The sequence below is a fragment of the Streptomyces sp. NPDC005494 genome, from assembly GCF_042872025.1.
Taxonomy (GTDB): Bacteria; Actinomycetota; Actinomycetes; order Streptomycetales; family Streptomycetaceae; genus Streptomyces.
In genome coordinates, this window is sequence record NZ_JBIAJR010000009.1 from 1 (window position 1) to 112,045 (window position 112,045).

101 protein-coding genes (1 of these 101 cut by a window edge) are annotated in these 112,045 nt (G+C 71.5%); 58 read left to right on the top strand and 43 right to left on the bottom strand.

Translation table 11 applies throughout. The features are described from left to right. Nucleotides 1-272 precede the first annotated feature (272 nt). Nucleotides 273-1,211: an ABC transporter substrate-binding protein gene (locus ACFYQ6_RS24405; RefSeq protein WP_361586624.1), complete on the bottom strand. Its 939-nt coding sequence runs from the start codon at nt 1,209-1,211 to the stop codon at nt 273-275. Between the two features lie 449 nt (nt 1,212-1,660). On the opposite strand from ACFYQ6_RS24405, the gene ACFYQ6_RS24410 reads away from it, so the two are divergent. From ACFYQ6_RS24410 to ACFYQ6_RS24455, 10 genes are all read left to right on the top strand, one after another. Continuing rightward, entirely contained in the window at nt 1,661-2,527 is an 867-nt protein-coding gene (locus ACFYQ6_RS24410) for an amino acid ABC transporter permease (RefSeq protein WP_361586622.1), read from the top strand. Further along, nucleotides 2,524-4,365 carry an FAD/NAD(P)-binding protein gene (locus tag ACFYQ6_RS24415; protein WP_388764909.1) on the top strand — a complete coding sequence of 614 codons (1,842 nt, stop codon included), beginning with the start codon at nt 2,524-2,526 and terminating at the stop codon, nt 4,363-4,365. Before ACFYQ6_RS24410 ends, ACFYQ6_RS24415 begins: the two co-directional genes overlap by 4 nt. A gap of 44 nt (nt 4,366-4,409) precedes the next feature. Beyond that, nucleotides 4,410-5,312 (top strand): amino acid ABC transporter permease, encoded by a 903-nt coding sequence (locus ACFYQ6_RS24420; RefSeq protein WP_361586616.1) that lies wholly within the window; start codon nt 4,410-4,412, stop codon nt 5,310-5,312. A gap of 35 nt (nt 5,313-5,347) precedes the next feature. After that, nucleotides 5,348-6,100 carry an amino acid ABC transporter ATP-binding protein gene (locus ACFYQ6_RS24425; RefSeq protein WP_361586630.1) on the top strand — a complete coding sequence of 251 codons (753 nt, stop codon included), beginning with the start codon at nt 5,348-5,350 and terminating at the stop codon, nt 6,098-6,100. Nucleotides 6,101-6,129: 29 nt separating this feature from the next. Then, on the top strand, nt 6,130-7,104 hold the full coding sequence (locus tag ACFYQ6_RS24430; RefSeq protein ID WP_361586613.1) for an ABC transporter substrate-binding protein: 975 nt from the start codon (nt 6,130-6,132) through the stop codon (nt 7,102-7,104). A gap of 14 nt (nt 7,105-7,118) precedes the next feature. Then, complete coding sequence (locus ACFYQ6_RS24435) at nt 7,119-8,195, top strand: LLM class flavin-dependent oxidoreductase (RefSeq protein WP_361586610.1); 1,077 nt, start codon at nt 7,119-7,121, stop codon at nt 8,193-8,195. Continuing rightward, nucleotides 8,192-9,481, top strand: a complete 1,290-nt coding sequence (locus ACFYQ6_RS24440) for an NtaA/DmoA family FMN-dependent monooxygenase (protein WP_388764912.1) — start codon at nt 8,192-8,194, stop codon at nt 9,479-9,481. The genes ACFYQ6_RS24435 and ACFYQ6_RS24440 overlap by 4 nt, the downstream gene beginning before the upstream one ends. Before the next feature lie 4 nt (nt 9,482-9,485). Next, nucleotides 9,486-10,292 (top strand): DUF1684 domain-containing protein, encoded by an 807-nt coding sequence (locus ACFYQ6_RS24445; protein WP_361586607.1) that lies wholly within the window; start codon nt 9,486-9,488, stop codon nt 10,290-10,292. A gap of 318 nt (nt 10,293-10,610) precedes the next feature. Beyond that, nucleotides 10,611-11,513, top strand: a complete 903-nt coding sequence (locus ACFYQ6_RS24450) for a S1 family peptidase (RefSeq protein WP_361586604.1) — start codon at nt 10,611-10,613, stop codon at nt 11,511-11,513. Nucleotides 11,514-11,698: 185 nt separating this feature from the next. Further along, complete coding sequence (locus tag ACFYQ6_RS24455; protein WP_388764914.1) at nt 11,699-12,172, top strand: hypothetical protein; 474 nt, start codon at nt 11,699-11,701, stop codon at nt 12,170-12,172. 10 nt (nt 12,173-12,182) lie between these two features. Here ACFYQ6_RS24455 and ACFYQ6_RS24460 read toward each other — a convergent pair whose 3' ends face one another. Next, nucleotides 12,183-13,112, bottom strand: coding sequence for a DUF4231 domain-containing protein (locus ACFYQ6_RS24460; protein WP_361586598.1), 930 nt, complete (start codon nt 13,110-13,112; stop codon nt 12,183-12,185). 211 nt (nt 13,113-13,323) lie between these two features. On the opposite strand from ACFYQ6_RS24460, the gene fxsA reads away from it, so the two are divergent. The 4 genes from fxsA (at nt 13,324) to fxsT (ending at nt 21,263) form a co-directional block, all read left to right on the top strand. Further along, on the top strand, nt 13,324-13,488 hold the full coding sequence (gene fxsA, locus ACFYQ6_RS24465) for an FxSxx-COOH cyclophane-containing RiPP peptide (protein ID WP_361586595.1): 165 nt from the start codon (nt 13,324-13,326) through the stop codon (nt 13,486-13,488). 108 nt (nt 13,489-13,596) lie between these two features. Then, nucleotides 13,597-15,879, top strand: a complete 2,283-nt coding sequence (gene fxsBH, locus ACFYQ6_RS24470) for a radical SAM/SPASM protein FxsBH, inactivated beta-hydroxylase extension form (protein WP_388764917.1) — start codon at nt 13,597-13,599, stop codon at nt 15,877-15,879. A gap of 150 nt (nt 15,880-16,029) precedes the next feature. Further along, entirely contained in the window at nt 16,030-17,331 is a 1,302-nt protein-coding gene (fsxC, locus tag ACFYQ6_RS24475; RefSeq protein ID WP_361586590.1) for an FxsC protein, read from the top strand. Beyond that, the gene (fxsT, locus tag ACFYQ6_RS24480; protein WP_361586587.1) at nt 17,328-21,263 is read left to right on the top strand and encodes an FxSxx-COOH system tetratricopeptide repeat protein; all 3,936 of its coding nucleotides are present in this window, start codon (nt 17,328-17,330) and stop codon (nt 21,261-21,263) included. The genes fsxC and fxsT overlap by 4 nt, the downstream gene beginning before the upstream one ends. Before the next feature lie 42 nt (nt 21,264-21,305). On the opposite strand, the gene ACFYQ6_RS24485 is transcribed toward fxsT, so the two are convergent. Further along, a complete protein-coding gene (locus ACFYQ6_RS24485) occupies nt 21,306-22,190 on the bottom strand; it encodes an alpha/beta fold hydrolase (RefSeq protein ID WP_361586584.1) in 885 nt (294 codons plus the stop codon). 337 nt (nt 22,191-22,527) lie between these two features. Between ACFYQ6_RS24485 and ACFYQ6_RS24490 the strand changes: the two genes are divergently transcribed. After that, complete coding sequence (locus ACFYQ6_RS24490) at nt 22,528-23,706, top strand: S1 family peptidase (protein WP_361586582.1); 1,179 nt, start codon at nt 22,528-22,530, stop codon at nt 23,704-23,706. A 110-nt stretch (nt 23,707-23,816) separates the two neighbouring features. On the opposite strand, the gene ACFYQ6_RS24495 is transcribed toward ACFYQ6_RS24490, so the two are convergent. The 8 genes from ACFYQ6_RS24495 to ACFYQ6_RS24530 all read right to left on the bottom strand — a co-directional run bounded on the left by ACFYQ6_RS24495 (nt 23,817) and on the right by ACFYQ6_RS24530 (nt 31,110). Then, the gene (locus tag ACFYQ6_RS24495; RefSeq protein ID WP_361586579.1) at nt 23,817-24,365 is read right to left on the bottom strand and encodes a YcxB family protein; all 549 of its coding nucleotides are present in this window, start codon (nt 24,363-24,365) and stop codon (nt 23,817-23,819) included. A gap of 44 nt (nt 24,366-24,409) precedes the next feature. Next, nucleotides 24,410-24,952, bottom strand: coding sequence for a hypothetical protein (locus ACFYQ6_RS24500; RefSeq protein ID WP_361586576.1), 543 nt, complete (start codon nt 24,950-24,952; stop codon nt 24,410-24,412). Between the two features lie 152 nt (nt 24,953-25,104). Further along, entirely contained in the window at nt 25,105-25,602 is a 498-nt protein-coding gene (locus tag ACFYQ6_RS24505; protein WP_356740306.1) for a phospholipase, read from the bottom strand. Between the two features lie 359 nt (nt 25,603-25,961). Continuing rightward, nucleotides 25,962-26,474: a hypothetical protein gene (locus ACFYQ6_RS24510; protein WP_388764921.1), complete on the bottom strand. Its 513-nt coding sequence runs from the start codon at nt 26,472-26,474 to the stop codon at nt 25,962-25,964. Between the two features lie 106 nt (nt 26,475-26,580). Continuing rightward, a complete protein-coding gene (locus ACFYQ6_RS24515; RefSeq protein ID WP_361574923.1) occupies nt 26,581-27,108 on the bottom strand; it encodes a hypothetical protein in 528 nt (175 codons plus the stop codon). A 154-nt stretch (nt 27,109-27,262) separates the two neighbouring features. Next, nucleotides 27,263-29,410: a hypothetical protein gene (locus ACFYQ6_RS24520; protein WP_361574920.1), complete on the bottom strand. Its 2,148-nt coding sequence runs from the start codon at nt 29,408-29,410 to the stop codon at nt 27,263-27,265. A gap of 9 nt (nt 29,411-29,419) precedes the next feature. Next, complete coding sequence (locus ACFYQ6_RS24525; RefSeq protein WP_361574917.1) at nt 29,420-29,872, bottom strand: hypothetical protein; 453 nt, start codon at nt 29,870-29,872, stop codon at nt 29,420-29,422. 188 nt (nt 29,873-30,060) lie between these two features. Beyond that, complete coding sequence (locus ACFYQ6_RS24530) at nt 30,061-31,110, bottom strand: DUF3533 domain-containing protein (protein WP_388764923.1); 1,050 nt, start codon at nt 31,108-31,110, stop codon at nt 30,061-30,063. A 154-nt stretch (nt 31,111-31,264) separates the two neighbouring features. On the opposite strand from ACFYQ6_RS24530, the gene ACFYQ6_RS24535 reads away from it, so the two are divergent. From ACFYQ6_RS24535 to ACFYQ6_RS24545, 3 genes are all read left to right on the top strand, one after another. Continuing rightward, a complete protein-coding gene (locus ACFYQ6_RS24535) occupies nt 31,265-34,723 on the top strand; it encodes a DNA polymerase III subunit alpha (protein WP_388764926.1) in 3,459 nt (1,152 codons plus the stop codon). Continuing rightward, the gene (locus tag ACFYQ6_RS24540; RefSeq protein ID WP_361574908.1) at nt 34,720-35,718 is read left to right on the top strand and encodes a hypothetical protein; all 999 of its coding nucleotides are present in this window, start codon (nt 34,720-34,722) and stop codon (nt 35,716-35,718) included. The genes ACFYQ6_RS24535 and ACFYQ6_RS24540 overlap by 4 nt, the downstream gene beginning before the upstream one ends. Nucleotides 35,719-35,874: 156 nt before the next feature. Then, on the top strand, nt 35,875-36,762 hold the full coding sequence (locus tag ACFYQ6_RS24545; RefSeq protein ID WP_361574905.1) for an alpha/beta fold hydrolase: 888 nt from the start codon (nt 35,875-35,877) through the stop codon (nt 36,760-36,762). 50 nt (nt 36,763-36,812) lie between these two features. On the opposite strand, the gene ACFYQ6_RS24550 is transcribed toward ACFYQ6_RS24545, so the two are convergent. Then, on the bottom strand, nt 36,813-37,838 hold the full coding sequence (locus ACFYQ6_RS24550; protein WP_361574902.1) for a lytic polysaccharide monooxygenase: 1,026 nt from the start codon (nt 37,836-37,838) through the stop codon (nt 36,813-36,815). 548 nt (nt 37,839-38,386) lie between these two features. Here ACFYQ6_RS24550 and ACFYQ6_RS24555 point away from each other — a divergent pair. Together ACFYQ6_RS24555 and ACFYQ6_RS24560 are read left to right on the top strand one after the other, a co-directional pair. Next, complete coding sequence (locus ACFYQ6_RS24555; protein WP_361574899.1) at nt 38,387-38,710, top strand: hypothetical protein; 324 nt, start codon at nt 38,387-38,389, stop codon at nt 38,708-38,710. A 1-nt stretch (nt 38,711) separates the two neighbouring features. Continuing rightward, entirely contained in the window at nt 38,712-39,713 is a 1,002-nt protein-coding gene (locus tag ACFYQ6_RS24560; RefSeq protein ID WP_361574896.1) for a tyrosinase family protein, read from the top strand. Nucleotides 39,714-39,911: 198 nt separating this feature from the next. Here the strand turns inward: ACFYQ6_RS24560 and ACFYQ6_RS24565 are convergent, their stop codons facing one another. Together ACFYQ6_RS24565 and ACFYQ6_RS24570 are read right to left on the bottom strand one after the other, a co-directional pair. Beyond that, nucleotides 39,912-41,486 carry an alkaline phosphatase D family protein gene (locus tag ACFYQ6_RS24565; protein WP_388764929.1) on the bottom strand — a complete coding sequence of 525 codons (1,575 nt, stop codon included), beginning with the start codon at nt 41,484-41,486 and terminating at the stop codon, nt 39,912-39,914. Nucleotides 41,487-41,789: 303 nt separating this feature from the next. Continuing rightward, nucleotides 41,790-42,488, bottom strand: coding sequence for a response regulator (locus tag ACFYQ6_RS24570; protein ID WP_361574890.1), 699 nt, complete (start codon nt 42,486-42,488; stop codon nt 41,790-41,792). Nucleotides 42,489-42,616: 128 nt separating this feature from the next. On the opposite strand from ACFYQ6_RS24570, the gene ACFYQ6_RS24575 reads away from it, so the two are divergent. Genes ACFYQ6_RS24575 through ACFYQ6_RS24590 form a run of 4 tightly spaced genes read left to right on the top strand, consistent with a single transcriptional unit; the run spans nt 42,617 to nt 47,125 of the window. Further along, complete coding sequence (locus ACFYQ6_RS24575; RefSeq protein ID WP_361574887.1) at nt 42,617-43,600, top strand: tripartite tricarboxylate transporter substrate binding protein; 984 nt, start codon at nt 42,617-42,619, stop codon at nt 43,598-43,600. Beyond that, the gene (locus ACFYQ6_RS24580; protein WP_361574884.1) at nt 43,597-44,124 is read left to right on the top strand and encodes a tripartite tricarboxylate transporter TctB family protein; all 528 of its coding nucleotides are present in this window, start codon (nt 43,597-43,599) and stop codon (nt 44,122-44,124) included. Before ACFYQ6_RS24575 ends, ACFYQ6_RS24580 begins: the two co-directional genes overlap by 4 nt. 3 nt (nt 44,125-44,127) lie before the next feature. Further along, a complete protein-coding gene (locus tag ACFYQ6_RS24585; RefSeq protein WP_361574881.1) occupies nt 44,128-45,615 on the top strand; it encodes a tripartite tricarboxylate transporter permease in 1,488 nt (495 codons plus the stop codon). Between the two features lie 34 nt (nt 45,616-45,649). Further along, a complete protein-coding gene (locus ACFYQ6_RS24590; protein ID WP_388764932.1) occupies nt 45,650-47,125 on the top strand; it encodes a trifunctional class I SAM-dependent methyltransferase/NUDIX hydrolase/VOC family protein in 1,476 nt (491 codons plus the stop codon). A gap of 31 nt (nt 47,126-47,156) precedes the next feature. On the opposite strand, the gene ACFYQ6_RS24595 is transcribed toward ACFYQ6_RS24590, so the two are convergent. After that, nucleotides 47,157-48,485, bottom strand: a complete 1,329-nt coding sequence (locus ACFYQ6_RS24595; RefSeq protein ID WP_388764934.1) for an amidohydrolase family protein — start codon at nt 48,483-48,485, stop codon at nt 47,157-47,159. A 500-nt stretch (nt 48,486-48,985) separates the two neighbouring features. Here ACFYQ6_RS24595 and ACFYQ6_RS24600 point away from each other — a divergent pair, with 500 nt between their 5' ends. Continuing rightward, nucleotides 48,986-50,017 (top strand): 2-oxoglutarate and iron-dependent oxygenase domain-containing protein, encoded by a 1,032-nt coding sequence (locus ACFYQ6_RS24600; RefSeq protein ID WP_361574872.1) that lies wholly within the window; start codon nt 48,986-48,988, stop codon nt 50,015-50,017. A 207-nt stretch (nt 50,018-50,224) separates the two neighbouring features. On the opposite strand, the gene ACFYQ6_RS24605 is transcribed toward ACFYQ6_RS24600, so the two are convergent. After that, nucleotides 50,225-51,394, bottom strand: a complete 1,170-nt coding sequence (locus ACFYQ6_RS24605) for a hypothetical protein (protein ID WP_361574869.1) — start codon at nt 51,392-51,394, stop codon at nt 50,225-50,227. Between the two features lie 413 nt (nt 51,395-51,807). On the opposite strand from ACFYQ6_RS24605, the gene ACFYQ6_RS24610 reads away from it, so the two are divergent. From ACFYQ6_RS24610 to ACFYQ6_RS24620, 3 genes are all read left to right on the top strand, one after another. Next, nucleotides 51,808-52,560, top strand: coding sequence for an ABC transporter ATP-binding protein (locus ACFYQ6_RS24610; protein ID WP_361574866.1), 753 nt, complete (start codon nt 51,808-51,810; stop codon nt 52,558-52,560). Further along, entirely contained in the window at nt 52,557-53,516 is a 960-nt protein-coding gene (locus tag ACFYQ6_RS24615) for an ABC transporter permease (RefSeq protein WP_361574863.1), read from the top strand. The genes ACFYQ6_RS24610 and ACFYQ6_RS24615 overlap by 4 nt, the downstream gene beginning before the upstream one ends. A 587-nt stretch (nt 53,517-54,103) precedes the next feature. Next, nucleotides 54,104-54,763 carry a GntR family transcriptional regulator gene (locus ACFYQ6_RS24620; RefSeq protein WP_361574860.1) on the top strand — a complete coding sequence of 220 codons (660 nt, stop codon included), beginning with the start codon at nt 54,104-54,106 and terminating at the stop codon, nt 54,761-54,763. 15 nt (nt 54,764-54,778) lie between these two features. On the opposite strand, the gene ACFYQ6_RS24625 is transcribed toward ACFYQ6_RS24620, so the two are convergent. Together ACFYQ6_RS24625 and ACFYQ6_RS24630 are read right to left on the bottom strand one after the other, a co-directional pair. Then, complete coding sequence (locus ACFYQ6_RS24625; protein WP_361574857.1) at nt 54,779-55,279, bottom strand: DUF402 domain-containing protein; 501 nt, start codon at nt 55,277-55,279, stop codon at nt 54,779-54,781. Beyond that, complete coding sequence (locus tag ACFYQ6_RS24630) at nt 55,260-56,180, bottom strand: GNAT family N-acetyltransferase (protein ID WP_388764938.1); 921 nt, start codon at nt 56,178-56,180, stop codon at nt 55,260-55,262. Before ACFYQ6_RS24630 ends, ACFYQ6_RS24625 begins: the two co-directional genes overlap by 20 nt. A gap of 93 nt (nt 56,181-56,273) precedes the next feature. Here ACFYQ6_RS24630 and ACFYQ6_RS24635 point away from each other — a divergent pair, with 93 nt between their 5' ends. Beyond that, complete coding sequence (locus tag ACFYQ6_RS24635) at nt 56,274-56,648, top strand: GntR family transcriptional regulator (protein WP_361574851.1); 375 nt, start codon at nt 56,274-56,276, stop codon at nt 56,646-56,648. Between the two features lie 187 nt (nt 56,649-56,835). Here ACFYQ6_RS24635 and ACFYQ6_RS24640 read toward each other — a convergent pair whose 3' ends face one another. Continuing rightward, nucleotides 56,836-57,939: a DUF5925 domain-containing protein gene (locus tag ACFYQ6_RS24640; RefSeq protein WP_388764940.1), complete on the bottom strand. Its 1,104-nt coding sequence runs from the start codon at nt 57,937-57,939 to the stop codon at nt 56,836-56,838. 300 nt (nt 57,940-58,239) lie between these two features. On the opposite strand from ACFYQ6_RS24640, the gene ACFYQ6_RS24645 reads away from it, so the two are divergent. Together ACFYQ6_RS24645 and ACFYQ6_RS24650 are read left to right on the top strand one after the other, a co-directional pair. Next, nucleotides 58,240-59,049, top strand: a complete 810-nt coding sequence (locus ACFYQ6_RS24645) for an SGNH/GDSL hydrolase family protein (protein WP_361574839.1) — start codon at nt 58,240-58,242, stop codon at nt 59,047-59,049. Between the two features lie 434 nt (nt 59,050-59,483). Further along, on the top strand, nt 59,484-59,747 hold the full coding sequence (locus ACFYQ6_RS24650; protein ID WP_145806706.1) for a hypothetical protein: 264 nt from the start codon (nt 59,484-59,486) through the stop codon (nt 59,745-59,747). A gap of 10 nt (nt 59,748-59,757) precedes the next feature. Here ACFYQ6_RS24650 and ACFYQ6_RS24655 read toward each other — a convergent pair whose 3' ends face one another. From ACFYQ6_RS24655 to hmgA, 4 genes are all read right to left on the bottom strand, one after another. Next, entirely contained in the window at nt 59,758-60,990 is a 1,233-nt protein-coding gene (locus tag ACFYQ6_RS24655; RefSeq protein ID WP_388764942.1) for a CaiB/BaiF CoA transferase family protein, read from the bottom strand. A gap of 186 nt (nt 60,991-61,176) precedes the next feature. Further along, the gene (locus tag ACFYQ6_RS24660; protein WP_388764944.1) at nt 61,177-62,400 is read right to left on the bottom strand and encodes a type ISP restriction/modification enzyme; all 1,224 of its coding nucleotides are present in this window, start codon (nt 62,398-62,400) and stop codon (nt 61,177-61,179) included. Nucleotides 62,401-62,471: 71 nt separating this feature from the next. Next, complete coding sequence (locus ACFYQ6_RS24665; RefSeq protein ID WP_388764947.1) at nt 62,472-63,248, bottom strand: GntR family transcriptional regulator; 777 nt, start codon at nt 63,246-63,248, stop codon at nt 62,472-62,474. A 43-nt stretch (nt 63,249-63,291) separates the two neighbouring features. Continuing rightward, nucleotides 63,292-64,611 (bottom strand): homogentisate 1,2-dioxygenase, encoded by a 1,320-nt coding sequence (hmgA, locus tag ACFYQ6_RS24670; RefSeq protein ID WP_361574971.1) that lies wholly within the window; start codon nt 64,609-64,611, stop codon nt 63,292-63,294. Between the two features lie 103 nt (nt 64,612-64,714). Between hmgA and ACFYQ6_RS24675 the strand changes: the two genes are divergently transcribed. From ACFYQ6_RS24675 to ACFYQ6_RS24700, 6 genes are all read left to right on the top strand, one after another. Next, nucleotides 64,715-65,350 (top strand): TetR/AcrR family transcriptional regulator, encoded by a 636-nt coding sequence (locus tag ACFYQ6_RS24675; RefSeq protein ID WP_361574825.1) that lies wholly within the window; start codon nt 64,715-64,717, stop codon nt 65,348-65,350. Between the two features lie 400 nt (nt 65,351-65,750). Continuing rightward, nucleotides 65,751-67,931 carry a molybdopterin oxidoreductase family protein gene (locus ACFYQ6_RS24680; RefSeq protein ID WP_388764950.1) on the top strand — a complete coding sequence of 727 codons (2,181 nt, stop codon included), beginning with the start codon at nt 65,751-65,753 and terminating at the stop codon, nt 67,929-67,931. Between the two features lie 119 nt (nt 67,932-68,050). Next, nucleotides 68,051-69,490, top strand: a complete 1,440-nt coding sequence (locus ACFYQ6_RS24685) for a citrate:proton symporter (protein WP_361574819.1) — start codon at nt 68,051-68,053, stop codon at nt 69,488-69,490. After that, nucleotides 69,490-70,770, top strand: coding sequence for an MFS transporter (locus tag ACFYQ6_RS24690; protein WP_388764952.1), 1,281 nt, complete (start codon nt 69,490-69,492; stop codon nt 70,768-70,770). Before ACFYQ6_RS24685 ends, ACFYQ6_RS24690 begins: the two co-directional genes overlap by 1 nt. A 259-nt stretch (nt 70,771-71,029) precedes the next feature. Continuing rightward, entirely contained in the window at nt 71,030-72,424 is a 1,395-nt protein-coding gene (locus tag ACFYQ6_RS24695) for an aldehyde dehydrogenase family protein (protein WP_388764954.1), read from the top strand. Between the two features lie 74 nt (nt 72,425-72,498). Further along, nucleotides 72,499-73,578 (top strand): Zn-dependent alcohol dehydrogenase, encoded by a 1,080-nt coding sequence (locus ACFYQ6_RS24700; protein ID WP_361574810.1) that lies wholly within the window; start codon nt 72,499-72,501, stop codon nt 73,576-73,578. Between the two features lie 50 nt (nt 73,579-73,628). Here the strand turns inward: ACFYQ6_RS24700 and ACFYQ6_RS24705 are convergent, their stop codons facing one another. Next, nucleotides 73,629-74,141: an ATP-binding protein gene (locus ACFYQ6_RS24705; protein WP_361574807.1), complete on the bottom strand. Its 513-nt coding sequence runs from the start codon at nt 74,139-74,141 to the stop codon at nt 73,629-73,631. A gap of 145 nt (nt 74,142-74,286) precedes the next feature. Here ACFYQ6_RS24705 and ACFYQ6_RS24710 point away from each other — a divergent pair, with 145 nt between their 5' ends. Together ACFYQ6_RS24710 and ACFYQ6_RS24715 are read left to right on the top strand one after the other, a co-directional pair. Continuing rightward, complete coding sequence (locus ACFYQ6_RS24710; protein ID WP_361574804.1) at nt 74,287-75,171, top strand: helix-turn-helix transcriptional regulator; 885 nt, start codon at nt 74,287-74,289, stop codon at nt 75,169-75,171. Beyond that, a complete protein-coding gene (locus ACFYQ6_RS24715; protein ID WP_361574801.1) occupies nt 75,168-75,356 on the top strand; it encodes a DUF397 domain-containing protein in 189 nt (62 codons plus the stop codon). Before ACFYQ6_RS24710 ends, ACFYQ6_RS24715 begins: the two co-directional genes overlap by 4 nt. Nucleotides 75,357-75,456: 100 nt before the next feature. Here the strand turns inward: ACFYQ6_RS24715 and ACFYQ6_RS24720 are convergent, their stop codons facing one another. Genes ACFYQ6_RS24720 through ACFYQ6_RS24730 form a run of 3 tightly spaced genes read right to left on the bottom strand, consistent with a single transcriptional unit; the run spans nt 75,457 to nt 77,877 of the window. After that, complete coding sequence (locus ACFYQ6_RS24720; protein ID WP_388764957.1) at nt 75,457-76,419, bottom strand: DMT family transporter; 963 nt, start codon at nt 76,417-76,419, stop codon at nt 75,457-75,459. Between the two features lie 43 nt (nt 76,420-76,462). After that, nucleotides 76,463-77,188, bottom strand: a complete 726-nt coding sequence (locus ACFYQ6_RS24725; RefSeq protein WP_388764959.1) for an ArsR/SmtB family transcription factor — start codon at nt 77,186-77,188, stop codon at nt 76,463-76,465. A gap of 14 nt (nt 77,189-77,202) precedes the next feature. Next, nucleotides 77,203-77,877: a TetR/AcrR family transcriptional regulator gene (locus tag ACFYQ6_RS24730; protein ID WP_388764961.1), complete on the bottom strand. Its 675-nt coding sequence runs from the start codon at nt 77,875-77,877 to the stop codon at nt 77,203-77,205. A gap of 65 nt (nt 77,878-77,942) precedes the next feature. On the opposite strand from ACFYQ6_RS24730, the gene ACFYQ6_RS24735 reads away from it, so the two are divergent. From ACFYQ6_RS24735 to ACFYQ6_RS24745, 3 genes are all read left to right on the top strand, one after another. Further along, a complete protein-coding gene (locus ACFYQ6_RS24735) occupies nt 77,943-79,094 on the top strand; it encodes an acyl-CoA dehydrogenase family protein (protein ID WP_388764963.1) in 1,152 nt (383 codons plus the stop codon). A gap of 82 nt (nt 79,095-79,176) precedes the next feature. Next, the gene (locus ACFYQ6_RS24740; RefSeq protein WP_356740230.1) at nt 79,177-79,467 is read left to right on the top strand and encodes a YiaA/YiaB family inner membrane protein; all 291 of its coding nucleotides are present in this window, start codon (nt 79,177-79,179) and stop codon (nt 79,465-79,467) included. A gap of 84 nt (nt 79,468-79,551) precedes the next feature. Continuing rightward, complete coding sequence (locus ACFYQ6_RS24745; protein ID WP_361574785.1) at nt 79,552-80,175, top strand: TetR/AcrR family transcriptional regulator; 624 nt, start codon at nt 79,552-79,554, stop codon at nt 80,173-80,175. Nucleotides 80,176-80,324: 149 nt separating this feature from the next. Here the strand turns inward: ACFYQ6_RS24745 and ACFYQ6_RS24750 are convergent, their stop codons facing one another. After that, the gene (locus ACFYQ6_RS24750) at nt 80,325-80,786 is read right to left on the bottom strand and encodes a MaoC family dehydratase (protein WP_361574782.1); all 462 of its coding nucleotides are present in this window, start codon (nt 80,784-80,786) and stop codon (nt 80,325-80,327) included. A gap of 160 nt (nt 80,787-80,946) precedes the next feature. Between ACFYQ6_RS24750 and soxR the strand changes: the two genes are divergently transcribed. Next, on the top strand, nt 80,947-81,420 hold the full coding sequence (soxR, locus tag ACFYQ6_RS24755) for a redox-sensitive transcriptional activator SoxR (RefSeq protein ID WP_388764966.1): 474 nt from the start codon (nt 80,947-80,949) through the stop codon (nt 81,418-81,420). A 186-nt stretch (nt 81,421-81,606) separates the two neighbouring features. Here soxR and ACFYQ6_RS24760 read toward each other — a convergent pair whose 3' ends face one another. Further along, nucleotides 81,607-82,218, bottom strand: coding sequence for a hypothetical protein (locus ACFYQ6_RS24760; RefSeq protein ID WP_361574776.1), 612 nt, complete (start codon nt 82,216-82,218; stop codon nt 81,607-81,609). A 233-nt stretch (nt 82,219-82,451) separates the two neighbouring features. Between ACFYQ6_RS24760 and ACFYQ6_RS24765 the strand changes: the two genes are divergently transcribed. After that, nucleotides 82,452-85,280 carry a penicillin acylase family protein gene (locus tag ACFYQ6_RS24765; RefSeq protein WP_361574773.1) on the top strand — a complete coding sequence of 943 codons (2,829 nt, stop codon included), beginning with the start codon at nt 82,452-82,454 and terminating at the stop codon, nt 85,278-85,280. A 109-nt stretch (nt 85,281-85,389) separates the two neighbouring features. Here the strand turns inward: ACFYQ6_RS24765 and ACFYQ6_RS24770 are convergent, their stop codons facing one another. Further along, complete coding sequence (locus ACFYQ6_RS24770; RefSeq protein WP_361574770.1) at nt 85,390-86,658, bottom strand: DUF1343 domain-containing protein; 1,269 nt, start codon at nt 86,656-86,658, stop codon at nt 85,390-85,392. Between the two features lie 172 nt (nt 86,659-86,830). On the opposite strand from ACFYQ6_RS24770, the gene ACFYQ6_RS24775 reads away from it, so the two are divergent. Genes ACFYQ6_RS24775 through ACFYQ6_RS24785 form a run of 3 tightly spaced genes read left to right on the top strand, consistent with a single transcriptional unit; the run spans nt 86,831 to nt 89,889 of the window. After that, complete coding sequence (locus ACFYQ6_RS24775; RefSeq protein WP_361574767.1) at nt 86,831-87,595, top strand: SDR family oxidoreductase; 765 nt, start codon at nt 86,831-86,833, stop codon at nt 87,593-87,595. Further along, a complete protein-coding gene (locus ACFYQ6_RS24780) occupies nt 87,592-89,259 on the top strand; it encodes an AMP-binding protein (RefSeq protein WP_388764969.1) in 1,668 nt (555 codons plus the stop codon). Before ACFYQ6_RS24775 ends, ACFYQ6_RS24780 begins: the two co-directional genes overlap by 4 nt. A 36-nt stretch (nt 89,260-89,295) precedes the next feature. Next, entirely contained in the window at nt 89,296-89,889 is a 594-nt protein-coding gene (locus ACFYQ6_RS24785; RefSeq protein WP_388764971.1) for a TetR/AcrR family transcriptional regulator, read from the top strand. A gap of 12 nt (nt 89,890-89,901) precedes the next feature. Here ACFYQ6_RS24785 and ACFYQ6_RS24790 read toward each other — a convergent pair whose 3' ends face one another. Continuing rightward, entirely contained in the window at nt 89,902-90,513 is a 612-nt protein-coding gene (locus ACFYQ6_RS24790) for a DUF642 domain-containing protein (RefSeq protein WP_388764973.1), read from the bottom strand. Nucleotides 90,514-90,958: 445 nt separating this feature from the next. Between ACFYQ6_RS24790 and ACFYQ6_RS24795 the strand changes: the two genes are divergently transcribed. Further along, a complete protein-coding gene (locus tag ACFYQ6_RS24795; protein WP_361574755.1) occupies nt 90,959-92,266 on the top strand; it encodes a M28 family metallopeptidase in 1,308 nt (435 codons plus the stop codon). 41 nt (nt 92,267-92,307) lie between these two features. On the opposite strand, the gene ACFYQ6_RS24800 is transcribed toward ACFYQ6_RS24795, so the two are convergent. From ACFYQ6_RS24800 to ACFYQ6_RS24810, 3 genes are all read right to left on the bottom strand, one after another. Then, the gene (locus tag ACFYQ6_RS24800; RefSeq protein WP_388764975.1) at nt 92,308-93,522 is read right to left on the bottom strand and encodes an acyl-CoA dehydrogenase family protein; all 1,215 of its coding nucleotides are present in this window, start codon (nt 93,520-93,522) and stop codon (nt 92,308-92,310) included. 8 nt (nt 93,523-93,530) lie between these two features. Further along, entirely contained in the window at nt 93,531-94,553 is a 1,023-nt protein-coding gene (locus ACFYQ6_RS24805; protein ID WP_361574749.1) for a phosphotransferase family protein, read from the bottom strand. Nucleotides 94,554-94,670: 117 nt separating this feature from the next. Beyond that, complete coding sequence (locus tag ACFYQ6_RS24810; protein ID WP_356740202.1) at nt 94,671-95,012, bottom strand: helix-turn-helix domain-containing protein; 342 nt, start codon at nt 95,010-95,012, stop codon at nt 94,671-94,673. A 104-nt stretch (nt 95,013-95,116) separates the two neighbouring features. Between ACFYQ6_RS24810 and ACFYQ6_RS24815 the strand changes: the two genes are divergently transcribed. Then, nucleotides 95,117-95,755, top strand: a complete 639-nt coding sequence (locus ACFYQ6_RS24815; protein WP_361574746.1) for an NAD(P)-binding domain-containing protein — start codon at nt 95,117-95,119, stop codon at nt 95,753-95,755. 36 nt (nt 95,756-95,791) lie between these two features. Next, nucleotides 95,792-96,727, top strand: coding sequence for an NADP-dependent oxidoreductase (locus ACFYQ6_RS24820; protein ID WP_361574743.1), 936 nt, complete (start codon nt 95,792-95,794; stop codon nt 96,725-96,727). 22 nt (nt 96,728-96,749) lie between these two features. On the opposite strand, the gene ACFYQ6_RS24825 is transcribed toward ACFYQ6_RS24820, so the two are convergent. The 4 genes from ACFYQ6_RS24825 to ACFYQ6_RS24840 are packed head-to-tail and all read right to left on the bottom strand — an operon-like array spanning nt 96,750 to nt 98,887. Then, nucleotides 96,750-97,061 carry a DUF202 domain-containing protein gene (locus ACFYQ6_RS24825; RefSeq protein ID WP_361574740.1) on the bottom strand — a complete coding sequence of 104 codons (312 nt, stop codon included), beginning with the start codon at nt 97,059-97,061 and terminating at the stop codon, nt 96,750-96,752. Then, nucleotides 97,058-97,456 carry a DUF202 domain-containing protein gene (locus tag ACFYQ6_RS24830; RefSeq protein ID WP_361574737.1) on the bottom strand — a complete coding sequence of 133 codons (399 nt, stop codon included), beginning with the start codon at nt 97,454-97,456 and terminating at the stop codon, nt 97,058-97,060. Before ACFYQ6_RS24830 ends, ACFYQ6_RS24825 begins: the two co-directional genes overlap by 4 nt. Then, a complete protein-coding gene (locus tag ACFYQ6_RS24835; protein WP_361574734.1) occupies nt 97,453-97,983 on the bottom strand; it encodes an NUDIX domain-containing protein in 531 nt (176 codons plus the stop codon). The genes ACFYQ6_RS24830 and ACFYQ6_RS24835 overlap by 4 nt, the downstream gene beginning before the upstream one ends. Then, complete coding sequence (locus ACFYQ6_RS24840) at nt 97,970-98,887, bottom strand: DMT family transporter (protein WP_361574731.1); 918 nt, start codon at nt 98,885-98,887, stop codon at nt 97,970-97,972. Before ACFYQ6_RS24840 ends, ACFYQ6_RS24835 begins: the two co-directional genes overlap by 14 nt. 154 nt (nt 98,888-99,041) lie before the next feature. Between ACFYQ6_RS24840 and ACFYQ6_RS24845 the strand changes: the two genes are divergently transcribed. After that, nucleotides 99,042-100,697 (top strand): FAD-binding dehydrogenase, encoded by a 1,656-nt coding sequence (locus ACFYQ6_RS24845; RefSeq protein WP_361574728.1) that lies wholly within the window; start codon nt 99,042-99,044, stop codon nt 100,695-100,697. Nucleotides 100,698-100,897: 200 nt separating this feature from the next. On the opposite strand, the gene ACFYQ6_RS24850 is transcribed toward ACFYQ6_RS24845, so the two are convergent. Beyond that, on the bottom strand, nt 100,898-101,323 hold the full coding sequence (locus tag ACFYQ6_RS24850) for an ASCH domain-containing protein (protein ID WP_388764980.1): 426 nt from the start codon (nt 101,321-101,323) through the stop codon (nt 100,898-100,900). A 106-nt stretch (nt 101,324-101,429) separates the two neighbouring features. On the opposite strand from ACFYQ6_RS24850, the gene ACFYQ6_RS24855 reads away from it, so the two are divergent. Both ACFYQ6_RS24855 and ACFYQ6_RS24860 read left to right on the top strand, forming a co-directional pair. Further along, on the top strand, nt 101,430-102,281 hold the full coding sequence (locus ACFYQ6_RS24855) for a molybdopterin-dependent oxidoreductase (RefSeq protein ID WP_388764983.1): 852 nt from the start codon (nt 101,430-101,432) through the stop codon (nt 102,279-102,281). Beyond that, on the top strand, nt 102,223-102,888 hold the full coding sequence (locus ACFYQ6_RS24860; protein WP_388764985.1) for a cytochrome b/b6 domain-containing protein: 666 nt from the start codon (nt 102,223-102,225) through the stop codon (nt 102,886-102,888). Before ACFYQ6_RS24855 ends, ACFYQ6_RS24860 begins: the two co-directional genes overlap by 59 nt. A gap of 6 nt (nt 102,889-102,894) precedes the next feature. Here ACFYQ6_RS24860 and ACFYQ6_RS24865 read toward each other — a convergent pair whose 3' ends face one another. Continuing rightward, nucleotides 102,895-104,292 carry a GntP family permease gene (locus ACFYQ6_RS24865; protein WP_388764987.1) on the bottom strand — a complete coding sequence of 466 codons (1,398 nt, stop codon included), beginning with the start codon at nt 104,290-104,292 and terminating at the stop codon, nt 102,895-102,897. A gap of 11 nt (nt 104,293-104,303) precedes the next feature. Then, nucleotides 104,304-104,813 carry a gluconokinase gene (locus ACFYQ6_RS24870; protein WP_388764988.1) on the bottom strand — a complete coding sequence of 170 codons (510 nt, stop codon included), beginning with the start codon at nt 104,811-104,813 and terminating at the stop codon, nt 104,304-104,306. Nucleotides 104,814-104,957: 144 nt separating this feature from the next. Between ACFYQ6_RS24870 and ACFYQ6_RS24875 the strand changes: the two genes are divergently transcribed. From ACFYQ6_RS24875 to ACFYQ6_RS24885, 3 genes are all read left to right on the top strand, one after another. Further along, entirely contained in the window at nt 104,958-105,659 is a 702-nt protein-coding gene (locus ACFYQ6_RS24875) for an FCD domain-containing protein (protein WP_361574713.1), read from the top strand. 75 nt (nt 105,660-105,734) lie between these two features. After that, nucleotides 105,735-106,820 carry an S-(hydroxymethyl)mycothiol dehydrogenase gene (locus tag ACFYQ6_RS24880; RefSeq protein ID WP_361574710.1) on the top strand — a complete coding sequence of 362 codons (1,086 nt, stop codon included), beginning with the start codon at nt 105,735-105,737 and terminating at the stop codon, nt 106,818-106,820. Then, on the top strand, nt 106,820-107,449 hold the full coding sequence (locus ACFYQ6_RS24885) for an MBL fold metallo-hydrolase (RefSeq protein ID WP_388764990.1): 630 nt from the start codon (nt 106,820-106,822) through the stop codon (nt 107,447-107,449). Before ACFYQ6_RS24880 ends, ACFYQ6_RS24885 begins: the two co-directional genes overlap by 1 nt. Nucleotides 107,450-107,461: 12 nt before the next feature. Here the strand turns inward: ACFYQ6_RS24885 and ACFYQ6_RS24890 are convergent, their stop codons facing one another. Next, complete coding sequence (locus ACFYQ6_RS24890) at nt 107,462-108,400, bottom strand: pseudouridine synthase (RefSeq protein ID WP_388764992.1); 939 nt, start codon at nt 108,398-108,400, stop codon at nt 107,462-107,464. A gap of 102 nt (nt 108,401-108,502) precedes the next feature. Further along, nucleotides 108,503-109,756: an immunoglobulin-like domain-containing protein gene (locus tag ACFYQ6_RS24895; RefSeq protein WP_388764994.1), complete on the bottom strand. Its 1,254-nt coding sequence runs from the start codon at nt 109,754-109,756 to the stop codon at nt 108,503-108,505. Nucleotides 109,757-110,071: 315 nt separating this feature from the next. Here ACFYQ6_RS24895 and ACFYQ6_RS24900 point away from each other — a divergent pair, with 315 nt between their 5' ends. Both ACFYQ6_RS24900 and ACFYQ6_RS24905 read left to right on the top strand, forming a co-directional pair. Then, entirely contained in the window at nt 110,072-111,142 is a 1,071-nt protein-coding gene (locus ACFYQ6_RS24900) for a rhamnogalacturonan acetylesterase (RefSeq protein ID WP_361574698.1), read from the top strand. Next, nucleotides 111,139-112,045, top strand: the 5' portion of a protein-coding gene (locus tag ACFYQ6_RS24905) for a glycoside hydrolase family 43 protein (protein WP_361574695.1). Its footprint extends 47 nt past the window's final position; 907 of the gene's 954 nt are visible here — the first part of the coding sequence; the start codon lies at nt 111,139-111,141; its stop codon lies off the right edge, out of view. The genes ACFYQ6_RS24900 and ACFYQ6_RS24905 overlap by 4 nt, the downstream gene beginning before the upstream one ends.

Sequence of the window (112,045 nt, forward strand, 5' to 3'; positions counted from 1 at the left end):
GTCGTGGAGTTCCCCTCGCACCGCTGACCCCGCGGGCCGCGAGAGTCCGGCGAGCGCCGGCCGGGGCCGGGGGGGGGCGGGGCGGCGGGGCGGGGGGGGGGGGGGGGGGGGGGGGCGCCCCCCGCCCCCCCGGGGGGGGGGGGCGGGCGCCGGGGCTCGGGCCCCCCCCCCCCGCGGGGCCCCCCCGCCCCCCCCCCGGGGCGGGGGCCGCCCCCCCCGGCGGGGGGGGGGGGGGGCCGCCCGGGGGGGGGGGGCCCCCCCCCACGGCGGACTCACCTGATCTCGGGCGGCGAGATCCGCGACGCCTCGATCGCCGACTTGGTGGTGCCCCACTTCTTCAGGATGCGGTCGTAGGTCCCGTCCGCGACGAGGCCGTTGACCGCCGCCTGGAAGGCGGGCGCCAGCGGGGTGCCCTTCTTGAAGGCGAAACCGACGTCGAGCCGCTTGAACTCGTTGAGGAAGCGCAGCCCCTCCAACTGGGTGACGGCGTAGCGCAGCCCGTTGATCGTGGACATCAGGACGTCGCTGCGTCCCTGCTGGAGCGAGCTCCAGACGGCGGCCTGATCGGCGTACGTCCGGACCTCGTACGCCTTCTTGCCCGCCTCGCCGCACACGTGCCGGTTCTCCTCCAGGGTCGCCTCGAAGGTGGTCCCGGCGGCGGTGCCGACGGTCAGGCCGCAGAGCTGCGTGAGGTCGGTGACCTCCTTCAGATCGCTGTCGTCGCGGACGGCGAAACCCTGGCCGTCGTTGATGTAGGTCACGAAGTCGATCGTCTTCCGGCGCTCGTCGGTCACGCCGAAGTTGCCGGTCCCCACGTCGTACTTCCCGCTGCCGAGCGCCGGCAGGATCGCCTCGAAGGAGGCGACCTCGCGCTTCAGCTTCAGCCCGAGCGCCCGGGCCACCGCGTCGGCGAAGTCGATGTCCGCGCCCGCGAGCGTCTTTCCGTCCTCCTCGTAGAACGCCCCGGGCGGCGCGCCCACGCTGGACGCGAGGGTGAGGGTTCCCGAGGCGCGGACTCCCTCGGGCAGCAGCTTCGCCGCGGCGTCGTTCCTCTTCACCGCGGAGACCACGTCGGTCGTCGGCGTCTTCCCCCTGGCGGCGGACCCGGCCCCGGCCGGGGCGGTCGCCGGGTCCCCCGATCCGCAGGCGGTCAGCGTGAGCGCGGCGACGGTGATCAGTGCGAAGGCAGCGGTCTGCCGGGTTCGGGGCATGACGGAGTTTCTCCGGATTCGTCGACCGCGCTCCCGTGCGGAAGCGCACGGAGCGGCGGGGCGGGAGATCAGCGGTACGAGGGGAGGGCCGAGCGGTGTCGTGTACGCGAAGGAACGCTGCGGAAGGTGCTCAAGCGCCAAAAGGGCGCGAGCGGGTGGAGAGAGAAACGCAGGGAGGTCAGCTCAACAGGAGGAGGACCACACGCGACCGAAGTCGATGTGGGAGCGGGTGACCAGCCACTGCTGCGAATGCATGGCCCAAGTGGAACAGGCATCCGGTTGCACGTCAACCGAAGTGAGACGTACGGCTCACACTGTGGACACGCTTGACAACACAGGCCGGTTGGGGCTTTTCTCGGGAGCGGACCGGCGCTGAGGGGCCCGGTCCACGTTGTGTTCGCGCTGAAGGCACGCCCCGTGTTCGATCTCTGCATCCACGGAGCCTTCGCATGTCCGCGCAGACAGACAGCCCTTCCCCCGTCATCACCGCCCCGCCCCGCAAGGACGCCGGGGACCTGATCCCGCGCATCGTCCCCGTACGCCGAACAGGGCGCTGGACGGCGGCCGTTGCCGTCCTCCTGCTCCTGGCGGGGGCGCTGGTGTCCGTCGTGCGCAACGACGCCTTCCAATGGGACGTCGTGGGCGCCTACCTCACGACCGACTCCGTGCTGCGAGGACTCGGCCTGACGCTGTGGCTCACCGGCCTCGTCATGGTCCTGGGCTTCGCCCTCGGCACCCTCCTCGCGGTGTTCCGGCTCTCCGGCAACCCCGTGCTGATGGCGGTGGGCTGGGGATACATCTGGCTGTTCAGGTCCACGCCGATCCTCGTCCAGCTGCTCTTCTGGTTCAACATCGGCGCCCTCTACCCCCAGATCCTCGGCGTCCGGACGGTCGACCTCCTCAGCCCCGTCGTCGTCGCCGTCATCGGGCTGACGCTCCACGAGGCCGCGTACGCCGCCGAGGTGGTCCGCGGCGGCATCCTCTCCGTCGAGCGCGGACAGCTGGAGGCGGCCCAGTCGCTGGGCCTCGGGCCCTGGCGGCGGCTGCGGCGGATCGTGCTGCCGCAGGCGATGCGATCCATCGTCCCGCCGGCCGGGAACATGCTGATCGGGACGTTGAAGGGCACCTCGATCGTCAGCATCATCGCCGTCCAGGACCTGCTGTACTCGGTGCAGCTCGTCTACCACCGCACGTACGAGGTCATCCCGCTCCTGCTGGTCGCCACCCTCTGGTACGCGGCCGTGACCTCGCTCCTGTCCATCGGCCAGTACTACGTCGAACGCCACTACGCGCGCGGCACGGCGGGCCCCCGATGAGCGGCACACCCACCCTCGTCGTCATAGGCGCCGGACCCCGCGGCACCGGAGTCCTCGAACGCATCGCCGCCAACGCCGCCGAGCTGTACGACGGCCTCACCCTGGACATCCACCTCGTCGACCCCTACCCGCCGGGCGGCGGCCGGATCTGGCGGCAGGACCAGTCCCCGCTGCTCTGGATGAACTCCATGGCGGAGGACGTCACCATGTTCACCGACGAGACGGTCCCGCTGGACGGCCCGGTCCGCCCCGGGCCCGCCCTGCACACCTGGGCCGCGGACGTCCGCGAGGGGCGCGCCCGCGTCCTCGGCGACCCGGCGGTCCTGGAGGAGATCCACGGCCTCGGGGACCAGGACTTCCCGAGCCGGCGACTGCAGAGCGCCTACCTCCGCTGGGTGTACGAGCAGACCCTCGCCGCACTCCCGCCCGGCATCACCGTCCACGAACACACCGGTCACGCCCTGCGGGTCTCCGGACCCCGCGACGGCCGCCAGCGCGTCCTGATCGAGGGGCGCGCCGAACCGCTCGTCGCCGACCTCGTCGTCCTCACCGTCGGCCACCTCGACGCCGAACCGGACGCGGAGCAGAAGGAGCTCAGCGCCTTCGCCGCACGCCACGGACTGATCCACCTGCCGCCCGACTTCACCGCCGACACCGACCTGTCGGCGCTCCCGGCCGGCGAACCCGTCCTCGTCCGGGGCTTCGGGCTGGCCTTCGTCGACCTGATGGTGCTGCTCACGGAGGGACGCGGCGGGCGCCACGAGGGCGGGGTCTACATCCCCTCCGGCAGGGAGCCCGTCCTGTACGTCGGCTCGCGGCGCGGCGTCCCGTACCACTCGAAGATCGGATACACCTGGCAGGGCGAACGCCCGCCCCTGCCCCGCCACTTCGCGACCGACCGGGCCGAGGAGATCCTGAACCGCCCCGGCCCCGTGGACTTCCGGCGCGATCTGTGGCCGCTGGTCGCCAAGGAGCTGGGCCACGCCCACTACCACCGGCTCTTCACCGCCCACCCGGAGCGCACCGCGATCGACCGGGGTGACTTCGAGGAGAAGTACGCCGTCGCCGAGCCCGGCAGCCCGGAGCTCGCGGCACTCGTCGCCTCGGCCGTCCCCGACCCCGTGGACCGGCTCGACCTCGACGCCCTCGACCGCCCGCTCGACGGGGTGCGCCACGCCTCGTACGACTCCCTGCAGGAAGGGTTGCGCGCCCACATCACCGCCGACCTCGATCGACGGCACGACCCCCGCCACAGCCCCGACCTCGCCGTCTTCCTCGGACTGCTCTCCGTCTACGGGCAGTTGACCCGCTTCGGTGACATCGGGGAGCAGTGGCACGGCTTCTTCAGCCATCTCGCATCGGGCCCTCCCGGCCCCAGGCTGCGCCAGCTGCTCGCCCTCTCGCGGGCCGGAGTCGTCCGCTTCGCCGGAGCCGGGATGACCGTGGAGCCCGACGAGGCCGCGGGCGTCTTCCGGGCCCGCAGCACCACCGTCCCGGGCGCGTCCCTCGAAGCCCGCGCACTGGTCGAGGCCCGGCTGCCCGACCCCTCGCTGCGCAGGACGCGCAGCCCGCTGCTCACCGGACTGTACGAGGACGGCGCGGCCGGAACCGGGACGGGACTGCTCTCCGTCGACCCCGCCGACGGCCGTGTCCTGTACCGCGACGGCGACCCCCACCCGCGCCGCTTCGCGCTCGGCCCCTACACCACCGCGCGTTCCAGCGGTGCGTTCACCCGGCCCCGCACCGGCGGTCCTGCCTTCCGCCAGAACGACGCCACCGCGCGCACGGCGCTCGCGTTCCTGCGCGACCTCTCCTGTCGGGACCGCCTCACCGTCTGAGCACGGCACCCCGCACCGCACCCCCGTCGCAGAAGGACCCCACCATGTCGCTGACCAGCGATCCCCCCGTCCGCCCACCGGCCGACCCCGGCGCCCGCGAGGGGACGGCCGCCGACGCGTACGCCGCCCTGACCGTCGTCCCCGTACGCCATCCGTGGCGCTGGGCGGCCGTCGCCGCCACGGCGGTGCTGCTCGCCCAGTTCCTGAACGGCCTGATCACCAACCCCGGCTGGGAGTGGGACGTCTTCGCCCGGTTCGTCACCACCGAGACCATCCTGCGCGCCGTGTGGGTCACCCTCCAGCTGACCTTCTACGGCACGGTCATCGGCTTCGCGCTCGGCATCGTCCTGGCCTTCATGAGGCTGTCCGCCAGCCCGTTCCTCCGGGCGGTCGCGTACGCGTACATCTGGGCGTTCCGCTCGATCCCGCTCATCGTCCAGCTGCTGTTCTGGTTCAACCTGGCCTACCTCTACAAGGAGGTGGAGTTCGGCATCCCCTTCGGGCCCGGATTCGTCTCCTTCGACACGATGAACCTCGTCGGCGCGATGAGTGCCGCCGTTCTCGGGCTCGCCCTGCACCAGGCCGCGTACGCGGCGGAGATCGTGCGGGGCGGTGTGCTGGCCGTGGACAGCGGCCAGTCGGAGGCCGCGGCGGCTCTCGGGATCCCGCGGCTGCGGCAACTGCGGCGCATCGTGCTGCCGCAGGCCATGCGCTCCATCCTGCCGAACGCCGCCAACGAGATCATCTCCCTCTTCAAGGGCACCTCGATCGTCTCCGTGATGGCGATCGGTGAACTCTTCTACCAGGTCCAGGTCGTCTACGGACGCAACGGGCGGGTGGTGCCCCTGCTCATGGTCGCCACGGTCTGGTACATCCTCCTGACCACCGCGCTCTCCGTTCTCCAGCACTACGTCGAACGCCACTACGCCAAGGGAGCAGTGCGATGAGCGCAGCCACGGAAGAAGCCACCGGGACCGACGCCATGGTCGAGATCAGGGCCGTCCACAAGAGCTTCGGTCAGCTCGACGTGCTCCGCGGCGTCGACCTGTCCGTACGCGCGGGAGCGGTCACCGTGATCATCGGCCCCTCCGGGTCGGGGAAGTCCACCCTGCTGCGCACCATCAACCACCTGGAGAAGGTCGACCAGGGCTGGATCAGCGTCGACGGCACCCTGGTCGGCTACCGCAGGTCCGGCGACAAGCTGTACGAGCTGCGCGAGCGCGAGGTCCTGCGCCAGCGCACCGCGATCGGCTTCGTCTTCCAGAACTTCAACCTCTTCCCGCACCTCACCGTCCTCGAGAACGTCATCGAGGCCCCGATCGCCGCGCTCGGCCGCCCCCGCAAGGCCGCCGTCGCCGCGGCCGGGAAGCTGCTCGCACGGGTCGGGCTCGCGGACAAGGCCGGGGCCTACCCCAAGCAGCTCTCCGGCGGCCAGCAGCAGCGCGTCGCGATCGCCCGCGCCCTCGCCCTGGAACCGAAACTGCTGCTCTTCGACGAGCCGACGTCGGCCCTCGACCCCGAGCTGGTCGGGGAGGTCCTCGACGTCATCAAGGACCTGGCCCGAGGGGGCACCACGATGATCGTCGTCACGCACGAGATCGGCTTCGCCCGTGAAGTCGCCGACACCGTCGTCTTCATGGACGAGGGACGGATCGTCGAGCAGGGCCCGCCCGCCGACGTACTCGACCACCCGGTCCAGGAGCGCACCCGCGCCTTTCTTTCCAAGGTCCTCTGAGCATGTCCCCGCGATCAAGGAGCAGTCACGTGCCCGTCCGCCGCACCCTCACCGCCGCCCTCGTCACCCTCACCGCCGCGGGGCTGCTCACCGCGTGCGGCACCAGCGACGCCACCGAGGACGTGATCCGTCCCGAGGGCCGCAAGGACACCGGGATCAACATCGGCCCCGACCAGAACAGGATCAGGGGCGAGAAGGTGGCGGAGATCGCCGCCGAGGTGCCGGCCGCGATCCGCGAACGCGGCACGCTCCGGTTCGGTGCGAGCGCCGACGCCTCACCACCACTCGGCTTCTACGCGACCGACGACAAGACCCGGATCGGCAGCGAGATCGACCTCGCGACCCTCATCGCGGACACCCTCGGTCTGAAGCCCGAGTTCGAGGAGGTCTCCTGGGAAAACCTCTTCGTCGGCCTGGACAGCTCGAAGTTCGACGGGGTCCTGTCCAACGTCACGGTGACCGAGGAGCGCAAGGAGAAGTACGACTTCGCGACCTACCGGCTCGACAACATCGCCTTCGAGGCCAAGAAGGGCTCCGGCTGGAAGGTGAAGGGCCCGGCGGACGTCGCGGGCAGGACGGTGTCGGTCGCCTCCGGCACCAACCAGGAGAAGATCCTCGTCGACTGGAGCGAGGAGAACGTCGAGGCCGGACGCGAACCGGTGGAGATCAAGTACTTCCAGAAGGACACCGACTACTACCTGGCCCTCCAGTCGGGCCGCATCGACGCCTACCTGGGCCCGAGCCCCTCCGCCAACTACCACGTCGCGTCGGCCGGGCAGTCCGAGATCATCGGCACGCTCTCCGGCGGCGGTGACGGTGTCCAGGGCAAGATCGCCGCCACCACCAAGAAGGGCAGCGGCCTGGTCGAGGCGTACGGCGCCGCGATCGACCACATCATCCAGGACGGCTCGTACGCCGAGGTGCTGAAGCGCTGGGGGCTGACCAACGAGGCCGTCGAGAAGTCCGAGATCAACCCGCCCGGCCTCCCCAAGACCGAGAACTGACCCGAGAGGTCCGCATGTCCCCCACCAGGCCACTCCACCTCGCCGCCGAGATCGGCGGCCCGCCGCGCTACGACGCCGGCTCCCACGTCGCTCTTGCACGCCTCGCCGAGGGAGGGGCGCTCGACTACGTCACGTTGAACGACTCTTTCGCGCGACCCGGCCCAGACGCGCTCGCCGTACTGGCCCGTGTCGCCCCGGCCACCACCCGGATCGGCCTCGTGCCGACCGTCACCACCACCCACACCGAGCCCTTCCACGTCTCCTCCGCCGTCGCCACCCTCGACTGGGTCAGCAAGGGCCGGGCCGGATGGCAGGCCGACGTGTCGAGCACCGAGGCCGAGGCCCGGCTGTTCGGCCGGCGCCCGGCCGCACCCGCCGCCGCGCTGTGGCGGGAGGCGGGAGAGGCAGCCGACGCCGGAGCGCGGCTGTGGGACAGCTGGGAGGACGACGCGGAGATCCGGGACGCCGCCACCGGCCGCTTCATCGACCGCGACAAGCTGCACTACGTCGACTTCGAAGGCAGCACCTTCTCCGTCCGGGGCCCCGCCATCGTGCCCCGGCCCCCGCAGGGCCGGCCCGTCACCGTCATCGACGGCACGAGCGGTCCCGCCCGCGAGCCGGCCGCCCGGCACGCCGATGTCGTCCACGTACGCGCCACGTCCCCCGAGCACGCGGCCTCGCTCGCCGACGACCTGCGCCGCCGGGCCGCCGCCCACGGCCGGGACCCCGACAGCCTGCGGGTCCTGGTCGCCCTGACCGTCGACCTCGGTGACGCCGAGACCGCCCCGGAACCCGGGCTGGAGAGCGGCCCGCAGCTCGCCGGCCGGGGGACCTACTTCCGGGGCGGGCCCGTGGACCTCGCCGAACTCGTCATCCAGTGGCACCGGGGCGGGGCCGTGGACGGTTTCCACCTCACCCCCATCACACCGGAGCGTGACCTCGAACGGATCGTCAACGGCACCGTGGCCCTGCTCCAGCACCGCAGCCTGTTCCGGACCTTCTACCCGGGCGGCACGCTCCGCGAGCACCTCGGCCTCGGCCGGCCGGCCAACCGCTACGCGCTCGCAGACACCTCAGGGGACCGGTCATGAAACAGATGCACCTCGCCGCCCACTTCCCGGGCGTCAACAGCACCACCGTGTGGACCGACCCCCGCTCGCGGAGCCAGATCGACTTCACCTCCTTCGAGCACCTGGCCAGGACCGCCGAGCGCGGCAAGTTCGACTTCTTCTTCCTCGCGGAAGGGCTGCGGCTGCGCGAGCACAACGGCCGCATCCACGACCTGGACGTGGTGGGCCGCCCCGAGTCCCTCACCCTCCTGAACGCGCTCGCCGCCGTCACCGACCGGCTCGGGCTCGCCGCCACGGTCAACGCCACCTTCAACGAGCCCTACGAACTCGCCCGCCGTCTCGCCACACTCGACCACCTCAGCGCGGGCCGGGCCGCATGGAACGTGGTGACCTCGTCGGACGCCTTCACCGGCGAGAACTTCCGCCGCGGCGGCTATCTCGACAGGGCAGACCGCTACACCCGGGCCGCGGAATTCGTCGCCACCGCCCGCGAGCTCTGGGACTCCTGGACGCCGGACGGCGCATCACGGCCCTTCGCGCACTCCGGGCGGCACTTCGAGATCTCGGGGGAGTTCGGCGTCCCGCGATCGCCCCAGGGGCACCCCGTCGTCATCCAGGCCGGGGACTCCGACGAGGGCAGAGAATTCGCCGCGTCGGCCGCCGACGTCATCTTCACCCGGCACGGCACGCTGGAAGCGGGCCGTACCTTCTACGCCGACGTCAAGGCGCGCCTGGAGAAGTACGGCAGACGGCCCGCAGACCTGAAGATCATGCCCGGGGTCACGGTCGTCGTCGGTGACACGGACGCGGATGCCCAGGAGAAGGCCGCCGGGATCCGCCGGCAACAGGTCTCCCCGCAGAACGCCGTCCTCGCTCTCGAACAGGTCTGGGGCCGCGACCTCTCCTCCTACGACCCCGACGGGCCGCTGCCCGACGTCGACCCGGACCCCGGATCGGACCTGGTCCAGGGCCGGGTGCGGGTCGCCGACCCGCTCGCCGTGGCCGCGAAGTGGCGGGCTCTCTCGGAGGCCAAGGGGCTGTCCATCCGCCAGACGGTCATCGAGTCCACGGCCCGGCAGTCCTTCATCGGCTCCCCGGCGACGGTCGCGGCCGAACTGGAGACGTTCGTCGACACGGAGGCCGCCGACGGCTTCATTCTGGTACCGCATCTCACCCCGGGCGGCCTCGACGACTTCGTCGACCGGGTCGTCCCGCTCCTCCAGGAGCACGGAGCCTTCCGCTCCGAATACGCCGGTTCCACGCTGAGGTCGCACCTCGGCCTGGCCGAGCCGGTGTGGAAAGGTTGACCGCATGAGCACGGACGCACAGCAGGACAGCGAGGAGTTCCACGCCTGGCAGCGCTGGCACGAGGGACGCATCGTCGCCGTGGCCGCGCCGCACGGCCCGCTCTCCCTCACCGGCACCCACTGGCTCGCCGACCACCCGGAGGGTCGAATTCCGGCCGTGCCGGGCCTGTGGCGCGAGGAGGGCGGGGAGGTGGTGCTCACCGCCGGCCCCGAGGACGGGCTGACCGTCGACGCGAAGCCGCTGGACGGCGAGGTCCGCCTCGGCGCCGACCGGGGCCCCGTCGACACGTCCCGGGTGGCCCAGGGAGAGCGCCGGTTGGTCGTGCTGAGCCGCGAAGGCCTGTGGGCGGTACGGGACTTCGACCCCCGGTCCCCGGCCCGGCACGCCTTCAGGACCATCGACGCCACCCCGTACGACCCGCGCTGGACGCTGGAGGGGACCTTCCGGCCGTACGAGAGCGACCGGAACATCCGTGTCGCCAACGCCGACGGCCGCGAGCGCGGCCTGGGACTCGGCGGCGAGATCGCCTTCACCGTGGACGGAGCCGAGCACACGCTCCAGGTGGCGGTCGAGCCCGACGGCTCGCTCTGGGCCGTCTTCGCCGACGCCACCAGCGGGGACAGCAGCTACCGCTTCCGCTTCCTGCGGCCCGAGGCGCCGGACGCCGAGGGCAGGGTCCGGGTCGACTTCAACCGCGCGCTGCTGCCCCCGTGCGCGTTCGCCGACCACTTCATCTGTCCCTTCCCGCCGCCCGGGAACACCCTGACGGTGGCCGTCCCGGCGGGGGAGCGGAACCGGATCGACGGCTGACCCGCGCCACCCCGGACGCGCCTTCCGGAGAGCGGCGATCCGGCCACCGCTCCCTCGGGACCGGGACGCGCGGCACCGGCCCCGGCAGCCCCACCAGCATCAGGGCTGTCGGGGCCGTGCCCCGCGCCGTCCCCACCCGGCTGAAACGCGCCCTTGTGCGGCCGGTTGACGGCCCGAATACTCCCGAGCAGCGCTCGTCGGAACCACGACGCATCCGGAACGGGAGCACCCTCCGGTGAGCGGCGTGTCCCCGACCGCGCCTCACGGGTCCGGCCACCCCACAGGCGGGCCCCCGATTCCCCTCGGGAGGAACGAAAAGTGAGGATCAAGCGCACCAGCCCCCGCAACGGTGGCACGGCGAGACGTAGCCGTGTCACAGCCGTCACCGCAGGACTCGTGGCCGTCGCGGCCCTCGCCGTCCCCGCGGCCAACGCCGATCAGGCCGCGACGTTCAGCGCGGACCAGCTCAGCGCGGCGGGAGAGGCCGTGCTCGAGGCCGACATCGCCGGCACCGCCTGGAACGTCGACCCCGCGACCGGGCGGCTCCTGGTCACGGTGGACAGCACCGTCTCCCAGGCCGAGATCGACGAGATCAAGCAGTCCGCAGGAGCCGCCGCGGGCGCCCTGCGCATCGAGCGGACCTCCGGAAAGTTCAGCAAGCTCATCTCCGGCGGCGACGCGATCTACGCCTCCAGCTGGCGCTGCTCCCTCGGCTTCAACGTCCGCAGCGGCAGCACCTACTACTTCCTGACCGCCGGTCACTGCACCGACGGGGCCGGCACCTGGTGGTCCGACTCGGCCCGCAGCACGGTGCTCGGCACCACCACGGGTTCCAGCTTCCCGACCAACGACTACGGCATCGTCCGCTACACCAACACCTCGGTCACCAAGTCCGGCACCGTCGGCAGCCAGGACATCACCAGCGCGGCCAACGCCACCGTCGGCATGTCCGTCACCCGTAGGGGCTCCACCACCGGCACCCACAGCGGCTCCGTCACCGGCCTCAACGCCACCGTCAACTACGGCGGCGGGGACATCGTCTACGGCATGATCCGCACCAACGTGTGCGCCGAGCCCGGCGACTCCGGCGGCCCGCTCTACTCCGGCACCCGGGCGATCGGCCTCACCTCGGGCGGCAGCGGCAACTGCACCACCGGCGGGACGACCTTCTTCCAGCCGGTCACCGAAGCGCTGAGCGCGTACGGCGTCAGCGTGTTCTGACCCGGACGGACACCGCCGCACTCCCGTGAGCCCCCGCCGATCCCCGGCGGGGGCTCCCGTTCGGGCCGCAGCTCTTGAGACAATGCCAGGACGGTCGGTCGCAGAGGAATCACGGGGGCGGACGCTGCGCCGGTCCGGAGGGACGCCCTCCGGGACCCCCGTCGACACCAGGGGGTCCCAGGTCCGTGAAACGCATCGGAGTGACCGGTCACCGTTCCATCCCCCGTGAAGCACGGGCCTATGTGCTGGAAGGGCTGCGGGCGGCCCTGTGCGGCCACGAGGGCTCCCTCGAGGCGCTCTCCAGCCTGGCGGTCGGCGCCGACCAGCTCTTCGCCGACCTCGCGCTGGCCCACGGAGCCGAGCTGACGGTGGTCATCCCCAGCGGCGACTACGAGGCGGGCTTCGACGAGACGGAGCTGGTCCGCTACCGGAAGCTCAAGGCCCGCGCGGCCCGCGAGGTCCTGCTGGACTTCCCGCACTCCACCGACGAGGCGTACTACGCGGCGGGCACCTACATCGCCGACCACTGCGACCGGCTGATCGCGGTGTGGGACGGCCGTCCCGCACGGGGACTCGGCGGCACGGGCGACATCGTGACCTACGCCCGCAGCGTCGGACGGCCGGTCACCGTCATCTGGCTCGACGGAGTGGAGCGCTGATCCCGGACACTCACATCCGGTGCCTGACCAGCCAGTCCGTGTGCTCCGGCGAGACGATCCGCTCGGTCTCGAAGACGGCCGCGGACCACTGGCGCTCGGTCAGGGTGGTCTCCATCGCGGCCTGCATGTTCTCCAGGTCGTCCTCGACCAGGGAGTGGGCGGTCACCAGGGGGTGGTGACGGCGCATCTCGTTCCACGCGAGGCACGCGGCGGCTGCGGCGGAGAGCGTGCCCGTCAGCCCGAACGAACCCGCGCTGCCGAAGGTCTGCAGCACGGCGAGGACGAGCGCGGGGAGCGTCAGCGCGGCGATGGTGCTCGACCACACGAGCGCCCCACGCCGCGACACGAGCCTGCGCCTGCGGTACCAGCGCCGCTGCTCGATCAGCCGGTCCCGGATGTACGTCTCCTTGCGTACGGTGAAGGCCTTGTCCCGCAGCTCACGCATGGACGCGGTGATGAGACCGCCGCCCGAGTCCGCCATGTTCTCCCTGGGGTCGTCCCACCCCACCTTCCGTAACTCCTGGAGCCCTTCCTCCAGCCGGCTGGCGAACACCGCCTCCGGGTGCTGGGTGCCGGTGTCGAAGGGGGAACCGTGCACGGCGTAGCGCCAGCAGTTGGACTTGATGAACTCCGCTGCGGAGCGGTTGAGTTGCCAATGCGACTTTGCTTTGCGCCGGGAGGCCAGGTAGGTCGTGATCAGGACACCGAGATACGCCAACACCGCGATACCATCGAGGAGTTGTACGTCGGCACCGACGGTGACGTGCCACGGCAGGGCGGCGGGCACGGTGCCCAGGACGAGCAGGGCGAGCTGTCCCCGGGTGGTGTTGACCGCCTCACGTTGACGTGCGACGGCGACGGCGTCCGTGTGGTGGAAGAGTGCGGGCAGATCAGCGCTCCTGAAGACCATGCTCTGCAGAGGTCCTGGAATCGCCGTCATGGTCACTCCTGTATTCGATGTGGTGGTCACCCGGCCCCCGGATGAAAGGGTTCCCGTCCATTTGGAGTAGTCCTGGAAATCGCCCGGGTTACGGCTGTACGAGCTGAGTTGCACACCGGGGCCATGAGAGTAAAGTCGTGCCGCCGGACACTGCAATGGTGCAGGTGCCGGTGCTGTTTCCGTGTCCGGAACGAGCCCATCAAGGACGGCCGTGAAGACCTACGAATCCACCCCGAACTTCGCTGTCGCGAAGAGCCGTGTGCCGCTTGCGAAGATCGAAGCATCCGGCAGTGCTGCAGCCAGGAAGATGGGCAGGGTGCTCGCGACCTCAGGCGGTCGCCTCACCCAGATCTCCACATTCAACTCGTCGCTGTAAGCGCGGCGCGGGCCCTCGGTGCCGTACAGTTCATAAGAATTGCACCCTTTCGGTCGGCTACGGTGGTCATCTGCCGTATTCATGGCACGGCTGGACTAGAGTGGTGGAATGACAGGCCCCGCGGTCCCGTTCCGCGAAATCATTCTGAAGGTTCACAGCAGGTGTGACCTCGCCTGCGATCATTGCTATGTCTACGAACATGCGGATCAGAGCTGGAGAACCCGGCCGAAGACGGTTTCTGATCACGTCATCTCCAAGACGGCACAGCGCCTCGCTGAGCACGCAAAGACACACGCACTGCCCTCCGTGTCAGTGATCCTGCACGGAGGGGAGCCTCTGCTGGCGGGCCCCGCCCGGCTGCGGCGCGTCTGCGAGGAGTTCGGGTCGGCCCTGTCGGGCGTGGCCGAGCTCGACCTTCGGATCCACACCAACGGCCTGCAGCTCAGCCCTCGTTATCTGGACCTCTTCGACGAGTTCGACGTCAAGGTGGGTATCTCCCTGGACGGCGACCGTGAGGCCAACGACCGGCACCGGCGCTTCGCCGACGGACGCAGCAGCCACCCTCTGGTGCTCAAGGCGGTCGAACTGCTCAAGCAGGACCGCTACCGCCACCTCAACCTCGGTCTCCTGTGCACCGTCGACATCGAGAACGACCCGCACGCGGTGCTCGACGCCCTGGTCGCGCTCGACCCCCCGCTGATCGACTTCCTCCTCCCGCACGCCACCTGGGACGAGCCCCCGCCCCGCCCCGACGGATCGCCCACGGCCTACGCCGAGTGGCTCCTCGCGGTCTTCGACCGCTGGCAACAGGAAGGCAGCCCGGTGCCGGTGCGTCTGTTCTCCTCCCTGCTCTCCACGCTGGGCGGAGGCCCCAGTCTCACGGAGTCCCTGGGGCTGGCCCCCACCGATCTGGTCGTCGTCGAGACGGACGGCCAGCTGGAGCAGGTCGACTCGCTCAAGAGCGCCTACGAGGGGGCGGCGGCCACGGGCTTCGACGTGTTCTCCCACTCCTTCGACGACGTCGCCGCCCACCCTGGAGTTCAGGCCCGGCAGCTCGGCCTGGCGGGCGTCAGTGAGACGTGCCGCCGCTGCCCCGTCGTACGCTCGTGCGGGGGTGGGCTCTACACGCACCGGTACAGCTCGGCGGACGACTTCGACAACCCGTCCGTCTACTGTGCGGACCTCGAGGCGCTGGTGCGGGGTGTCGAAGCGCGCACGAGCGCGGCCACCGTGTCGCCGGCGCTGACCCACCGGCACGAACTCGTCGCCGAGCAGCACGATCTGACCCGCACGCTCCTCGCCGCGCTCCACGAGACGCTGGACGGCCGGGGCGGCGCGCGGTGGGACGAGGCGTGGGAAACCGCGGGCGATCTGGAGGTCACCACCGAGGGCGCTGCGGGGCTCGACCGTGTCCTGGCGCACCCGTACACACGCACATGGCTGCTGGACGTCCTGGAGGGGCTCCACGCCGAACGCCCCGAGGCCGTCGGACAGGCCCTGCGGCTGCCCTCGTACGTCGCGGCGGCGACGGTCCGTGCCGGGGCAGGCCCGGAGGTTGCGGCCGACTACCGCGACGGCAGGCTGTTCCTCCCCACTCTGGGCGAGCTGCGCATCGGAGCTCCCGGCGAGGCGGGCAGGGTCCGGGTGAGGGCCACGGGCGAGGGGTTCACGGTCCGGCGGGAGAGCGGCCCCGAGAGCCTGATCGTCCTGAGCGGGGAGGGCGGCCCCCACTGGCACCCGGTGCGGCACTTCGCCCTGGGGGATACACCTGGGTTCGCTGTGGACGACCTGGATCCCTACCGGGACTGCTTCGAGGCACCCGCCGCCCCGAGGCTCCGCCCGGCCGAGGCGGAGTCCTGGACCGCGGCCCTCGGCCGGGCCTGGGAACTGCTGGAGCAGGCGGCTCCCGAGCAGGCGGCGGATGCCGTGGGGCGGCTGACCACGCTGACCCCCCTCCTCGACGGCCGCAACACCGGGAGGCCGCACGGCTACGGCTCCGTCGGTCTGGCGGTGGCGGTGCGCGACAGCGAGGAACTCGCCCTCGCGCTGCTGCGGGGTCTGCGCCGCACCAGGCTGCGGGCCCTGCTGGACATCACCGATCTCTACGCACTCGACGGTGCCTGGGAATACCGGCTTCCCTGGGACCGGAATACAGAGGTCCCCTTTTCCGGGCTGCTGGCCCTCACGTATGAACGTGTGGGCCTCGCCTTCCTGGATCCCGCATTCATGGCAGGTGTCCCGGAGGCACTCGACATGATGGACGCGGCCGCCGAGCCGACCGTCGGAGGAAAGCGGCTGCTCGGATCGCTGAGAGATGAAGCGAGAGGTGTACATGGGACAAGTGGGATGAACACCCGCGCGAATCTCGTGGATCAAGAACCTGTTCGATGAATCCTGGGTATGGATGACTGAAAAGCGGCGTTGATTGACCGAACGCCATGGGGGTGGAGCACAGTCCGCTCCGGAATGATGAATTCGCTCGCACCCCCTCCACAGTCCTGGGATGCGGGTGCTCACACAGGACGGGGGTCGTGTGCACGCATGACGCAACAGCGAGCGGACCATCGGCCGTACTTTTTTCTGAGCTACGCACACACACCGGGGTACGGCGGTGGATCGGACCCAGATATGTGGGTCGAAAGGCTTTTCCAAGATCTCTGCGGTCACGTGATGGCCATGACCAATCTGCCCGCAGGCGCGGCGGCCGGATTCATGGACCGGGAGATACGCTCCGGCGAGGGGTGGTCCGAGCGTCTCGGCAGTGTGCTGGCCAGCTGCCGGGTCTTCGTACCCCTGTTCTCGCCGCGTTACTTCGCGAGCGAGATGTGCGGCAAGGAGTGGTACGCCTTCGAACAGCGGGCGATCCACCACCGGGCCCGGTCCAACCAGCCGGCCGAGGCGATCGTGCCCGCACTCTGGGTTCCGGTACCACCGAGTCAACTCCCTGGTCCTGCCGAGCGGTTACAGTTCAATCACCGCGATTTCGGAGACCGTTACGTCAGTGACGGGCTCTACGGGCTGATCAAACTCAGGCTGTTCGCGCAGGAATACGAGCGGGCCGTCTACGAACTGGCCAAGCGCATCGTCAACGTCGCCGACACCGTGCGGCTCGACTCCGGCAGGCCTTTCGACTACCGCCTCGTCCCCAGCGCCTTCGGCCCTCCGGACAGCGGGGCAGGCGCACCGAGGCCCATGCGGATCACCATCGCCGCCCCCACCCGTCACGACCTGCCGGAGGGCCGCAACCCGGAGTACTACGGGGACAATCCGCAGGAATGGAATCCCTACCACCCTGCCGCCGCCCGTCCACTGGCCTACGTCGCCGAGGAACTGGTGCGTTCCCTCAACTACCAGGCGGTCATCGCCTCGTTCGACGAAGGCCCCGGGCAGCCGGAGAGCAAGCACTCTCCCACCACCCCGGAGATACTCGTCGTCGACCGTTGGGCCCTGGAGGACGAGGACCGCAGGCGCAGGCTCGCCGCCTTCGACGCGGAGAACCGCCCCTGGGTGACCATGGTCGTGCCGTGGTGCCGTGAGGACCATCAGAGCAGATCCGCCGAGGCTGCCCTGATCGAGAAGCTCGAACAGACGATGCCGGTCAAGATGCGGCAGGGACGAGCCTTCTGCCGTGTCGCCGCCAAGGGGGTGCCCAGCATGGAGGCGTTCGGTCAGATCCTGCCCCAAGTGGTCGAAGTGGCCGCTCAGCAGTATCTGAGACATGCCACGGCCTATCCGCCGGCCGGTGGACGGCACAGCGAACGGACGCGACTGATGGGCCCCATGGGCAGTACCCAGTTCATACCCGACATGCACGACCCTGCGACGGATGCGGAGGACGTATGACAGCCGGTCGTGACGGGCGCATCGTCACTTTCTACTCGTACAAGGGTGGTACGGGCCGCACCATGGCCCTGGCCAACACCGCCTGGATCCTCGCAGCCAACGGCAAACGCGTGCTGGCCGTCGACTGGGACCTGGAAGCCCCCGGACTCCACCGGTTCTTCCATCCCTTCCTCGACCCCTCGACGCTCGGGGCCACCACCGGTGTGATCGACCTGATCACCGAATACGCCTGGGCCGCCACCAACCCCGCCCAGCGGCCCGACGACTGGCACCGCGACTACGCCCGCATCCAGCCCCACGCGGTCTCGCTCACCCCGGAGGCGCTCGGCTGGGAGTTCCCACGCGGCGGCACCCTCGACTTCGTCTCGGCGGGCCGGCAGAACCGCGAGTACTCCGCGACCGTCTCCACCTTCGACTGGGACAACTTCTACGACCGGCTCGGCGGCGGCCACTTCTTCGACGCCCTGCGCGACGACATGAAGGCCAACTACGACTACGTCCTCATCGACAGCCGGACAGGCCTCAGCGACATCGCCGACATCTGCACCGTCCACCTGCCGGACGTGCTCGTCGACTGCTTCACCCTCAGCGACCAGTCCATCGACGGTGCGGCCTCCGTCGCCCGGCAGATCGCCGAGCGCTACACGGGCCGGCCCATCTCCATCTTCCCCGTCCCGATGCGTATCGACGAGGGCGAGAAGGAGAAGGCCGACGCGGGCCGTGCCCTGGCGAGGCTCAAGTTCGACCGGCTGCCCCGTGATCTCTCGGGGGACGAACTCACCGCCTACTGGGGCGCGGTGGAGATCCCCTACCGCCCGTACTACGCGTACGAGGAGACCCTCGCCACCTTCGGTGACGAGGCAGGGCTCAGCAACTCCCTCCTGTCCGCCTTCGAACGCCTCACCGCTGTCGTCACGCAGCAGGAGATCACCTCCATGCCCCAGGTGGGCGAGGAGGTGCGGCTGCGCATCCGCGACGCGTTCACCCGGCGCAGGCCCGCCCTCCCGGCCGATCTCTTCCTCAGCTATGTGGCGGAGAACCGCATGTGGGCCGACTGGATCGAATCGGTCCTGACCCGCGCGGGCTTCCGGGTGGTCCCGCGTGACGTCTCCGCCGACCACGGCGCCGCGGACGCCACACAGGCCGTGGCCGAGACCGCGGCCCGGACCGTCGTGCTGCTCTCCAGCGCCTACCTCAAGTCCCAGCGGGCAGTGGACCTGTGGGAGCGTTCGGTCTCCGAGGACCCGGGTGGAGGCAGGCGCCAGCTGCTGCCGCTGAGGGTCAGTGACGTCCGCCTCTCCGCGCCGTACATCGACCGCAACCCGGTCGACCTGTTCCGGCTCGACGAGGTGCACGCCACCACCGCCCTGATGCGCGCACTGGACCGGCCGGTGCAGCTCGGTGACGGGGTCTCGCCCGGGCCCCGGTTCCCCGGCACCGTGCCGAGGATCTGGAACGCCCCGCCGCGCAACCCCGGCTTCACCGGCCGCTCCCTGGTGCTGGAGCGGATGCGCGACCAGCTCGGCGGAGGAATGGCCGTCGTGCTGCCGCAGCCGCAGACCCTGTACGGCCTGGGGGGAGTGGGCAAGACCCAGGTGGCCCTGGAGTACGTCCACCGGTTCATGGCCGACTACGACCTGGTGTGGTGGATATCCTCCGAACAGATCGACGACGTGGTGGCCAGCCTCGCCGAACTCGCCGTACGGCTCGGCGCCCAGGGCGGAGACGACATGGGAGCCGCCTCGCAGGAGGCGGTGGACCTGCTGCGCCGGGGCGTGCCCTCGGAACGCTGGCTGCTGGTGTTCGACAACGCCGACGATCCCGAACGCCTCCGGCGCTACTTCCCCCAGGGCGGCTCGGGTCACATCCTCGTGACGTCCCGGAACCAGACATGGTCCCAGCACGGTGACGCGCTCCCGGTCGACGTCTTCCTGCGGGAGGAGTCGATCGAGCACCTTCAGCGCCGGGCGCCGGGGCTGAGCATCGAGGACGCGTCCCAGGTGGCCACCGCTGTCGGTGACCTCCCCCTCGCGGTCGAGCAGGCGGCGGCCTGGATCGCGGAGACCGCCACCCCCATCGACACCTATCTGGAGCAGCTCGCCCAGCAGGCCCCGCAGGTCCTGGCCCTGAACCAGCCCGCCGGTTATCCGCAGCCCGTCGCGGCGACGTGGAACATCTCCATCGAACGTCTCAAGGAGCGCTCGCCCGCCGCGGTGCGGCTGCTCCAGCTCTGCGCGTTCTTCGCGCCCGAGCCGATCTCCGCGAACCTCCTCTACAGCAAGGAGATGATCGAGGCTCTCAAGCCCTACGACGCGTCGCTCCAGGAGAAGCTGGTCCTGGGCCGCGTCATCCGGGAGATCGGCCGGTTCGCCCTCGCCAAGGTCGACCAGGTCTCGAACTCCATCCAGGTGCACCGCCTGGTGCAGGCCGTGATCAGGGCCCAGCTCAGCGACGAGGAGCAGCGCGAGGCCAGGCACGTCGTCCACCGCATCCTGGCGGGGGCACGGCCCGACGACGACGAGCCGATCGACAACCCCGAGACGTGGCCGCGTTTCGCCGCGATCTGGCCGCACCTCGGCCCGTCCGACGCGCGCAACTGCAAGGAGCCGGAAACCCGGAGGCTGCTGATCGACCGGGTGCGCTACCTGTGGAAGCGCGGTGACGTCAGGACGGCCGGCCGGCTCGGGGACGAGCTCCGCGAGGTGTGGAGCGAGATGCTGGGGGAGCGGGATCTGCAGTACCTGTACCTCTGCTTCCACCTCTCCAACATCCTGCGTACCCGTGGCCGGTACGTCGAAGCGAAGGAGCTCGACGAGTTCACGCTCAGCCGGCAGCGGGAGGTGCTCGGGCCGGAGCACCCTCACACCTACATGACCACCAGCAGCCTGGCCATCGACCTCGGGTTGCTCGGCGACTACGGCAAGGCCATCGAGCTGGCGACCGCCGCGCACGAGGGGTTCAGCCAGATCTTCCACGACAGGCACCCCCGGACGCTGGCCGCGGCAAACAACCTGGCGCTCAACCTGCGCAGCGTCGGGCAGTACGCCCGTGCCAGGGAGATCGACCAGGACGTCTACGACCTGCGGTCCGAGGTCCTGGGCCCCGAGCACCCGTACAGCCTGTCCTCAGCTCTCAACCTGGCTCGTGACCTGCGCGAGGTCGGACGGTACGAGGACTCCGTCGGTCTGCTCAGCCGTACGTACGACAGCTACAAGGCCACTCTCGGCCGGACCTACCCCACCACCCTGACCGCCGCCAAGAGCCTGGCGGTGTCCCTGCGCAGGGCGGGACAGCTGGAGGACGCACGGAGGCTGACCGTGGCGACCCGGGCCAGGTACCGGGCCAAGTACACCTCGGCCAACCCGGAATCGCTCGCCTGCGACCTCAACATGGCGGCGGACCTGTTCGCCGCGGGGGAGGCCGTGGAGGCCAGGGACGCCGCGCAGGAGGTGGTCGACCAGTACATGAAGGTGCCGGGGGAGAAGCACCCGTACACGCTGGCGGCCCAGAACAACCTCGGTGTCTATCTCTCGGGGGCAGGCGCGCCCATGGAGGCGGAGACGCTGCTGACGCGCGTGGTCGCCTCTATGCGTGAGGTGTTCGGGCGCGAGCACCCGAACACGCTGTTCTCCGTGATGAATCTGGCGAACGCCACGGCGGACCGGGGCGAGTTCGACATAGTGCTGGAGACGGAGCGGAGCGTGGCAGGCCAGCTCAGGGAGGTGCTCGGTGCGCACCATCCGGAGACGCTGGCCATGACCTCGAACCTGGCGGTCACGCTCGACGCGATGGGACGCAAGGACGAGGCCCTGCGTCTGAGGGCGGAGACCGGCGACGAGCTCGCCCGGCAGCTCGGGGACGAACACCCGCTGACCCGGATAGCGCGGGACGAGCGGAGGTTCCGGCGCGAGCTGGAACCGATGTCTGTGTGAGAAGACGGGGGCTCCGGGCCCGGCAGGCCCGGAGCCCTCGTCTCAGCAGACCGCTGCTTCCCGTTCGTCGAGCAGCCAGTTGAGTATGTCGGGAAGCACGGACAGCGCGGCGAAGTGCGCTGCGGCCGGTTCCAGTACGGCCGTGGAGCCCGGGATCTGTCCGGCCAGCCAGCGGGAGTGCCCGACAGGGGAGAACACGTCCTGCACGCCGTGCCACAGCATCACCGGGCACCTGATGTCGGCGGGGTCGAACCCCCATGGCGTGGAGAACGCGATCGCGTCGTCGATCCAGCCGTACGCCGATGTGCGCAACCCCTCGCGGAAGTTGTCGAGGAGCATGGTGCGGATGCCGGCGTCGTTGACCACGCTCCGGTCGGATTCGGTCAGTTCCCGGCGCAGGTCGTCCAGGAGCTGGACCGGGTTCTGCCGGATCGCGGCCGAGCGGATGATGAAGGACTCCGCCAGCCCGTCCGGGTCCGCGGCGGCCCTGGAGTAGGCGAGCACGTTCGAGGCGGCCATCCCCTCGAACCAGTCGAGGCCCTCGGCGTCCCGGGGGGCCAGACTCACCAACGCGGCGGCACGGGTGACACGCTCGGGCATCAGTGCCGCGCAGGCCAGGGCGTGCGGGGCGCCGCCGGAGCGGCCGACCACGGCGAAGCGCTCCAGTCCGAGCGAGTCCGCGATGGTCCGTACGTCCTCGGCGACGTCCATCACGCGGCGTCCCGGCAGCCGGTCCGAGCCGCCGTAACCCGGCCGGTCGTAGGCGATCAACTGCATGTTGCGCTGGTAGAGGACCATCCCGCGGGGGGCAGGGCCCAGCCGGCTGCCCGGCATGCCGTGGAGGAGGAACACCGGTCTGCCTCGTGGGTCCCCCTGACGTACGACCGTCAGCTGCCGTCCGTCCGCCACGCGAACCCGATTCAGCACGCCGCCCCCTCCGCTCGGTCACCAAGTGCCCGGTGAGTACTGCCTGTTCGATGATGACCTATCCCGGGGGATACCGGCACTCCTTGTCGGAATCGGCCGGTGGTGACGGGGACGTTCGGTGACGTTCGGGGGGCGCACCCCGGTGTTCGACTTCAGGATCGCTCTGCACAGCATGCGGACCGGAAGAGTGATTACAGGACAGGACTGGTCCTCACCCGCGGGCAGCGCCCTGTCGCACGCGGTGTTCGCGAACGGAACCGACGTGGTGCGACACGCGGCTTGTGAACGCGACGCGGGTGAACGGTCGCCGTCGTGTGCGCGTCCTGAAGTCGACCTTGTGTGCTACCGGTCGCGTCGGAATAGTGGGCGCCCCATCCTCCGTGTACCGGGCACCCCACATGTCCGCGCACGGCCCCACAGGAGGTCGAAGTTGAAGCACCGACGCATATCCAGGAAGCGCGTGACGATGGCCGGATCGGCCGTCCTCGCCCTGGTCGCAGCAGGAGTGACGTTCCAGACTGCGAACGCCAGTGAAGACGTACCCCAGTTCACCGTGCGGACCCTCGACGCCCACTCGGCCGGAAGTCTCGCAGCCACCCTGGACAAGGCGCTGGGCGGCGACACGGCGGGCTCGTACTACGACGCCGAGGCCAAGAACCTCGTCGTGAACGTCGTCGACCAGGCAGCGGCCGAGCAGGTCCGTCAGGCGGGCGGCAAGGCCAGACTCGTGAAGCACACGCTCGCCCAGCTGACGGACGCCCGGAAGACCCTCGCCGACAAGGCGACCGTTCCCGGCACCGCCTGGGCGGTGGACCCGGTCAGCAACAAGGTGGTTGTCACGGCCGACCGTACGGTCGAGGGCGCGGACTGGGACAAGCTCAGCAAGGTGGTCGAAGGGCTCGGCTCCAAGGCCGAGCTCACCAGGTCCGCAGGGGAGTTCAAGCCCCTGATCGCGGGAGGCGACGCCATCTGGGGCGGCGGGGGACGCTGCTCGCTGGGCTTCAACGTCGTCAAGGACGGCGAGCCGTACTTCCTGACCGCGGGTCACTGCACGGAGTCGATCACCAGCTGGTCCGACTCGCAGGGCGGCTCCGAGATCGGTGCCAACGAAGGCTCCAGCTTCCCCGACAACGACTACGGTCTCGTGAAGTACACCTCCGGCACGGCGCACCCCAGCGAGGTGAACCTCTACGACGGCTCCACCCAGGCGATCACGCAGGCGGGCGAGGCTACGGTCGGGATGTCGGTGACGCGCAGCGGCTCCACCACCCAGGTCCACGACGGGGAGGTCACCGCACTGGACGCCACGGTCAACTACGGCAACGGCGACATCGTCAACGGTCTCATCCAGACGACGGTCTGCGCCGAGCCGGGCGACAGCGGCGGTTCGCTGTTCTCGGGCGACACCGCGATCGGCCTCACCTCGGGCGGCAGCGGCGACTGCTCCTCGGGCGGCGAGACGTTCTTCCAGCCGGTGCCGGAGGCGTTGGCGGCATACGGCGCCGAGATCGGCTGACGTCCGCTCACTGCTCCCGCTCGCGTTGCCCGTACGAGTGACGTGAGCGAGGGCCGCCCCCCGGCCCGGCGGTTTCCAGGGGGCGGCCCTCCGGGCCGGGCTCCCGCGCGTCAGACGCGCGCGGTGTGCTCGTCGAGGAGGGCCCGCAGCCTGTCCACTTCTCCCGCCTCGTGGGCGCCCCGCTTGGGGAGGACATCGAGACACATGATGTTGGGGTCCCGGCTGATCAGGACGAAGTGGCCGGCCGTCTCCCGGTAGCCCCGGAAGAAGACCCACTGCTGGAACAGGGTGCTGTGGTCGTTGGCGCAGGTGATACCGGCCGAGGAAACGGTGACGCGGTACTCGCCCTGCCAGCCGACGAGCCGCTGTACGTGGGCGGCCTGGATGCGCGGGTATCCCCACAGGACCAGGACGACGAACACGAACAGGACGGTCGACACCACGTCGGCGTTCCCGTGGCGCACGGTGCTGAACAGCCAGTGCCCCACCCACAGGGCGAGGAACACCCAGCGCAGCACCAGCCCGGTCCGCTTGATCCGCTCGCGCACCCGCAGGCCGGCCAGCGTGTCCGCCGGCTCGGGCCGGTACGTCAACCGGACTTCGGCGTGCTCCTCGCCCGCGGCGCCGTCGACGCCTCTGGTGCTGCGGCCCTCGTCCATGGCTTCTCCCCGTTCCTCGAAAATCCCGGGGAGCCTATCGAACGTCAGTGCCGGGGCGGACGGTAGCCGCGGGCAGGAAGGTGACGGCCGAGTGTGCCGCGCAGCCGGTCGACGGTGTCCCTGCCCATGGCGCGCTTCGGCAGGTAGTGCACGACGAGGAGGTGCGGCGCGGGTGACAGCAGGACGAATCCGGCGGCGCTCTCCACGTATCCGCCGAGACTCCGCCAGCCCCGGCGGGTCTCCATGTCCGTGCACCCGAACCGCACGCCGTCGCCGGAGTCGGAGACGGTCACGTTCCACTGCCCGAGCGAGGCGCCCACCCTGGCGTGCCGCCCGGCCAGGACACGTGTTCTGAGGGCGAGCCCCGACAGGCCGCCGAGGAGGGCGAATCCCGCCATGAGTGCGTCGCGGGACAGGAGCCACACAACAGCCACCAGGAACACGGGCCCGGCCAGTCCTCGCAGCCGGCCCCTGAGTCCATGCGCCCGCCCACGGGCGCGGAACGCGTCGGACCAGTCCGCCTGGCCCAACTCGTACCGCAGCTCCACGCGGGCGTCCTCGGTGGTGCTGCTCAGCCCTTCTGTCACGGCCCTGCCTCTCCCTGAACTGCTTCGCGGTGGGCCGTGATCGTAGCGGGAGGGGACCGTCGCCCACCTGGCCGGTCGTGTCTTCCGTCCGGGCGCCGGGAGGGTCGTCGACGCCCGGACCGGTCGTACGGGTCTGGGTCAGGCGGCCTGGGTCAGGCGGCTCGGGACAGGCCGGCGGGGTCGGCCTTGGCCGGTGCGACGCCGAAGATGTCCACCGCGTGGTAGTACGTCCAGGCCGTGCTGTTGCAGGCGGTCAGCTGGGCGCCGGTGTAGGCGGCGCAGACGCGCTTGAGGTCCGCGTAGAACGCGGAGTCGATGCGGGACTTGTTCGCCGAGAACGTCCCTGCGGCCTTGTAGTTGCGGTAGCCGAAATCGTGGCGGGCGCAGGCCTTCTGGAAGGGGAAGCCGAACGGGTTGTCGGGCGAGGTGCTGCAGTAGTCCGTCGTCCAGTTGAAGCCGTACGCGGCCCAGGCTCCCTGGTTGTTGCGGGCCGTGTTCCACGCGTTGTAGCTGGACGCGCTCGTCTGGGTCCAGGAGCTGAGGACCTGCGGCTTGTCTGCCGGGACTGCCGAAGCGGACGCGGCGGGAATCAGGGCGAGCGGCAGCGACAGGGTGACTGCGGCGAGCGGGACGGTGAAGCGGCGACGCATGAGCAACCTCCGAGGGGTGTGAGGGGGTTGTGCCGGCCGTGCTCCTCGCCGATCGCGCGAGGCCGCTCCAAGAATGACGCCATGTACCTGCCATGCCCAGGGCTTCGTCAGGTAGATGCCAAAGCGTCGGGGGTGCGCAGCGCGTTCTCACTGTCGGCTCATGCGCAAGGGCGGAACGGCCGGGCCCGCGGTCTGCTGCCCGGACGCCGTCCACCGCCGACCGCGGTCCTGTCGTCGTCCCCACCCGGCTGTGGCCCCGGCCCGGCGCGGGGTCGCTCGCGGCGTGTTCCCGCACCCGGGGGGCCCGGGCGCCGTCCACCGAGGTCCCACGACCGGTCGGCCCCCCGGCGTGCCCGTGGTCAGGCGGCCTCGGACTCCAGGTGATACGTGGTGTCGACCCAGAAGCCGTTCGTGGCCCTGGCCTTGATCTCCAGTACGTACTGGCCGGGTATCAGCGGCGCCACGCCTCCCCAGATCCCCCATGCGTAGCGCTGCGTCAGGCCCGTCCTGAACGGCGCGGTGAACTCCTGCAACGGCAACGGGATGCCGTTGAGCGAGGCAGTGGCCTCCGCCACCGGCATGGACCGGGGCACCCTCGAATACGAGCGGGTGTGCTGCATGTTGAGCACCGGGAAGAAGACCGGCCGGTCCGAGGGGAGCGCACAGCGTCGTACGACACGGCCACCGTAGGTGCCGGCCAGGAACCAGAGGTCGTCCGGCTGGTTCCACGCGGCGTGCTCACCCGTCGTGTCCTCGACCGGGCTGCGGCCCTCCGGGGCGGACAGCGCCCACTTCCACCACCGGCCCGCGAGTCTCCCGCCCTCTTCGCCGCTGAGCTTCCACCCGCTGTCGACCGACCCCGTACCGCTCATGCCACCCCTCCCGCACGGCCCCTGACGTGGGGCCCGTCCCGAACGAGCAGACAGTACCCGGGGAGAGCGACCGCCTGCCCGCCGGTTTCCACGACCGGCCCGAACCCTAGGCGGCGGGCGTGGGCGACGCCTTGACCACGGGGTCCTTCGAGAGCGGGTCGTTCTCGCAGCCGAGTGCCTCGGTGGCGCGGCGGGTCATGAGGTAGAGGAAGGTGACCTGCTGGTCGATCGTCTTCTGCTGGACGTCGGTCCCCTTGAGCAGGGTGTTGGAGGCTTCGCCCTGGAGGAGAACCTTCTGCGACGCCTCCCTGTCTGTTCCTCGCAGCACGCACTCGACCCTGAGGTGGGAGCTGATGTCGTTGGCTTCTGCCACTGCACCGTTCACGGCGTAGTGGCTGAGCGGACCCGGGAGCCGGTTCGTGTCGTCCGTCCCGGCGTCGCGTGGGGCCCAGGCGAACTCGATGCGCAGTCTTTTGGCGCCGACGGTGTCTCGCGGAGCGAACGAACAGGTGGTTTGGGCCGTTGTTGTACTGCTCAGGTCCTCTGTCAGCCGTTCCCGCATGCCCTCGGCCAGGTCCGATGCCTCCGCGAAGATGGTGGACTTGAGCTCCTGTGCCTTCAGCTGATCGCGCACGAGTTCTCCCTCGGGAGAGGACGCGGGTACGTCGCAGAACGGTGGCGGCTCGGGGGCAGCCTCGGTATCCGCCGTGCATGCGGTCGAGGCGAGGCAGAGGAGGGCCACGGTGGTGAGTGCCCGCCCTCCGCGGAACCGGAGAGGAGCCTGGAGCTCAGAGGTGTGCCTCTGCGGCATCCCTCCCGATGACATATCCGTTGCCCGCATCGTCCTTCGCCTCATTGAACGGTCCGTCACCTTTGATTCCCCTCTGCTTGCCCCATGCGTCGACCAGGCGGGTGGTTCCGTCCATGCCTTTGCCGTAGTTCTCGCTGGAGTCCTGCTTGCCCTGTTGTTCGGCTTCCTCGACGACATCCTTGGTCCAGTCGTACTTGAGTGAATCGATCAACGCACCACCCACGGTGCCCACAACAGGGATCTCGCCAATGAGCCCGTTGGCCCCGATGGCCGAGTACTCGGCGGTGTCCTCCGCCCACTCGGTCTTGTCGTCCTCCTTGTCCTGGTAGACATCGGCGCCGATTCCGTTCAAGGCCCCCATGGCCGTGCCGATCTGATGTGTGCGGTGGTTCCAGTCCGAACTGGCTCCGTGCCGGCTGTCGCCTTGGAAGTCCGGCGCATCGGCCAGTACCTCGGCCGAGTAGGCGCGTTCCGCCTCGTACAGCAGTGAATAGGACGGCGCGTCGTCCGAGATGCCCCGCATGACACGGATGAGACTTCCCTGGCCTACGGCGATGTGCGCCTTGTCGCCGGACCCGTGGATGGAGTCGTTGCCGGAGACGCCCCCGTAGTCCGACTCCTGGCCGCCGAGGATGATGTGCGTGTCGGCCACATAGTCCGCCATCGCCTTGGCCATCGGCTGGCGCAGGTTCTCCAGGTCCTCGGGGAACTCGTCGCCGCCCATCTCGCTGTCCAGGTAACGGATGGCGTTGTGCATGACGCGCGCCTGGCCCTCGCTGTGCGGTCCCGCCTCGCCCAGCTTCTCGCCCGGCTCGTGCCCGGTGGTGGCGGCCTGGATGGCCGCTCCCAGCCCCGTGGCCTTGCCCTGGTCCTCGATGTCCATGACCGCGCCGGGGCCCGAGAAGTACTCGTCGGGCCATTCCTTGCGTTCCGTCAGCAGGTACTTCAGGTGGTCGTTCTTGTTCCCCTCAGCCTCAGGGTCGAGGAAGTACGTCGCCGAGTCCGGGTCCTTGCTCATGATGCCCAGGAGCCCGTCCAGCGGGTCGTTCTCCAGCGTGGGGCGGCTGGAGTCGACGTGGTGCAGCCAGACGTTCGGGTTGGCCTTCTCCGCGGCGATGACGTCCTCGGCGACGTCGTTGAGGAACTGCTTCCCGTAACCGTTGCCGTGCTGCATGAGGGTGACCGCGGTCTGGTAGCCGTTGACCGGCCGCAGGTTGTCGCCCATGTTGTCCGTGCCGACGTCCTTGAGCCCTTCGACGAAGGGCTTGTACGCGTAGCTCGTCGGGTCCTTCGTGCCCGAGGCGACGGTGTTCGCCAGGCTGGTGTTGATCGAGTCGTAGAGCTTCTGGTCCGCCTTCGAAGCGCCCCGTTCGTTGGCCGCGAGCTCCATCTTGTCGGCCAGCTCCAAGGTGCCTTTCGCGCCGAGGCCGTGGATGTAGGCCTCGCTGAAATGCTTGTCCTTGGAGTTCTCGTTCATGATGTCCCGGTACTGCTTCAGCTCCTTCTCGGAAGCGTCGCCGGAACGGACCTTCTCCGTGAGGTTGAGCGCCTCGACGGCTTCGACGTCGTCGACCGGCTTCGCGTTGAAGCCGAAGGGCCCCGGCTTGTCGGCCCCCGAAGCCTGGAGCAGAGCCACCTTGATGTCGTGGTCGTACTCCGTCACGGCCTGCACGGCGTCGGCGATCTTCTGCGTGTAGGAGCGTTCCACGTTCGGCAGATCCGGGTCGTGCTGGATGCTGTACTTCGTCTTCGCGTCGACCTCGCTGAAGTCGTAGCTCGCGACGCCCTGGCCCGAGACCTTCATCCCGGCCTTCTCGGCCTCGGCGACGGCGGAGGTGACCCGGCCTATCAGCTCGGTGAGCTGGCCATGGGCGTCGCGCAGGAGCGACTCCATGGCTTTGGCCTCCTTCTGCGCGGCGTCGTACTCGTTGCGCGTCACCGAGAAGTTCGTCGAGGATATGGAGGCGCTCTCGCCCGTCCAGAGCTGGCCCTTGGAGATGCTCTGCACGTCGTCCTCGTACAGGTCCTCGAGCGTCTTGAACTTGCTCGCCATCGTCTTCCAGCCGTCCGCGGCCGTGGTGAGCGTGGACAGCTTGATCTGCGTGATCTCTTCGTACGTCGGCATCGGTTCCCCCTAAATACCCGACACCTTGGACTTCACCGGGGCGAAACCGGCCTCGGTGTCCAAGTCGTTGTTGGTGAACAGGATCGCCGTGTTGCGCAGCGCCGACTTCTCCTGGCTCAGCCGGCTCATCAGCCGCTTGACCTGTTCGTCCCACTGCTCGTGGGCCTTCTTGAGCCCCGTGGCGGTCTCCCAGCCCTTGAACTCGGCTATGGCGCCGCTCACGGATTCGTCCGCGGCGTTCGCGGCGGTCCTGGTCCCCGGCTCGATGTTGTTCTCGATGCTGTTCGCCGCCTTCTTCTTCTTGGCGGGCGTGGTCGCCAGGTCCGGGGAACTGCTGCTGCCCAGCAACGGCGGCTGCGGGGTGGCCCCCTGGTCGGCGGGGAGCTGGTTCAACCGCGTCTGCGACGAGTGGCGCTCGGCCACCACGTCCTTCTGCTGAGCCCACTCTTCCTCGAACGACACGGGTCCCCCTTGCTGCTGCCACTCACTGCCGGACTGTTCAGGCGTGATCACTCTACCGAGTGACCTGAGCCCTGGGCCCACGTGGCGTTGCACATGTAACGGACCTCGGTCGCGCCGTACGGCAGGCCCCCACCGTCACGGATGCCCTGGGGCGCGGTCGCCTTCCGTGCCGCGAATTCGCAGAAGCGTCACGGGGTGTGGGATCCGTGAAGAGGTCCGGCGGCCGAGGAAGGTCCGCCGGCCTCCGTGGTGCGGCGTCGCATCGAGAGGAGCAGGGTCAGGGCCGTGCCGACGACCGCCCAGGCGGAGAGCACCAGCAAGGGGCCGGTGACCGCGTTGCCGTGTAAGTACGCGATCGAGCGGGCCACCCAGGTCCCCGCGCCCGGCGGCAGGGCGGGCCCGATCGCCCGCCAGAAGTCCGGCAGCATCGGCAGCGGGAAGGCGCCGCCCGCGCTCGGGTTGCCCGCGATCACGATGAGCAGGACGGCCAGACCGATGCCGACGATGCCGGTGAGTGCCTCCAGGGCGAGTGTGATCATGCCGACGGCGAAGACGACCAGGGCGCCCAGCCCGGCGAGGGCCCACACGCTGCCCGGCAGCGCGCCGAGGACCGGCCCGATGATGACCGCCCCGCCGATCCCGCCCGCGATCGAGTACAGCGCCATGACCGCGGTGCGGATCAGCGCGCGCTGCCGGTTGGCGGGCTTGGTGCCCGCGCTGATCGCCAGGATCGAGGCGCAGAGGTAGCCGCCGACGCACCAGCCCACGACCAGGTAGAACGAGGAGAGCCCGTCGAAGTCGTCGGGGGAGGCGGGTGCCACGTCCACGGTGCGCACCGAGCGCTTTTGGGGCGCCTCCGCCTCGGTGATGATCGCCTCCAGGGAGGTGGCCAGCACGGTGCCGCCGCCGGAGGCGACGAGCAGGGTGTCGGCCGTACCCCTGGGGCTGACGACCAGGGCCCCGTCGATGTCGCGGTTCTGGATCTGCCGGCGGGCCTCGGCCTCGCCGGACACCGCGCGTGGATCGAGAGGGCCGCCCGGCAGCCCGTCCAGCTGGGCGACGAGCTGCCCAGACACCTGCTGCGGGGCGACCACGCCGAAGGGGACGTCCGTCGGGTCCGGCCTGTGCAGCGCGCCGACGTAGGAGGCGATGAACAGCAGCTGTAGTCCCAGTACGCCGATGACCAGCAGTGCGGCCCGTGCGGTGACGGCGTTCTTCACCTCGTCAGCGAAAGTCATGCCCCCACGGTCCGGGGAGGGCGCGGCACGCGCAGGCGGGGACGGGCCGAATGGCGGAGAGTGGCCGCGCGCTCGGTTATCGTACGAACGTTCGAAACTTGGTCTATGGTGGAGAGCGAGGGGTGGTGAGTACGGATCGGTCCAGGAGGTGCGGATGCCCGGGTTCACGCATCTGCGTACCGTTTCCGGGTTCTCCCTGCGCTACGGGGCCTCGCACCCGGAGCGGCTGGTCGAGCGCGCCGTCGAGCGGGGCATGGACGCCCTCGCGCTGACCGACCGCGACAGCCTCGCGGGCACGGTCCGCTTCGCCCGGGCCTGTGAGAAGGCCGGGATCCGGCCGCTCTTCGGAGCGGAGCTCGCGGTGGCGCGGCAGACGGGCGGCGAAGGGCGTACGCACCGGCCGCGCACCCCGGCCCGCGGAGGTGCCTTTGTCGACGAATCCGCACCCCGGGTCACCTTTCTCGCCCGGGACGGCGCGGACGGCTGGGCCGAACTGTGCCGGCTGGTCACCGCCGCCCACGCCGCCGGCCCCGGAGCCCCGGACGCCGGGCAGCCGCTGGTCGGCCGGGAGGCACTGCCCGCCGAAGGGCTCACCGTGCTGCTCGGCCCCGCCTCCGAGGTGGGCGCGGCGCTGGCCGCCGGCCGGCCCGACCGGGCCGCCGCCCTGCTCGCACCCTGGCGGGAGATCTACGGCGACGCCCTGCGTCTCGAAGCCGTCCATCACGGCCGCGAGGGCACCGGCCCCGGATCGCTGCGGCTCGCCGCCCGCACCGTCGGCTTCGCCGCCGAACAGGGGGTCCGGGCCGTGCTGACCAACGCCGTCCGCTACGCCGACCCCGGGCAGGGGCCGGTCGCCGACGTACTCGACTCGGCCCGCAGGCTCGTGCCCGTCGACCCTCGCCGTTCCCCTCTCGACAGCGGGGAGCGCTGGCTCAAGGACGCCCGCGCGATGCGGGAGGCCGCCGAGCGGATCACCTCCGCCGCGGGGCTCGGGCGGGGAGCCGGGGAGCGGCTGCTCGCGGAGACCCGGTCCACCGCCGACGCCTGCCGCGTCGATCCCGCGGGCGACCTGGGCCTGGGCGGGGTCCACTTCCCCGAGCCGCGTCTGGTCGGGGCCGGCCGGCGTACCGCCCAGCGGGTGCTGGCCTCCCGCGCCGCCGCCGGCATGATGCGGCGGGGGTACGAACACAGGCGCGACTACTGGGAGCGGATGCACCACGAGCTGGACATCATCGCCCACCACGGCTTCGCCACCTACTTCCTGACAGTCTCCCAGGTCGTCGACGACGTGAAGGAGATGGGCGTACGGGTCGCGGCGCGCGGCTCAGGGGCCGGCTCCCTGGTCAACCACCTGCTCGGGATCGCCCACGCCGACCCGGTCGAGCACGGGCTGCTCATGGAGCGGTTCCTGTCCAAGCGGCGCTTCGTGCTGCCCGACATCGACATCGACGTCGAGTCGGCGCGGCGTCTGGACGTCTACCGCGCGATCATCGGCCGCTTCGGCGCCGAACGGGTCGCGACCGTCTCCATGCCCGAGACCTACCGGGTGCGCCACGCCATCCGCGACGTCGGCGCCGCGCTCTCCATGGACCCCGCCGAGATCGACCGGCTCGCCAAGGCCTTCCCGCACATCCGGGCCAGGGACGCCCGCGCCGCGATGGAGGAACTGCCCGAACTGCGCGCCGTGGCCGGGCGGAAGGAGAAGTACGGGCGGCTCTGGGATCTGGTGGAGTCGCTGGACGCCCTGCCGCGCGGAATCGCCATGCACCCGTGCGGGGTGCTCCTCTCGGACGACTCGCTGCTGCGGCGTACCCCGGTCATGCCCACCAGTGGCGAGGGCTTCCCGATGGCGCAGTTCGACAAGGACGACGTCGAACACCTCGGGCTGCTCAAGCTCGACGTGCTCGGCGTGCGGATGCAGTCGGCGATGGCGCACGCGGTGACCGAGGTGAAGCGGGCGTCCGGCGAGGACGTCGACCTGGACGCCGTACCGCCGGGCGACCCGGAGACGTACCGGCTGATCAGGAGCGCCGAGACGCTGGGCTGCTTCCAGATCGAGTCGCCGGGCCAGCGCGACCTGGTCGGCCGGCTCCAGCCCTCCACCTTCCACGACCTGGTGGTCGACATCTCGCTGTTCCGGCCGGGGCCGGTCGCCGCCGACATGGTGCGGCCGTTCATCGAGGCCAGACACGGCCGCGCGCCCGTGCGCTACCCGCACCCCGACCTGGAGGGGGCGCTGCGCGACACCTACGGGGTGGTCGTCTTCCACGAGCAGATCATCGAAATGGTGAACATCATGACCGGCTGCGGACGCGGCGAGGCCGACCGTGTGCGGCGCGGGCTCTCCGACCCCGAGTCGCAGGCCCGGATCAGGGTCTGGTTCGCGCAGCGGGCGGCGGAGCGGAAGTACGGCGCCGAGGTGATCACCCGCGCCTGGGAGATCATCGAGGCGTTCGGGAGCTACGGCTTCTGCAAGGCGCACGCCGTCGCCTTCGCCGTGCCGACGTACCAGTCGGCCTGGCTCAAGGCGCACCACCCGGCGGCCTTCTACGCCGGGCTGCTCACCCACGACCCCGGGATGTACCCGAAGCGGCTGCTGCTCGCAGACGCCCGGCGGCGCGGGGTGCCGGTGCTGCCGCTGGACGTGAACCGGTCGGCGGCCGCCCATAGGATCGAACTGGTGTCTGGCGACAACGGTGACAAATGGGGATTGCGGCTGGCTCTCTCGGACGTCCACGGCATCAGTGAGGCCGAGGTCGCACGGATCGAGGCCGGACAGCCCTACAGCTCCCTGCTGGACTTCTGGCAGCGGGCCAGGCCCGGGAAACCGGCCGCCGAACGCCTGGCCCAGGTCGGCGCGCTGGACGCCTTCGGCGGCAACCGCAGGGATCTGCTGCTGCACCTGTCCGAGCTCCACCGCGCCCAGCGGGGTTCCGGGTCCGGTGCGGCGGGCGCCCAGCTCCCGCTCGGCGGCGGGCACCGCACCGGCACCGTCGGACTGCCCGACCTCAACGACGCCGAACGCCTCAGCGCCGAGCTCGGCGTCCTCAGCATGGACGTGTCGCGCCATCTGATGGGTGACCACCACGCCTTCCTGGAGGAGCTCGGCGCGGTCTCCGCCAAGCGGCTGCGGGAGGCCAGGCACGGGGAGACCGTGCTGGTCGCGGGTGCCAAGGCGGCCACCCAGACGCCTCCGATACGTTCCGGGCGCCGGGTCATCTTCACCACCCTGGACGACGGAACGGGCCTGGTGGACCTGGCGTTCTTCGACGACAGCCACGCCGCCTGCGCACACACCGTCTTCCACTCCTGGCTGCTGCTGGTGCGCGGGGTGGTCCAGCGGCGTGGCCCCCGCAGCATGAGCGTGGTGGGATCGGCCGCCTGGAATCTGGCGGAGCTCGCCGAACTCCGGCGCACCGGCGGGCTGGACGCCGTCGCGGCGCGGCTCGCGGAGGAACCCGCCGCGCAGGAGGAGAAGGAGGAGGAACCCGGACGCCGCATCCAGCTGCCCACCGGCTACGAGATGAACCCCTGGTCCGATCTCCAGCCTGCCGGCGAAGGGGCGCCCACCGGAAGGAAACTGTGGCACCAGAGCCCGGGGAGCGCGGGATGAACGACCAGCCGGCCGTCCTGTGCCTGCGGTTCCGCCGGATCGGCGGCGGACTGCCGGACAGCGCGGAGTACGAGGGACTGCTCGCCCTGCTCGGGGCGTTCACCCCGGTCGTCGAGGCGGCCCCGCCCGGAGCCGCGCTCGCCGATGTCGGCGGCGCGCTGCGCTACTTCGGGCAGGACGTGGCGGGCCTCGCCTCCGTGATCCGGGTCCGCGCCCTCGCCCTGCACGGCGTGGACTGCGCGATCGGGGCGGCCTCCAACCCCATGCTGGCCAGGATGGCCGCGCGGCAGGCGACGGCCGGAACCACCTTCGTGGTGGCCCCCGGTGAGCACGCCGGCTTCCTCGCGTCCAAGCCCGCCGCCGCGCTGGACGGTGTCGGGGCGGCGACAGCGCGCACCCTGTGCGGATACGGACTCGACTCCATCGGCCGGATCGCCGCCGCCCCGCTCGCCACCCTGCAGCGCATCACGGGGGTGCGGACCGGCCGCGAGCTGTGGGAGCGGGCCAACGGCATCGACCGCGCGCGGGTCGTACCGAACGCGGCGGCCCGTTCGATCGCCGCCGAGCGTTCCTTCCCCCGGGACGAGCTGGACCCGGAGCAGCACCGCCGCGCGCTCCTCTCGCTCACCGAGGAACTGGGCGCCAGGCTGCGCGCCGACGGGCAGGTGTGCCGCTCGCTCGCGGTGTCCGTGCGGTACGCCGACCGGACCGGTTACGCGACGCTGACCCGTAGCCGTACGCTCCCGGAGCCCACCGCGCACTCGGCGGCGCTCACCTCGCTCGCGTACCGGATCCAGGACTCGTTCGCGCTCCAGCGGGCGCGGGTGCGGGGGGTCGGGCTGCGGGCCGAGGGGCTCCACGACGCGGAACGGGCCGCGCACCAGCTCACCTTCGACCCCGTGGACGAACGGGCGCGGCAGATCGAGGCGGTCTCCGACAAGCTGCGGGCCAGGTTCGGCCCGCAGGCGGTGAAGCCGGGGCGGCTCGCCGCCTGACCCTGACGCCGAAATCTTTTTACCGACGCGTAACTTCCCGAGCGACCTTACTCATGCGTAATTTGGCATGAGCACGTAGAGAACGTAGTTCGCTGTGGTCCGGACCGCAGGGCGCACCGACATCGCCACTCCCTTGAGCCGCAAGGAGACCACCCGATGCTGCCCTGGACCCGTGCCCCCCGCCCCCCACGCGCACGCCGGACGCTCGCCGCCCTGATCCTCACCCTCACCGCGCTCCTCGCCGCCCCCACGGCGACCGCGACCGCGGCCGAATCCGCCGCCCCGTCCCGCGGCTGGAACGACTACTCCTGCAAGCCCTCCGCAGCCCACCCCCGCCCGGTCGTCCTCGTCCACGGGACCTTCGGGAACTCGATCGACAACTGGCTGGTCCTCGCGCCCTACCTCGTCAACCGGGGCTACTGCGTCTTCTCGCTCGACTACGGCCGGCTCCCGGGCGTGCCGTTCTTCAACGGACTCGGCCCGATCGACAAGTCGGCAGAACAGCTCGACGTGTTCGTCGACAAGGTGCTCGGCACCACCGGCGCCCCCGAGGCCGACCTCGTCGGCCACTCCCAGGGCGGCATGATGCCCAACCACTACCTGAAGTTCCTCGGCGGCGCCGACAAGGTCAACGCCCTCATCGGGATCGCCCCCGACAACCACGGCACCACGCTCCTCGGCCTCACCGCGCTCCTCCCGTACTTCCCCGGGGCCGAGGACCTCCTCACGGCCAACACCCCGGGCCTCGCCGACCAGATCGCCGGCTCGGCCTTCCTCACGAAGCTCAACGCGGGCGGGGACACCGTGCCCGGGGTCCGCTACACCGTCATCGCGACCCGGTACGACGAGGTCGTGACCCCGTACCGCACGCAGTACCTGGACGGGCCGAACGTACGCAACGTCCTGCTCCAGGACCTGTGCCCGGTCGACCTGTCCGAGCACGTCGCCATCGGGACCGTCGACCGGATCGCCTTCCACGAGGTGGCGAACGCCCTCGACCCGGCGCGTGCCACCCCGACGAACTGCGCCTCGGCCGTCGGCTGAGGCACCCCGCCTGGCCCCCGGAAGCTCCCAGGGACCAGGCGGACGCGGGATCAGGCGCGGTGCGCGCCGCCCGAGGCCCGTCGCCGGACCGAGACGAACAGGGCACTCGCACCGAGGGCCAGCGCGGCGGCTCCGCCCATCGCGAGGTACGAGGTGCTGCTGCTGCCACCCGTCTCGGCGAGCACGTCACCGGCGGGTGCCCCGGAAGCGGCGGACGCGGCGACGTTGTTCGGCTCGGGGGCGTTCGCCTCGGTCTCCTCGGCCGGGGCGGCCGCCTCGGTGACCTCGGCATTGGTCGAGGCGTCGTCGTCGCCGTGGCCGTCGTGCTCGACGGACGACTTGTCGGCGCCCTCGTCGATCTCCTCGTCGGACGGGGCCGAGGCGACCGGCGCCGGGGCCTCCTCGGTGGTGCCGCCCCCGGCGCTCCCACCCCCGAAGACCACGTCGGAGCAGGCGTAGAAGGCCTCGGGGGAGTCCGACCGCTGCCAGACCGTGTAGATCAACTGCCGCCCCGAGGCCTGCGGCACGGTGCCGTCGAAGACGTACGACCCGTTCTCCAAGGTCGGGTCGGTGGCCGTGGCGAACGGCTTCTCCTCCAGGTCCGACCACTTCAGGGGCTGCGTGGGGTCGTAGCCCGCCTTGGTCAGGTACAGCTCGAACGAGCCCTTGTGCGGCGCGGTGGCCCGGAACCGGAAGGTGTGGCTGCCCGCCTCCATGGGCGTGGACGGCCAGTCGGCACGCGGCAGGTCGAGCCCCTTGAACTTGTCGTTGCCCGCGCTGCACAGCTTGCCGTCCGGGATCAGCGAACGGTGGTTGCCCGCCGCGTTGGCGATGTTCACCCCGTTCCAGTCGTACAGCGCCTGGGTCCCGCCCGCCGCCACCGCCGCCTTGCACGCCGCCGACTGCGGGTTCTCCGGGCCCTCCGCGAAACAGGCCGAGACCCGGCTGACCGGATCGCTCAGCGAACCGTGTGCGGCGGCCGGGGCGGCAAGGAGCCCGGTCAGCGCGAGCGGCGTGACACCGAGGGCGACGATGCTTCCGGCGAGCCCGCGGCGAGCGGTGGTGATGACGGCCATGGTGGTGGTTCTCCTTCGGCGGCACGGCTGTTGGCTGCTGGTGACCAGGTCTGGTGATCAGCAAGCTAGCCGCCGCCGAGAGGGGATTCGGGCGTGAAAAGGCGCAGGTGAGGATCGTTATGGTGCGCTTAAGGGGAGGTTAGGGGAGGGCTCAGGAAGCGCCCGTCGAGGGCCCCCGCCGGACGGACCGGCCCTCGGGGGACGGGGCCACCCAGGAGTGCATGACGGCCCGTCTGCCTCGCGTCGGTGACCTCCGTGAGGCTGCCGCCGGGCGTCGTGCTTGGTCGGGCCGAACAGAAGCCGGGCACGTCCGGGGAACAGGGGACGGCCGGCCGGTGGGGGTGTCCTGTCTCCCTGGCGGACGGTCCGCGTCGGCGGGCAGGGGGCCACGGCTGTTCCACCGGTCGGTCCGGGCGCGCGAGCCCGAGGCGCGCACCTCTCGCCCGAACGGCCGAGTGGCCGGCCCCGGCCCGTGCGGGGATCGTGGAGACGGAAGGGGGGCCCACTCCCCGGTTCCTGGGGAGCACCTCGTCATCAGGGAGTCAGTCATGACACCAGACATCGATGCCGCAGAACTCGCCACGCCGGACCCGCTCGCACGGTACCTGGCCGAGTCGGACCTGTCAGGGCGAGAGCACACGCAAAGCCCGTCGCAGTCGGTTCGCACGGCGCAGCACGAGGGTCACAGGATCACCCTCACCACGACCTACGACCTCACCGTGGACGGGACATCCGTGCCGGCCCGGCTGCACGTCGGTGACGGGGGCACGCTGTACAGCCCCGGTCTGCCCTATCACCAGTTCACTTCGGCCCTGGACGCCGTGCGGGCGTTGATGTCGGCCTACCCCCACCACTTCGGGGGAGGCAGCTGAGATGGTTCCGGTCCGCAAGAACGTGCTGTCCGACGAAAGCTCGCTGAACGAGTTCCTCACCGGCGTCTTCCTGCTCAAGAAGGAGCTCACCCGGTACACCACCAAGGCTTTCGGCATTCCCGGCCCGAGCAACCCGGTGTCCACCTACGACGTGCTCGTGATCGCGCATATCGGCGCGACGAATCTGGCCATCCCGCGGAACGGCGATCCGTCGCTGCGCAACGCCGCACACCGGGGGCCGGTCTTCCTGCCGTGGCACCGGCTCATGCTGATCAGCCTGGAGGGGAACATGCGGCGGGTGCTCGACAACCCGGAGTTCGCTCTGCCGTACTGGGACTGGTCGGTCGACGGCGACAACAGCTCACCGATCGATGCCCAGATCTGGACGGACGCCTACATGGGCGGGCAGGGCGTACCCGTCACCGACGGGCCGTTCGGCTACTACGAGCATGACCTGGACCGCTTCACCGTCCGCATCGAGAGCGACGTCGACGGAAAACCTGTGCAGGCCGGGGGAGGTGACGGCCGGGGACTGGAACGGAAGTTCGCCCGGAAGCCGCCCGATGGCTGGGCGACGCTGCCGGACAGCGCGGACGTGAAAGCCACTCTCGGCTACACGCCTCCCGGCATCAACCCGGAAGACCGGTACGACACACTCGACTTCAGTGCCGGCTCCGACGGGTTCCGCGGTCGGCTCGAAGGCTGGCTCCCCGAAGGGCGCCCCTGGATGCACAACCAGGTCCACCAGTGGATCGGCGGAGACATGGATCCCTCGAGCTCCCCCAACGATCCGGTGTTCTACCTGCATCACTGCAATGTGGACCGGATCTGGGAGAGCTGGATGCAGCAGTACAGCCGCCTCTACGCCCCGACGACAGCCCCGGACCCTCCGTACGGAGGTGAACGGATCGACGACATCCTCAACTTCCCCGGCAGTCAGCAGTTCACGCCGCGGTACATGCTGGATGTGAGCAGGCGCTACACCTACGATCACCTCCCCTGAGGGCGAACTCCGCGTCCACCGTCGCGTCGAACCGGCGCCGAGGGCGCGCCGCCTGCCCGCGGCGCCGCGCTCCCGACCGTCCCCCCAGGACCGCGTCCCGTGCGGCGCCCGAGGGGCGGTCAGGGGTGAGGACGAGTTCCCCCAGGCCGATTCCCGGCGTCGCCGGAGTCCTCGGTGCCCGGTGGCGGCGCGGCCGGGTCAGACCTGGACCCCCGGCGTCCCGTCCTCCACGACCACGCTCGCGCGCGTGCTGATCGGAGCGTCCGGCTTCGTCACGAACGGCAGGACGCGGAAGTCGCTCGTCCACCGCTCGCGGTCCACCGTGACACGCACGTAGCCGCGCTGGCTGTTGAAGAACTTCATGTGCGGGTTCGCGTCGAGGAACGTCCGGCCCTGGGCCGTCATGTCGGCACCGTCGCCGCCGCTCGTGATCGAGGTGCCCACGAACTCGGAGCCGACGGTGGCCGACCCGGGGTCGCTGTAGTCGCGCTTGAGGTCCCACGCGTAGTTCTGGTGGCGGTCGCCCGTGATGACGACCAGGTTGCGCACCCCGCAGGTGTCCGCCTCGGCCAGCAGCCGGTTGCGCTCGGCGACGTAGCCGTCCCAGGGGTCCATGAAGACGTTCGTGGCCGGGCCGGGGTCCTGGTCGGTCTGGCCCATCGGGGCCTGGTTGCCGAGAATCTGCCAGCGGGCCTGCGAGCGGCTGAAGCCCTTGAGGACCCAGTCCCGCTGCCGGGCCCCGAGCAGGGTCCGGTCCGTGCCGAAGCGCTCGTCGCAGTCGGCCGAGGAGCCGTCGCCGCACGGTTGGTCGTCGCGGTACTGGCGGGTGTCGAGCATCGTGAAGTCGGCGAGCCGGCCGTAGGAGAGCCTGCGGTACATCTGTACGTCGGAGCCGTTCGGCAACTGCGCCCGGCGCAGCGGCGCGTGCTCGTACAGCGCCTGGAAGGCGGCGGCCCTGCGCAGCAGGAAAGTCTCCGGGGCCTCGTCGTTCTCGGAGGTCTCGTCCGCCCAGTTGTTCTCCACCTCGTGGTCGTCGAACGTCATGATCCACGGGAAGGCGGCGTGCGCCTCGCGCAGGGGAGCCTCGGACTTGTAGAGGCCGTACTGCAGGCGGTAGCGCGCGAGGTCGAGGGTCTCCGTGTGGAACTTCGGATCGGTGCTCACCCCGCGCTTGTTCGTCTTGACCCCGTACTCGTACAGGTAGTCGCCCAGGTGCACCACCAGGTCGAGGTCCTCCTGGGCCATGTGGTGGTACGCGGTGAAGTAGCCGTCCTGCCACGCCTGACAGGAGGCGAAGGCGAACTTCAGGTCGCGCGGGGAGTCCGAGGGGGCCGGAGTGGTGCGCGTACGGCCCACGGGTGAGATCGCGGAGCCGGCCTTGAAGCGGAACCAGTACGTGCGGTCCGGGGCGAGCCCGTGCACCTCGGGGTGGACGGAGTGCGCCAGTTCGGGGGTCGCGACGACGCTGCCGCGGCGTACCACCCGGTGGAAGCGCTCGTCGAGCGCCACCTCGTACTGCACGCGCACCGGCGTGGCGGGCATCCCGCCGAGACCGTCCTGCGCGAAGGGGTCGGGGGCCAGGCGTGTCCACAGCACGACGCCGTCCGGCGTCGGGTCGCCCGAGGCGACACCCAGGGTGAAGGGGTCCCCCTTCAGGGTGGGCGCGGCGTACGCGGACCGGGTGTCCCACGCCCCCGTCCCGAGCATCAGTGCGACGGCCGTCGCACCGCCGTAGCCGAACATCTGCCTGCGGGACACGGAATGAGCGATCACGGGTCCTCCTCGGTCGATCTGCGCCAACCTCGGACACGCTGCCGGGAATTGATGTCATGCTCACGCGTAACGCATGACCGGTTGCCGAGCGATACGTGAACACCGCAACCAGTGCGGCCGGAGGCTCAGGGCACCGTGCGGAACACCGCAGTTGATGCGGCGGGTCGGCTCACCACGCCGCGTGAAACACACCGGCTGATGCGGCCGGCGGCTCAGGGCACCGTCGTGCGAAACACCGCAGTTGATGCGGCCGGGCGGCTCACGCGCGCCGCGCGAGACACCCCGGCTGATGCGGCCGGCGGCTCAGGACACCGCGCGGTAACGGCGCTCGGGCCGGCCCGTCCCGCCGTACCGCAGCGACACCTCGGCCCGCCCCGTCTCCGCGAAGTACTCGAGGTAGCGGCGTGCGCTGACCCGTGACAGGGCGCCCGCCTCGGCGCACTCGGAGGCCGAGAGCCCCGCGGGGTGTTCGCGCAGGATCCGTTCGACCAGGTCCGCCGTGTGCGCGGCCAGCCCTTTGGGGAGTTCGCGGGAGCCAGGGGGGCGGGTGCCGAAGATGCGGTCCACGTCCTCCTGGCGGGCTTCCCGGTGTTCCTCGTCCAGCGCGTCCAGACGGTTGCGCAGCGAGGCCACGTGCTGGACCTGCTCCTGCAGGGCGGTGCGGTGGAACGGCTTGATCAGGTAGTGCAGGGCGCCGGCCCGCAGGGCCGCCCTCACCACCCCGGCCTCGCGGGCCGCCGTGATGAAGAGCGCGTCGGCGCTGTGCGTGTTCCCCTCCCGCTCCTCCGTGGCGCGCAGTTCCCGCAGGACCTGGATGCCGTCCATGTCGGGGAGGTAGATGTCGAGGAGGACCAGGTCGGGGCGGAGCAGGCGGGCCGCGTGCAGCGCCTCCGCGCCCGTGTGGGCCACGCCCACCACCGTAAAACCGTCCATTGCGGACACGTAGCGGCTGTGCAGCTTCGCGACCATGAAGTCGTCGTCCACCACCAGCACTTTCGTCACCCCGACACGCTAGGGCGCGACCACAAGGACCACAACGTCCATTGATTCCGGAACGGCGACAGCTTGCCGTCGCGCAGGCAACATGTGGGCCACCTCACACGCACACACGGCTCGAAAGGCGGCATCCGGTGCGACTGCGCACTCCATTCGCCCTGTTCGGGGCAGCGCTGCTGGTGGTCGTCGGCCCGCCCCTGCTCTCCACCGGCAGCGGCTCCGGCACCGGCACGCAGATCCCCGGACTGCGCTTCATGGTCCCCAACACACCCGGCGGCGGTTACGACATCACCGCGCGCACCGCGGCCAAGAACGCCGAGGACGCCGGACTCACCCACGGCATCGAGGTGTTCAACCTGCCCGGCGCGGGCGGCACCGTAGGCGTGACCCGGCTGGCCGCCGAGCACGGAAACGGCAAGCTCGCCATGTCGATGGGCCTCGGCGTCGTCGGCGCCGTCCACACCAACAAGTCGGCCACGACCCTCGCCGACACCACCCCGATCGCCCGGCTCACCGAGGAGCAGGACATCGTGGTCGTCGCGAAGGACTCCCCGTACGAGACGATCGGCCAGCTGCTCACCGCCTGGAAGAAGGACCCGGGGAAGATCCCGGTCGGCGGCGGTTCCTCGCCCGGTGGCCCCGACCACCTGGCGCCGATGCTGATGGCGAAGGCCGCGGGCATCGCGCCCGCGAAGGTCAACTACATCCCCTTCGACGGCGGCGGCGAGCTTCTCGCCTCCATCCTCGGCAACAAGGTCGGCTTCGGCGTCTCCGGTGTCGGTGAGTACCTCGACCAGATCGAGGCCGGTGAGCTGCGCCTGCTCGCCGTCACCGGGCCGAAGCGGGTCCCGGGCCTCGACGCGCCCACCCTCCGCGAGGCGGGGCTCGACACCGACTTCACCAACTGGCGCGGCATCGTCGCGCCGCCCGGACTCTCCGACTCCGAACGGGACAAGCTCATCGGCCTGGTGAGCGAGCTGCACGACTCGAAGCAGTGGCGCGACTCCATGAAGAAGAACGGCTGGGACGACGCCTTCCTCACCGGCGACGACTTCGGCGACTTCCTGGACGCCCAGGACCGCCGCGTCGCCACCGTCCTGAAGGAGCTGGGACTGTGACGGACGAGACCGGGCCCCGGCCCGCCACCGCACGCGCCTGGCTGCGCGAGCACTCCGAACTCGGTGTGTGCGTCATCCTGCTCGTCCTGGGCGCCCTCGTCCTGACCGACGCCCTCACGATGGACGTGGACATCACCCAGCGCGGGCCCGTGGGCCCCAGGACCGTCCCGATCGCCGTCGGCGCAGGGCTGCTCGCCGTGGCCGTCCTGCTGGCCGTCGACGTGCTGCGCGGCGGTCGGGGCGAAGCCGAGGGCGGCGAGGACGTCGACCTCGCCGAACCCGCCGACCGGCGCACCGTCGCCCTGCTCACCGGCGTCTTCCTCGCCTTCGCCGCCCTCATAGGCCCGCTCGGCTTCCCGATCTCCGGCGCGCTGCTCTTCTGGGGCTCCGCGTACGCACTGGGCAGCCGCCACCACGAACGTGACCCGCTCATCGCCGCCGGGCTCTCCCTGGTGACCTACTTCGTCTTCGACAACCTGCTCGGGGTGCCCCTCCCGGGCGGCCCGCTGATGGGGGTGCTCTGACCCGTGGATTCCCTCAACTCCCTCGTCGACGGCTTCGGCACGGCGCTCACTCCGGTCAACCTGCTCTGGGCGGCGCTCGGCGTCCTGCTCGGCACGGCGATCGGCGTGCTCCCCGGCATCGGCCCCGCCATGGCCGTGGCCCTGCTGCTGCCGGTGACGTACGGACTCGAACCGACCGGCGCCTTCATCATGTTCGCCGGGATCTACTACGGCGCGATGTTCGGCGGCTCCACCACCTCGATCCTCCTGAACACCCCGGGGGAGAGCGCGGCCGTCGTCGCGGCGATCGAGGGCAACCCGATGGCGAAGGCGGGACGCGGCGCCCAGGCGCTGGCCGCCGCGGCCATCGGCCACTTCGCCGGCGGCATGATCGGCACGATCCTGCTGGTCGTCCTCGCCCCGACCGTCGCGTCGCTCGCCGTCGACATCGGCGCACCCGACTACTTCGCCATCATGGTGCTGGCCTTCATCGCCGTCACCTCGGTCCTGGGCTCCTCGCGGATCCGCGGCCTCGCCTCGCTCCTCATCGGCCTCACCATCGGCCTCGTGGGCCTGGACCAGATGACGGGCCAGCAGCGCCTGACCTTCGGCTCGCTCCAACTGGCCGACGGCATCGACGTGGTCATCGTCGCCGTCGGGCTCTTCGCCATCGGGGAGGCCCTCTGGGTCGCCGCGCACCTGCGCCGCTCCAGCGGGAAGCCGATCCCCGTCGGCCGCCCCTGGCTGGGGAAGCCCGACGTCCGGCGCACCTGGAAGCCGTGGCTGCGCGGGCCCTTCATCGGCTTCCCCTTCGGCGCGATCCCGGCCGGCGGGGCCGAGATCCCCACCTTCCTCTCGTACGTCACCGAGAAGCGGCTGTCCAGGCACCGGGACGAGTTCGGCAAGGGCGCCATCGAGGGCGTCGCCGGACCGGAGGCGGCGGCCTCCGCCTCCGCCGCCGGGACCCTGGTCTCCATGCTCACCCTCGGACTGCCCACCACGGCCGTCGCCGCCGTCATGCTGGCCGCCTTCCAGCAGTACGGCATCCAGCCCGGACCGCTGCTGTTCGAGCGCGAACCCGAGCTCGTCTGGGGCCTCATCGCCTCGCTCTTCGTCGGCATGGTGCTGCTGCTCGCGCTGAACCTTCCGCTGGCTCCGGTCTGGGCGAAGCTGCTGCGAATCCCGCGCCCCTACCTCTACGCGGGCATCCTGTTCTTCGCGGCCGTGGGTGCCTACGCGGTCGGGGGAGAGGCCGTCGACCTGGTGATCCTGCTGGTGATCGGACTGATCGGCTTCGGTATGCGGCGGTACGGCCTTCCCGTGCTCCCGGCCGTCATCGCCGTCATCCTCGGCCCCTCCGCCGAACAGCAGTTGCGGCGCGCCCTCCAGATCAGCGACGGCAGCGTGACCGGTCTGGTCGACACCCCCTTCTCCGTGACCGTCTACGCGATCGTCGCGGTGATCCTGCTGTGGCCGCTGGTGAGCAAGGTGAGGGGACGCGACAGGACGTGACGGGCTGTCGGCGGCGGCTGCGACAATCGTGGGTATGACCACGACCGACTGGGACGCCGCCGCCGAGTCCTTCGACGACGAGCCCGACCACGGGCTCCTGGACCCGGTGGTCCGCAGCGCCTGGGCACGCCGGATGGAGACCTGGCTGCCCCCCGCCCGCTCCGAGGTGCTCGACCTCGGATGCGGCACCGGAAGCCTGTCCCTGCTCGTCGCAGGTCAGGGGCACCGGGTCACCGCGGTCGACCGGTCACCGCGCATGGCCGAGCGGGCGCGGGACAAGCTGGCCGGTACCGGCGCCGAGGTGCTCGTCGGCGACGCCGGCCGTCCGCCGGTCGGCAACCAGCGGTTCGACGTGATCCTCGCCCGGCACGTGGTCTGGCTGCTGCCCGACCCCGCGGCCGCCCTGCGGCACTGGTTCTCGCTGCTGCGTCCGGGCGGACGGCTGGTGCTGATCGAAGGGGTGTGGGGCGGCACCGGCCTCTCGGCGGCCCGTCTCACCGCCCTCCTGGCCGAGCACACGGAGCGCGTCCACCACGAGCCGCTCTCCGGCGACGCCACGCTCTGGGGCAAGGAGGTCGACGACGAGCGGTACGCCCTGGTGGCCCGCGCCGAACCCCCGCGCAGGCACGCCGAGGTCGTCGACGTCCACCTGATCCTGCGCCGGGGCTCCGAGGTGCTGCTCGCCCGGCGCGCCGGCACGGGATACGCGGACGGACTGTTGCACGCCCCCTCCGGCCACGCCGAGGAGGGCGAGGACGTCCGGGAGGCGATGGTGCGCGAGACGGCCGAGGAGATCGGGATCGTCCTCGACCCGGACGAGCTCCGGGTCGCCCTGGTGATGCAGCACAGGGGACCGGGCGGTAACCCGAGGATGGGATGGTTCTTCGAGGCGCACCTCGACCCCGCGCGCCCGCCCCGCAACGCGGAGCCGGACAAGTGCTCCGAGCTCGCCTGGTACCCCCTGGACGCGCTGCCGGACGACATCGTGGCGTACTGCCGGGCGGGACTCGACGGATACCGCGCGGAGGAGCGCTTCCTCATCCACTGGCACGAGGACGGCGACACCGTCGCCTACGCCCCGGAGGGACCTCGGCGCGCCGTCCCGCTGCCGGTGGCGGCGGCCCCCACCGGCCGGGTGCACCACATCGAGCTGTGGGTCCCCGACCTGGCGGAGGCCGAGGCGGAATGGGGCTGGCTGCTCGGCGAACTCGGGCATGTCCCGTACCAGAAATGGGCCCACGGCCGCAGCTGGCGGCGCGGCGACCTCTACGTGGTGGCCGAGCACTCACCCGACCTGACCGGCGGGACGCACGACAGACTGCGCCCGGGCCTCAACCACCTGGCGTTCCACGTCCGGGACCGCGCCACCCTGGACGCCCTGGCCGCACGCGCTCCCGGACACGGCTGGCAGCCGCTCGTGCCCGGCGGCGTCCCGGGCGCCGACGGGGGGCACTACGCGGCGTATCTGGTGAACAGCGCGGGATTCGAGGTGGAACTGGTCGCCCCGTGAGGGCACCCCGCTCGTACGCCCCGGGCCCGGGTCAGCCCACCGCGCCTCCGAGCAGCCTCGTGACGAGGTCCTCCTCCGCGATCCGGGTGCTGCGCCCCTCGACGACCACCGCCTCCCCGTCGACGAGCACCGCCGCGACGGTCCGGCCCCCCGCACAGGTCAGCAGGGTCGCACCGGGGTCGCGCACCGGGAGCACCGCGTAGTCGCGGGAGAAGCGGTGGAGCACCAGGTCGGCCTGCACACCCGGCACGATCCCGAGCGGCCTGGACTCCAGCCCCAGGGCGGCGTTGGCCCCGTCCGTACCGATCGCGAGCATCTCCTCGAAGCCCAGCAGATCGGCCTGGCGGCGTGCGGCCCGCTGGAGGTAGGAACCGATCCGCAGGGCCTCCATCACATCCTGTGTGTCGTTGCTCGCCGCACCGTCCACGCCGATGCCGACCCGGAGGCCCGCCGCGAGGAAGTCCGGGACCGGCGCGATGCCACTGCCCAGCCGCATGTTGCTGAGCGGGTTGTAGGAGACGGCCACGCCGTGCGCGGCGAGGGCCCGCTGCCCGGCCGCGTCGAGTTCGACGCAGTGCACCGCCAGCAGCCTGTCCCAGAGGAAGCCGGCCTCCGCCAGATACTCCACCGCGCCCAGCCCCGCGTGCTCACGGCACATGACCTCGTCGGTCGGGGTCTCCAGCAGGTGGAGGGAGACCGGCATGCCGCGCTCCTCGGCGAACGCCCGTACCTCCCGCATGCCCCGGGGAGTCAGCGTGCGCGGGTTGGGAACCGCGAGGCCGACCCCGATCCGGGTGGAGCGCGCCGCCACGGCCAGGGCGTCGATGTGCGCGAAGACCTCGTCGAGAGGCTGCATCAGCCGGGGGTCCATGCCCCAGCGGCGTGTCGGGTCGGGCCGGTCGCACACACCCCGGCCGAGCACGGCACGGATGCCGGAGTCGTCCAGGGCGCGCAGCACGGCGTCATGGACCTCGGCCGAGGGATGGGGCCACATGTGCTCGACCAGGGCGGTGGTCCCGCTGCGCAGTGCCTCCAGCGCCGCCGCCGCAGCGGCCGTGTACGCCTGCTCCGGGGTGAGGTCCACGGTCTCCTCGCCGACCAGATGCAGCCAGGCGAGCAGCGGCTGCCCCTCACCGATGCCGCGCATCCGGGCCTGGTGGAGATGGGTGTGCGTGTTCACGAGCCCCGGGATCAGATGACCGTCCGTACCGTCCAGGACGCGCGCGCCCTCGGGTACGGGCACACTGCCCGTGGGCCGGAGCGAGGCGACCCTGCCGTCCGTGATCTCCACGTCCTGCCCGGGCAGCCACGCCCCCCGGCTCCACACGGTGACGTCGGTGACGAGGTCGATGTGCGTCACAGCGTCACCCCCTCGGGAGCGGTGCGGAGCCCGGGGCGGGCAGGATGTGGGACGAGGCAGCCGTGTGCCATCGCTCCTCCTCGGATCGAAGCAGGGGAAGGGACGGCTGGTTCGCGCCGCCGGCGCCCGGCGAGGTCCCCGCGCGGAGGTGGCGGCGCACACCGGCCGTTGCAGCCATGACCGGTGCGGCCCCGACGGTAGACACCCTTTGTTTCCGCCCCGTTGCGCGCCCGCGACGCGTCCCCGCCGCCGGATCGGAACCTGTGCGTAACGCGCCGATACGCGTCCGCAACACGCTCCGGGCAGGCTCGGATCCATCGCGTACGACACAGGTCGTGCCAGCCGCGCACCGGATTCCCGGCCCTCATGGCCCCCGGCGGGCGCAGCCGCGGCCCCGTACGGACCCGGGCAACCGGTTCCGTACGGCTGCGGACGAGGAGCAGGGGCGGTGACTGCACCTCGCACCCACACCCGCGACAAGCGCACAGGGAGACACCGCGATGGGACAGGACACCCAGCACACCGCTCCGACCGGACCCGCCACCGCCGCCATGGTCGAACTCGACCGGGAGTCGGCGATGGGCGGGCTCGGCGCGGAGACCGCCCGGCGCGAGATCCGCCGCATCGACCTCACCGGCTTCGAGGAGCGGCGTGCCGAGATCACCGGCCAGCTCTGGGAAGCGGCGACCGACATCGGCTTCTTCCAGATCACCGGGCACGGCATCACCCCGCAGGAGACCGACGCCGCCTTCGAGGCCGCGGCGGCGTTCTTCGCCCTGCCCGCCGGGACCAAGCAGCGGTACGCGATGGCGCCGGGCACGAACGCGGGCTGGGAACACCGCAGCCAGGTGCGGCCGTCCGTCGGCATTCCCGACGAGAAGGAGTCCTACCAGCTCACCCGGCCGCGCATGGCAGGGCTGTGGCCCGCGGACGAGGAGGTGGCCGGATTCCGCGACACCGTCCTCGCCTTCGAGTCGCACTGCCGGGAGGTGGCGATGCGGGTGCTGTCCTGCTTCGCCGACCGGCTGGGCATGGAGCGGGAGTTCTTCGCCCGCGCCCACGATCCGCTCAGCGCCGGACACCAGTCGACGCTGCGCCTGCTCCACTACTTCGAGGCACCGAAGGCCCCGGAAGGCTCCGGGGTGTGGTGGCGGGCCGGCGCCCACACCGACTTCGACTGCCTCACCCTCCTCTTCCAGCGGGAGGGCCAGGGCGGCCTCCAGGTCTGCCCGGGCGCCGAGCGCGACGCCCAGGAGTGGACCCCGGTGCCCGCCACCGCCGACGCCATCACCTGCAACATCGGGGACATGCTGATGCGGTGGAGCGACGACCGGCTGCCGTCCAACTTCCACCGGGTCAAGGCGCCCGGCCCGGGTGACGACCACGGCGCACGCCAGTCCATCGCCTACTTCGCACAGGCCGACCGGGACGTGCTCATCGAGAGCCCGCAGGGGCTGTACCCGCCGATCACGGCGGGCGACTACATCAAGCAGCGCATCGCCGCGAACTTCGCCGGCGCCCCGCGCGACTGACCCCTGCCGTATACGGCCCGGTGGGCGAAGGCCCCGCGGCGTGTGGTCCCCGACGACCACCGCCGCGGGGCCTTCTCGCGTGCCCCGGTCGCGGAGGGAGCCTGCGCACGGTTGGGGGAGAGTCGCATACGCCGGCGCCGGGGCCCGTGCCGGCGCGGTTCGCGCGGTACGGACCCCGGCGTGAGGGGACGGGCTGCGGGGCGGGGGTCAGCCGATGCCGACGGAGTGATCGGTGTACGCGTCGGTGAAGACGTCCCCGGGCTTGAGCCCCGCCGGCACGGCGGACCCCTTCTCCCGTATCACCGGCGCGAGTTCACCGACGAAGGAGGCCACCCGCTTCATGTCGTACGTCCCGAGCGAACCGTCCGCCTCCTCGGCGACCAGGCCCTCGTCCTTCAGGAACGCGGCGCTGTAGTCGGCCTCGCCCTGGGTGTAGGGGGAGTAGGAGCTGTCCTGCGAGACCACGTCGACGATCGTTTCGTTCGTGCTCTTCGGGGAGCCGATGTACGCGGCACCCGCCTTCTGCACGATCGGGACCAGCTTCTCCAGACAGGGCGCCAGCTTCTCCCTCCGGTCGGCGCGCACCGCGAGGTTGGACGCGTAGATGTCGTAGCCCGCGTCCTTCAGGAGCTGGAACCCCACCTTCCTGCCCCAGGCCGGTGTCTCCTTCTCGTACGTGTACGGCTCCGAGTTCGCGAAGCCCTGCTGGACGACCTCCGGGTCGCCGACGAAGCGGGCCGGGTTGCCGTCGTAACCGGTGTCGAGCTGCTTCTTCTTCACCAGGCCCTTCGCGACCAGCCAGTCCGGGTAGAACTGGTCCTTGGAGACCAGCACCGTCGCCCCGGAGCCGGCCAGCGAGTCCAGGCTCAGCCCCGGATGCGCCTCGGGGTCCCACATCAGCATCGCCGGGCTGTACTTGAGCAGCGGGGTGACACCCACGACGCGCTGGGCGCCCGAGGCCGCGATGAGCTGGTCGGAGTGGACGAGGCCGAGGTGCACGGAGTCGTCGGCGTACATCTGCGAGGGCACGGACTGGAATCCGATGGCGGGTCCGCCCGCCTTGAGCGTCAGATCGACACCCGTGTCCTTGCCGCCCGCCACCAGCGGGCCCGTCACGGACTTGTCGGAGCTGTCGACCCTGTAACCGGGGCCCAGCATCTCGAAGAGCGCGCCCATGTCGGACTGCGGCTGCCACTGGAGCTGGACGACGACGGTGGAGGGACAGACCCCGTCGAGCCGTTCGGCCGCCGCCGCGGGCGCGATGTCGACGGATGCCGTGGCCGAGCCGCCACCGCCCTGACCGCAGGCCGTGGCGGCCAGGAGCGGGCCGAGAGCGAGGGCGAGCGCGCCGAAGCGGCGGAACGTCATGGGCCTCATGCGGTTCTCCAGGGAAGGTCGCGCCGGGAGGGGCGGGATGCGGATACGCCGGGGTGCGAGGTCGCGGTCGGCGGGGGAGCGGCCGACTGCCTCGATGCGCCACTGTGACGGAGCCCTGTTACGACGTCATTACATGCAACCAGTTGGATTCTGTTGTTCTGGAAAGTTGATTGCATGTAGCGCCTCAGGCGTGTGTGCTGGTCGCCCTGGGGGCGCGAACCCCGTTGCAACTTGGGCTTAAGTGGGCTCAGGGCGCGCCGCGTCACGAGAAGTTAACGCAGGTCTTCTTGTGCCGAGTTACATGCAGTTCCAGACTGGCAGGCATTCCGGCGCAGCGGTTCCCCCCGGTGGCGCCGGGCCCCCGCCACCAGCAGAACGGAGAGTCCGTGCACCTCGTCGACACCCTTCGGCACGTGGACGCCAGCCATCTGATGAAGGGGGTACGGGTCTCGTTCGACCACGTCGGTGTCCGCTATCCCACCGGCACCCAGGCGCTCGACGACGTCACCCTCGCGGTGCCGGACGGCCAGTTCACCGCCATCGTCGGACCGTCCGGCTGCGGAAAGTCCACCCTCCTGCGCCTCGCCGCCGGACTGGAGAGGCCCACCGCCGGCTCCGTCGCCCTGGACACCTCCTCCGTCGGATTCGTCTTCCAGGAGGCCACGCTCCTGCCCTGGCGCACGGTCAGACGCAACATCGGCCTGCTCGCCCGGCTGGCGAAGGTCCCGAAGGCGGAACGCGAGGCGCGCGTCGACGCCGTGATCGACGCCGTCGGCCTCGGTGGCTTCGCCGGCCAGCTGCCCCGCGCGCTCTCCGGCGGCATGCGCATGCGCGTCTCGCTCGCCCGGGCCCTCGTGCTCCGCCCCGATGTGATGCTGCTCGACGAACCCTTCGGCGCCCTCGACGAACTCACCCGCCAGGACATGCAGGTCGAACTGCTGCGCCTCTACGAACAGAGCCGGTTCACCGCCCTGTTCGTCACCCACTCCGTGGCCGAGGCCGTCCTGCTCGCACAGCGCGTCGTCGTCATGTCCCCGCGCCCCGGCCGGATCGCGGCGGTCGTCGACATCGACCTGCCCGCCGCCCGGGGCCCCGAACTCCGCTACGACCCGCGTTACGTCGAACACGTCGCGGCCGTCTCCGCACTGCTCCAGGAGGTCCGATGACCAGCACAGCCGCCTCCACCGGCACGGCTCCCGCGCCTTCCGCCGAACGGACCGCCGAGGAGCCACCCGAGGAGCTCACCGGCACGTCCGCCGGCACGTCCGCCGGGAACCTCACCGCGAAGCCCGCCGAGGCCGCCCCGCCCGCCGCCCCCGGCTCATCCTCCCGGGCTCGGCGGGCCCTCGCCGCCGTCGCGGTGCCCGCACTCGCACTGGCCCTCGGCATCGGGGTCTGGTACGCCGTCAGCTATCTGCTCCTCGACCCCGCCCGGCGCTTCCTGCTCCCGCCCCCGCACCAGGTGGTCTCACGGTCGCTCGCCGACCCCGTCCATCTGGAACCCATGCTCCAGGCGCTCGGGGTGACGGCCAGGATCGCCGCCATCGGCTTCGTCCTCGCCGCGCTGATCGGTATCGGCACCGGCTCCCTCATGAACCAGGCCCGGTGGGTCGAACGCCTCGTCTATCCGTACGCCGTCATGCTCCAGGTCATCCCGGTCCTCGCGATCGTCCCGCTCATCGGCCTGTGGTTCGGCTTCGGTACCGGCTCCCGGGTCATCGTCTGCGTGATGATCGCGCTGTTCCCCGTCATCACCAACACCCACTTCGGCCTGCGCTCCGTCGACCGTGGCCTGCACGAACTGTTCACCCTCGGCCGTGCCTCCAGGGTCCGCCGCCTCGTCAGCCTCGAACTTCCCGCCGCGCTGCCCTCGGTGTTCACCGGGCTGCGCATCGCCTCCGGGCAGGTCGTCATCGGCGCCATCCTCGGCGACATGTTCTTCGCCAAGGGGGAGCCCGGCATCGGAACCCTGCTCGACACCTACCGGGCGACGCTGCGCTCCGAGGACCTCATCGCCGCGATCGCGCTCGCCTCGCTGTTCGGCATCGCGGTGTACACCGTCTTCACGCTCGCCTCGCAGGCCGTGGTGGGCCGCTGGCACAGCTCGGGCGACCGCCGCTGACACCGTGCCGCCGGCCGCCAGCCCGTGCGTTCCGCTCGTTCCGTGCGGTCCGGCGGCAACAGCCACCTCCACCGCGGGCGTTCGGTGGCGAGCACCGCGGCGGCCGGCACGGACACCGGGACCGCCGCCCGGGCGGGCCGGGCCGGCTACGCGAAGACCACGGCCGCCGTGAGCGGGAGCAGAACCAGCCGCACCGTGACCAGCCCGGCACCGCCACGATCACCCGCACCTGGTCGCCGGGGGTCGAGAAGACCGTGGGCAGGCCGATCCGGAGGAGGACCGCCACGACGGCGAGCACCCGGGCGACGGGCTCGGTGGAGAAGCGCTGGACCGACGCGGCGCGGTCGGGCGGTCGTTCCATGAGTCCCCCGGGCCACGGTTCGACGAGCGACAGCAACGTACAGCCCGGCGCGCGAGCCCGCAGGGCCCACGCAACCCGTCAGCCGGCCGGGCGCACTATGCTCGGCCCGGAATGTGAGGGACGACCACCCCGCATGACCACCACCCCAGCACCCACCGCCCCGGCGCCGGGACGCAGACCCGCACGTCCGGCGGCCGGCACGGCGGGCCCCGCGCCCAGGAGAACCATGACCCTCGACAGCGGCGAACTCCTGGCCGACGCCGTGTACCAGCGCCTGCTGGACCGGATCTTCGGCGGCGACCTCGTCCCCGGCGCCCCGCTCAGCGTCCCCGCGCTCGCCGCCGAGATGGACGTCAGCCGCAGCCCCGTACGCGAGTCGGTACAGCGCCTCATCTACGACGGTCTCGCCGTGCACATCCCGCACGCCGGAGCGAAGGTCGCCCAGCTCGACCAGGAGTCCGTCTTCGCCGTGCTCCAGGTCCGCGAGGTGCTGGACGGCCTTGCGGCGAGAGAGGCCACGCTCCGCGCCCGTACGAGCGATGTCGCCGCCCTGGAAGCGCTCGTCGCACGGCAGGAGGCGCTGCTCGGTGAGGCCCCCGACCCGCAGCGCGAGGCCGCTCTCGACCTGGAGTTCCACACCGCGATCCGGGCGCTCGCGGCCAACACCGCCCTCAGCGACGCCCTGCACCGCCTCGACGCCCAGGCCCATCTCTACCGCTCGGCCCTCTGGTCCTCGCAGCACAACAGGGAACTCGCCCTGCGGGAACACCGCACGATCCTGGCCGCCATCGACGCGGGAGACGCGCCCACCGCCCAGACGGCGGCCGCCGCCCATGTCGCTGCCCTCACCGTCCGGATGCGCCGCTGGACGGCCGACGAGAGCTGAGTACACCCGGCCGGATCAGGCCACCAGCCCCGCCAGGCCCTCGGCGCGGGCCAGGGTCTCCAGCTCGTCCAGTGCCCGCACGGCCGCCTCCGCCGCCGAGGGGTCGCGCCCGGCAAGCCCGCTCTCCTCGAACTCGTCCTCGTCCAGGCGCAGCACGGACGAGCCGTCGGCCGACACCCACAGGTCGAGATCCAGGTCCTCGACCAGGAGCTCGGCACCCCGGAGCACGGCGGGCCGGGTGATGTCGCAGTACCAGCCCTTCAGTTCACCGTCACCGGTACGGACCTCCTTCACGGCGTACCACCGGTCGCGCCAGTAGTGCTCGGTGAGGACATCGCCCGGCTCGAACCGCACGAAGCCGAAGTCCCGGACCCCCGGGGCCGCCCAGGGAGCCCGGACGGTGATCCTGGTCCCGTCGTCGCTCACCTGCTCGGCCGGGTAGCGGATCTTGGTGCGACCGGCCTTGACCAGGGCGACCGTCACCGTGGCCGAGGGGTCAGACGAGTGTGCGGACATGACGTACCTCCGTGGCACAGATCTCGTAGCCGAACCAGCGGTTGATCGCCAGCATCGGCCCGTTGTCGGCGTCGTTGCCGGTGTAGGCGTCCGTGTATCCGGCGGCGCGCGACCGGTGCAGCGAGTCACACTTGGCGAGCTTGGCGAGACCCCGGCCGCGGAAGGCCCGCATGGTGCCGGTCATGCCCGACCAGTAGCGGGTCAGACCGTCGGTCTGCGCGACGCTGAACGCCGCGACCTTGCCGTCCACCACGACGACCGTGGTGAGCGCGTGGTCGAAGCCGGGCTGCCGCCAGGTCGTGGCCAGCCAGTTCTCGTAGTCGGAGAACTCCACCGGGGTGTCGCTCGGCTCGTCCGCGGTCGTCTCCGCGTCCGCCTCGAACAGCGGGCGCGGGTCGTGCTCGTAGTCGGCGGCGGTGCGCAGCTCCACCCCGGCAGGGAGCTCCGGGACCGGCGGCAGCGCGCCGCCCGCCAGGTCCAGACGGAGGAAGTGCGCCGGCCTGCGCGGCGCGTATCCGCGCTTCGTGGCGAACGCGCGGTTGGCCGCTTCGTCGAGCACCCAGGCATACACCTCGGTCGCACCGACTCCGGCCAGATACTCCTCACCGGTCCGCGCGAGCAGCGACCCCGCCCCGCGTCCCGTCCTGCCGGGGAGTACGTACGGGTTGCAGAACCCCTGGCCGGGCTTCGCGCTCTCGTGGGAGACGCCGACCTGCGCGGTGCCGATCACCTCGCCGTCCTCCTCGGCCACCAGCAGCCGGTAGTGCCGGTCGGGATGGGCCGAGGCCAGATCACTCAGCACCTGCTCCGGCGTCGTCACCATGTACGGAAGCGCGGCCCGCCTCACCCGCACCCAGGCTTCGGCGTCGGAGGGCAGGAAGTCACGCACGAGTACCGTCATAAACGCACGCTAACGCGGGGAGCCGCCGGCCCGCGCGCGAATTTCCGGCGGTGACCTGCGGTGCCGGGACGCGTGGTGCGAGAGAATCGGCGCGTGACCCTGAAGATCGCCGTTGACCCGGATTCCGCCACCGCACCGTACGAACAGCTGCGCGCCCAGCTGTCCGAACAGGCCCGCTCCGGCGCCCTGCCCGTCGGCTTCCGGCTCCCGACCGTACGCGGCCTCGCGGGTGAACTGGGCCTAGCCGCCAACACCGTGGCCAAGGCCTACCGCGCGCTGGAGAGCGACGGCGTGATCGAGACGCGGGGCCGCAACGGCACCTTCGTCGCCGCGGCAGGCGACGCCGCCGCACGCCACGCGGCGACGGCGGCGCAGGAGTACGCCGAACAGGCGCGCCGGCTGGGCCTGTCACAGGCCGACGCGCTCACGCTGGCCGAGGACGCGGTCCGGGCGGCCTACGCGAGGTGACCCTCCGCGGGTTGTGCTGCCTGCGGGGGTGACGCTGGGCGTCCCGTGCGGCCGGCCTGCGGGGTGACCCTCCGCGTCCCGTGCGGCCTGCGGGGTGACCCTGGGCGTCCCGTGCGGCCTGCGAGGTGCCCCCGGCGCTCCCTCGCGCGGGGGCAGTGCGTTCATGCGCGGCGGTCTGCCCGTCGGATCAGAGGTACAGCCCCGCGTCGGCCCCCGCGTCCTGCTTCGGCACGGACGCCGGGCCGGTGCCGCGCCGCAGGGCGTAGAGCTCGGCGAGCGTGGCGCCCTCCCGGCCGAGGCCCGCTTCCGTGCCGAGCCAGGACACCGACTCCGCGCGGGTGAGCGCGCCCACCTCGATACGTGCCAGGCAGCGTCCCGGCCTGACGACCGCGGGGTGCAGCCGCTCCAGGTCCTCGTTGGTCGTGACCCCCACCAGCACGTTGCGCCCCTGCCCCAGCAGACCGTCCGTCAGGTTCAGCAACCGGGACAGCGCCTGCCCGGCCGTGTGCTTGGCCTCGCCGCGGATGAGCTCGTCGCAGTCCTCGAGAAGCAGCAGGCGCCACCGGCCCTTCGCCGAACCGTCGTCCTCACCGATGGCGATGTCCATCAGATAGCCGACGTCGTTGAAGAGCCGCTCCGGGTCCAGTACGCAGTCGACCTGGCACCAGTCGCGCCACGACCGTGCGAGCGTGCGCAGCGCGGAGGTCTTGCCGGTGCCCGGCGGCCCGTGCAGCAGGAGCAGCCGCCCCGCGATGTCGTCCGGCGTGACCTTCATCAGCCGGTCCATCGCATCGGCCACCGGCGCCGTGTAGTTGGGCCGGACCTCCTCCCAGGTCCCGGCGGCGATCTGCCGCGTGGTGCGGTGCGGGCCGCGGCGCGGGGAGACGTACCAGAAACCCATGGTCACGTTCTCCGGCTGCGGTTCCGGCTCGTCCTTCGCCCCGTCGGTCGCCTCCGACAGCACCTTCTGCGCCAGTTCGGGACTGGTCGCGGTCACCGTGACGTCGGCGCCGCGGCTCCACCGCGAGATCAGCAGCGTCCAGCCGTCCCCCTCCGCGAGCGTCGCGCTGCGGTCGTCGTCGCGTGCCGCCCTCAGCACCCTGGCCTCCACGGGAAGCAGGGTCGCCCCCGACTTCACCCGGTCGAGGGAGGAACTGTGCGAATAGGGCTGCTCACCCGTGGCGAAGCGGCCCAGGAACAGCGCGTCCACGACGTCCGAGGGTGAATCGCTGTCGTCGACGTTGAGCCGGATCGGCAGGGCGGACTCGGGGTTGGCAGACATGGCGCCCATGATCCGGCACGGCGGCACACCGCGCACCCAGGTTTCACGAGCTGCCCGGCGACGGGGCGGGCCGCCGCCGGACGCCGGGCGGGGGATCCCGCCCGCCCGGCACCCCGGGATCAGCCCCGGTCGGCGGCCGGCCGCGTGGCGACTTTGCCCCACAGTGAGCTGGATGCCGGATTTCGATGTGACGCGCCGCCAGGGGGTGGTCAGGAACGCTTTGCCGAAGCATCTTGGCATGAACACTTCCGAAGGTTGGGTCCGTACTGCTACCACGGAGCAGGCAGAGATCCTGCCCAAGGAGGTCTCATGAAAATGTCCAGACTCGTGGCGTTCTCGTCCTCTCTCCTGCTCGGTACCGTTCTCGCCCTGACCGGTGCGGGCGTCGCCCAGGCCAAGGAATCCGTACAGGCCGTCGACTACGTCGCCCTCGGCGACTCCTACTCCTCGGGGGTCGGTGCCGGGAGCTACGACAGCGCGAGCGGCGGCTGCAAGCGCAGCACCCGCGCCTACCCCGCCCTGTGGGCCGCGGCCAACAGCCCGGCCTCGTTCGCCTTCAAGGCCTGCTCGGGGGCCACGACCGGCGATGTGACGAGCGGTCAGCTCTCCTCCCTCAGCGCCTCCACCGACCTCGTCTCGATCTCCGTGGGCGGGAACGACGCGGGCTTCGCGGACGTCATGACCACCTGCGTCCTGCAGTCCGAGGCGACCTGCCTCAGCCGGATCGCCACCGCCCGCGCCTTCGTCGACTCGACGCTCCCCGGCAGGCTGGACTCCGTGTACACGGCGATCAGCGCCAAATCGCCCGCAGCCCGCGTCGTCGTCCTCGGCTACCCCCGCTTCTACAAGCTTGCCGGAAGCTGCATCGCCGGCCTGAGCGAGAACGAACGCGCCGCCATCAACGGCGCCGCCGACCACCTCAACGCCGCCACCGCCAAGCGCGCCGCGGACCACGGCTTCGCCTTCGGGGACGTCACCTCGACCTTCACCGGGCACGAGATCTGCTCGGGCAGCGCCTGGCTGCACAGCGTGAACTGGCTCAACATCGGCGAGTCCTACCACCCCACCGCCGCCGGCCAGTCCGGTGGCTATCTGCCGGTCCTCAGCTCCAAGGCCTGACCGCACGCGCCGCGCGGCACACCTCGCCTCACGTACCTCACACCCTCGCCGCTCCGGCCGCACGCCCGGAGGAGGCCCCGCGCTGCCGGGGCCTCCTCTGCGTGCGTGACCGGTGGCGTGCGTGACCGGTGGCGTGCGTCACCGGTGAAGCGTGCGTCATCGGCGGCGTACGGAAGCACTTCGGATCGTCAGAGGCGAAAGGCGGACCCGGCGTGCGCCCCCGCGCGACCACCGCACCGCACCGGGGACCCCTGCCGAGCAGCCGGTTCGCCGCCGAGTTGACCTTTCCCGTGCGTAACCGGCAAGGTGCGGTAACGGGCCGTCAACCCCCGTACTCGAGTGTGCAATCCTGCGGCCGGGATACACGAGTGTCATCGCGGGACGATAGGGTTAACCTGCCCGGGCCGGGTGCCCTCGTACGGGTGGGGAGTGACATGGAACAGATAACGGTGCGCAGCAGGCCGCGTGTGCCTGCCATTACGTGTGGGAGCGGTGCGACCAGTTCGCGCCTCGACCGCCATCTCGCAGTGCTGGGCGGCCCCGTCGTCCCGCAGCGGGAGTCGGCGGAGGCGACGCTGCTGATGCTCGAGCTCACCTCGCGCGACGCCGCGCACAGCCGCCGGAGCAGGAGCGCGCGTGTCTCGCTCTTCGCCCCGCTGCGGCGACTGCGGCGCTCGCTCTTCGGCAGCCGCCACTGACCGACGGTTGTCATGACCGGTCCGGCCCTCCGCTCAGGGCCGCGTCCACGATCACTCCGTCCCGACGCAGTGCTGCTGTCTGCCCGCCCGTCATCCCCAGGGCCCGCAGCGTTGCGTCGGTGTGTTCCCCTAGCGCCGGTACGGCACCCATCGGCGCCGGCGCCCCGCCCGGCAGCGTGATCGGGGGCAGCAGCGTCCGTAGCGCGCCGGCAGGCGTGGTCACCTCCCGCCACCGGTCCCGTGCGGCCAGCTGAGGGTGCGCGGCCACATCCGCGACCGTGTTCAGCCGGGCGCAGGCGATGCCCGCCGCCTCCAGCCGTGTCAGCGCCTCGTCGCCGCTCAGCGCCGCGAGCGCGCCGGCCACGACCGCGTCCGTCCGGCCCCGGTTGGCCGTCCGCGCGGTGTTCGTCGCGAAGTCGGGGTCGCCGGCCAGTTCGGGCCGTTCCAGCACCTGGTCCGCGAGCCGCCGCCACTCCCGGTCGTTCTGCACGGAGAGCAGCACCCGCTCGCCGTCCGCGGTGGCGTACGCGTCGTACGGGGCGATGACCGCGTGTGCGAGTCCCGTGCGTACCGGGGACTCCCCTCCGTGCATCCCGTGGTGCAGCGGATGCCCCATCCACTCGGCCAGCGAGTCCAGCATCGAGATCTCGACCGGACCCCCGCGCCCGGTGGTCGCGCGCCTCAGCAGGGCCGCCAGCACCCCGGAGAAGGCGTACATCCCCGCGGCGATGTCGGCTGCGGGGATCCCCGCCTTCACGGGCTGCTCCGGGGTGCCCGTGACGGACACGAGGCCCGCCTCGCACTGGACGAGCATGTCGTAGGCCCGCTTGTGGGCGTACGGGCCCTCGGCCCCGTAGCCGGAGATGTCCACGGCCACCAGCCGGGGGTGGGCGGCGCAGAGGGTGGCGGCGTCCAGGCCCAGCCGGGCGGCGGCCCCCTGCGCGAGGTTCTGCACGAACACGTCGGCCCCGGCGACGAGCCGTTTCGCCACCTCCAGGCCGCGTGGGTCCTTGAGGTCGACTGCGACCGACTCCTTGCCGCGGTTGCACCAGACGAAGTGGGAGGCGAGCCCGCGCGCCGCGGTGTCGTAACCCCGCGCGAAGTCACCTCCGTCGGGTCGCTCGATCTTGACGACCCGTGCGCCGAGGTCGGCGAGCTGCCGGGTCGCGAAGGGGGCGGCGACGGCCTGTTCGACGGCCACCACGGTGACGCCTTCCAGCGGGAGAGGCTGTGTGCTGCTCATGGGCAGCGTGCTTACCGTGCGCGTGGGCCGTCTGTCACCTCACGGGCGCGTACGCGGCCCGTCCGTCACCTCTCGGGCCTCTGTGCGGCCCGTCCGTGACCTCATGAGGCGTCAGCGCGGCCGGTCCGTCCGCTCATGAGGCGTCTGCGCGGCCGGTCCGTCCCCTCACGGGCGTGTGCTCGGACGTCACAACAGGGCGAACTGCCCCTCCGGTCCTTCCTCCTCGTGGTCCAGCACGGAGGCGGGGCGCCGCGCCGAGGCGGGTACGGGCAGCACCCCGGCGGCACGCAGCCCGCTCCGGGGCAGAGGCTCAGACCCGGCCAGTGCGGCCCGCAGGGCCTCCTGCCGGGGACCGAGGCCGTCGAGCAGGGCGAGCACGGTGATCAGTTCGAGCAGCTCCGAGGTCCGTTCGCGCGGCCAGCCGCGCGGCCCCACCGCGGCCAGCCCCTCCGCCGGGGCCGTACGCCGCCCGAACCAGAGCTCCAGCATCCGCACCCCGCCGACCCGGAAGTCCCAGGCCCCGACGGGCACGGGCGAGATGCGTCCTTCGCCGATGACCAGCGCCTCGTCGTCGGCGTCGTAGCTCATCGCGTCAGGCCGGGGCGGAAGCGCGGCCCGGACGTACGGACGACGGCCGCCCGGAAGCCGTGGCCGCTCGCCGCCACGCGCCCCGCGCAGCTGCACCCGCAGCAGCTCCCGGCCCAGTTCGACGCCCTGCGCCCACAGCGCCCCGTCCGCGGGCAGCGGCACGACCGGGCCGCCGGGCGAGGGCAGGGCTGCGGCCAGGGCCCAGGCGAGCACGGACTCGGCGGTGACCGGCTGCCCGTAGCGGGCGCCCAGCAGGCCGGACAGACCCGGGGCGAGGTTGGGCTTCAGCCCTCCGGGGCGCCGGTAGAGCGGCCGTATGCGTCCGGGGCGCCCGGCGGGGGAGTGCCCGTCGGGCAGCAGCGCGGAGGCGGCGAGGGCGGGCCCGGTGCCCTGCGGCACATACCCGTGCTCGACCGCGAAGAGCTGATGGCCGTCGGCGACCCGCCACAGCTCCGGCCGGGCGGCGTCCAGCAGCCGGTGGTCGGGGATCAGCCACTGTTCGTCGAAGGGGCCGTGCAGGATGCGTACGGGCTCGGGATACGGCCCGGGGTCCCGGGCGAACGCGCTCGTCCCGGTGGCCCGGCCCGGCAGAGCGGCGGCCGGGGTCAGCGGCGTACGGGAGCGGCTCGGCCCGAACAGCCGCGCCTGCTCCGCTCCTTCGGCCCCGGCCAGCAGGTCCCAGCGGGCCCGGAGGGAGGAGGCGTCCGGCGCGGTCACCCAGGAGCGTCCCGTTCTCAGGGGCCGGACCGACCAGGGCATGAGGTCGTCCAGCAGCGGGGGCGCGTCGCCCCCGCCGGCTCCGGCCGCCACCCGTGCTGCCACCGTGTCGTCCTCCCCGTCGCCACGTCCGCCGCCTCCGGCATCGTAACGACCCCGCCCTCGCGGCCCCGCCGTCAGTGCGCTTCGACGGTCACCGAGAAGGAGAAGCGGTCTCCCCGGTAACGGATGCGGGCCACGTCCACGACCGCGCCCTCCTCGTCGTACGTCACGCCGGTGTAGTGCAGGATCGGGCTGAGCAGCGGCACCTGGAGCAGCTCGGCCGTGACGGGGTCGGCGAGGCGGGCCTCGACGGTGTCCGTGATCCGCGAGATCCGTACGCCGACGGCGTCACGCAGCACCTTGGTCATCGGCCACCGCTCCAGGTCGGCCACGTCGATGCGGGCCGCGAGCTCCGGACGTACGGCGTTCTCCGCCCAGTTGGTGGGCTCGTCCGTGGCCTCGTCGCAGCGCAGCCGCCGGTAGCTCATCACCTCGGGACAGCCCGGGAAGAACTCGGCGAGATCGCCGGGTACGGGTGTCCGGCCGTGGCCGAGCACGGTCGTGCGCTCACCCGACTGCTGCGCGACGATCGCGTCGATCGAACCGAGCAGCCGCACCGGGGAGACCCGCCGGGCGCGCGGCTCGATGAACGTCCCGCGCCTGCGGTGCCTGCTGATCAGACCCTCGCTCTCCAGCTCCTTGAGGGCCTGGCGCATGGTGAGGACGCTGACGCCGTAGTGCACGGCGAGCTGTTCCTCGGTCGGCAGCCGCGTCGAGGCGTCCTGGGGGCGGCCGAGTATGGAGGCGCGCAGAGACTGCGAGACCTGGTACCAGAGGGGCAGCTTCCGGTTCAGCACGAGGGAGTCGGGGGCGAACCCGGGCGGGCGGTTCGCCTCGTCGATCTGATTCATCCCGTTCACCTGAACTCCCTGGGCTGCGGCCGGCCGCGCGGTGTCACGGCCGGAAGTTGCGGCTCAGACCCTGCCACACGTCGTCGTAACCGCGCTGGAGATGGTCCGCGCCCGCGGCCTGTGCGGTCGCGGCGACCGGCCAGCGCGTCTCGAACATGAACGCCAGGCCGTCGTCGATCTTCTGCGGTACGAGCTCCGCCGCGCTCGCCCGGTCGAAGGTCTCCCGGTCCGGCCCGTGCGCCGACATCATGTTGTGCAGGGAGCCGCCGCCCGGTACGAAGCCACCCGCCTTGGCGTCGTACGCGCCTTCGATCAGGCCCATGTACTCACTCATCACGTTCCGGTGGAAGTACGGCGGGCGGAAGGTGTCCTCGCCGACCAGCCAGCGCGGGGCGAAGACGACGAAGTCGACGCCGGCCAGACCGGGGGTGTCGGACGGCGAGGTCAGCACCGTGAAGATCGACGGGTCCGGGTGGTCGTAGCTGATGGTCCCGAGGACGTTGAAGCGGCGCAGGTCGTAGACGTACGGCGTGTGGTTGCCGTGCCAGGCGACGACGTCGAGCGGCGAGTGGCCGTACGTCGCCGACCAGAGGTTCCCGCAGAACTTGTTGACCACCTCGACCGGGCCCTCGCGGTCCTCGAAGGCGGCGACGGGCGCCAGGAAGTCCCGCGCGTTCGCCAGGCCGTTGGCCCCGATCGGGCCGAGGTCCGGCAGCACGAACGGCTGACCGTAGTTCTCGCAGACGTAGCCGCGGGCCGTGGCGTCCAGCAGCTCGACGCGGAAGCGGACACCCCGGGGGATCAGCGCCACCTGGCCGGGGCCGGCCGCCAGCAGTCCGAGTTCGGTACGGAGCAGCAGCCCGCCGTGCTCCGGGACGATCAGGAGCTCGCCGTCGGAGTCGCTGAAGACCCGGTCGGTCATGGAGGAGTTCGCGCTGTAGAGGTGCACGGCCATTCCCGTGCGCTGGGTGACGTCGCCGTTGCCGCCCAGCGTCCACAGGCCGGTCAGGAAGTCGGTGCCGGGGGCGGGCTCGGGGAGAGGGTCCCAGCGCAGCCGGTTGGGGTCGGGCACCGTCTCGGTGAAGGGGGCGCTGCGCAGGGTGCCGTTGTCGATGCGGACGAAGGCCGGGTGGGCGGCCGAGGGCCGGATCCGGTACAGCCACGACCGGCGGTTACGGGCGCGGGGTTCGGTGAAGGCCGAGCCGCTGAGCTGCTCCGCGTACAGCCCGAGAGGCGCGCGCTGGGGGGAGTTGCGGCCGTGCGGCAGAGCCCCGGCGACGGCCTCCGAGCTGTGCTCGTTGCCGAAGCCCGCACTGTGGCCGAGACTCCTCGCCGTCTTCCTCGCCTGCTCGATGCCGCTCATCATGCGCTCCCGGTGGACGGTGGATCCCGCGGATCCCCTCACGAAGAATCCTATGCATCACCGTAGGAATCGAAACGTGGCCCGTCAACGGCATACATGCATCATGGAGCCCGTGTCCCACGCTCATACGAACCTCCGACGCGTCCCCGTGCAGCAGCGCAGCGCCGACCGGCTCGCCCGGATCCTCGACGCCGGCGCCGCGCTGCTCGACGAGACCGGCTACGAGTTGCTCTCCACCCGGGCGGTCGCCGACCGTGCCGGCGTCCCCATCGGTTCCCTCTACCGCTTCTTCCCCAACAAGAGAGCGCTGGTCGACGCCTTGGCCGAGCGCAACCTGGAGGCCTACGCGGGGCGGGTCGTCGCCCGGCTGGAGGTGATACCCGAGCAGGAGTGGCGTGCGGCCATCGACGCCGTGCTCGACGAGTACCTCGCCATGAAGCGCTCCGTGCCGGGCTTCGCCCTCGTCGACTTCGGCCCGCCCCCTCCGGACGCCGGACCGCTCGACGAGGTGAACCGGCGGGTGGCCGGGCGGCTCGCCGACCTGCTCTCGCGGCATCTGGGCCGGGGGCGCGACGGGGCGGTCTCCGAGGCGGGCCTCCTGCGGACCGTCCTGGTCAGCGTGCAGGCCGCCGACGCCCTGCTCCAACTCGCCTTCCGCTCCGACCCGGACGGCGACCCGGACCTGATCGGCGAGACCCGGATCCTGCTCCAGGCCTATCTGGCGCGCGTCCTCGAATAACCGGAGCGGGGCGGGCGCGCACCTCCGGTACGGGTCCTCCACGGGCCCTCGGACAACCGGGCCCGGGCGGGCGCGCGTACCTCCGGTACGGGGCATCGGGCCTCTGGGGCCGGGCGGCGCGCGCACGTCCGGTACGGGTCCTCGCACACCTGGGGCCGGGCGGGCGCGCGCACGTCCGGTACGGGTCCTCGCGCACCTGGGTCCGGGCGGGCACGCGCATCTCCCATAGGGGGGCCTCGCGCAACTGGGCCCGGGCGGCGCACAACGGTGGCGTCGGCGTCTCGCCAGCATCCGTACCGGTCGGTATGCTCGACTCGGCCGGAGCCCGCACCTGCCGTGCGGGGGCGGGAGGCCGGATCACGCCCGCGCGCCACCGCTGCCGCCGCCCCGGGGAGGGCCCATGTCCCACGATTCCCGCACCGCCCTGCGTGTCTGCCCGCTCTGTGAAGCCACCTGCGGACTCACCCTCACCATCGAGGGGACCACGGTGACCGGGGCTCGCGGTGACCGCGACGACGTCTTCAGCCAGGGCTTCATCTGTCCCAAGGGCGCTTCCTTCGGCGGGCTCGACGCCGACCCCGACCGGCTTCGCACCCCGCTCGTCCGCACGGACGGCGTCCTGCGCGAGGCGACCTGGGACGAGGCCTTCGACGTGATCGCCGCGAAGATCCCGGCCCTGATCGCCGAGCACGGCAAACAGGCCGTCGGAGTCTTCCTCGGCAACCCCAACGTGCACACGATGGCCGGCGGGCTCTATCCGCCGCTGCTGCTCTCCGCGCTCGGCACCCGCAACGTCTTCACCGCGAGCACGCTCGACCAGATGCCCAAGCACGTCTCCAGCGGACTCCTCTTCGGCGACGCCCACGCCATCCCCGTACCGGACCTGGACCGCACCGCCCATCTGCTGCTGATCGGTGCCAACCCCCTGGAGTCCAACGGCAGTCTCTGCACCGCCCCCGACTTCCCCGGCAAGCTCAAGGCGCTGCGCAAGCGGGGCGGCACCCTCACCGTCGTCGACCCGCGCCGCACCCGCACCGCGCGCCTCGCCGACCGGCACGCCGCGATCCGGCCCGGCACCGACGCCCTCCTGCTCGCCGCGCTCACGCAGGTCCTCCTGGAGGAGAAGCTCGCCGACCCCGGAGCGCTCGCGGACCACCTCGACGGGCTGGACGAACTGGCCGGGGCCATGGGGGACTTCACGCCGGAGGCGGTGGCCTCCGCCTGTGACCTGGAGGCGGACACCATCCGGGAGATGGCCCGCGAACTCGCCGCGGCTCCCGCCGCCGCCGTATACGGGCGCATCGGCAGCTGCACCGTCGAGCACGGCACCCTGGCCAGCTGGCTCGTCGACGTACTCAACATCCTCACCGGCAACCTGGACCGCCCGGGTGGCGCGCTCTTCCCGCTCTCCGCCACCGCCCGGGCGCCCCGGCCCGCCGCCCCCGGCAAGGGCTTCGCCCTCGGCCGCTGGAGGAGCAGGGTCTCCGGCCACCCCGAGGCCAAGGGGGAACTGCCCGCCGCCGCGCTCGCCGAGGAGATCGAGACCCCGGGGGAGGGCCGCATCCGCGCCCTCATCGTCATCGCGGGCAATCCGGTGCTCTCCGCGCCCGACGGCGACCGCCTGGACCGGGCGCTCTCCGACGGCCTCGACTTCATGGTCAGCGTCGATCCCTACCTCAACGAGACCGCGCGCCACGCGGACGTCGTGCTGCCCCCGCCGCCGCCCTCGCAGAGCGCCCACTTCGACTTCGCGTTCAACTCCTTCGCCGTCCGCAACCAGGTCCGCTACAGCAGGCCGGCCGTGCCGCTGGAGGACGGCAGGATGGACGAGAGCGAGATCCTCGCCCGGCTCGTCCTCGCCGTCGGAGGCAACCACGGAGCGCCGCCGGAGACCGTCGACGACCTGGTCATCGCCTCGACGCTCGCCAGGGCCGGGGCCCCCGAGACCCTCGCCGCCGAACTGACCGGCCGCACCGGCGCCGAACGCCGCCTCGACCTGATGCTGCGCCTCGGGCCCTACGGCCTCACGCTGGAGCAGCTCCTCGCGCACCCGCACGGCATCGACCTCGGCCCGCTTCAGTCGCGCGTCCCGCAGGTGCTCAAGACCCGCTCCGGCCGCATCGAGCTGTTCCCGGAACCGATCGCCGCCGACCTGCCCCGGCTGCGGGCCTCGCTGGACGCGTGCCCCGCGGGGCTCGTCCTGGTCGGCCGCCGTCATCTGAGGTCCAACAACAGCTGGATGCACAACGTGGCGTCACTCCGCGGCGGCTCGAACGTCTGCACCCTGCAGATCCACCCCGAGGACGCCGCCCGGATCGGTCTGGCCGAGGGGGACCCGGCCCGGATCACCGCGGCGGGCGGTGAGGTCGAGGCGCCCACGGAGATCACCGACGCGGTACGAGCGGGAGTCGTGAGCCTCCCGCACGGCTGGGGTCACAACCGCCCGGGCACCCGGACGGCGGTCGCCGAGGCCGAGCCGGGCGTCAATGTGAACCAGCTCCTGGACGGCAGCCTGCTGGACCCGCTGTCCGGCACGGCGGTGCTCAACGCCGTCCCCGTGACCGTCACGCCAATTCCCTGACCTGGGGTTTTGCTCGTATTGCTCACACGTCAACATCTTGTTAACGCCGCTTCGCGACACCTAACGTCATCCGGACCGCGACTCCGGTCAGAGTTCAAGGTGAACGTTAGGTATCCCATATGTTGACAATCCTCGGCTTTGCCATGATCGCGACCTTCCTGGTCCTGATCATGACGAAGAAGATGTCGCCGATCGCGGCGCTGGTGCTGATCCCCGCCCTGTTCTGCGTGGCCGTCGGGCAGGGCGCGAAGCTCGGTGACTACGTCATCGAAGGGGTCGGCAACCTGGCGCCGACCGCCGCGATGCTCATGTTCGCCATCGTCTACTTCGGCGTGATGATCGACGTCGGCCTGTTCGACCCGATCGTCCGGGGCATCCTGCGCTTCTGCAAGGCCGACCCGATGCGCATCGTCATCGGTACGGCGCTGCTCGCGGCGATCGTCTCGCTGGACGGCGACGGTTCCACCACCTTCATGATCACCGTCTCGGCGATGTATCCGCTCTACAAGCGGCTGAAGATGAGCCTGGTCGTGATGACCGGTGTCGCCGCCACCGCGAACGGGGTCATGAACACCCTGCCCTGGGGCGGCCCCACCGCCCGCGCGGCCACCGCGCTCAAGGTGGACGCGGCCGACATCTTCGTCCCGATGATCCCGGCCCTCGCCGTCGGCCTGCTCGCCGTCATCCTGCTCGCCTGTGTCCTGGGCCGCCGCGAGCGCAGGCGCCTGGGCACCCTCACGCTCGACGAGGTGCTCGTCACCGAGCCGGAGACCGTCCTCGTCGGTGCGGGCGGCGGCCCCGACCGCCTCACGAAGGCCCCGAAGGCCACCGGTGCGGGCGGCGGCGCCACCGGCACCGGCGGTACCGGAGACGCGGAGGGTGCGGGCGGCCCCGAAGGCGGCGCCGCTGACGAGGAGTTCAAGGGGCTCGACCCCGACCGGCCCACCCTGCGCCCCAGGCTCTACTGGTTCAACGCCGGTCTCACCGTCGCCCTGCTGGCAGCGATGATCCTCGAACTGATGCCGATCCCGGTGCTGTTCCTGATCGGCGCGGCCCTCGCCCTCACCGTCAACTTCCCCCACATGCCCGACCAGCGGGCCAGGATCGCGGCCCACGCCGACAACGTGCTGAACGTCTCCGGCATGGTCTTCGCCGCCGCCGTCTTCACCGGCGTGCTCACCGGCACCGGTATGGTCGAACACATGGCGGACTGGCTCGTCGGCGCCATCCCTGACGGAATGGGCCCGCACATGGCCGTCGTCACCGGTCTGCTGAGCCTTCCCCTCACGTACTTCATGTCCAACGACGGCTTCTACTTCGGAGTCCTGCCCGTGCTTGCCGAGGCCGGCGCCGCCCACGGCGTCTCCCCGCTGGAGATCGCCCGCGCCTCCATCGCGGGCCAGCCGCTGCACATGTCGTCCCCGCTCGTGCCCGCCGTCTACGTCCTGGTCGGCATGGCCAAGGTCGAGTTCGGCGACCACACCCGCTTCACCGTCAAGTGGGCCGTGCTCACCTCGCTGGTGGTGCTCGGCGCGGGCATCCTCTTCGGGATCATCTGATGCCTCCGGAACCCGGGCCCGGCAGGGGCTGGCTGCTGCGCCTCGTCATCGCCTTCGCCTTCGCGCAGGGGGCCGTGTCGATGGCGCGGCCCGCCGTCTCCTACCGGGCCCTCTCGCTGGGCGCCGACGAGCGGGCGATCGGCGTCATCGCCGGTGTCTACGCGCTGCTGCCGCTCTTCGCCGCCGTACCGCTGGGCCGGCGCACCGACCACGGCCGCTGCGCGCCCCTGCTGCCGGTCGGCGTGCTCCTCATCGGCGGTGGCTGCGCGCTCAGCGGCGCCTCGGGCTCCCTTGCCGCGCTGGCCGCGTGGAGCGGGGTGATCGGCCTCGGTCACCTCTGCTTCGTGATCGGCGCCCAGTCGCTCGTCGCCCGGCAGTCGGCCCCCGCCGACCAGGACCGCAACTTCGGCCACTTCACCATCGGAGCCTCCCTCGGCCAGCTCGTCGGACCGATCGCCGCGGGTTTCGTCATCTCCGAGCAGGACGGCGCCATGGCCCGCACGAGCGCCCTGGCCCTGCTCGTCTCGGCAGTCGTCGCCGCCGTCTCCTTCAGCTCGCTCTGGCGCATCGAACACCGGCGCACCGCCGTGGCCGCGCGGAAGGAGGCCCAGAAGGTGCCGGTGGGCGCCATCCTGCGGACCCGGGGCGTACCGGCCGGAATCTTCATCAGCCTCGCCGTGCTCAGCGCCACCGACATCCTCACCGCCTACCTCCCGGTCGTCGGCGAGCACCGCGGCATCGCCCCCGCCACCGTCGGGCTGCTGCTCAGCCTGCGGGCCGCCGCGACCATCGCCTGCCGGCTGGTCATGACGCCGATGCTGCGCAGGGTGGGCAGGGCCGCCCTGCTGTCCACGACCTGTCTGCTCGGCGGCCTCCTGTGTGCGGCGATCGCGCTGCCCGTCCCCGTGTGGGGACTCGCCGCGATGCTGGCCGTGCTGGGCTTCTGCCTGGGGGTCGGCCAGCCGCTCTCGATGACCACCGTTGTCCAGGCCGCGCCCGCGGCGGCCCGCTCCACCGCGCTGGCGCTCAGGCTCACCGGCAACCGGCTCGGCCAGGTCGCCGCGCCTGCCTCCGCCGGTCTGATCGCCGGAGTCGCGGGCACCGCCGCCCCCTTCGTGATGCTGGGTGCGCTGCTGGCCGGGGCGGCGGGACTCGGCCTGCGGGGCGGCGGGCCTGTGGCGGCGGCACCGGCCACCGAGCCGCCCGCCCCCCGCGCCGAGGCCCCCCGTGCCGAGGCCCCCCGCGCCGAACGGCACCGCGCCGAACGGGACGCCTCCTGACCCCCGGCTCCTGACCCCCGGCTCCTGAATTCCGGCCCCCTGGCTCCTGCATCCTGACCCACGGCTCCTGAATCCTCACCCGCCGCGCCCCGGACACGGGCCCGCCCGGCGTGGGACGGTTGCCGTGGCCCGTGCGTGACCTGTGTCTCCGGCCGTTCCCTGGCGCCCAAAAACTAACAGCGCTAGTTTGGGCCGGGGACGGCATTCGTCCGTACGGCACGGCTTCGGCGGCAGGCACAGCGAGCCCGGGAGGAACAGCATGAAGGCGCATGACGGGATGTACATCGGCGGGGAATGGCGGCCCGCCTCGGGCCAGGACACGATCGCGGTCGTGAACCCGGCGGACGAGCAGGTCGTCGGGCACGTCCCCGCGGGCACCGCCGAGGACGTCGACGCCGCGGTACGCGCCGCACGCGCCGCGTTCCCCGGCTGGGCGGCCACCCCGCCCGCCGAACGGGCCGCCAGGCTCGGAGCCCTGCGTGACGTGCTCGCCGCCCGCAAGGACGAGATCGCGGAGACGGTCACCGCCGAACTCGGCTCACCGCTGCCGCTGTCCCAGATGGTGCACGCGGGCGTACCGGTGCTGGTCGCCGGTTCGTACGCCGAACTGGCCGCCTCGTACTCCTTCGAGGAGAAGCTGGGCAACTCCACCGTCCTGCTGGAGCCCGTCGGCGTCGTCGGCGCGATCACGCCCTGGAACTACCCGCTCCACCAGATCGTCGCCAAGGTGGCCCCCGCGCTGGCCGCCGGCTGCACCGTCGTCCTGAAGCCCGCAGAGGACACCCCGCTCACCGCGCAGCTCTTCGCCGAGGCGACCCAGGAGGCGGGCCTGCCCGCAGGCGTCTTCAACCTGGTCACCGGGATCGGCGCGGTCGCCGGGCAGGCCCTCGCCGAGCACGAGGACGTCGACCTGGTCTCCTTCACCGGATCCACGGCCGTCGGCAAGCAGATCGGTGCCACGGCGGGGGCGGCCGTCAAGCGCGTCGCCCTGGAGCTCGGCGGCAAGTCCGCCAACGTGATCCTCCCGGGCGCGGACCTCGCCAAGGCCGTCAACGTCGGTGTCGCCAACGTGATGTCCAACTCCGGCCAGACGTGCAGCGCCTGGACCCGGATGCTGGTCGACGCCGAGCGGTACGAGGAGGCCGTGAGCCTCGCCGCCACGGCCGTCGCCAAGTACGTGCCCGGGGAGCGGGTGGGCCCCCTCGTCAACGCCAAGCAGCAGGCCCGGGTGCGGGGTTACATCGAGAAGGGCATCGAGGAGGGCGCCCGCCTCGTCGCGGGAGGCCCGGAGGCGCCGAAGGAGCAGGGCTACTACGTCAGCCCCACCGTCTTCGCCGACGTGACCCCGGACATGACCATCGCCCAGGAGGAGATCTTCGGCCCGGTGCTCTCGATCCTCCGTTACGAGGACACGGACGACGCCCTGCGGATCGCCAACGGCACCGTCTACGGGCTCGCCGGAGCCGTCTGGGGTGCGGACGAGGAGCAGGCCGTGGCCTTCGCCCGCCGCATGGACACCGGCCAGGTGGACATCAACGGTGGCCGCTTCAACCCGCTGGCCCCCTTCGGCGGCTACAAGCAGTCCGGGGTGGGCCGCGAGCTCGGCCCGCACGGCCTCTCCGAGTACCTCCAGACCAAGTCCCTCCAGTTCTGATCCCCGCCGGTCCCACCGGTCCGGCCGATCCCACCGGTCCGGCCGATCCCACCGATCCACCGAGGAGTCTGTTCGTGGTCCGCGCCGCCGTACTGCCCGCCGTCGGAGCTCCCCTGGAGATCACCGACATCGAACTCCCGGAGCCCGGCCCCGGCCAGGTGAGCATCAGCCTCGCCGCCGCCGGCGTCTGTCACTCCGACCTGTCCCTGTCCAACGGCACCATGCGCCTGCCGGTGCCCGCAGTCCTCGGCCACGAGGGCGCGGGCACGGTGCTGGCCGTCGGCGAGGGCGTCACCCATGTCTCCGTGGGTGACCCGATCGTCCTCAACTGGGCGCCGTCCTGCGGGGCGTGCTTCCACTGCGGGATCGGCGAGGTCTGGCTCTGCGCCGACGCGCTCAAGGGCGCTGCCAACATCCACGCCCGCACGGCCGACGGCACCGAGCTCCATCCCGGCCTGAACGTCGCGGCGTTCGCCCAGGAGACGGTCGTCGCCGCCAACTGCGTGCTGCCCGCCCCGGCCGGCATCCCGCTCGACGACGCGGCCCTGCTCGGCTGCGCGGTCCTGACCGGGTACGGGGCCGTCCACCACTCCGCCCGCGTGCGCGAGGGCGAGAGCGTCGTCGTCTTCGGGATCGGCGGGGTCGGCCTCGCGGTCCTCCAGGCCGCACGCATCGCAGGAGCGTCGAAGATCATCGCCGTGGACGTGTCACCGGAGAAGGAGGAGCTCGCCCACAAGGCCGGCGCCACCGACTACGTCGTCGCCTCCGACACCACCCCGCGCGCCATCCGCAAGCTCACCGGAGGCCAGGGCGCGGACGTCGCCGTGGAGTGCGTCGGCCGCCCCGCCACGATCCGGGGAGCCTGGGAGTCCACCCGCCGGGGTGGCCGTACGACGGTCGTCGGCATCGGCGGCAAGGACCAGCAGGTGACCTTCAACGCCCTGGAGATCTTCCACTGGGGCCGCTCCCTCACCGGCTGTGTCTACGGCAACAGCGACCCGGCCCGCGACCTGCCGGTGCTCGCCGAGCACATCCGCGCCGGGCGGTTCGACCTCTCCATGCTGGTGACGGAGCGGATCTCGCTGGACGGCATCCCGGCGGCGTTCGACAACATGATCGCCGGCAAGGGCGGACGCGCGCTGGTCGTGTTCTAACCCCTGCCCGGTGCTCCTTCGTGCACCTCCTCCTGCCGGGCTCGCACTCGTCAGGAGGAGGGGGACGCGGAGGGCAGCTCGCACTCGGCCCAGACCGTCTTCCCGGGTGCCCGGTCCCTCGGATACCAGCCCCAGCGGTCGGCGATCCCCGCCACGAGCAGCAGCCCCCGGCCCCCGTCCGCCGGCCCCGACTCGGGTGAGGGGACGGCGAGTCGCCCGGGCGGGGGCGGCACCCGGCCGCTCCGGGTGTCGCTCACCTCGACCCGGGCCACCGGCCGGGGCTCCGCAGTGACGCGCAGCAGCAGGTGGAAGTCCCGTCCGGGCACGTGCCCGTGCCGCACCGCGTTCGCCGTCAGCTCGGCCGCGACCAGTACGACCGCCTCGTGCGGGCCGGTCCCGTACGGCACGCCCCACGCGTCGAGCCGTACGGCCACCAGCCGGCGGGCGAGCCGGGCGCCACGGGGAGTGGACGTGAACCGCATGGCGAAGACGTGGGCGGCCACGTGCGAGGAGAGGCCCGGCAGTTGGGTGGTGCGGCCGGGGCTGTCGATGTTGCTCGTCATGACCACCACGGTCCTCCCGGTGGCGTAGCGTGACCAGTGGTGACGCACCGACGCGGTCCGCCTGTACGCGCGGCGCGGGCGCCGGTACGTGGAGCACGGCGTGACCGCGCCCGACGGGGGCGCAGGTCCGGGGAGACGGGGCGCGATGACGGCGGAACAGACGAGGCCCGAGGCCGGGGCCCGGGCCGGTGCGAGCGGGGACGACGAGAGCGGCGCACGCGCTGCGGACAAGTCGAGCCAGGGCGTGGTGGTCGCCTTCGGGCAGAGCATGAAGACCCTGCGAGTGCGGGCGGGGATGGAGCGGGAGGAACTGGGCAAGCGCCTCGGCTACTCCGCGTCGACCATCGCCTCCTTCGAGCAGGGCCGGAGAATCCCGCCGCCACGGGCGATCGACCGGACGGACGAGGAGCTGGGTGCGGACGGGCTGCTGACGGTGTGGAAGGAGCAGTTGGAGAGGGCGCAGTATCCGGCTTTCTTCCAGGGGATGGCGCAGCTGGAGAAGCAGGCGATGGAACTCCTCGCCTACGACACGATGGTGGTCAACGGCCTGCTCCAGACCGAGGAGTACATGCGGGGGCTACTCGCCATGCGTCGTCCGCCTCTGGATCAGGAGACGATCGAACAGCGCGTGGCGGCGCGATTGGCCCGTCAGGACGTCCTCGACCGCCGTCCCGCGCCGCTGCTGAGTTTCGTGATGGACGAGTCGGTGCTGCGCCACCGGTACGGCGGTCGTCAGGTGATACGGGGTCAGCTGGAGCATCTCCTGCTCCTCGGTGAACGGCGCAACGTCGAACTCCAGATGATGCCGACGGAATCCGAGGACAATGCAGGACTGAACGGGCCGTTCACCGTCGTCACTCGCAGGGACGGGAAAAAGTTCCTCTACGTCGAGGCGGAGAATACGAGCACCCTGTCGACCGACCCGGAACAGACGGGTCTCGCCGCCGCACGCTATGGGATCATCCGATCACAGGCTCTCACCCCGCGAGAGTCGCTGAAGTTCATCGAGAAGTTGCTGGGAGAGCTATGAACAACACCGAATCCCTCGCCTGGTTCAAGAGCAGCTACAGCGGAACCGAGGGCGGCCAGTGCATCGAGGTCGCGGCGGGCGCGGGGGCTGTGTTCGTGCGTGACTCCAAGTCCGTGGCCGGGCCGGTTCTCCAGGTGTCGCGGGAGGCGTGGGCCGGGTTCGTCGGGCTCGCCTCGGAGGCGTAGTACAGCCGGTGGTTGTACGCGCGAAGCCCTGCCTGTCCGTGTGGGACGGCAGGGCTTTCGCGTCCTCGGGAACGGAGCCGGGCCGCGCGGAGGGGCGGGCTCAGCTCTCGGGGCCGCCGGACTGCGGCGAGGAGGCCGAGACAGGCGTCCGTGCCGCCCGTGCGCGGCCCCGGGAGACCGCGACCCCGGCCAGGCAGAGCAGCCCGCCCGCGACCGTGAGCAGTGCCGGGACCTCGTCGAGCAGCAGCCATGACATCAGCACCACCAGGGCGGGCACCGCGTACGTCGTCGCGCCCATACGGCCCGCAGTGGTCCTGGCCAGGGCGTAGGCCCAGGTGGTGAAGGCCAGCGCTGTCGGGAACACGCCGAGATAGACCATGTTCAGGGTGGCGGAGACGGGGGCGTCGGCAGCCTCGGAGACCAGCACCCCGGTGAACGGCAGGCAGGCGACCGTACCGATCAGGCAGCCGAACGTGGTGATCTGCAGGGCCGATCCGTGCCGCAGCGCCGGCTTCTGGCTGACCACGCCGCCCGCGTACGCCACCGCGGCCACCACGCACAGCACGACGCCCAGCACGGAGGAACTCCCGTGCCCGGACATCGAGAGCCCGACCACCGCCGCGCCCCCGAACGAGACGGCCATGCCCACCAGGAGCCGGCGGGGCAGCCCCTCGCCGAGGAGCCCGGCGCTCAGCAGGGCGATCAGGATCGGGCCGATGTTCACGACCATGGCGGCCGTACCCGCGTCCACCTGCTGCTCGCCCCAGTTGAGCGCCACCATGTACAGCCCGAACCAGAGCACCCCCGAGGTCACGATTCCCGGCCATGCGGCGCGGGCCGGGAGTCCTTCGCGGCGTACGAGCAGGATCACCCCGAGCGTCAGCGAGCCCGCGAGCAGCCGTCCCAGCGCCAGCGCGCCCGGTGAGTACGCCTCGCCCGCGCTGCGGATGGAGACGAAGGCGGAGGCCCAGAGAATGACCGTGGTGCAGGCCGCGGCCGGTGCCCGCCAGTCGTGTCGCGCGGAGGCGGGCGCGTCGGGGAGCGCCTTCGGTGTCGTCGTCATGGAGCGACGGTAAGTGGGGGAGCCTTCGGTGCCCACCGAATTGTCAGCCGTCCCCGAGCGAGGCGGGCTCCATGCCCAGATGCCGCGAGAGCGCCCGCAGCCCGTCAGGGGTGGCGCGCACCGCCCTCCCCGTCCCCACCCGTTCGCACCAGCCCGCGTCCAGCACGTGCTGGCACAGGGCGGCGCCCGAGACTCCCGCCAGGTGCGGGCGCCGTTCCGTCCAGTCCAGGCAGCCGCGAGCAAGGGGACGCCGTGACGCCGTGTCGAGGCGGACCCCGAGGTCCTCGAACCACGCCAGGCCCTCCTCGGTGAGCGCGAAGCCGGTGTCCTGGCGCAGCAGTCCGCGTTCGGTCATCGCGTCGGTGATCCGGATGCCGAGCCGGCCGGCGAGGTGGTCGTAACAGGTGCGTCCCCGGGCCAGCGCGTGCTGGAGGCTCGCCTCGCGCAGGGTGCGCGGGGGTTTCTCCGCGCCCGGGGCGGCGTGGGCGGCCAGTTCCTCGATCAGCTGGGCGGTCCGTCCGTCGGCCAGACGCACGTAGCGGTGGCGGCCCTGACGTTCCTCGGTGAGCAGGCCGCCCCCGATCAGCTTCCCCAGATGCTCACTCGCCGTGGACGGCGCCACGCCCGCACCCCGGGCCAGCTCGCCCGCCGTCCAGGCCCGCCCGTCGAGCAGGGCGAGGCAGAAGGAGGCGCGGGTCTCGTCGGCCAGCAGAGCGGCCAGCGCGGCGAGCCTGGGGGCTGCCGGATCGTTCGGTCTCGTACGGGCCATACGTCCAGGATGCGTCAGGCACCGTTCGGCGCGGGCCGAACCGTGCGGGAGGCGACCGTCTCGTCGTACTGGAGCGCGAGTCCGTCCAGCAGGGCCCGCAGACCGGTCTCGAACGCGCCCTCGTCGACCTGCTGGCGACGGTCGGCCAGCAGGTGCGCCTGGCCGAGGTGCGGATAGTCGGCGGGGTCGTACGCCGTCTCGTCGTCGACGAAGCCGCGGGCGAAGGAGCCCAGCGCGGAGCCGGTGACGAAGTAGCGCATCAGGGCGCCGATGTAGGTCGCCTGTGCGGGCGGCCAGCCCGCCTCGACCATCGCACCGAAGACCGCGTCGGCCACCCGCAGACCGGCGGGGCGGCGGCCGGGACCCTGGGCGAGCACCGGGACGATGTGCGGGTGCGCGGCGAGCGCGGCGCGGTAGGAGACGGCCCAGTCGTGCAGGGCCGCGGGCCAGTCCCGGGGGTCGGACTCGTCGAACATCGACAGGTCGACCTGTGCGGACACGGCGTCGGCGACGGCGTCGAGGATCTCGTCCTTGTTCCGGAAGTGGTTGTAGAGCGAAGGCCCGCTGACCCCCAGCTCCGCGGCGAGGCGGCGGGTCGACACCGCGTCCAGTCCCTCGGCGTCCACGAGCGCGCTCGCCGCCTCGACGATGCGGTCTCTGCTGAGGAGGGGCTTGCGCGGTCGGGCCATGCGGCACATAGTAGGGCCTGCAAACGAAAAACTAGCAGTGCTAATTAAAAGTGGGGTGTCGCAGGATGAACCTGGAGCTGAGCGAGGAGCAGGATGCCGTCCGGCAGCTCGCCGAGGACTTCGTCGCGCGGGAGATCACCCCGCACGTCGTCGAGTGGGACCGGGCCGAGAGTGTCGACAAGTCGATCGTGAAGAAGCTGGGTGCCCTCGGCTTCCTCGGGCTGACGATCCCGGAGGAGTACGGCGGCTCCGGCGGCGACCACCTCGCCTACTGCCTCGTGACCGAGGAGCTCGGCCGGGGTGACTCCTCGGTGCGCGGCATCGTGTCCGTCTCCCTCGGCCTGGTCGCCAAGACGATCGCCTCCTGGGGCGACGAGGAGCAGAAGCGGCAGTGGCTGCCGAAGCTCACCGCGGGCGAGGCCGTCGGCTGCTTCGGCCTCACCGAGCCCGGCACCGGCTCCGACGCGGGCAACCTGAGCACCAAGGCCGTGCGGGACGGTGACGACTACGTCATCAACGGTTCCAAGATGTTCATCACCAACGGCACCTGGGCCGATGTCGTCCTGCTGTTCGCCCGGACCAACGACACCCCGGGACACCGGGGCGTCTCCGCCTTTCTGGTGCCGGCCGACGCCCCCGGACTGACCCGGCGCACGGTCCACGGGAAGCTCGGGCTGCGGGGCCAGGCCACCGCTGAGCTGGTGCTGGAGGACGTCCGGGTGCCCGCCTCCACCCTCCTGGGTCCCGAGGGCAAGGGATTCTCCATCGCCATGTCCGCCCTGGCCAAGGGCCGGATGTCGGTCGCGGCGGGCTGCGTCGGCATCGCCCAGGCCGCTTTGGACGCCGCCGTGCGTTACGCGGGCGAGCGCGAGCAGTTCGGCAAGTCCATCGCGAGCTACCAGCTCGTCCAGGAACTCATCAGCGACATCTCCGTGGACGTGGACGCCGCCCGGATGCTGACCTGGCGCGTCGCCGACCTGATCGACCGCGGCCAGGACTTCGCCACCGCCGCCTCCACGGCGAAGCTGTTCGCCTCCGAGGCCGCGGTCCGGGCGGCGAACAACGCCCTCCAGGTGTTCGGCGGCTACGGCTACATCGACGAGTACCCCGTCGGCAAGCTGGTCAGGGACGCCCGGGTGATGACCCTGTACGAGGGCACCAGCCAGATCCAGAAGCTGATCATCGGCCGGGCGCTGACGGGAGTCTCCGCCTTCTGAGCCCCTGAGGCACCCGGACTGAGTACCGGGTGAGTACGCCGGCGGATACCGGCGTACGCCACCGCGCCGGATGCTGTGCGGCATGAGTGATTCGACATCGGTCAAGCAGCAGAGCACCGCCGCCTTCTACGGACAGGCAGTCCTCTCCTTCGGGGTGGCGATGGGCGCGGTGGCCCTCGGTATCTTCTTCCTCGACGCCGACGCCTGGGTGCGGGCCTTCCTGGCCATCGGCGTCCTCTATCTCGTCACCTCGTGCTTCACCCTCGCCAAGGTCATCCGGGACCGCCAGGAGGCGGGCCAGATCGTCAGCCGTGTCGACCAGGCCAGACTGGAGAAGATCCTCGCCGAGCACGACCCCTTCCAGAAGCTCTGACGATCTCACCCCACGAGCGCTCTAAGCGCTTGCTCAGGTTCGGGGTATGGTGTTCGTCCTGCCAGCGGAAAGGGGCACGTGGCGATGGACACGGCGGAGGAGACCGACGGCGACAACACGCCGTGGAGCGAGGTCACGCCCGAGGCGGCGAGGCGGCTGCTCGTCGCGGCCGTCGAGGCCTTCGCCGAGCGTGGCTACCACGCGACCACCACCCGGGACATCGCCGGCCGGGCCGGGATGAGCCCGGCCGCGCTCTACATCCACTACAAGACCAAGGAAGAGCTGCTGCACAGGATCAGCAGGATCGGTCACGACCGGGCCCTGCGCCTCCTGGAGACGGCGGCGGACAGCGACGGCACGGCGGCCGAGCGGCTCGCCGACGCGGTCCGTTCCTTCGTCAGCTGGCACGCGGAGCGGCACACCACGGCCCGGGTGGTGCAGTACGAGCTGGAGGCCCTCAGCGACGAGCACCGCGTCGAGATCGTCGCCCTGCGCAGGCGGAGCGACGCCGCGGTGCGCCGGATCATCGGGGACGGTGTCCGGGCGGGGGAGTTCGACGTCCCGGACGTCCCCGGCACCACGCTCGCCGTCCTGTCCCTCTGCATCGACGTGGCGCGCTGGTTCAACGCGCAGGGCAGTCGGACGCCCGAGGAGGTCGGCACCCTGTACGCCGACCTCGTCCTGCGCATGGTGGGTGCCCAGAAGTGACGTGACGCCGGGCGCCCGGCGCCCGGCACGTCACGGCGCCCGGCACGTCACGGCGCCCGGCACACCACGGGCGCCCGGCACACTCCGGGCGCCCCGCGCGCCTGGCACACTCCGGGCGCCGCGGGCGCCCCGGGAGTGGTCGCCGCCGCTCAGAAGTAGTAGCGCGACACCGACTCCGCGACGCAGGCCGGCTTGTCGCCGCCCTCGCGCTCGACCGTGACGAGCGCGGTCACCTGCACACCGCCGCCCGCCTCCTCGACGCTCTTCAGCACGGCCGTGGCGCGCAGCCGCGAGCCCACCGGGACGGTCGAGGGGAAACGGACCTTGTTCGTCCCGTAGTTGATGCCCATCTTCGCGCCCTCGACCCGCAGGACCTGCGGTACGAGCACCGGCAGCAGCGACAGCGTCAGATACCCGTGCGCGATCGTCGTGCCGAACGGACCGGCGGCGGCGCGCTCCGGGTCCACGTGGATCCACTGGTGGTCGCCCGTGGCCTCGGCGAACTGGTCGATCCTCTTCTGCTCGATCTCCAGCCAGTCGCTGTGACCGAGCTCCTCGCCCACTCCGTCCCGCAGCTCCTGCGCGGACGTGAAGATCTTCGGCTCTGCCATGGTTCTGGTCCCTGCCTTCCGGCTGTCGTCCGCCCTGTCCCGGGCGATGTCTAAGCGCTTGCTCAGCATGGTTGGGACTCGCGTCCCTGTCAACGACGGACCGGCCGGGTTTTCCTGGAGGGCGGCGGGGGGGCGGAGTGCGGCCACTAGGGTGGGATGAGTGCCACAGATTCCGCAGACATACCAAGAACTCACCGTCGGTCAGCTCTCCGCCCGCAGTGGGGCCGCGGTGTCGGCCCTGCACTTCTACGAGTCCAAGGGCCTGATCAGCAGCACGCGTACGAGCGGCAACCAGCGCCGCTACACCAGGGACGCGCTGCGCCGGGTGGCGTTCGTACGGGCCGCGCAGCGCGTGGGCATCCCGCTCGCCACGATCCGGAAGGCGCTGGCCGAGCTGCCGGAGGAGCGCACCCCGAACCACGAGGACTGGGCCCGGCTCTCGCAGGCGTGGCGTTCGGAACTGGACGAGCGCATCAAGCAGCTGGGGCGCCTGCGGGACCACCTCAGCGACTGCATCGGCTGCGGGTGCCTCTCGCTGGAGACCTGCGTGCTGTCCAACCCCGACGACGTGTTCGGCGACCGGCTGACCGGCTCGCGTCTGATGCCCGAGCGGGGCGCGGCGGAACGCCCCTGAGCGCGTGCGCGCGCTCCGGCATCGGCCCCGGGCTGTCCGACCACCCCGTGTGCGGGGTACCCGGCCGAGCCGCGTGCTCGTCCCGCCACCCCGTGGTGCGCGACGAGCCGCGTGCTCGTCCCGCCGTCCCGCGGTGCGTGCCAGGCCGAGCCGCCTGCGCCGGACGCGCCGATGGTGTCCGCGCGTTCAGGCGGCCGATGCCAGATCCCGCGTCCGCGCCCCCCTCGCCTTCGCCAGGGCCCCCGCCGTCAGGACCGGGCGCGGGACCACGATGCCGCACCCCGTGCAGACAGGGCCCGACCAGGGTTCGCGGTCCAGGTCCTGGCGCCAGATGATCCCGGCTCCCGTGCAGACCGGGCAGACGGCCCCGGGCTTGGCCCCGAGGGCCGCGATCAGCCGCCCCAGGACCTCGGCCAGGGGAGCGCTGGGGTGGACGTCCGGATCCTCGCAGTGCGCGATGCCGTTGCCGCCCCAGGTCCGCCGGTGCCAGTCGTCGAAGGAGCCGGGCCGGCGCAGCCCGTCGTGCTTCTCGCGGCGCCGCCGCTCGGCGAAGCCCGTCTCGTACGCGAGCCAGACGGCCCGCGCCGCTTCCAGTTCCTCCAGCGCGCGGATCAGGCGCGCCGGGTCGGGGGCCCGGTCCTCGGGTTCCATCCCGTGCCGGGCGCACAGATGGTCCCAGGTCGCCCGGTGCCCGTAGGGGGCGAATCGTTCCAGGCACTTGCGCAGCGAGTACCGCCGCAAGGCCAGATCGCCCCGCGGATCGCGGACCTGTCTCGCAAGACTCCGGAAACCGGCCATGGCACTGCCACCTCCGTCGCTCGTTTTTCGGCGTCAAGGGATGGACGTACGACTGCCCGATTCGGTGCCATCGAAAGGTGAAATGCGTCCACGGAACGAGACAGACCCTGTGAGGCCTTGCGTGAGGCCGTGTACCGGCATGTGGCGATTCGGAAAAAGTGACTGATGTTCATCTTACCGGCGGGGCGTACCGCCAGTAACCTCCGGCGCATCGGCCACCCGGAGGAGCACGCATGCCCCCACGCACCCGCACGCTCAGAACCGCCGCAGCCGCGGCGGTTCTCGCTCTCGGTACGTCCCTTCTCGCCACGGTCCCCAGCGCCGGAGCGGCGGAGCCCGAAGCTCTCGCCGTCACCGATCACTGCGAAGGCCGGTGCGCGGACATCCTGCCGCCCGGCGAGAACGGCAACGCCACTCTCGTCCAGATCCTCGGCAACAAGGCGTTCGGCACCCACCCCCCGCACAGCGACGACCAACTCGACCGCTACAACGGCCTGGTCGCGGGGCACACGAGTCTCACCGACCAGAAGCTCACCGACTTCTTCAACGACGCCTCGTTCGGTGTCGCCGCGGACCAGGTGGAGTCCGTGACGAAACCGCGCGAGGACGTCACGATCACCCGGGACAAGAAGAGCGGCGTCCCCCACATCAAGGGCACCACCCGCTACGGCACCGAGTTCGGTGCGGGGTTCGCCGCCGGGCAGGACCGGCTGTGGCTGATGGACCTCTTCCGGCACATCGGACGCGGCGAACTGACCTCGTTCGCCGGGGGAGCGCTGGCCAACCAGGGCCTGGAGCAGCAGTTCTGGCCACAGGCCCCGTACACGGAAGCGGATCTCGAAGCCCAGGTCGAGCGGATCAGGGCCACCGAAGGCGCGCGCGGCGAACAGGCCATGGCCGACGCCCAGGCCTACGTCGACGGCATCAACGCCTACCGGGTGAAGTCGAAGAACGGCCGCTACTTCCCGGGCGAGTACGTCCTCACCGGAAAGATCGACTCCATCACCAACGTGGGCGAGATCCAGCCGTTCAAGCTGACCGATCTGATCTCGATCGCCTCCGTCGTCGGCGGGCAGTTCGGCGGGGGAGGCGGCGGCGAGGTCCAGGCCGCGCTCTCCCTGCTCGCCGCCCAGCAGAAGTACGGCGTCCAGGAGGGCACCCGCGTCTGGGAGTCCTTCCGCCAGCGCAACGACCCGGAGGCCGTCCTCACGGTCCACGACGGCACGTCCTTCCCGTACGCCGAGAAGCCCGACGTGGCGCGTGGCACCGCTCTCCCCGACGCGGGCTCCGTCACCCCCGAACCCCTGATACACGACCGCACCGGCTCGGCCGGCACGAACGCGAAGGCCCCGGTGAAGGCGCCGGCCGCCCTCGCCCCCCTCCAGGGCATGTACGACGACGGCGTCATCCCGGAGGGCTCGCTGCCCGGGTCCGGCGACGGCGCGAACAAGCGGGGCATGTCCAACGCGCTCCTGGTGTCGGGCAAGCACACCGCGAGCGGAAACCCCGTCGCCGTCATGGGCCCCCAGACCGGCTACTTCGCCCCGCAGCTGATGATGCTCCAGGAGCTCCAGGGCCCCGGCATCAGCGCCCGTGGCGTCTCCTTCGCGGGAGTCGGCATGTACATCCAGATGGGCCGCGGGCAGGACTACGCCTGGAGCGCCACCTCGGCCGCACAGGACATCACCGACACGTACGCCGTCGAACTCTGCGAACCCGACGGCTCCGCGCCCTCCAAGAACTCCACGCACTACCGCTTCCGGGGCGCCTGCACCGCGATGGAGAAGCTGGAGCGCACCAACTCCTGGAAGCCCACCGTCGCCGACTCCACTGCCGCGGGCTCCTACCGGATGCAGGTCTGGAGGACCGGCTACGGCATCGTCACGCACCGCGCGACCGTCGACGGCAAGCCCGTCGCCTACACCGCGCTGCGCACCACCTACCGGCACGAGGCCGACTCCATCATCGGCTTCCAGCTGCTCAACGACCCGGCGTACGTGACGGACGCGGCCTCCTTCCAGCAGGCGGCGAGCCACATCGACTACGCCTTCAACTGGTTCTACGCCGACTCGCGCACCACGGCCTACTACAACAGCGGGATGAACCCGGTGCGCGCCGCAGGGGTGGACGCCGCGCTGCCGGTCAAGGCCGAGAAGGCGTACGAATGGCGGGGTTACGACCCGGCGGCCAACACCACCGACTACACCCCGTTCGCCGAACACCCGCACTCCAGCGGCCAGGACTACTACATCTCCTGGAACAACCGGCAGGCCGAGGACTACTCCACCGCCGCGTTCGGCTTCGGGTCGGTGCACCGGGGCGACCTGCTCGACGACCGGGTCTCCGCACTCGTCGCGGACGGCGGCGTCACCCGTGCCTCCCTGACCCGGGCCATGGCCGAGGCGGCGCTCACCGATCTGCGCGGCGAGCAACTGCTGCCCGAACTGCTCAAGGTGCTGCGCTCCCAGCCGGTCACCGATCCGGAACTCGACGCGGTGATCCAGAAGCTCGACTCCTGGCGAGCCGCCGGCGCCCAGCGCAAGGAGACGGCACCGGGGTCGCACGCGTACACCCACGCCGACGCGGTACGCGTCATGGACGCGTGGTGGCCGAAACTGATCGAGGCAGAGTTCCGGCCCGGGCTCGGCGACGGGCTGTACTCCGCGCTGACCGCGAACCTGGCCACGGACGAGTCCCCGGCCGCCAGCCACGGCCCGAGCGGGGCGCACAGCGGGTCCGCCTTCCAGTACGGCTGGTGGGGCTTCGCCGACAAGGACCTGCGCCAGGTGCTCGGGCAGACGGTCAAGGGGCCGCTCGCGAAGACCTACTGCGGCAACGGCGACCTGAGCGCCTGTCGTTCCGCGCTGCTGAGCACCCTCAAGGCCGCGGCGGCCGTCCCCGCTGCCACCGTCTACCCGGGCGACGACAGCTGTGACGCGGGCGCCCAGTGGTGCAGCGACGCCATCGTGCACCGCCCGCTGGGCGGGATCTCGCAGAAGACGATCCACTGGCAGAACCGGCCGACGTACCAGCAGGTCGTGGAGTTCCCCTCGCACCGCTGACCCCGCGGGCCGCGAGAGTCCGGCGACCGCCGGCCGGGCCCGGTGCGGGCCGGGCCGGCGGGCCGGGCCGGTTCCGGGGGCGACAGCCGCCCCCGGAACCGGCCGGTGCTCACCGGTAGAGGAGGTACTCCTTGCGTGTCGCGCGGAACGCGGCCAGATCCGCCGACCAGGCCCCCACCACCTCGTCGGTGCCGGCGCCCGCGTCGATCATCGTGCGGACCCGTGTGTTGCCCGTGAGCTTGTCGATCCAGTTGTCCGACCGCCACGCGAACCCGCTCCACGTCCGCTTCGCGGTGACCAGCAGCGCGATGCCCGTGCGTACCGGGTCGAACACCTCCCGGTCCTGGACGTGCAGTTGCACCCCGCCCACCGTCTTCCCCTGGAACTTGGAGAACGTCGGTGCGAAGTACGCCTCGCGGAAGGCGACTCCGGGCAGCTCCAGCGCGTTCGCGGCAGCCGCCCACCGGTGGTCGACGCCTTCCGCGCCGAGCAGTTCGAAGGGACGCGTCGTCCCGCGCCCCTCCGAGAGGTTGGTGCCCTCGAACAGGCAGGTGCCCGAGTAGACGAGCGCCGTCTCCGGTGTCGGCATGTTCGGGCTCGGCGGCACCCACGGCAGGCCCGTCTCGTCGAAGAAGTCCGACCGCCGCCAGCCGGACATCTTCACGACGTCCAGCTCGACCGGCTTGTCCGCCAGGAACTCCGCGGCGAAGAGCAGGGCGAGCTCCGCCACCGTCATGCCGTGCGCCTGGGCGATCTCCCTGCGCCCCACGAACGTACCGAACGCCGGGTCGAGCACGGGCCCCAGCGCCGCCCGCCCGGTCACCGGGTTCGGCCGGTCCAGGACGACGAACCGCTTGCCCGCGAGCGCCGCCGCCTCCATGCAGTCGTACAGCGTCCAGATGTACGTGTAGAAGCGCGCGCCCGCGTCCTGGATGTCGAAGACCACCGTGTCCACGCCCGAGGCGGTGAAGACGTCGGCGAGCGGCCGGCCGCTCTTCAGATACGTGTCGTAGACCGGCAGCCCGGTCGCCGGGTCGTCGTAGCGGCCCTCCGAGCCGCCCGCCTGCGCCGTCCCGCGGAAGCCGTGCTCCGGACCGAACACGGCGGTCAGGTCCACCCGGTCGTCGGGGTGCATCACATCGACGATGTGCCCCACGTCCCGGGTGATGCCGGTGGGGTTGGTGACGACGCCGACCTTCTGCCCGGCGAGCAGGCGGTAGCCGTCGGCGGCCAGCCGTTCGAAACCGGTGCGGACCCGGGTGTGCGAGGCCCCGGTGCCCCGCCCGGCGGCCAGGGCCGTCCCGGGGCCCGCTGTGGTCGCCGCGAGGGCGCCCAGCGCACCGCCGACGGACAGCACACCACGTCTGGACAGGGTCATTCCGCTACCTCCATGATCGCGCCGACTGTCATGGTCACGCACGCTAGCGCGGGTGCGGGCCGCACGGAACGGCCACGACTGGGCAGATTCCCAGTCCTGCCCCGAACCTCTTCCCCGATCACATACCGACTGGTTAGTCTGCCGGGGGAGACGGCGGAGAGAGGCGGGACCGATGAGTACGGTGCACGGCGCTGGCGTAGTGGTGACGGGAGCCGGGGGCGGCATCGGAGCCGCTCTCGCCCGCAGGTTCGCCGACGAGGGCGCGCGGGTCGTCGTCAACGACCTCGACGGCGGCCGGATCGAGGCGCTCGCCGAGGAGATCGGCGCCACCGCCGTCGCGGGGGACGCCTCGACGATCGTGGAAGCGGCACGCGACGCGCTCGACGGCACCATCGACGTCTACTGCGCCAACGCCGGTCTCGCGTCGGGCGGAGACGCCTTCGCCGAGGAGGACGTCTGGGCCGCCGCCTGGGACGTCAACGTGATGGCACACGTCCGGGCGGCCCGGGCGCTGCTGCCCGAGTGGCTGGAGCGCGGCAGCGGCCGGTTCGTCTCGACCGCGTCGGCGGCGGGCCTGCTGACGATGATCGGCGCGGCCCCGTACAGCGTCACCAAGCACGGCGCCGTCGCCTTCGCGGAGTGGCTCTCGCTCACCTACCGGCACCGCGGGATCAAGGTCCACACGATCTGCCCCCAGGGCGTGCGTACGGACATGCTCACGGCGGCCGGATCCGCGGGCGACCTCGTGCTCGCCCCCACCGCCATCGAACCGGAGGCCGTAGCCGACGCCCTGTTCGAGGCCATGGAGCAGGACCGCTTCCTGGTCCTGCCCCACCCCGAGGTGGCGGGCTACTACCGGGCCCGTGCCAAGGATCCCGACCAGTGGATCGGCAACATGAACCACCTGCAGCAGAAGTGGGAGGGAGCCGGCGCATGACCGACTCGATCTACGCCGCGAAGCCCTGGACCGCCCTGCTCAGCGAGGCCCAGCTCGCTCCCGTGCACCCCGCCGAGACCATGGTCCACGCCTTCCGCGCGGCCGTGGCGCGGGCCCCGGAGCACACCGCCCTCGCCTACTTCGACGGCCGCCTCAGCTACCGCGAGACCGACGAACTGTCCGACTCCGTGGCGGGGCACCTCGCCGCCGAAGGGCTGCGGCGCGGCGACCGGGTCGCCATCATGCTGCAGAACACCCCCCAGTTCGTGCTCGCCCTGCTCGGCGCCTGGAAGGCGGGCGCGACCGTCGTCCCGCTCAACCCGATGTACAAGTCCGGCGAGGTCGGGCACGTGCTGACGGACGCGGGGGTGACCGCGCTGATCTGTTCGGACCGGGCGTGGGAGTCCTATCTGCGGGCCACCGCCGAGGCCGCCCCGAGCGTGACGATCGCCGTCACCGCCTGCGAGCTCGACCTCCAGTCGGCCGACGACCCCCGTGTGCTCGGTTTCGAACGGCTCCCCGCACCCGGCCCCGAAGCGTGGGCCCACGACCTGGTGACCGTAGCGCGCCGTGGCCTGCCCGCCCCGTCGGACCGGGAGCTCACCGCGTCGGACACCGCCCTGATCAGCTACACCTCGGGAACGAGCGGCACCCCCAAGGGCGCCATGAACTCCCAGGGCAACATCATGGTCAACGCCGAGCGCCAGCGCACCGGCCACCCCATCGGCGAGGGCTCCGCCTACTTCGCGCTGGCCCCCCTCTTCCACATCACCGGCATGGTGTGCCAGCTCGCCGCCTGCGTCGCCAACGCGGGCACCCTCGTCCTCGCCTACCGCTTCGAGGCGAGCGTCGTCCTGGAGGCCTTCGCCGAGCACCGCCCCGCGTACACGGTGGGCCCCTCGACCGCCTTCATGGCACTCGCCGCGCACCCGGCCGCCACCCGGGAGCACTTCGCCTCCTTCCAGGTGATCTCGTCCGGCGGCGCACCGCTGCCGCCCTCGCTGGTCGAGAAGTTCCGCGACGGCTTCGGCCCGTACATCCGCAACGGCTACGGGCTGACCGAGTGCACCGCGCCCTGTGCCTCCGTACCGCCGGAGCGCGAAGCGCCCGTCGACCCCGCGTCGGGGACGCTCTCCGTCGGTGTCCCCGGTCCCGACACCCTGGTCCGGATCATCGACGAGAAGGGCGACGACGTCCCCTTCGGCGAGCAGGGCGAGATCGCCGTACGCGGTCCTCAGGTCGTCTCCGGCTACTGGAACCTGCCCGAGGCGACCGAGGCGGCCTTCCCGGACGGGGAGCTGCGCACCGGTGACATCGGCTTCATGGACACGGCGGGCTGGCTCTACGTCGTCGACCGCAAGAAGGACATGATCAACGCCTCCGGTTTCAAGGTGTGGCCCCGGGAGGTCGAGGACGTCCTCTACACCCACCCGGCGGTCCGGGAGGCCGCCGTCGTCGGTGTGCCCGACGCCTACCGCGGAGAGACGGTCAGGGCCTACGTCAGCCTGCGTCCGGGCGCCGGCGCGGAGCCCGGCGAGCTCAGCGCCTACTGCAAGGAGCGGCTGGCCGCGTACAAGTACCCGCGCGAGGTGGAGATCCTGACCGAGCTCCCCAAGACGGCGAGTGGGAAGATCCTCAGGCGGGAACTGCGTTCCCCCCGTTAGAACAGTTCACGCGGTACGAGAGGGCAGGTGGCGGCAATGGCCAAGGCGACGGACGGGGACGGTACCCCCGTCCCCCAGAGGCTGCTGGCCGCCGCCACCCGCCTGTTCGCCGAGCGCGGCTACGACCGCACCTCGGTCCAGGAGATCGTCGAGGCGGCGGGCGTCACCAAGGGGGCGCTCTACCACTACTTCGGCTCCAAGGAGGATCTCCTCCAGGAGGTCTACGCCCGGGTACTGCGGCTCCAGCAGGAGCGGCTCGACGCCTTCGCGGACGCCGAGGCGCCGATCGAGCAGCGGCTGCGCGACGCGGCGGCGGACGTGGTCGTCACGACCATCGAGAACCTCGACGACGCCTCGATCTTCTTCCGCTCCATGCACCACCTGAGCCCGGAGAAGAACAAGCAGGTGCGGATCGAGCGCCGCCGCTACCACGAGCGCTTCCGTGCCCTGATCGAGGAGGGCCAGCGCCTCGGCGTGTTCTCCTCCGCGACCCCGGCGGACCTGGTCGTCGACTACCACTTCGGCTCGGTCCACCACCTGTCCACGTGGTACAGCCCGGACGGCCCCCTCACCCAGCAGGAGGTCGCCGACCACCTGGCCGACCTGCTGCTGAGGGCCTTGCGCCCCTGACCGCGAGCCGGCTCAGTGGGCGGGCGGGCAGAGGACCAGCAGGCAACTGCGGACCTTCACGTCGTCGACGACCGGGCCGCCGGGCCCGGGACTGGTGCTTGTGAACGTCAGGGTGACGGAGCCCTTCAGCAGGTTGGTGAACACGGCGGTCTGCCGGGTGTAGCCCATGTCGCGGAACTGACGGCCGGTGACGTCGAAGCTGAAGGTCTTCACGAGCGTCCCGTCGACTCTGAGTTCACCCGTCTTGAGGGCCGGGGCCCACGCCGGGTTGCCGGCCAGCTCGAAGCTGACGACGTACGAGGTCAGCGGGAGCGTCGGTATCACCTGCGAGACGCTGCCGGACGTCGTGCCGTTGAGGTCCAGAGACTGGCTGCCCTCGGCCGCGTCCCAGAGCCGGTCGGACGTCACGTCGACGCTGTCGCCGCCCACCGCCCAGGGGCCCGCGGTCTGTCCGCCGGGGACCGTGGTGAAGGGGGCCGGAGCGGGGACGACGGGCACCTCGAAGCCTCCGTCGGCGACGTCCGCCGGGACGGTCCGTGTCTGGGCCGAGGCGGTCGTGGTGGAGGCGGCGGTCAGCAGGAGGGCCGCGGCGAACACGGCGGCGGACAGCTGGAGCGGGCGCATGGAGGGCCTTTCGGTTCACGCGACGCCAGGGGCGGGGCTCCCGGCCGGAAGCCCAATCGGAGTGTGCGGCCCCCGGCATGCCCCGCCAAGAGGCCGGGCCACGGCGCGTGAGGCGTGCTGAGCAGGCAGAACACCGCGAAAGCACGCCCCCGGCGCGCGGCCGGGCGCCGAGTGCTCCGGCACACGCGAAGAGCGGGCCCTGTCGAGGGAGCCGTCTTCGTGCCTGAGGAGGGGCGGCACCGCTCGGACCCCTGCCCCCGCGCAGGGCCGCACTTCCGTCCGGTGAGCGAACACGCCTGTCCGGATTCCACCTTGACGGTACGCGGTCATCTGCCCGAGCATCGGGGGCGCACATCCAGCCCCACCGCTCCAGGCCCAGGGCCGTGCACGGCCCTGAGACCCCCCGCACGTTCCGTCAGTCCCCGAACGGAATCCGGAGCCATCGATGAGACCTGTCCGCCTCAGATCCTTCTCCGCCGCCGCACTCGCCGTCGCGGCGCTGCTGGCGACCGCGGCACCCGCCGTCCAGGCCGCTCCGGCGGCCGCCGCCGCGGCCCCCGACATTTCCCTCGCCAACGTCAAGGCGCACCTCACCCAACTCCAGTCGATCGCCACCGCCAACGGCGGCAACCGTGCCCACGGCAGGGCCGGTTACAAGGCGTCCGTCGACTACGTGAAGGCCAAGCTCGACGCCGCCGGATACACCACGACGCTCCAGCAGTTCACCTCCGGCGGCGCCACGGGCTACAACCTGATCGCCGACTGGCCGGGAGGTGACCCGAACCAGGTCCTCATGGCCGGCTCCCACCTCGACTCGGTGTCCTCCGGCGCGGGCATCAACGACAACGGCTCCGGATCGGCAGCCGTGCTGGAGACCGCCCTCGCCGTCTCCCGCGCCGGGCTCGCACCGGACAAGCACCTGCGCTTCGCCTGGTGGGGCGCCGAGGAGCTGGGGCTCGTCGGCTCGAAGTACTACGTCAACAACCTGGCCACCACCGAGCGTTCCAAGCTCTCCGGCTACCTCAACTTCGACATGATCGGCTCGCCCAACGCCGGCTACTTCGTCTACGACGACGACCCGGTCATCGAGCAGACCTTCAAGGACTACTTCGCCGGGCTCTCGGTACCCACCGAGATCGAGACCGAGGGCGACGGCCGCTCCGACCACGCGCCGTTCAAGAGCGCGGGCGTGCCCGTGGGCGGCCTGTTCACCGGGGCCAGCAACACCAAGTCCAGTGCCCAGGCCCAGAAGTGGGGCGGAACGGCCGGCCAGGCCTTCGACCGCTGCTACCACTCCTCGTGCGACACGACGGCGAACATCAACGACACCGCCCTGGACCGCAACAGCGACGCGGTGGCCCACGCGGTGTGGACCCTCTCCGCGGGCACGGTCACCCCGCCGACCGGGACCGTCTTCAGCAACGCCGCCAACGTCAACGTGCCCGACAACGCCGCCGCCGTGACCTCCTCGGTCGCGGTCACCGGCCGTACGGGCAACGCTCCGTCCGCACTCAAGGTCGGGGTCGACATCAAGCACACCTACCGCGGTGACCTCGTCGTCGACCTGCTCGCACCCGACGGGACCGCCTACCGGCTGAAGAACTCCAGCAGCAGCGACTCGGCCGACAACGTGATCACGACGTACACCGTCGACGCGTCGAGCGAGACCGCGAACGGGACCTGGAAGCTCCAGGTCAGGGACGTCGCCGCCCAGGACACCGGCTACATCGACAGCTGGCAGCTCACCTTCTGAACCGCCGGGGAGGCGCCGGCGGGCGCCTCCCCGTACGGCTGTCAGAGGTACTTCTTGATCTCACGCCGCGCCAGCGACCTCTGGTGCACCTCGTCCGGACCGTCCGCCAGCCGCAGCGTCCGCGCCGAGGACCAGAGCTCGGCCAGCGGGAAGTCCTGGCTGACGCCTCCGGCGCCGTACAACTGCACCGCCTTGTCGAGGATGTCCACCACCGCGCGCGGGGTGGCGATCTTGATCGACTGGATCTCCGTGTGCGCGCCGCGGTTGCCCACCGTGTCCATCAGCCACGCCGTCTTCAGCACCAGCAGCCGCAGCTGCTCCACCGTCACCCGGGCGTCCGCGATCCAGTTCTGCACGACACCCTGCTGCGCCAGCGGCTTGCCGAAGGCCGTACGGGCCACGGCACGCCTGCACATCAGCTCGATCGCGCGCTCGGCCATGCCGATCAGCCGCATGCAGTGGTGGATCCGGCCCGGCCCCAGCCGGGCCTGCGCGATGGCGAAGCCGCCGCCCTCCTCGCCGATCAGGTTCGCGGCGGGCACGCGTACGTCGGTGAACACGACCTCGGCGTGACCGCCGTGGGAGTGGTCCTCGTAGCCGTACACCTGCATCGCACGCCGGACTTCGAGGCCCGGGGTGTCGCGCGGGACGAGGATCATGGACTGCTGACGGCGGATGTCGTCGTTGTCAGGGTCGGTCTTGCCCATCACGATGAAGATCGCACAGTCCGGGTTCATCGCCCCGGAGATGTACCACTTGCGCCCGTCGATGACGTAGTCGTCGCCGTCCCGCCTGATCCGGGTCTCGATGTTCGTCGCGTCCGACGAGGCCACCTCAGGCTCCGTCATCGCGAAGGCCGAGCGGATCTCACCGGCGAGCAGCGGCTCCAGCCACTGCTTCTTCTGCTCGTCGGAGCCGAACTGGAAGAGCACCTCCATGTTCCCGGTGTCCGGGGCCGCGCAGTTCAGCGCCGTCGGAGCCAGATGCGGGCTGCGGCCGGTGATCTCGGCCAGCGGGGCGTACTGGAGGTTCGTCAGGCCGGCGCCGTACTCCGCGTCCGGCAGGAAGAGGTTCCACAGTCCCTGCCTGCGGGCCTCCGCCTTGAGGTCCTCCATGATCTGCGGGGTGTCCCAAGGAGACGCCAGCCGCGCGCGCTGTTCCTCGGCGACCTGCTCGGCCGGGTGGACGTGCTCGTCCATGAACGTGAGGAGCCTGGTGCGCAGCTCTTCGGTCCGGGCGTCGAATGCGAAGTCCATAGGGGTGTTCAGCCTTCCTGGAGGGTGGTGAGGCCGTGCGCGATGAATACCGGGACCAGGTCGCCGATGCGGTCGAAGCCGGCGCCGACGGTCTGGCCGAGGGTGTAGCGGTAGTGGATGCCCTCGAGGATCACGGCGAGCTTGAACCAGGCGAAGGCGGTGTACCAGGAGATGGCGGAGGTGTCACGGCCGGAGCGGGCGGCGTAGCGCTCGATCAGCTCGGCGGGGTCCGGGTGACCCGGGGCGCCGCTCGTGGTGGACACGGGTGACTCGGGAAGGCCCAGGTCGGAGCTGTACATCACCAGCAGGCCGAGGTCGGTGAGCGGGTCGCCGAGCGTGGACATCTCCCAGTCCAGGACCGCCTTGATCCGGTCGTCCTGACCGATGAGGACGTTGTCCAGACGGTAGTCGCCGTGGACGACGGTGGGCGCGGGGGAGACGGGGAGCTCCCTGCCGAGTGCGGCGTGCAGCTCGTCGATCCCGGCGAGATCGCGGTTGCGCGAGGCGTCCAGCTGCTTGCCCCAGCGCCGGAGCTGCCGGTCCAGGAAGCCGTCCGGACGCCCGAAGTCGCCGAGCCCGACGGATGCCGGATCGACGGCGTGCAGGTCCACCAGGGTGTCGACGAGCCCCAGGACGACACCCCGGGTGCGCTCGGCGCCGAGCGGGGCGAGCTGCTGGGCGGTGCGGTACGGGGTGCCCTCGACGTACTCCATGACGTAGAAGGGCGAGCCGATGACCGAGTCGTCCTCGCAGAGCAGCAGGGTCTCCGGTACCGGGACCGCGGTGGGGTGCAGCGCGCTGATCACCCTGTGCTCACGCTTCATGTCGTGCGCGGTGGCCAGCACGTGCCCCAGCGGGGGCCTGCGCACGACCCATCGGCCCGCACCGTCGGTGACGACGTAGGTGAGGTTCGACCGCCCGCCCTCGATCACCCGGGCGTCCAGCGGTCCGTTCACCAGCCCCGGCCGCTCGCGGTCGAGATGGCCGCGCAGCAGGTCGAGATCGAGACCTGGCGGATGGACTGGGCTCATGGTGCGCACCTCCGGGGCGGTTGGACGTCGGGACCATGATGCCGACCAGTCGGTATGTCGTCCAGTGTCCTTCCGGAATCCGGGAGGTGATCTCCGGCTCCCCGCCCCGGCCGTGGGTCAGTCGTCCCAGCCCTGCGCGGCCACGAACGCGTCCCCGTGCGCCGCCGACCAGCGGCCCAGCGCCTCGATCGGCTCCAGCAGCGTCCGGCCGAGTTCGGTCAGGGCGTACTCCACGCGCGGCGGCGCCTCGGCGTAGGCCCGGCGCTCCACCAGGGCGTACTCCTCCAGCCTGCGCAGGGTCTCGGTCAGCACCTTGGAGCTGATGCCGCCGATCTCCGTACGCAGTTCACCCGGCCTCCGGGGCCCCGCGCCGAGCGCGTACAGCACGACGGGATTCCAGGTGTTGCCCAGCAGGTCGAAGCCGAGCCGCGCCCGGCAGTCCGCGAGCAGTCGGTCCATGAGCTCCCCTTCCCTCGCCCGTCAGGCACCGAACGGTGCGTAACGGGTCCCCTAACGTCCCCTTCGGTACGACGCTACGTGACGGGTGTTCAGGGGAGAGAGACATGCGCATCGGCATCATCGGGACCGGCAACATGGCGGAAGCGCTGGGCGGACGCTGGGCGGCGGCCGGCCATCAGGTGCTGTTCGGCGGGCGGTCCGCGGAACGGGCCGGGGCACTCGCGGACCGCACCGGCCAGAGCGCCGGCACCCTGCGGGAAGCGGCCGCCTTCGGCGACGCCACCCTGCTCGCCCTGCCCTACGACGCCGTGGCGGGCGTCCTCACGGCACTCGGCGCTGCGGACGGGGCGCTGCGCGGCCGGCTGCTCGTCGACTGCACCAACGCCGTCGGGCCGGGCTTCCGGCTCACCACCGGCACGGGCCCGGGGGCCGCCCGCACCATCGCCGGCCTCACCGGAGCACGGGTCGTCAAGGCCTTCAACCACCTGCCCGACTCCGTGTGGCGTCTCGACCCGCCCGCCTTCGCCGAAGGGCCCGTCGCCGTCCCGCTGTGCGGGGACGACGCCGGCGCGCTGGAGGCGGTCGGGACCCTGGTCCGGGACCTCGGCTGTGTCCCGCTGCCCGTGGGCGGGCTCGACCGGGCCGCGTACCTGGAGGCGACCACGGCGTTCCTCATCGGGCTCTGGCACTCCGGCCACGACCCGCGCACGCTGCTGCCGCCCTTCGAGGCCGTCACGGCCTGAGTTGCGGGGACCCCGGCCCACGCCGATCGTCGGAGGATGAAGGCGATCAGCTACAGCAGATACGGAACGGCCGACGTCCTGGAGTACGGCGAGCGCCCCGACCCGAAGGTGGGCCCCGACTCGGTCCTGGTGAAGGTGCGGGCCGCGGCCGTGAACCCCGTCGACTGGAAGGCACGCGAGGGCTACCTCCAGGCCGGGCTCGAAGCCGTCTTCCCCGTGATCCCCGGCTGGGACGTCTCCGGGGTCGTCGTCCAGCCCGGCGCTGCCGTCGACGAGTTCGAGGTGGGGGACGAGGTCATCGGCTACGTCCGCGAGGACTTCCTCTCGCGCGGTACCTTCGCCGAGTACGTCGCCGCCCCCGTGCGCACCCTCGCCCGCAAGCCGCTGAGCCTGAGCTTCGAGGAAGCCGCCGGCCTGCCGCTGTGCGGTCTCACCGCACACCAGGTGCTGCACCGCACCCTGAAGATCCAGGAGGGCGAGACCGTCCTGGTCCACGCGGCGGCCGGGGGCGTCGGCTCGCTCGCCGTCCAGCTCGCCCGGCACGCGGGCTGCCGGGTCGTCGGCACCGCGGGGCCCCACAACCACGACTACGTACGCGAGCTGGGCGGCGAGCCGGTGGAGTACGGCGACGGACTCGCCGCCCGGCTGCGGGCCGTGAACCCCGAGGGCTTCGACGCGGCCTTCGACACCGTGGGCGGGGAGGCCCTCCGGGTCTCCGCCGAGACCCTGGCCCCCGGCGGCCGGCTCGCGTCCATCGCGGACGCCGAGGTCTTCTCCTACGGCGGGCGCTACGCCTTCGTACGGCCCGACGCCGCCGACCTCACCCACCTCGCGGAACTGGCCGAGCAGGGGGTCGTCTCCGTACACGTGGACCGGGTCTTCCCGCTCGAACAGGCCATGGACGCCTACCGGCTCAACGAGCAGGGGCGGACCAGGGGCAAGATCGTCGTCACCGTGGACGGGGACGGCTGAGACCGTACGGCCGGGCGCCGGCTCAGAACACGGTCGCCGCAGCGAACACCGCGAGCGCGACCGTGCAGCCCGCGGCCGTGACCGCGAGGCGCGGCGACAGCGTGGCCGGCTCGGACGCCCCCATGGCGGACACCCGGCGGTGCGCCGCCGAGAGGAACCCCAGCCACGCCAGCAGGCTCAGCGCGACCGCGAGCACCCCCACCGCGCTCGTCCCGACGTACAGGCCCTGGCGGACCGCGAGCAGGCCCACCACCGTGCACGCCAGGGTCGTGCGCCGCCAGGCCAGCCGTGTCCGTTCGGGCTGGAGACCCGGGTCGCGCACCGGGCCGGTCACCTGCCCTCCCAGCCGAACAGCACGACCACCACCATCGCGACGGCCACCACGGCGACGACGAGGCTGATCAGCGCGGGGAAGCGGGAGACCGGCAGATCCTCACCGCGCCGCATCGCCCGCTCGCACCGCACCCAGTGGTTGACGGCCCGCAGCGCACAGAGCACCCCGGCCGCCAGCAGCCCGAGGGCCAGCCCCGTCCGGACGCCCCAGGCCAGTCCCGGCAGGAACTGGTCCACGGCGAAACCGCCGCCGATCAGGGCGAGAGCCGTCCGGATCCAGGCCAGGAAGGTGCGCTCGTTGGCGAGGGAGAAGCGGTAGTCCGGGGTGTCGCCCTCCTCGCGTATCCGCCCGGGCGCGAACCACAGCCGCAGCCCCCGCACGAAGTCGCCGCTCATACGGTGCCCCCCGCTCCGCCGCCGGCCCGGAACTCCCGCAGCCGGTGGTAGGCGTCCAGCCCGTCCGGCACCCACTCCCACTCGTCGAGCCGCTCGCGCAGCTCCGCGTCGCTCAGGAACGTGTGCCAGGCGACCTCCTCCGCCTGCGGGTCCACCGGGAGTTCGCAGCGCACCTCGTAGACGTACGACCACCAGCTGTGCCCAGGACCCTCGTAGAGGAACTTGAAGAGCGGTACCGGCCGGGGGAGGCCGGAGACCCCCAGCTCCTCCTCCGCCTCCCGCAGCGCCGCCTCGTCGTACGACTCGCCCGCGCCCACGACCCCGCCGACGAACATGTCGTGGTGCGAGGGGAAGACCAGCTTCGACGGCGTCCTGCGGTGGACGAAGAGCCGCCCCTCCGCGTCCCTCGCCTCGATGAAGACGCAGCGGTGGCGCAGGCCGCGTGCGGTCGCCTCACCGCGTGGCGCCTGCCCGACGACCTCGTCGTTCTCGTCGACAATGTCCAGGATCTCGTCAGCCGGAGTCATGGGGTCCATCCAACATCAACCGGTCGGCGGCCGTTGATCCGTGCCGGTCCCTCCCCTCCGGCATCGCCGGGTGCAGCCCCAGCAGCACGATCCCCGCGACGACCGCCGCGAGCCCCACGGCCTGCCAGGCCAGGGCGGCCGGGTCGGTGCGTACCTGGTCGCCGAGGAAGCCGATCCCGCAGACGATGCCCGACAGCGGCTGCGCCGCGGTGAGGGCGGGCAGGGACTCCCGCAGAGGCCCCGCCTCGAACGCGCTCTGAACCAGGAGCAGCCCCGTCAGCCCCATGACGAGGACGGCGTACGGCTGCCAGCTGGTCAGCAGCGCCCCCCACCCGTCCTCGGTCAGCCGCTCCCCGCTGACCCTGGTCAGCGCGTCCTGCAAGCCGTACAGCAGCCCCGCCGCCAGGCCGAGCATCACGGGGGTCCCACGGGTCCGGGGGTGTCTGGCACACGCGGTCAGGAGCAGGGCGAGCCCCGCCACCACACCGATCACCAGCCAGTGCCGCAGGGCCGCCGTCACCGCGTCCCCGCCGCGCGGCTGTCCGGCCAGCAGGAACGCGGTGACGCCGCCCGCCAGGAGGGCGAGGCCTCCCCAGCCCTGCCTGCCGAGCGGCTGGCCGGTCCGGTGGCGCGAGAGCGCCATCGCGAAGAGCAGGTTGGTCGCCAGCAGCGGTTCCACGACGGACACCTCGCCCTGACCGAGCGCCAGCGCGCCGAGGACCATGCCACAGACCATCAGGCCGATCCCGACGAGCCAGCTCGGCACCCGCATCAGGTCGAGCAGCAGCCGGGGAGAGAGGAAATCGCGCAGCGGCGCGCGCCGGGCGGCGTCCTGCTGGAGGACGAAGCCGAAGCCCAGACAGCAGGCGGCGCCAACCGAGAGGACGATCACCAGCACCGACACGGTCCGACGATAGCCCCGAGGCCGTGCCGGATCGGTGAGGGCGCCACCGGGCGGACGGTTGACGTGGGCGCGGCGCGTACCGAAGATCTGACCCACAAGTAACTTGTCGCCCCCGCCCGCCGCTGCGCGCGACCGCCCCCGAAGGATGGAACCCATGGCGTACGACGCCGACGTGATCGTGATCGGGGCAGGACTCGCGGGGCTCGTGGCCACCGCAGAGCTTGTCGACGCCGGCCGCAGGGTCATCCTGCTGGACCAGGAGCCCGAGCAGTCCATCGGCGGCCAGGCGCACTGGTCCTTCGGCGGGCTCTTCCTCGTCGATTCGCCCGAGCAGCGCCGCATGCGGATCAAGGACAGCCACGCGCTCGCCCTCCAGGACTGGTACGGCACGGCCGGCTTCGACCGCGAGGAGGACCACTGGCCGCGGCAGTGGGCCGAGGCGTACGTCGACTTCGCGTCCGGGGAGAAGAGGTCCTGGCTGCACGCACAGGGCCTGCGGTTCTTCCCCGTCGTCGGCTGGGCCGAACGCGGCGGCTACGACGCGAACGGCCACGGCAACTCCGTCCCCCGCTTCCACATCACCTGGGGCACCGGCCCCGGCGTCGTCGCGCCCTTCGAGCGCCGGGTGCGCGAGGGCGTGGCGAAGGGCCTCGTCCAGCTCCGCTTCCGCCACCGGGTCACCGGGCTCGGCCGGTCGGCCGGGGCGCTGGACACGGTCACCGGCGAGATCCTGGAGGAGAGCGGCGCCGAGCGGGGCACGGCGAGCAGCCGTGAGGTCACCGGCTCCTTCGAGCTCAAGGCACAGGCCGTGATCGTCACCTCGGGTGGCATCGGCGGCAACCACGACCTCGTCCGCGCCCAGTGGCCCGAGCGGCTCGGCACCCCGCCCGAGAAGATGCTCTCCGGCGTCCCCGCCCACGTGGACGGGCTGATGCTCGGCATCGCCGAGAAGGCGGGCGGCCACCACATCAACCGCGACCGGATGTGGCACTACACCGAGGGCATCGAGAACTGGAACCCCATATGGGACAAGCACGGCATCCGGATCCTGCCCGGCCCGTCCTCGCTCTGGCTGGACGCCCGCGGCAAGCGGCTGCCCGTCCCGCTGTTCCCCGGCTTCGACACGCTGGGCACCCTCGACCACATCATGAAGTCGGGGCACGGCTACACCTGGTTCGTCCTCGACCAGAAGATCATCGGCAAGGAGTTCGCGCTCTCCGGTTCCGAGCAGAACCCGGACCTGACCGGCAAGTCCGTGCGTGACGTGATCGGCAGGGCACGCGCCGACGTCCCCGGCCCGGTGAAGGCCTTCATGGACAAGGGCGTGGACTTCGTCGTCGAGAAGGACCTCGGCGCGCTCGTCCGGGGCATGAACGCGCTCACCGGTGAAGCGCTGATCGACGAGGACGCCCTGCGCCGCGAGATCACCGCCCGCGACCGCGAGATCGCCAACCCCTTCACCAAGGATCTCCAGGTCACGGCGATCAACGGCGCCCGCGCCTACCTCGGCGACAAGCTGATCCGCACCGCGAAACCGCACCGCATCCTCGACCCGGCCGCGGGTCCCCTGATCGCCGTGAGGCTGAACATCCTGACGCGCAAGTCCCTCGGGGGCCTGGAGACGGACCTGTCCTCGCGCGTCCTGACCGGCGACGGCACCCCGTTGCCCGGGATGTACGCGGCGGGGGAGGCGGCGGGCTTCGGCGGTGGCGGCGTCCACGGCTACCGCTCGCTGGAGGGCACCTTCCTGGGCGGCTGCATCTTCTCGGGCCGCACGGCGGGCAGGGCGGCGGCGAAGGCGACCGGCTGAGCGGAGCTACCGGCTGGGCGCGGGCGTTCCCGCTGGGCGCGCGCCCCGGCCGGGCGGCGCGCGGCGCCCGGCCCGGCGCCCGGGTCGAGGGACCACGGCCGGCCGGCCCGGGCCCCGGTCCGGGGGACCAGGGCCAGCCGGCCCGGCGCCCGGATCGAGGGACCACGGCCGGCCGGCCCGGCCCCGCGCCCCGGCCGGCGTCAGACGAGGCGCTCCACCACCCGGAAGCACTCCGCCACCACCATCGTGTCGTCGTCCACCGTGAACTCCGGGTCGTCCAGCGCCTCCCGCATCTCCTCGCTGTGCCAGAAGGCCTCGTGCCCCGCCCGCCATTCGGCGACGGAGGTGTGCCCCTCGCCCTCGTCGAGCACGTGCTGCAGTCCCACCGACCCCAGGGGCAGCACCCGCACCTCCGTCAGCTCCACCACGGCGACCTCCCGCCCGTCGGAGTCGATGAGCGCCGACCGCTCGCCCACCGGCGGGAGCTCCTCGCGCTCCGCCTCGTACTCCGCGAGCAGCCCGGTCGTGGAGACCTTCTCCCCCGAGAGCACCGCCGCCACCAGCCGGTCACGCAGCGGTCCGGGGAAGGCGAGGAGGTAGGGCTTGAGCGGTTCACGGTTCTCCATGGCGGCAGTGTGGCACGCGTCACGGGGCCCGCATCCGTCGCGGTCGCAGGCTTGACGCACCCCCGAAGCCCTGGTGATGGGAGGCCGCAGGTGTTCGAATGGGCGAGTGAACCGTCGTCCCTCTTCCTCCGCGTCCGAGCAAGGACCGCCCGAGCAAGGACCGCCCGAGCAAGGACCGCCCGAGCCAGGACCGCCCGAGCCAGGACCGTCCGAGCCCGGGACCACCGCGTCCGAGCCCGGGACCACCGCGTCCGAGCCCGGCGCCCCGGTGGGCCGTCGGCTCGTCCTGGGCATGCTCGGTCTCGGGGCCGTGGGCGTCGCTGCCGCTCCCGTTCTCCAGAAGGGCCTGGAGAAAGGACTCGGCGCGGTCGCCGACAAGGACCCGACCGGCCTGACCGGACTCCTCCCCAACGGAGGCGGTTTCCGCTACTACTCGGTCGTCTCCTCGGTGCCGAGGAAGAGTGCGGCCGACTACGGCCTGACCGTGGACGGCCTGGTGGAGCGCCCGGCGACGTACACCCTGGAGGCGCTGAAGGCCCTCCCGCAGACCCGCATCGTGCGTGACGTCCAGTGCGTGACGGGCTGGAGGGTGCCCGAGACGCCGTTCGAGGGGGTCCGGCTCTCCGCGCTGCTCGACGCGGCAGGGGTGGGGCCCGGGGCGAAGGCGATCCGCTTCACCTGTTTCGACGGGGCCTACAGCGAGAGCCTCACCCTCGAACAGGCGCGCCGCGACGACGTCCTGGTGGCCCTGCGCATGCGCGACGAACCGCTGGCACACGCCCACGGCGGCCCGGTCCGCCTGTACGTGGCCCCCATGTACTTCTACAAGTCCGCCAAATGGCTTTCCGGGATCACCGTCACCGACTCCGTGCGCCCCGGCTACTGGGAGGAACTCGGCTATGACGTCGACGCCTGGGTGGGCCGGTCCAACGGCCGGGACGACGCCCCCACCGTCTGAACTTGCCCCGAGGATCAGCCGATTCACCACCGCCGAGCGCTGGGTGCACCGCACCACGGCCTGGCTCGTGCTGCTCTGCGTGGCCACGGCCGCCTGCCTGTACGTCCCTCAGCTCGCCGAACTCGTCGGGCGCCGCCACCTCGTGGTGACCGTGCACGAATGGTCCGGGCTGCTGATCCCCGTACCGCTGCTCGCGGGTCTGGTCTCCAGGGCGCTGCGGGCGGACCTCTCCCGCCTCAACAGGTTCGGACCGCACGACCGCCGGTGGCTGGTGTCCGCCCTGCGCCGCGACCGTACGCCCGGTTCCCGCCCGGCCGGGAAGTTCAACGCCGGCCAGAAGATCTACGCCGCGTGGATCGCCGGGGCCGTCCTCGTGATGCTGGGCACCGGGCTGCTGATGTGGTTCACCGGGCTCACCCCACTGGTGTGGCGCACGGGGGCGACCTTCGTCCACGACTGGCTGGCCCTCGCGATCGGCATCGTCCTCGCCGGCCACATGGCGAAGGCGCTCGCCGACCCGGAGGCACGCCGTGGCATGCGCACCGGATCGGTCGAGCGCCCATGGGCCCGTTCCGAGCACCCGTTGTGGCGGGTGCCCGAGGAGTGACGCCGGCTACAGCACCAGCGACAGCAGCAGGATGAAGGCCAGCGAGACGACGGAGATGATCGTCTCCATCACCGACCAGGTCTTGATCGTCTGCGGGACGTCCATGCCGAAGTACTCCTTCACCAGCCAGAACCCAGCGTCGTTGACGTGGCTGAAGAAGAGCGAACCCGCTCCGACCGCGAGGACGAGCAGTGCCGCGTGCGACGTCGACATGTCGGCCGCCAGCGGGGCGACCAGGCCGGCCGCCGAGATGGTGGCCACCGTCGCCGAGCCCGTCGCCAGGCGTATCGCCACGGCGATCAGCCAGCCGAGCAGGAGGGCGGGGATCGACCAGTTCTCGGAGAACTCCAGGATCATCTGGCCCACGCCGGCGTCGATGAGGGTCTGCTTGAACCCGCCGCCCGCGCCCACGATCAGGAGGATGCCCGCGATCGGAGCCAGCGACTTCTCGACGGTGCTGGTGATGCGGCCCTTGGTGAATCCGGCGGCGCGGCCGAGGGTGAACATGCCCACGAGCACGGCGGCGAGCAGCGCGATCAGCGGCGAACCGATGACGTCGGTGACGCGCTGGACGTGGTTCTCCGGGTCGTCCACCACGATGTCGACCAGGGCCTTGACCAGCATGAGGACGACGGGCAGCAGGATCGTCGCCAGGGTCGCCCCGAAGTTCGGGCGGCGGTCCAGATCCTCCGACGGGCGCTGCGGGATCATCTTCTCCGGCGCCTCGATGTCCACCCAGCGGGCGGCGTAGCGCGAGAAGACCGGACCGGCGATGATCACGGTCGGGATGGCGACCAGCACACCGAGGGCCAGCGTGACACCCAGGTTGGCGCCGAGGGCGTCGATCGCGACCAGCGGGCCGGGGTGCGGCGGGATCAGCCCGTGCATCACGGAGAGACCGGCCAGCGCGGGGATACCGATGCGCATCAGCGAGTAGTTGCCCCGCTTGGCGACCAGCAGCACCACCGGAATCATCAGCACGATTCCGACCTCGAAGAAGAGCGGCAGCCCGATGATCGAGGCGATCAGGACCATCGCCCACGGCATCGCACGGCCACTCGCCTTCGCGAGGATCGTGTCGACGATCTGGTCCGCGCCGCCGGAGTCGGCGAGCAGCTTGCCCAGGATGGCACCGAGGGCGATGAGGACACCGACACTTGCGACGGTCGAGCCGAGGCCCGTGGTGAAGCTGGTGATCGTCTTCGCAGGGTTGGCCCCGGCGAAGGATCCGAGTGCGAGCGAGCCGATGGTCAACGCGAGGAACGCGTGCATCTTGAGCTTGGTGATGAGCAGGACGATGACTGCGATGCCCGCCAGGACGGCGATGCCCAGCTGTGCGTTGCCGGCCGAAGTGATGGGCTCGACGGCATCCGCTGCCAGCATCTCGACGCTGAGACTGGTCACGGTGGTGATCCTTAGTTCGCGAGCCGGCGCAGCGCGGCGACGGCCCGTTCGGTGATTTCCTCGGGGGTGCCGGACACGTCGACAGCGACGCCCACCTCGTCCTCCTGCAGGGGCTGCAGGGTGGCGAACTGCGAGTCCAGCAGCGCGGTCGGCATGAAGTGGCCCTTACGGTCCGCCATGCGGCGTTCGATGAGTGACCGGTCGCCGGTCAGATGCAGGAAGACGGCACCAGGGGCCTCGGCCCGCAGCCGGTCGCGGTAGGCACGCTTGAGCGCGGAGCTGCTGACGACGCCGCCGAGTCCCGCCCGGCCGTGTGCCCACCGGCCGATCGAGTCCAGCCACGGCCAGCGGTCGTCGTCGTCGAGCGGCGTGCCCGCGGTCATCTTGGCGATGTTGGCCGGCGGGTGGAAGTCGTCGCCCTCGGCATAGGGGACGCCGAGTGCGTCGGCGAGCAGGGGGCCGATCGTGGTCTTGCCGGTCCCTGCTACGCCCATCACCACGACGACGTGGGGGGTGCTCATTGGTGCCTCGCTGTCTTCATCGACATCGGTCCGCGACATCGGTCCGTCGCGCTACTGAAACCCATTACATACGACTTATTCAAGAGGCTGTGACATAAACGTCGTACTTTTTGTTGCCGCACCCCTCCCCGTAGGCTTGTGGCCATGACCACACCTGCCCAGGGGCTCCATACGCATGTGCTGGACGCCCTGGGTCTGGAGATCGCCGCGGGTGACTGCCCGCCCGGCCGGGTTCTGCGCACCGACGAGCTCGCGCAGCGCTTCGACGTGTCCCGCACCGTCGTGCGCGAGGTCATCCGCGTCCTGGAGTCCATGCACCTGGTCGAGTCCCGGCGGCGGGTCGGGGTGACCGTGCGGCCCACCGAGGAGTGGAACGTCTACGACCCCCAGGTCATCCGCTGGCGCCTCGCCGGAGCCGACCGGCCCCGGCAGCTGCGCTCGCTCACCGTGCTGCGGTCCGCCGTCGAGCCCGTCGCCGCGGGCCTCGCCGCCCGTAACGCCAGCGCCGAGCAGTGCGCCGCGCTCACGGAATGCGCGCTGGGCATGGTCGCCACCTCGCGCGGCCAGCAGCTGGAGGGCTACCTCCGCCACGACATCGCCTTCCACCGCATCGTGCTCAACGCCTCCGGCAACGAGATGTTCGCGCGACTGGGTGACGTCGTCGCCGAAGTCCTCGCAGGACGGACCCACCACCAGGTGATGTTCGAGGATCCCGACCCCGCCGCCGTCACCCTCCACGTCCGGCTCGCCGAAGCGGTGCGCGAAGGGGACGCCGAGGGGGCGGAACGGCTGACCAAGGAGATCGCGGTCGGCGCCCTGCACGAACTGGACGTACTGGCCCCGTGAGCGCGCGCCCGCCCGGGTACGGTGGGCGGGTTCGATCTTTGGCACAACGGGGCATTCGGGACGGGAGAGCACGGCATGGCGCAGCAGGTACAAGGGGTCATCGCACCAGGGAAGAACGAGCCCGTCCGTGTGGAGACGATCATCGTGCCCGACCCCGGCCCGGGTGAGGCCGTGGTCAAGATCCAGGCGTGCGGCGTCTGCCACACCGACCTGCACTACAAGCAGGGCGGCATCAACGACGAGTTCCCCTTCCTGCTCGGCCACGAGGCCGCGGGTGTCGTGGAGTCCGTCGGCGAGGGTGTCACCGACGTCGCCCCCGGCGACTTCGTGGTCCTCAACTGGCGTGCGGTGTGCGGCCAGTGCCGTGCCTGTCTGCGGGGCCGCCCGTGGTACTGCTTCGACACCCACAACGCCAAGCAGAAGATGACCCTGCTGGACGGCACGGAACTCTCCCCGGCGCTCGGCATCGGCGCGTTCGCCGAGAAGACCCTGGTCGCCGCCGGCCAGTGCACCAAGGTCGACCCCGAGGTTTCCCCGGCCGTCGCCGGACTGCTCGGCTGCGGTGTCATGGCCGGCATCGGCGCCGCCATCAACACCGGCCAGGTCGGCCGCGGCGACTCCGTCGCCGTCATCGGCTGCGGTGGAGTCGGCGACGCGGCGATCGCCGGTGCCCGTCTCGCGGGCGCGGCGAAGATCATCGCGGTCGACATCGACGACCGCAAGCTGGAGACGGCGAAGAAGATGGGCGCCACCCACACCGTCAACTCCCGCTCGGAGGACGCCGTCGAGGCGATCCGCGCGCTGACCGGCGGCCACGGCGCCGACGTCGTCATCGAGGCCGTCGGCCGCCCGGAGACGTACAAGCAGGCCTTCTACGCCCGCGACCTCGCCGGCACCGTCGTCCTCGTCGGGGTGCCCACCCCCGAGATGCAGCTCGAACTCCCGCTGCTCGACGTGTTCGGCCGAGGCGGCTCGCTCAAGTCCTCCTGGTACGGCGACTGCCTGCCCTCGCGCGACTTCCCGATGCTGATCGACCTGCACCAGCAGGGCCGCCTCGACCTCGGCGCCTTCGTCACCGAGACCATCCAGCTCGGCGAGATCGAGCAGGCGTTCGCCCGGATGCACGACGGAGACGTCCTGCGCTCGGTGGTGGTCCTCTGATGGGCGCGCGCATCGAACACCTGGTCACGTCCGGCACCTTCGCCCTCGACGGCGGGGAGTGGGACGTCGACAACAACGTCTGGATCGTCGGCGACGACACCGAGGCCGTCGTCATCGACGCCGCCCACGACGCCGCCGCGATCGAGGCCGCACTCGGCGGGCGCCGGCTGCGCGCGATCGTCTGCACCCACGCGCACAACGACCACATCGACGCGGCGCCCGCCCTCGCGGACGCGACCGGCGCGCCGATCCTGCTGCACCCCGACGACCTGCCGCTCTGGGAGCAGACCCACCCGCACCGTGCCCCCGACGGCGAACTCGCCGACGGTCAGGAACTGGAGGTCGCCGGCGTCCGGCTGACCGTCCTGCACACCCCGGGGCACGCTCCCGGCGCCGTCTGCCTGCACGCGCCCGAGCTGGACACCGTCTTCTCCGGGGACACCCTCTTCCAGGGTGGTCCGGGCGCGACGGGACGGTCCTTCTCGCACTTCCCGACGATCATCGACTCGATCAGGGACCGGCTGCTCGCCCTCCCGCCGGAGACCACGGTCCGTACCGGGCACGGGGACTCCACGACGATCGGCGCCGAGGCCCCGCAGCTGGACGACTGGATCAACCGCGGTCACTGACCGCGGCGGGGTTCACCGGTCCGCCCACGAGGAGAGCCGCAGCCCGCTCTCGAAGCGCTGCGGCTCGCCCGTGACCGGATCGGTGAACTCCAGGACCTTGGCGAGCAGTTGCAGCGGACGCCCGTAGTCCTCGTGCTCCGGCTCGGGTTCCACCACCGGATAGACCGGATCGTTCACCAACGGCAGGCCCAGCGCGTTCATGTGGACCCGCAGCTGATGGGTGCGGCCGGTCGCGGGCAGCAGCCGGTAGCGTCCGAAGGCGTCCCGGTGCTCCAGCAGTTCGATCCGGCTCTCGCTGTTGACGGCCCCCGGCTCCTCGCGCGCGGCGATGACCCCGCGCTCCTTGACGATCCGGCTCCGTACGGTGCGGGGGAGCGCCACCCCCGCATCGTAGGGAGCCACCGCCTCGTACTCCTTGTGCACCAGCCGGTCCCGGAACAGCGTCTGGTACGCCCCGCGGTCCTGTGCCCGTACGACGCAGAGCACGAGTCCCGCCGTCAGCCGGTCCAGCCGGTGTGCGGGCTGCAGCTCCGGCAGCCCCAGTCCGTCACGCAGCCGGGCGACGAGGGTCTCGGTCACATGCCGTCCGCGCGGGGTGGTGGCCAGGAAGTGCGGCTTGTCGGCGATCACCAGGCGGTCGTCGCGGTGGACGACGCCGACGGGGAAGGGCACCGGCTCCTCGGGCGCGAAGTCACGGTGGAACCAGAGATGACGCCCGGCGGTGTACGGCTCGTCCGCCCGCACCGCTCCGCCGTCCGCTCCGACGAACCTGCCCTCGGCGAGCATGGCGTCCACCCGCCCGGCACCGATCGCACCGGCGAACCGGTCCAGCAGATGGTCCCGGACCGTGGGCCAGGCTCCCGCCGGATCCGCCGGGAGCCGCACCCGCACCGGGTCCACGCCCGAGCGCTGGGGGAGCGGGGCGGCGGGGGGCCTCACCCGTCCTCGCATGGCCATCGGTCCTTGTCGCAGCAGGAGCCCGGCGCGTGAAGGGCCGGGGGCGCCGGCACCCGGACAGCCCCGAGCCCGGCGCGGGCGGGCGCCGGTCCTCCATCATCCCACCGGCGCGTACGCCGTCAGCAGCCGCTCGTACTCCTGCCGCGTGACCGGCAGCACCGACCCGTGCCGGGCGCCCGCCGGGAGGGCGTGGCCGGTGCACATGGTCCACCGCCCCGAATCGAGATCGGTGCTCTCGAAGGGGACGTAACCCCGGCCGCCGAACTCGTCGATGAACAGGTACCACTTCGGCTCGGTGCCGGACGCGAAGACCGCGGGGCCCTCACCGCGCGCGATCGCGCCCCTGCCGATGCCGTCGGCGAGGAACGTGTACGACGCCGAGGTCAGCTCGGGTGACGTCTCGGCGGTGATGAACTTCGACCCGGGGGTGTCCGACGCGGGGTTCCGCTCGTCCTTGGTGAACCGGTAGAACCTGCCGTCGTGCCGGATGACCGTCGAGTCGATCACCGAATAGCCGGGGTCGTGCCACACGGCGGGCTCCCCGAAGGTCCGGAAGTCCCTGGTGGTCGCGTACATCATCCTGTTGTGGGTGCTTCCGGCGTGCTCCGGGTCGTGGTCCGGATAGACCTTCGAGGCCCAGAAGACGACGTACGCGCCGAGCCCTTCGTCGTAGCAGGCCTCGGGAGCCCAGGCGTTGCCCGCGGCAGGGGGTGCCACCTCGGCCATGCGCTGATCGCCCCAGTGCACCAGATCGTCCGACTCCCACACCATGACCGACCTGCTGCCGGTGCGCTGGGCCTCGTCCCAGCCGCCGTGGTTCCCGTACATCCGCAGGTCGGTGGCGATCAGGTGGAACGTGTCGCCCTCGGGGGAGCGGACGACGAACGGATCGCGCAGCCCGCCGGTGCCCAGCCCGGAAGTGAGCACCGGGTCGCCGCCGTTCAGTTCCTGCCAGTGCAGCGCGTCGTTCCCCCGGCTCAGCGCCATCCGGATCCGCTCACCGTCCACCGTGTCCTCGCCGGTGAAGTAGGTCATGAGGTACGCGGCGTACGGGTGTCGCTCCGGCAGCTCCCGCACGGAGGCGGTGAAGACGCGCGTCGCGTCGGCGCCGCCCCGGGTGACGGTCGCGGTGAGCCGCACGCGCGCGGCGCCCTTCCCGTGCGCGGGGCGGTGCACGATGCCGTCCGGACCGACGACGCCGGGAGCGGAGGACGCCCACGCCACCGTCGTGCCGAACGCTCCGGCGCCGGGCAGCGTCAGATGTCCGCGCACGTCGTCGAGCCCGTGCGGGGTGAGCTCGGCGGCGGCCAGGGCCGTGGCCCGGGCGTCATCGGCGGGGGGCGGAGGCATCGGGCTCCCGGCGGGGGGCGGAGGCATCGGGCTCCCAGCGGTCGGCGTGGGCGGCGCGGGTTCGCGACGGGTGCCGGGAACGCACGTGGGACATGGGTGCGGACACCGCCGCCGCAGATCTTCGTTCGGCATACCGGACGGCGTCCGTGAAATCGGACTGACGCTAAGGGTGGCGGCCCGGGGCGTCAAGGGGGTCGAGCGAAACTGTCCGCACCGTAGAAAGCGCTTGTCCCGAGCGCTAGGGTTCCTGCTCGTTGAATCCATTCAACGCGTCACGCATCACTCGCCGTGTTCGTTCCCCGATGAGGAGCCCCCATGCGCCGAGCCGGTACCGCACTGCTGGCCACCTGTGCCGCCGTTGCCGCACTTGCCGCCCTGACCACCCTCGCCGCCCCGCCCGCCCGGGCGCACGACGGAAGATCCGGTGAGGGGGACGGCCTCGGCCACTGCACCGGCACCGCGCCCGTCGTCTGCCACTTCGACGTCACCCCCGGCACCTACCGGGTCCGGGTCCTGCTCGGCGGCGGCTCCGTGCCCGGCTCCACATCCGTCACGGCCGAGAGCCGCCGGGCCATGCTCGCCGAGACACCCAACGCGGCGGGGGAGACGGTCCGCCGCAGCTTCACCGTGGACGTCCGTGACCCGGAGGGTGAGCCCACCGGGGCCACCGGCACCCCCGGACTCGACCTCACCTTCGGCGGGGCCGCCCCTCAGCTCACCTCGGTGCACGTCGAACGCGTCCGTACGCCGCAGATCCTGCTCGCGGGCGACTCCACCGTCTGCGACCAGGCGGCCGAACCGTACACGGGCTGGGGACAGCGGCTCCCGCAGTACCTCACCGACCGCGTGTCGGTCGCCAACTACGCCGACTCCGGCGAAGGCTCACAGTCCTTCCGGGACAATCCCGCGCTCTTCCCCGCGCTGCGCTCCCGTATCCGCCACGGCGACCTCGTCCTCGTCCAGCTCGCCCACAACGACAAGCAGACCGAGCGTGAGACCTACCGGGCCAACCTCACCGCGATGATCGAGGAGGTGCGCGCCGAAGGAGGCCGGCCCGTACTCGTCACCCCGATCGTCCGCCGCTGGTTCAACACCGACGGCACGCTCGACAACGGCACCGCGCTGCTCGTCAACGGCCTGGGCGTGGACCTGCCCGCCGAGATGCGTGCCCTCGCCGCCGAGCACGACACCCCGCTCGTCGACCTCACGGCCCTGACCAAGGCCCGCGTCGAGGAGCTCGGACCCGAGGGCTCCAAGGCCCTGTACCTCTACGACGAGAAGCGCGACAACACCCACACGTCGGTGCGCGGGGCCACGGAGTACGCCGCCCTCGTCCTCGCCGAACTCCGCGGCCTGGGGCTCCTCGCGCCCCGCGCGGTCCGGTGAGCCCGCTGCCCGCGCCGCCCTCCTTCCCGGATCCGCTGGCCGAACAGCGCGCCGACCCGCACATCACCCGGCACACGGACGGCCGTTACCACTTCACCGCGAGCGTCCCCACCTACGACCGGATCGTCCTGCGATCCTCCCGCACCCTGGCCGGACTGGCCACGGCGGAGGAAACCGTCATCTGGACCCGGCACGCGTCCGGCGACATGGGGGCGCACATCTGGGCGCCGGAACTCCACCGTGCCGACGGTGCCTGGTACGTCCACTTCGCGGCGGCACCCGCCGACGACGTGTGGAGGATACGGATGTGGGTGCTGGAGAACACCCACCCCGACCCCCACCGGGGCACCTGGACCGAGAAGGGCCGGATCGTCACGGCCTGGGACACGTTCTCGCTCGACGCCCACACCTTCACCCACCGAGGGGAGCGCTACCTCGCCTGGGCCCAGCACGAGCCGGGCCTGGACTCCAACACCGGGATCTTCCTCTCGCGCATGGCGGACCCCTGGACGCTGACGGGACCCCAGGTCCGCCTCAGCACGCCCGAGTACGCCTGGGAGCGCGTCGGCTTCGCGGTCAACGAGGGGCCCGCGGTCATCCGGCGCAACGGCCGGGTCTTCATGACGTACTCCGCGAGCGCCACCGACGCGAACTACTGCATGGGCCTGCTCACCGCCGACGACGCGAGCGACCTGATGGACCCCGCGTCCTGGGCCAAGTCCCCGCGCCCCGTCTTCGCCGGCTGCGCCGAGACCGGTCAGTACGGCCCGGGCCACAACTCCTTCACCGTCACCGAGGACGGCCGCACGGACGTGCTGGTCTACCACGCGCGGCCGTACGAGCGGATCGACGGCGACCCGTTGCGCGACCCCAACCGCCACACCCGTATACAGGCGTTCGGCT

Excerpts from the sequence above, each read along its gene's own strand:
- ACFYQ6_RS24405 (WP_361586624.1), bottom strand. The coding sequence starts at position 1,211 with ATGCCCCGAACCCGGCAGACCGCTGCCTTCGCACTGATCACCGTCGCC.
- ACFYQ6_RS24410 (WP_361586622.1), top strand. The coding sequence starts at position 1,661 with ATGTCCGCGCAGACAGACAGCCCTTCCCCCGTCATCACCGCCCCGCCC.
- ACFYQ6_RS24415 (WP_388764909.1), top strand. The coding sequence starts at position 2,524 with ATGAGCGGCACACCCACCCTCGTCGTCATAGGCGCCGGACCCCGCGGC.
- ACFYQ6_RS24420 (WP_361586616.1), top strand. The coding sequence starts at position 4,410 with ATGTCGCTGACCAGCGATCCCCCCGTCCGCCCACCGGCCGACCCCGGC.
- ACFYQ6_RS24425 (WP_361586630.1), top strand. The coding sequence starts at position 5,348 with ATGGTCGAGATCAGGGCCGTCCACAAGAGCTTCGGTCAGCTCGACGTG.
- ACFYQ6_RS24435 (WP_361586610.1), top strand. The coding sequence starts at position 7,119 with ATGTCCCCCACCAGGCCACTCCACCTCGCCGCCGAGATCGGCGGCCCG.
- ACFYQ6_RS24440 (WP_388764912.1), top strand. The coding sequence starts at position 8,192 with ATGAAACAGATGCACCTCGCCGCCCACTTCCCGGGCGTCAACAGCACC.
- ACFYQ6_RS24445 (WP_361586607.1), top strand. The coding sequence starts at position 9,486 with ATGAGCACGGACGCACAGCAGGACAGCGAGGAGTTCCACGCCTGGCAG.
- ACFYQ6_RS24460 (WP_361586598.1), bottom strand. The coding sequence starts at position 13,112 with ATGACGGCGATTCCAGGACCTCTGCAGAGCATGGTCTTCAGGAGCGCT.
- fxsBH (WP_388764917.1), top strand. The coding sequence starts at position 13,597 with ATGACAGGCCCCGCGGTCCCGTTCCGCGAAATCATTCTGAAGGTTCAC.
- fsxC (WP_361586590.1), top strand. The coding sequence starts at position 16,030 with ATGACGCAACAGCGAGCGGACCATCGGCCGTACTTTTTTCTGAGCTAC.
- fxsT (WP_361586587.1), top strand. The coding sequence starts at position 17,328 with ATGACAGCCGGTCGTGACGGGCGCATCGTCACTTTCTACTCGTACAAG.
- ACFYQ6_RS24495 (WP_361586579.1), bottom strand. The coding sequence starts at position 24,365 with ATGGACGAGGGCCGCAGCACCAGAGGCGTCGACGGCGCCGCGGGCGAG.
- ACFYQ6_RS24505 (WP_356740306.1), bottom strand. The coding sequence starts at position 25,602 with ATGCGTCGCCGCTTCACCGTCCCGCTCGCCGCAGTCACCCTGTCGCTG.
- ACFYQ6_RS24510 (WP_388764921.1), bottom strand. The coding sequence starts at position 26,474 with ATGAGCGGTACGGGGTCGGTCGACAGCGGGTGGAAGCTCAGCGGCGAA.
- ACFYQ6_RS24520 (WP_361574920.1), bottom strand. The coding sequence starts at position 29,410 with ATGCCGACGTACGAAGAGATCACGCAGATCAAGCTGTCCACGCTCACC.
- ACFYQ6_RS24530 (WP_388764923.1), bottom strand. The coding sequence starts at position 31,110 with ATGACTTTCGCTGACGAGGTGAAGAACGCCGTCACCGCACGGGCCGCA.
- ACFYQ6_RS24535 (WP_388764926.1), top strand. The coding sequence starts at position 31,265 with ATGCCCGGGTTCACGCATCTGCGTACCGTTTCCGGGTTCTCCCTGCGC.
- ACFYQ6_RS24540 (WP_361574908.1), top strand. The coding sequence starts at position 34,720 with ATGAACGACCAGCCGGCCGTCCTGTGCCTGCGGTTCCGCCGGATCGGC.
- ACFYQ6_RS24545 (WP_361574905.1), top strand. The coding sequence starts at position 35,875 with ATGCTGCCCTGGACCCGTGCCCCCCGCCCCCCACGCGCACGCCGGACG.
- ACFYQ6_RS24550 (WP_361574902.1), bottom strand. The coding sequence starts at position 37,838 with ATGGCCGTCATCACCACCGCTCGCCGCGGGCTCGCCGGAAGCATCGTC.
- ACFYQ6_RS24555 (WP_361574899.1), top strand. The coding sequence starts at position 38,387 with ATGACACCAGACATCGATGCCGCAGAACTCGCCACGCCGGACCCGCTC.
- ACFYQ6_RS24560 (WP_361574896.1), top strand. The coding sequence starts at position 38,712 with ATGGTTCCGGTCCGCAAGAACGTGCTGTCCGACGAAAGCTCGCTGAAC.
- ACFYQ6_RS24590 (WP_388764932.1), top strand. The coding sequence starts at position 45,650 with ATGACCACGACCGACTGGGACGCCGCCGCCGAGTCCTTCGACGACGAG.
- ACFYQ6_RS24600 (WP_361574872.1), top strand. The coding sequence starts at position 48,986 with ATGGGACAGGACACCCAGCACACCGCTCCGACCGGACCCGCCACCGCC.
- ACFYQ6_RS24605 (WP_361574869.1), bottom strand. The coding sequence starts at position 51,394 with ATGAGGCCCATGACGTTCCGCCGCTTCGGCGCGCTCGCCCTCGCTCTC.
- ACFYQ6_RS24615 (WP_361574863.1), top strand. The coding sequence starts at position 52,557 with ATGACCAGCACAGCCGCCTCCACCGGCACGGCTCCCGCGCCTTCCGCC.
- ACFYQ6_RS24620 (WP_361574860.1), top strand. The coding sequence starts at position 54,104 with ATGACCCTCGACAGCGGCGAACTCCTGGCCGACGCCGTGTACCAGCGC.
- ACFYQ6_RS24625 (WP_361574857.1), bottom strand. The coding sequence starts at position 55,279 with ATGTCCGCACACTCGTCTGACCCCTCGGCCACGGTGACGGTCGCCCTG.
- ACFYQ6_RS24630 (WP_388764938.1), bottom strand. The coding sequence starts at position 56,180 with ATGACGGTACTCGTGCGTGACTTCCTGCCCTCCGACGCCGAAGCCTGG.
- ACFYQ6_RS24640 (WP_388764940.1), bottom strand. The coding sequence starts at position 57,939 with ATGGGCGCCATGTCTGCCAACCCCGAGTCCGCCCTGCCGATCCGGCTC.
- ACFYQ6_RS24645 (WP_361574839.1), top strand. The coding sequence starts at position 58,240 with ATGAAAATGTCCAGACTCGTGGCGTTCTCGTCCTCTCTCCTGCTCGGT.
- ACFYQ6_RS24650 (WP_145806706.1), top strand. The coding sequence starts at position 59,484 with ATGGAACAGATAACGGTGCGCAGCAGGCCGCGTGTGCCTGCCATTACG.
- ACFYQ6_RS24655 (WP_388764942.1), bottom strand. The coding sequence starts at position 60,990 with ATGAGCAGCACACAGCCTCTCCCGCTGGAAGGCGTCACCGTGGTGGCC.
- ACFYQ6_RS24665 (WP_388764947.1), bottom strand. The coding sequence starts at position 63,248 with ATGAATCAGATCGACGAGGCGAACCGCCCGCCCGGGTTCGCCCCCGAC.
- hmgA (WP_361574971.1), bottom strand. The coding sequence starts at position 64,611 with ATGAGCGGCATCGAGCAGGCGAGGAAGACGGCGAGGAGTCTCGGCCAC.
- ACFYQ6_RS24675 (WP_361574825.1), top strand. The coding sequence starts at position 64,715 with ATGGAGCCCGTGTCCCACGCTCATACGAACCTCCGACGCGTCCCCGTG.
- ACFYQ6_RS24680 (WP_388764950.1), top strand. The coding sequence starts at position 65,751 with ATGTCCCACGATTCCCGCACCGCCCTGCGTGTCTGCCCGCTCTGTGAA.
- ACFYQ6_RS24685 (WP_361574819.1), top strand. The coding sequence starts at position 68,051 with ATGTTGACAATCCTCGGCTTTGCCATGATCGCGACCTTCCTGGTCCTG.
- ACFYQ6_RS24690 (WP_388764952.1), top strand. The coding sequence starts at position 69,490 with ATGCCTCCGGAACCCGGGCCCGGCAGGGGCTGGCTGCTGCGCCTCGTC.
- ACFYQ6_RS24695 (WP_388764954.1), top strand. The coding sequence starts at position 71,030 with ATGAAGGCGCATGACGGGATGTACATCGGCGGGGAATGGCGGCCCGCC.
- ACFYQ6_RS24705 (WP_361574807.1), bottom strand. The coding sequence starts at position 74,141 with ATGACGAGCAACATCGACAGCCCCGGCCGCACCACCCAACTGCCGGGC.
- ACFYQ6_RS24710 (WP_361574804.1), top strand. The coding sequence starts at position 74,287 with ATGACGGCGGAACAGACGAGGCCCGAGGCCGGGGCCCGGGCCGGTGCG.
- ACFYQ6_RS24715 (WP_361574801.1), top strand. The coding sequence starts at position 75,168 with ATGAACAACACCGAATCCCTCGCCTGGTTCAAGAGCAGCTACAGCGGA.
- ACFYQ6_RS24720 (WP_388764957.1), bottom strand. The coding sequence starts at position 76,419 with ATGACGACGACACCGAAGGCGCTCCCCGACGCGCCCGCCTCCGCGCGA.
- ACFYQ6_RS24725 (WP_388764959.1), bottom strand. The coding sequence starts at position 77,188 with ATGGCCCGTACGAGACCGAACGATCCGGCAGCCCCCAGGCTCGCCGCG.
- ACFYQ6_RS24730 (WP_388764961.1), bottom strand. The coding sequence starts at position 77,877 with ATGGCCCGACCGCGCAAGCCCCTCCTCAGCAGAGACCGCATCGTCGAG.
- ACFYQ6_RS24735 (WP_388764963.1), top strand. The coding sequence starts at position 77,943 with ATGAACCTGGAGCTGAGCGAGGAGCAGGATGCCGTCCGGCAGCTCGCC.
- ACFYQ6_RS24740 (WP_356740230.1), top strand. The coding sequence starts at position 79,177 with ATGAGTGATTCGACATCGGTCAAGCAGCAGAGCACCGCCGCCTTCTAC.
- ACFYQ6_RS24745 (WP_361574785.1), top strand. The coding sequence starts at position 79,552 with ATGGACACGGCGGAGGAGACCGACGGCGACAACACGCCGTGGAGCGAG.
- ACFYQ6_RS24750 (WP_361574782.1), bottom strand. The coding sequence starts at position 80,786 with ATGGCAGAGCCGAAGATCTTCACGTCCGCGCAGGAGCTGCGGGACGGA.
- ACFYQ6_RS24760 (WP_361574776.1), bottom strand. The coding sequence starts at position 82,218 with ATGGCCGGTTTCCGGAGTCTTGCGAGACAGGTCCGCGATCCGCGGGGC.
- ACFYQ6_RS24765 (WP_361574773.1), top strand. The coding sequence starts at position 82,452 with ATGCCCCCACGCACCCGCACGCTCAGAACCGCCGCAGCCGCGGCGGTT.
- ACFYQ6_RS24770 (WP_361574770.1), bottom strand. The coding sequence starts at position 86,658 with ATGACCCTGTCCAGACGTGGTGTGCTGTCCGTCGGCGGTGCGCTGGGC.
- ACFYQ6_RS24775 (WP_361574767.1), top strand. The coding sequence starts at position 86,831 with ATGAGTACGGTGCACGGCGCTGGCGTAGTGGTGACGGGAGCCGGGGGC.
- ACFYQ6_RS24780 (WP_388764969.1), top strand. The coding sequence starts at position 87,592 with ATGACCGACTCGATCTACGCCGCGAAGCCCTGGACCGCCCTGCTCAGC.
- ACFYQ6_RS24785 (WP_388764971.1), top strand. The coding sequence starts at position 89,296 with ATGGCCAAGGCGACGGACGGGGACGGTACCCCCGTCCCCCAGAGGCTG.
- ACFYQ6_RS24790 (WP_388764973.1), bottom strand. The coding sequence starts at position 90,513 with ATGCGCCCGCTCCAGCTGTCCGCCGCCGTGTTCGCCGCGGCCCTCCTG.
- ACFYQ6_RS24795 (WP_361574755.1), top strand. The coding sequence starts at position 90,959 with ATGAGACCTGTCCGCCTCAGATCCTTCTCCGCCGCCGCACTCGCCGTC.
- ACFYQ6_RS24800 (WP_388764975.1), bottom strand. The coding sequence starts at position 93,522 with ATGGACTTCGCATTCGACGCCCGGACCGAAGAGCTGCGCACCAGGCTC.
- ACFYQ6_RS24805 (WP_361574749.1), bottom strand. The coding sequence starts at position 94,553 with ATGAGCCCAGTCCATCCGCCAGGTCTCGATCTCGACCTGCTGCGCGGC.
- ACFYQ6_RS24810 (WP_356740202.1), bottom strand. The coding sequence starts at position 95,012 with ATGGACCGACTGCTCGCGGACTGCCGGGCGCGGCTCGGCTTCGACCTG.
- ACFYQ6_RS24815 (WP_361574746.1), top strand. The coding sequence starts at position 95,117 with ATGCGCATCGGCATCATCGGGACCGGCAACATGGCGGAAGCGCTGGGC.
- ACFYQ6_RS24820 (WP_361574743.1), top strand. The coding sequence starts at position 95,792 with ATGAAGGCGATCAGCTACAGCAGATACGGAACGGCCGACGTCCTGGAG.
- ACFYQ6_RS24830 (WP_361574737.1), bottom strand. The coding sequence starts at position 97,456 with ATGAGCGGCGACTTCGTGCGGGGGCTGCGGCTGTGGTTCGCGCCCGGG.
- ACFYQ6_RS24835 (WP_361574734.1), bottom strand. The coding sequence starts at position 97,983 with ATGACTCCGGCTGACGAGATCCTGGACATTGTCGACGAGAACGACGAG.
- ACFYQ6_RS24845 (WP_361574728.1), top strand. The coding sequence starts at position 99,042 with ATGGCGTACGACGCCGACGTGATCGTGATCGGGGCAGGACTCGCGGGG.
- ACFYQ6_RS24850 (WP_388764980.1), bottom strand. The coding sequence starts at position 101,323 with ATGGAGAACCGTGAACCGCTCAAGCCCTACCTCCTCGCCTTCCCCGGA.
- ACFYQ6_RS24860 (WP_388764985.1), top strand. The coding sequence starts at position 102,223 with ATGACGTCGACGCCTGGGTGGGCCGGTCCAACGGCCGGGACGACGCCC.
- ACFYQ6_RS24870 (WP_388764988.1), bottom strand. The coding sequence starts at position 104,813 with ATGAGCACCCCCCACGTCGTCGTGGTGATGGGCGTAGCAGGGACCGGC.
- ACFYQ6_RS24875 (WP_361574713.1), top strand. The coding sequence starts at position 104,958 with ATGACCACACCTGCCCAGGGGCTCCATACGCATGTGCTGGACGCCCTG.
- ACFYQ6_RS24880 (WP_361574710.1), top strand. The coding sequence starts at position 105,735 with ATGGCGCAGCAGGTACAAGGGGTCATCGCACCAGGGAAGAACGAGCCC.
- ACFYQ6_RS24885 (WP_388764990.1), top strand. The coding sequence starts at position 106,820 with ATGGGCGCGCGCATCGAACACCTGGTCACGTCCGGCACCTTCGCCCTC.
- ACFYQ6_RS24890 (WP_388764992.1), bottom strand. The coding sequence starts at position 108,400 with ATGCGAGGACGGGTGAGGCCCCCCGCCGCCCCGCTCCCCCAGCGCTCG.
- ACFYQ6_RS24895 (WP_388764994.1), bottom strand. The coding sequence starts at position 109,756 with ATGCCTCCGCCCCCCGCCGATGACGCCCGGGCCACGGCCCTGGCCGCC.
- ACFYQ6_RS24900 (WP_361574698.1), top strand. The coding sequence starts at position 110,072 with ATGCGCCGAGCCGGTACCGCACTGCTGGCCACCTGTGCCGCCGTTGCC.